Raw genomic sequence first — 114,605 nt, forward strand, 5'->3', positions numbered from 1 at the left:
GAATTCGTACAGCGGCACCCCGAAGCCACAGGACGTCTGGACCAGGTCGATGTCCAGGACGAACAGGTTCCTCGCGCCCAGCAGGGGTGGGAAAAGACTCACCAGGCCGTCCCACTCCGGCTCTCCCGGATGCACGGCCCGGGCTGCGCCGTAAACGCGCAGAATGTTCGGCTTGCCGCTGAAGGCGCAGAACATGAGCGTCATCCGTGGCGTATCGAGCAGATGAGCGGCGGTCTCATTGCCGCTGCCGGTGCCGTTGAGCCACACCACGCGGTCCGGGCTCAGGACCCTCAGGGAATCCAGCCCTTTGGGCGAGACATTCACCCGCCCGTCCCGTGCCGCCGTCGCGACGAAGAACATCTGCTGGTCGCGAATGAAGTCCGTCAACCGGTCTGTGAGCTGTTCATACTGTCTCGCCATGACCTCATGGTCGCACGCGGGCACATGTCAGTGCCCCAACAGGGACTCGAACCCTGACTGAGCGGATTTTAAGTCCGCTGCCTCTGCCAATTGGGCTATTGGGGCGCGGATCCATCCTATCCGCGTGCTGCGCTCACCATGGCACACCCGGCGCCCCGTCGTCGTCGACACATGTGTGCTCAGTTGTTGCGGGTCGGAGCCTTCCGGACCCGCGACAACTGAGCACACAAGCAGGGGTGCCAGAGAAAACCCCGGAAACGACGACGGCGCCGCCCACCTTCACGGTGAGCGGCGCCGTCGAGCGCTGGCAAGCGGCAGCCGGGCCTCCTCGCGGAGGCCGAGGACTTACTTCGCGGCCGGTTCGGCCGGCTTCGGGGCCGGACGGGCAGCGGCCTCGAAGGCGCCGCGCGGGTTGTCCAGGTCCACGAGTTGAGTGGCGTCGCGGCCTGCGAACAGGCTCAGGAACCAGCCACCGACCACGCGGAACTTGCGCTCGAACGTCGGCATGGCCATGCCGTGGTAACCACGGTGGGCGAGCCAGGCCGGCCAGCCCTTGAGGCCGATGCGGCCGAGCAGGTTGATGTTCGCGACACCCTTCCAGGAGCCGAAACCGGCCACGGCGCCAAGGTTCTTGTGCTTGTAGTCGTGCATCGGCTTGTCCCAGCGGGAGGCCCACAGGTTCTTCGCGAGAACCTTGGCCTGACGCAGAGCGTGCTGGGCGTTCGGCACGCAGGTGCCGTCCGGCAGGCCCTTGCCCGTGAGGTCCGGAACGGCGGCGACGTCACCGGCGGCCCAGGCGTTCTCGATGATGCCCTCGTCACCGGCGATGCGGAGGTCGGGCAGCACGCGGACGCGGCCACGGGGTTCCAGCGGGAAGTCGGTGGAACGGACCATCGGGTTGGCCTGCACACCGGCGGCCCAGATGAGGGTGTCCGCGGCGAATTCGCCGGCCGGGGACTTGTCCGCCATGTTGATGAGCTTGAGCTTGTCCTCGGCGTCGGCCAGGGACGTGTTCAGGAGCACCTCGATGCCGCGGCTGCGCAGGTGCTCGACGACCCACTCGGCCTGCTCGGCGGTGACCTCGGGCATGATGCGGCCCATGGCCTCGACCAGCACGAAACGGATCTCGCTCTGGTCGACGCGGGGGTTGTCGCGGACGGCCTGACGGGCCATGTCCTCGAGTTCGGTGATCGCCTCGATACCGGCGAAGCCGCCACCGACGACCACGAAGGTCAGAGCGGCCTTGCGCTCTTCGGGATCGGTCATGGTGGAGGCCAGCTCGATCTTGTTGAGGACCTGATTGCGCAGTGCAACGGCCTCTTCGATGGTCTTCAGGCCGATGCCCTTGTCCGCAAGACCCGGGATCGGGAAGGTGCGGGTGATGGCGCCGGCGGCCAGCACGACGTCGAAGTACGGGATCTCGAACGGGGCGCCACCGTCCGCGGGGGCCACGACGGCCTTGCGGTTGGCGTGGTCGATCGCGGTGACGCGGCCCTGGATGAGCTCGGTCTCCTTGAGGTGCTGACGGTGCGAGACCACGGCGTGACGTGCCTCGATGTTGCCGCCGGCCACCTCGGGAAGGAACGGCTGGTAGGTCATGTAGGGAAGCGGATCGACGACGGTGACGATGCCACCGGCCTTCGCGATCTTCTTCTGGAGCTTGAGCGCTACGTACAGTCCGACGTAGCCGCCGCCGACGACGAGAACGCGCGGGCGGTCCTGCAATTGGGGAGCAAGGGGCTGCTGAGTGATTGCCATACCCTCAGGATAGCGCAGTTTGTGAAAACATTCACATAGTGTGAACGCGGCTGATCAGGACCCGGCGGGCGGTCCCCCGGGCGTCTTCTCCGAGAGGTCTTCCCGGCCCGGAACCGCGTCGTCGGACGACGGCGGCGCGGGCGCAGGCGACGGCGGCTCGGGCGCGGAGGGCTCGGCAGGAGCCGAGGCGGCCACTTCCCCGGTCGCGGTGTCCGACGGCGGCGATCCGGCGCCGTCGTTCTCCCGCCGGCTCACCGACCGGACATGCAGCACCGCCGCCACCAGCATGGCCAGGAGCAAGGCCGAGAATCCCAGGACGAGAGTGGCGGGCAGAGCCGAGTCCAGACCGTCCGCGCCCTGCGCCACCGGGGATGCCGGATCCGAAACGGCCGGCTGGGGCATGAGGTTGCCTGCCCCCGCCGGGGGCTTCCGCGTCGGCTCGCCGCCGCGCCGGTGCACCCGGATCCACTCCGAGATGCTGCCGAGCGGATTGCTCTGCGCCTCGGGCACCGTGGCGGTGAGCGCCTTCTCGGCGTCCAGGATGCCGAAGCCGTACAGCGGGTCACGGCCGGGCTCGCCGACGTCCTTGGCCGTGGTGACGATCCGGTTGATGACCTGCTTGGCGCTCATGTCCGGGTACTTCGACCGGATGAGCGCGGCCACACCCGCCACGATCGGCGCCGCACCGGACGTCCCGCTCCAGGTCGCGTAGCCGCCCCCGGGGAGGGCGCCTTCGAGTTCCTCGGCGGGCGCCGCCACGGCGATGCTGATGCCCTGCGAGGACGAGTCCTGGCTGGCGATGTTCTTCCGGTCGAGTCCTGCGACGGTCACGACGCCGGGGATCGTCGCGGGGGCGCCCACCTGGATGTTGCCGCTCCCCCGGTTGCCGGCGGCCGCGACCACCACCACGTCCTTCTGCTCCGCATAGAGGAACGCCGCGTCCCAGCTCTGGGGCCAGTCCGGGGAGGAGCTGCCCAACGAGATGTTGATGACCTTCGCGCCGTGATCCACGGCCCAGCGGACGGCTTCCGGGATCTGATCCTCGTCCGACTTGCCCGCCGGATTGGGCGAGCCGAGCCATGTTGACACGGAGAGGAGCTGTGCTTCGGGGGCCACACCCACCATGCCGTCCGGCCCGGCGCCCATGCTCTGCACGGTGGGCGCAGCAGGCTTGCCGGGAGTGGGCGAGGAAGTCGCCTTCGGCCGGGTGCCGTGCCCCCGGCCTGCCAGGAGACTCGCCACCAGGGTGCCGTGCTCCGGCTTGGCGCCGATGCTCTTGGTGCCCTGAGGGTTCCCCGCGCCGGAGACATCCGTCCCCTCCACCACGGAACCCTTCAGGTCGGGGTGGGCCGTGTCGATGCCGGAGTCGATGATCGCGACCTTGACCCCGGCCCCGCGGCTCTCCTTCCAGGCCTTGGTGACGCCGTAACCGTCGAGCCAGTACTCGCCGGACCGGATGCTGTCCGCCTGGGCGGGGGCCGCCAGGGAGAGTGATGCCGCGATGGTCAGCACCAGCGCCGTCGACAGGATCCGGACACACCGGCCCCGTCCTCGTGCGCGGTGCGCGTCTTGTGCCCTCATGTGCTCCCGTCGTTCCGTCTCGGGGTCCGGCCAGTCACTCCCGCAACCGTCCGTCCCGGGCGAAGCCCCTCAGGCGATGCTGAGGGCAATTCCGTCCAGAATATCGTGTTCGCTGGTCACGGCCTCCTGAAGGCGCCCCTCGCTCAGGTCCTCGAGCCGGCCGAGCACCGTCCGCCACACCAGGGCTCCGGCTCCGATCACGTCGACCCGGCCGGGGTGCATGAACCCGAGAGCGGCGCGCTCATCGCGCGTCATCGACAGCAGGCTGTCGCACGCGCGGCGCAGCTCGGCGAAGCTCAGGCGCACCCCGTGGATGCGGCTGGAATCGTACTGCTCCAGCCCCAGAGCGTGGGCCGTGATGGTGGTGATGGAACCCGCCACGCCGACGACGGCGCTCGCGCGGCCGAGCGGGACGGTCTCGAGCACGAGGTCGAGGGCCGCGTTCACATCGGCTTCCGCGGAGGCGATCTCCTCGGCGGTGGGCGGGTCGCTGCGGAGGTGGCGCTCGGTGAGCCGCACGCAGCCGACGTCGACGCTGCGGGCCGCCCGCACGCCGTCGTCGTCGCCCAGGACGAATTCGGTGCTGCCGCCGCCCAGGTCGACCACCAGCGTCAGTTCCTCGCCACGGGGAGGCAGGACGCTCACGGCGCCCGCGAAGGACAGCGAAGCCTCCTCGTCACCACTGATGACCTCGAGGTCCACGCCCAGGCGCTCCCGGATGCCGTCCACGAACACTTGGCGGTTCCGGGCGTCACGGCTCGCCGACGTGGCGACGAAACGGACGTCGGACGGGGTGAGGGCGACGGTCCCGTCCTCGGCGGAATCGCCCGCGGGGGCGGGGTGCTCCGCGATCAGGCGGGCGTATTCCTCGGCGGCGGCGAAGGTGCGCTCCAGCGCTTCCGGGGCGAATTCACCGGTCTTGTCCACGTCCTGGCCGAGACGCACGACGCGCATCTCCCGGACCACGTCCTCCAGTCGGCCCTTGGCATCGCGGTCGGCCACCAGGAGGCGGATGGAGTTGGTGCCACAGTCGATCGCGGCGACGCGGCGCGTGGTGGAGCGGCGGGGCGCGGGACGCCCGACCAGATCGGGGCGGCCCTGCGGGCCGTGGCGGCTGAGGTCCCTTGCGGGAGCCTGCCCGCTCGTGTCCCAGGCGCCGTCGCAGAAGCAACGGTCCGCGGTCCACCACTCGGCGATGCCCTCGAGCGCCTCGTCACCCAGGACGTTGACGCCCGGGCCTGCGGCGAGCGAGTGGCCCACCAGGACGTGGAGGCACTTCACGCGTTCGGGCATGCCGCCGGCGGAGATCCCGTCGATCTCCGGAACCTCGCCGACTCCGCTGATGCGGCCGATCTCCCGGCGGGCCGCCAGGTACGCCTCATGTGCTGCACGGTGGGAGACCGCCAGCTCGGGATCCGCCGCGAGCCGCTCGTTCATCTCATTCATCCGGCCGGTCGCCTCGAGGCGGGACACGGCGGAGGTGATCACGGGGTGCGTCAGATAGAAGGTGGTGGGGAACGGCGTGCCGTTGCCGAGCCGCGGGGCCGTCGCCGCCACGAGCGGGTTGCCGCACACGCAGCGCGCGGAGATCTCCACGACGTCGCGGACGGGACGGCCCAGCTGGCGGCTCAGCGTGTCCAGGTCCTGTTCGGTGACCGTGCGGTCCTCGCCGCCCGTGGGCTGGTGGGCCGTTGCGCTCATCTTCACATTCCTCACTGCGACGGTTCGACCTGTGCCTCCGGGCCCAGGGACGTCGTGTTACTTGGTGGCTTCCCGGACGGATTCCAGGAACTTCTGGGTCCAGGGGGTGTCCCCCGGCACGGGGGCGGTGGTCCCCTCCGGAGCGCTGACCCCGGCGGTGCCGCCTTCCTTCCCGAAGACCCAGTACCCGATCTCACCGGGCATCACCATGTTAATGCGGTCACGGGCCTGCTGCTGGACGTAGGCCGGATCGTGCCAACGGACGATCTGCTTCTTCAGCTCGTCCTGGTCCGCCTGCTTGGTCCGGATGTCCTCCTGCAGCTGCGCGATCTGCTGGCGCTGATCCCACCAGTTCTTCACCGTGGGAGCCAGAAGAACGGTGATCGCGAGCATGACCAGCCCCAGGGCCAGCAGGCGGCCGGAGAACGCCCGGGCGGGAACCGGCGTGGGTTCCGCGGCGGCCTTCCCCGCTCCAGGAGCTGTGGACGACGACGCCGGCCGGCCCGCCGTGGCGGATTTCCCCCCGGCCGCGCCGCCGGGCTGCTTCGGCTTGGCCGGGCCGGACGCGCCGCCGCTCGCCGGCCTCGACGTGGTGGACGCCGTCCCCGAGCCGCTCTTCTCGCGGGCCTTCGCCGTGAAGTCCGCGACAGTGCGTTCGGCTTCGACCCGCTGGGATGCTTTCTGCTGACCTGTCCCCTGTGACCCTGCGCCGGCCTGCCCTGCCGGGCGGGCGCCGTGCGAGCGGGACTCCTCAGAGGCTGACGCGCCCGCCCGGGATGCCGGCTTGCGCGTCGCGGAGGAACCGCCGTCGAGCAGCGTCGCGCGCGGAACCTTGGGGCGGCGGGTGGCCACGGTGATCACCTCGGAAGTTCGGTCGGGGGTGGTGCCGGCAGGGCTGTCATCTGCCGGGGGTTAAACGCCGGAACGGCGGTCATGGTTCCTCAACCATAACCGCCGTTCCGCACAGCGTCCGGGCTTTAGCCCTTGAAACGCGGGAAGGCGGCGCGGCCGGCGTAGACGGCGGCGTCGGCGAGCTCCTCCTCGATGCGCAGGAGCTGGTTGTACTTGGCGACGCGCTCGGAGCGGGCCGGGGCGCCGGTCTTGATCTGGCCGGCGTTCGTGGCGACGGCGATGTCCGCGATCGTGGTGTCCTCGGTCTCGCCGGAGCGGTGGGAGGTGATCGTGGTGTAGCCGGAACGCTGGGCCAGGGAGACGGCGTCCAGGGTCTCGGTCAGGGAGCCGATCTGGTTGACCTTGACGAGCAGGGAGTTGGCCGTGCCCTTCTCGATGCCCTCGCGGAGGCGCTCCGGGTTGGTGACGAACAGGTCGTCGCCCACCAGCTGAACCTTGTCACCGAGGGTGTCGGTGAGGTGCTTCCAGCCGTCCCAGTCGTTCTCATCCAGCGGGTCCTCGATGGAGACCAGCGGGTAGGCGTCGACGAGCTCCGCGTAGTAGGCGCTCATCTCCTCGCCGGAGAGCTGCTTGCCCTCGAACTGGTAGGCGCCGTCCTGGTAGAACTCGGACGAGGCGACGTCCAGGGCCAGGGCGATGTCCTTGCCCGGGGTGTAGCCGGCCTTGACGATGGCTTCCTGGATCAGGTCCAGTGCCGCACGGTTGCTCGGCAGGTTCGGGGCGAAGCCGCCCTCGTCGCCGAGGCCGGTGGACAGGCCCTTCTCCTTCAGCACGGACTTGAGGTGGTGATAGACCTCGACACCCCAGCGGAGGCCCTCGGAGAAGGTCTCGGCGCCGAGCGGGACGATCATGAACTCCTGGATGTCCACATCGGAGTCGGCGTGGGAGCCACCGTTGAGGATGTTCATGAGCGGCACGGGCAGCACGTGGGCGTTGGGGCCGCCCAGGTACTTGTACAGCGGGAGGTCGGCGGACGCGGCGGCGGCGTTGGCGACGGCCAGGGAGACACCCAGGATCGCGTTGGCGCCGAGCTTGCCCTTGTTCGGGGTGCCGTCCAGCTCGATCATGGCGGCGTCGATGCTGCGCTGGTCGGTGGCGTCGAAGCCCTCCAGTGCCGGGCCGATCTGCTCGATCGCGGCGTCGACGGCCAGCTGGACGCCCTTGCCGAGGTAACGGCCCTTGTCGCCGTCGCGCAGCTCCACGGCTTCGTGCTCGCCGGTGGAGGCGCCGGAGGGAACCGCGGCGCGGCCCAGGGAGCCATCGCTCAGGAGGACTTCAACTTCAACGGTCGGATTGCCACGGGAATCGAGGATCTCGCGGGCGTGGATGGCATCAATGAGCGCCATGTAAAAGCTCCTGTTCTTCAGCTGACGTATCACCGTGTGACACATCGCTCACTCAGTCGTGGATGGGCCGTGCGGTGCAGGACGGCCTCGTCCCGCCACAAGCCTAGCGCAGGGCTTCGGAGCATTCCTCCCGGGGTGGGACTTTTAACGTCGCCATCGCACGGTGTGAAGAAACACCGCTAAGAAACACCGTTAAGAAACACCCTCGCCGGGCTCCCGGCGGCGCAGTGCGGCGCGCAGTGAGCGTTCGGCGTCGAGCCCCCGTTCCTGGGCGTCCGCGACCAGCGCGAGAAGCGCTTCCCCGAGGCTCTCCTCGTCCTCGTACTGCACCGGCGACGCCGATGGCGGAGGCAGCAGCGCAGCACTGTCGCGCCGGGCGCGGGACAGCAGCTTGGCCGCACGCGCCAGGGCGGGAAGGGACGCGGGCACCCCTTCGAAGACGGACGCCCGCTCGGGTTTCTCCGTCCGTTTCACGGCGTCCCAGCGGGCTTCGATCTCCTCGACGGTGGCCGGGAAACTCTCCCGGAGGCTGCCGTCCGCATGGAACACGTGGGGGTTCCGGCGCACGAGTTTGAGCCGGAGCCCTTCGGCGACGTCCGCGAAGGCGAAGCGGCCGTCCTCCTCGGCGATCCGTGAGTGCAGCACCACCTGGAGGAGCACGTCGCCCAGCTCCTGGGCCAGCTCCTCGGGATCGGCCGAGCCGCCTTCGACGGTCTCGACCACTTCGTGGGCCTCCTCGATCAGGTACTCGAGGAGGCTCTCATGCGTGAGGACACGGGTCCACGGACAGTGGGTGCGGAGGGCCGCGATGCAGTCGAGGAGCCTCTCGGTCCTCTCCCCCGCACCCACTGTCGTCTCCATGGTTCCCGCCGGTCCTCAGGCGAGGTTGGCGTACGCCTCATTGATGTACTCCACCAGGGCTTCCTTCTCTTCCAGGGGAAGGAAGGCGGCCTCGGCGGCGTTGAGGGTCAGCTCGAGCAGATCGTCCAGATCGTAGTCGAACGTCTCCACGAGGAGGTTGAACTCATCCGTCAGCGTGACACCGCTCATGAGGCGGTTGTCCGTGTTGATGGTGACGTTGAAGCCCGTCTGGTACAGCATGTCGATCGGGTGCGCCGAGATGTCGTCGCCGAACGACGCGATCGCGCCGGTCTGCAGATTGGAGGACGGGCAGACCTCGAGCGCGATGCCGCGGTCGCGGACCCAGGCGGCCAGGGTGCCGAAGGACACCATGCCGATCTGCTCGCCGTCGTCGTCGGCTTCGAAGTCGACCGTGACGTCTTCCGCGATCCGGACGCCGTGACCCAGGCGCAGCGCACGGCCGTCGACCAGGGCGGACTGGATGCTGGCCAGGCCGTCGGCCTCGCCGGCGTGGACGGTGGCCGGGAAATTGTTCTCGGCCAGGTAGGTGAAGGCGTCGCGGAAGCGCGAGGCCGGGAAGCCCAGCTCGGCGCCGGCGATGTCGAAGCCGACGGCGCCGTTGTCGCGGTGCCGGACGGCCAGCTCGGCGATCTCCTGCCCACGGTCGGCGTGGCGCATGGCGGTGATCAGCTGACCCACCTGGATCTCACGGCCGGTCTCCTCGACGGCGGCCATGCCGGCTTCGAGGCCTTCCTGCACGGCCTCGACGACCTCGTCCAGGGTGAGGCCCTTCTGCAGGTGCTGTTCCGGAGCCCAGCGCACCTCGCCGTAGACGACGCCGTCGTCGGCCAGGTCCTCGACGAACTCCTTCGCCACGCGGATCAGGCCCTCACGGGTCTGCATCACGGCGATGGTGTGGTCGAAGGTCTCGAGGTAACGGACCAGCGAGCCGGAGTCCGCGGAGTCGCGGAACCACTGGCCCAGGGCCACCGGGTCGGTCGAGGGAAGGTCGTGCCCGACGGCGGCGGCGAGCTCGATGATGGTCGCGGGACGCAGCCCTCCGTCCAGGTGATCGTGGAGAGAGACCTTGGGCAGGTCCCTCAGGTCGAAGTCGGGGGCGGTTGCGGAATCATTGAGCGCTTCAGTCACGGTGCCAAGCCTAGTCGGCTGGGGGTCCCCAAGCGAGGGCCCGTGCTGGGCCCCTGGCGCCGAGGGACCCGCTGTGAGCGAAGCGAACAGTGGGAGGCGCCAGGGAGGGACGAGCGTGGGGAGCCGACTACGCGCTAGTCGGCTGGGCCCACGGGGGCGAGGGACCCGCCTTCCCCTCGCCACTCCCCCTTGTTAGCGTGAAGGCATGCCCGACCTCGACCCACGGCTCGTCGAGCTGTACGACATCGACAATCCTGACGGCCCGGACCACGACTATTACCGTTCCCTCGTGGACCATGCCGGAGCGCGCGCGGTGCTGGACCTCGGCTGCGGCACCGGCATCCTCACGGTCACCTTCGCCGCACCCGGCCGGCGGGTGGTCGGCGTCGACCCGTCACCCGCGATGCTTCACGTCGCGAAAAGGCGGCGCGGTTCCGAACAGGTCGACTGGATCCTCGGCGACAGCCGCTCCATCCCACCCGGCGCACACGACGTCGCCATCCTGAGCGGGAACGTCGCCCAGCACATCCCGGACGGGGCCTGGGAACGCGCTCTGGCGGACCTCCACGCCTCACTGCGGCCTGGCGGGCTGCTCGCCTTCGAGAGCCGCAACCCCGCCGACCGCGCCTGGGAGAGCTGGATATCGGCCGATCCGACGGAACGGGACACGCCGCACGGCAGACTTCAGGAGTCGTTCGAGCTGCTTCACGCGGACCTCGACGAGGCGGGTGAGGGCGCGATCGCCCTCCGCTCCCGGAACCTCCTGGACGGCGAGGACCTGTCGCACGACTTCACCCTCGCGTTCCGGTCCGAAGCCACACTCGTCGAGCAGCTCGACCGCGCGGGCTTCGACGTCCGGGCCGTCTGGGGCGGCTGGGACCGCACTCCCGTCCGGGAGGACTCCCGCCTCCTTGTGGTCGAGGCGGTCCGCCGCTGAATGGCCGCTCGTCGACCGCTCGGCTAGGCTCCGCTCGTGGGGAACGACGACGGCGCACCGCAGTCAGCGGATCATCTCGCGGATGACTTCGCCCAGGCCATGCTGCGCTCACCGCGTGGCCTCCGCCTGGCCTTCACCTGCTTCCAGAACCACCTGGTGAAGCTCATGGACGGCGACTACGAAGGCCCGGTGTGGGAGGACCATTCGGCGTTCTTCGACGCCTGCCACGATGAGGATCTCGCCGCCGGACTGTCCCGGCGAGACCCGGACGAGCGGGGCTGGCAGGGCCTTCCGCGGCGTGTCGGGCCGGGGGTGCGTGAACCTGCCGAACCGCAGATGCCGGACCCACTCCCCTACGAGCAGCTCGCGCAGCGCATCCGCCGTTACGACCCCACGCCACTGACCGGGCCTGAGCTCCTCGAGGCCCTGGAGGTCACGGTGTCCCAGGCGTCCTACTGGGGTGACGTTCACGGCGAGGAGATCCTGGCCGCCCAGGGGCCGATCCGCCGGGCGCTGTTCCCGTTCGCCCGCGAGGCCGCCCGCGCCATCCTCGCCTTCGGACTCGACGCGGCTTCCGTGCCGGACGCTGCGTGGGTCGTGGAATTCGACAACAGCGCCGCGGGCCTCCCGTTTGGCGCCCCTCCCGCGCAGGACGACGCCGCACGGCTGTTGGAGCACTGGTGGGACCGGACCACGGCCTGGGAAAGCAGGATGATCCTCGAGCTTCCGACTGACCCCTCGACACCCCACACGGGCGAATGGTGGTCCACCCCACCGTCGGGTCTCATCGTCTCCTGCCCCGCCTGGCCCGCCGCCATGACGGATCCACAGCATGGCCCCCACCCCGGCGAGCCCACCGGGCTGCGCCTCGTGGAAGATCCGCTGGGCTGGAAACGCGCTCGCGTCTACCGCCTCGTAAGCCCGCGCCCGCCGGAGGAGCTGCGGCTCTTCGTCATCGACGGCCCACAGGACTGGGCCTGGCTCTGCGCCCGGTACCCCTTCGAGGTGAGCGCCACCAAACGGCACGACTGGCACCGCGTCACGGGTGCGATCGAGCCGTGGCTGATCCCCGACTTCGACGCCATGGCAGCGGAGTTCGACGCCGTCCACCTGACCCTGCGCGGATATCTCAGCTCCGCGGGCATCGCCATCCCCGTGCCGCGTCTGCTGGACCCGGGCGAGGGGCCGGAGGTGCTGGATGAGGAACTGCCTGCCCGTCCGCCCCTGGGCCACTCCGTCATCGCGGGCTGGGCGCCACTGAGCACGTACTGGCTCGTGAACGCCCGTGCCGATCCGGACTCCGGAACACCCTGGGAAGGCGACGGTCAGCGCGAGTGGTGGCCGGCGTCGTCGTCCGAGGACTGATGCGGAAGGCGCGACGACGGCGTGCGCGGAAACGACTGAGGCCCCCGCGCAAGCGGGGGCCTCAGTCCGTCAGGAGACAGGGATCAGGACACAGGGATCAGGGAGCCGGCGGATTCTCGGCCGGCTTGGACACGGTCGGCTCGGCAGCACCGTCCGCACCGGCTCCGAGGGCGCGCTCCTTCTTGAGGCTCACGGGGCGCTCCGGGACGTCGTTCCGGCCCAGGCGCTTGTGCCACCAGCGCAGGACGTGATCGATCACGTATCCCAGCACGATCGCGAAGGCCACGGCGATGCCGGCACTGGCCAGAGGGTTGTGGTGGAGCCACGGGATGGAGCTCGCCACCAGGCCGATGACCAGCGAGTACACGACCCAGGTGAAACACGCCAGAGCGTCGAGGGCGAAGAACCGGCGGTGCGGGAAGCCCGTGGTGCCGGCCACGTAGTTGACCGCCACACGGCCCCAGGGGATGTAGCGCGCCGTGAAGATCAGGACCGCGCCGCGTTTCTGCAGTTCATAGTCGGCCCATTCGAAGACCTTGCGCACCTTCGGCCTGCGCATCCACGCCCAGCGGTCAAGTCCGATCTTGCGGCCGAGCATGTACGCCATGTTGTCTCCGGCCATGGCGCCGACAAGCGCCGTCAGACCGAGGATCCAGAGGTTCGGTTCGCCGGCATGGCGGGAGTACGCGGCGAGTGCCACGATGAGGGTCTCGCTGGGGACGACCATCGCGAAGCCGTCCACGAAGAAGAACACCAGGAGGACGGGATAGATCCACCACTGGCCAGCAGCATGGAGGATCGCTTGATCAATGAATTCCACGCGGGCCGGGTCTCCTGATTGAGTTCGAAAGAATGGGGAAAGTGTCCCACGGTGGCCGTGCCGTTCGCTACACGGCCACCGTGAAAGTCACACCTTAAACAGTAGGCCCGGACGCGCCCCACGGCGTCAGCCCGTCGGCCGAAATGCACCAGCCCCGCTCTCATACCCAGGACGGAGACGATCCGTTCCCAGGCCGGAGACCGGGGCTGTGCCGTGGGGGCGAGCCGTGGGACCGGCCCGCCCACCGGGTGATCAGTCGACCGCGATGCGATCCAGGACGAGACGGTTGCCGGCGCGCGAGCCTTCCGGCGCGATCAGGGTGGCGCCCTCCAGCGCCTCCTTGGCCCGGTCGAAGCGTTCCGGAGTGTCCGTCAGGAGCGTCATGAGCGGCTCCCCCGCCCGGACCACCGCACCGGGCTTGGCATGCAGACGCACCCCGGCCCCGGCCTGAACCACGTCCTCCTTGCGGGCACGGCCAGCGCCGAGACGCCAGGCAGCCACGCCGACCTTGAGAGCGTCCAGTTCCACGAGCACACCGTCGGCCGGAGCGAGGATGGTCTCGCTCTCCTTCGCCACCGGGAGCGGGGCGTCCGGGTCGCCGCCCTGCGCGGAGATCATCCGGCGCCAGACGTCCATCGCCCGGCCGTCCCGGAGTGCTGCCGCCGGATCGGCGTCGCGCACGCCCGCTGCCTGCAGCATCTCCTCGGCGAGGCGGACCGTCAGCTCCACCACGTCCTCGGGACCGCCGCCGGCCAGAACCTCCACGGACTCCTCGACCTCGATGGCGTTGCCCGCCGTGAGGCCGAGCGGCGTGGACATGTCGGTCAGGAGGGCCACGGTGTTCACCCCGGCGTCGTGACCGAGGGCGACCATGGTGCGGGCCAGCTCGCGGGCCTGCTCCTCGTCCTTCATGAACGCGCCGCTGCCCACCTTGACGTCCAGCACCAGCGACCCGGTGCCTTCCGCGATCTTCTTGCTCATGATCGAGGACGCGATGAGCGGAATGGCCTCCACGGTGCCGGTGACGTCCCGGAGCGCGTAGAGCTTCTTGTCCGCCGGGGCCAGGCCTGAACCAGCAGCGCAGATGACGGCTCCGACGTCCTGGAGCTGGGCGAGCATCTCCTCATTGCTGAGGTCCGCACGCCACCCCGGGATGGCCTCCAGCTTGTCCAGGGTGCCGCCCGTGTGGCCGAGACCGCGGCCGGACAGCTGCGGCACGGCCACCCCATACACCGCGACGAGCGGCGCCAGCGGCAGGGTGATCTTGTCCCCCACGCCGCCGGTCGAGTGCTTGTCCGTGGTGGGCATCGACCCGTGGGCGTTGACCGGACCACCCGCGCGCGGGCGGAGGGAGGAGAAGTCCATCCGCTCACCGGAGGCGATCATCGCCGCCGTCCAGCGGGCGATCTCCTCACGGCTCATGCCGTTGAGCAGGATGGCCATGTTGAGCGCGGCCATCTGCTCCTCGGCGACCACGCCGCGCGTGTACGCGTCGATCACCCAGTCGATCTGGCCGGGGCTGAGCACCCCGCGGTCGCGCTTGGTGCGGATCACGTCCACCGCGTCGAATGCCTCAGTCATGCGTCCCCTCCTGACGGTCCTGACCCTCCGGCGCTGCCGGACGGTCCTCCTCGAGGTGCTGAGGCCCGAACGCGTCCGGGAGCACCTCGTCCATGGTCTTGATCCCGTGGCTGGTCATGAGCACCATGTCCGGGGCACGGAATTCGTAGAGCAGCTGTCGGCACCGGCCGCAAGGCATGAGCACGGAGCCCGCGCCGTCGACGCAGTAGAACGCGCGGATCAGGCCCCCGCCGCCCATGCGGATCTGACCCAGCAGGGTGCACTCCGCACACAGTGTGAGCCCGTAGCTCGCGTTCTCCACATTGCAGCCCGACACCACCCGGCCGTCGTCGAGGAGTGCCGCCGCACCCACGGGATACCGCGAGTACGGCGCATACGCTTTCTCCATGGCGACGACGGCGGCCTGCCGCAGCGCGTCCCAGTCCGGTGCCGCGGTGGCCGCGGCCGGCGTCGTGTCCCCCACGCCTATTCCTTCACATAGGGGACGCCGCTGGCCGCCGGCGGCCGCGAACGGCCCACCAGCCCGGCCACCGCGAGGATCGTCACCAGGTACGGCAGCATGGCCATGAACTGGCTCGGAACCGGGGTGCCGATGATCGTGACGAGCGACTGCAGATTGTCCGCGAAGCCGAAGAGCAACGCGGCCAGGAAGGCGCCGATCGGGTTCCAGCGGCCGAAGATGAGAGCGGCGAGGGCGATGAAGCCACGGCCGCCCGAGATCTCCTTGGTGAAAGAGTCCACGGCCACCAGGGTGAAGTAGGAACCGCCGATGCCGGCGATCGCGCCGCCCAGGGTGACGTTCCAGAACCGCGTGGCGTTGACGTTGATGCCCAGGGTGTCGGCGGCCTGCGGGTGCTCACCCACGGCGCGGACCCGCAGGCCCCACTTGGTCTTGAACAAGCCGACCCACACCACGAACACGGCCACGTACATGAGGTAGCCGATGATCGACTGCTTGAAGAGGATCGGTCCGATGAGCGGGATGCTGGACAGCACCGGGATGTCGATCACAGGCAGGTGCGCGGGCGAGTTCAGCTTCTCCGGGTCGGACTGCAGCAGCGTGGAGAAGAAGAACCCGGTCAGACCTGAGACCAGCACGTTCAGCACCACGCCCACGATGATCTGGTTGACCAGGTAGCGGATGCTGAAGACGGCCAGGACCATCGAGACGAGCGCGCCGGCCACCGCGGCGGCCAGCAGACCGGCGAAGGCGTTGTGCGTCACGCTGCCCACCAGGGCCGCGGTGAACGCGCCGCCCAGAAGCTGCCCTTCGATGGCGATGTTCACGACGCCGACGCGTTCGCAGAGCACGCCGGACAGGGAACCGAACACGAGCGGCACGGCGAGGGTCACCGAACCGGCAAGCAGACCGGCCAGCGAGATCTCGTGCAGGCGCGCCCCGCCGACCACTGCGGTCAGGAAGGCGATCACGAAGGCCGCCGCGAAGACGGCCACGGCCCAGATCGGCACCGTGCGGGCACGGTTCCGCAGCACGACGGACCACGCGGCGATGGCGATCATGACGACGCCCAGCACCAGGCCCGTGGCCTTCGCCGGGAGGGTCACGACGGGGAGCTGGAAGAAATCGCCGTCCTGGGAGATCCCGAATCCCGCGGTCGAGTCCGGTCCGAGGATCCCGCAGAACAGGAATGCGGCGACGGCCACGACGCCGAGCATGACGGGGATCTTCCAGCCGACGGGCTTCAGGCCGGCCTCCACCGGGGCGGGACTTGCAACTGCTGTGCTCATACGGCACCTCCGGTGAGCGGGACGGCCTTGGTGGCCTTCTTCTTACGGTTCATCCCGAAGACCGCCTTGACCAGCGGCGGGGCCGCGATGAACAACACGATGAGGGACTGGACGATCAGGACGATGTCGATGGGGGTTCCGGTCTGGATCTGCATCTGGACCGCACCGGCGCGGAACGCTCCGAAGAGCAGACCCGCCGCGAAGGTGCCCCAGGGGGTGGAGCGGCCGAGCAGGGCCACCGTGATGGCGTCGAAGCCGTAGCTGGCGGCGACGCCGTCGGTCAGGACCTTCTCGGTGCCGGCCACCTGCGCGACGCCTCCCAGGCCGGACAGCGCGCCGGCGAATGCCATGACGAGAACGGTGGCGCGGGAGACGTTGACGCCCGCGGTCTGCGCGGCCTTCGGGTTGGCGCCCACGGCGCGGAACTCGAAGCCCCAGGTGGAGCGGTTCAGGAGCCACCACACGAACACCGTGGCGGCGATTGCCAGCAGGAAGCCTGCGTGCAGACGGTACTGATCCCCCGCGATCAGCGGGTAGACCGCGTTCGGGTCGAGGGTCGGCGAGATCGGGTTGGTCTCCCCCGGGCGCTGGAATTCCGGAGTGGTCAGCAGGTACCGCAGGAAGTACAGGGCCACGTAGTTGAACATGATGGTCAGGATGACCTCGTGGGCGCCGGTGCGTGCCTTCAGGTAGCCCACCAGGCCGCCCCAGACCGCGCCGCCCAGGACACCGGCGATGATCACCAGCAGCAGGTGCAGGAACGGCGGCAGGTGCCAGGCGAAACCGAGGTACGCGGCGAGCGTGCCGGAGACGATGATCTGGCCCTGGGCGCCGATGTTGAACAGGCCCGCACGGAAGGCCAGGGCCACGCCCAGTGCCGCCGTGATGAGCGGGGTCGCGATGGTCAGGGTCTCCATGAAGGGACCGAAGTGACCCAGCGGGCCCGTGGCCTCCGGGGAGTACACGGCCCCCTGGAACAGTGCGACGTACGAGTTGGTGGCGGCCTTCCAGAGGGCGCTCAGGAAGTCCGTGGGACGGGCGAACAGGTACCCCGCCGTGGTGGCGACGTCCTTGTCCGTGGCCGCGATGAGCAGGCCGCCCAGCACCAGGGCCAGGAACACGGCCAGGAAGGACACCATCGCGTTGCCCGTGAAGATCTTCTTCACGATCTCCTGGCCGTCCAGCCGAGGCTGTTCTTGCTTACTCACCGGCTTCTCCTGCCTGATCCGTCTGAATGTCCCCGGCCTGATGGCGGCCGGGTTGCTGCTGCGTGGAGGTGCTGTGGGCGGCGTCCTCCGGCGAGAGGCCCGCCATCATGAGGCCGAGCACATCGCGGGGCGTGTCCGAGGGGACGATGCCCACCACCTTGCCCTTGTAGAGGACGGCGATCCGGTCCGCGAGTTCCACCACCTCGTCGAGTTCGGTGGACACGATCATCACCGGGATGCCCTTGTCCCGCTCCGACACGATCCGGCGGTGCAGGAACTCGATGGACCCCACGTCCACACCACGGGTGGGCTGGGACGCGATGAAGAGGCGCAGAGGCCGGGACAGTTCCCGGGCCATGACCACCTTCTGCTGGTTGCCGCCCGAGAGCGAGCCGACCGGCGTCGCGCCGGAGGGGGTGCGGATGTCGAACTCGTCGATCTTCGCGGTGGCGTTGGCCGCCACCTTGCCCGGATCCATGGCGACACCGCGGGCGAAGGGCGCCTGGTCGTACAGGTCCAGCACGAGGTTCTCCGCGACGGAGAACGGGCCGACCAGGCCGTCCTCCTTGCGGTCCTCGGGGACGAAGCCCACGCCGGCGTGCAGGACTTCCTTGACGTTGCGGCCCAGGAGTTCCTTGCCGTCCAGGGTGATCGAGCCGGCCACGTGGTCCTGAAGACCCAGGATGGCCTCGGTCAGCTCGGTCTGGCCGTTCCCCTGCACACCCGCGACGGCGAGGATCTCGCCTTCCGCGATGTCCAGATCGATACCGTCCACCACCCGCTGGCCGTTCGGGGCCAGGACGGTCAGATCGCGGATCGAGAACGTGGTCTTGCCGGGGTTCGCGGGTTCCTTGTTCAGGGTCAGGCTGACGGGGCGGCCCACCATGAGGGCGGCGAGCTCCGTGGTGGACGCGCTCGGATCGGCGTTGCCCACCACCTTGCCGCGGCGGATCACGGTGATGGTGTCGGAGACGGCCCGCACCTCGCGGAGCTTGTGGGAGATGAAGAGGATGGACGTCCCGGACGCCTTGAGCTGACGCATGATGTCCAGGAGCTCGTCGGTCTCCTGCGGGGTCAGCACGGCGGTGGGCTCATCCAGGATGAGGACCTTCGCCTCGCGCACCAGGGCCTTGATGATCTCGACCCGCTGCTGCACGCCGACAGGGAGGTCCTCCACCAGGGCGTCCGGGTCGACGTTGAAGCCGTACTGATCGGAGATCTCGCGGATCCGAGTCTTGGTGGACTCCAGGTCCAGGAAGCCGCCGGCCTTGGTGGTCTCGCCACCGAGGGCGACGTTCTCGGCGACGGTGAACACGGGGACCAGCATGAAGTGCTGGTGCACCATGCCGATGCCCGCCGCCATCGCATCGCCCGGACCGCGGAAGCTCATGGGCTTCCCGTCCACCACGATCTCGCCCTCGGTGGGCTCGTAGAGGCCGTAGAGGACGTTCATGAGAGTCGACTTCCCCGCGCCGTTCTCACCGAGGAGGCAGTGGATCTGCCCCGGCTCAACCACCACATCGATATGATCGTTGGCCACGAAAGTGCCGAAGGTCTTGGTGATCCCCCGAAGCTCAAGTTTCACGCTGTTGTTTCCGTTCCATCAGATGATGCCCTGTGCGGTCGTCCCATTGCATCGGATACCCAGCAGGCTATCCCAGCACCCGGACCCGCGGTGCAGGTCTTCACTCACGCAAAGCGCCGCCGCCCCCGGCCCGGCGGAATTCACCGGGCGACGGGGGCGGCGGCACTCACGCCGGAAGCCCTACTGCTTGGGGCTGGCCTTGGACTCGACCTTGATCTTGCCGTCGACGATGTCCTTCTTCAGAGCATCCAGCTCGCTCTGGAGGTCGGCCGGGACGGCCGAGGCGAGGTCGTGGAACGGCGCAACGTCGACGCCGCCGTTGGCCAGCGTGCCGACGTAAGGCTTGGCGGTGAACTTGCCGTCCTTGTCGTCCTTGATCACGGTCTCGACGGCTTCGTCCATCTTCTTGATGACGGAGGTCAGCATGAGGCCCTTGTACTCGGGGGCGGTCAGGTAGCCATCGGAGTCGACCCACACGAGCTTGACGTCCTTGCCGCTGGCCTTGGCTTCCTTCAGAGCGCTGGCAGCGCCCTTGCCCACCGGACCGGCGACGGGCATGATGATGTCCGCTCCGCCGTCGAGCAGGGACTTGGTGACCTGCTTGCCCTTGTCCTGCTTCTCGAAGTCACCGGTGAAGGTGCCGTCCTGCTTGTCCTTGTCCCAGCCGAGGACCTGGACGCTCTTGCCCTTCTTCTCGTTGAAGTACTTCACGCCGTCCGCGAAGCCGTCCATGAAGATGGTGACGGTGGGGATCTTGATGCCGCCGAAGGTGCCGACCTTGCCGGTCTTCGTGGTGGCGGCAGCGGCGTAGCCGGCCAGGAACGCGGCCTGAGCCGTGTCGTAGATGATCGGCTTCACGTTCGCGATTTCCTTGTCGTACGCGAAGTCGATGATGGTGAAGTGCTTGCTCGGGTTGGCCGTGGCCTGAGCCTTGGTGGCGTCACCCAGGAGGAAGCCGACCGTGACGGTCAGGTTGCAGCCGGCGTTGACCATGGCGCGGAGGTTCGGCTCGAAGTCGTTGTTCGACTTGGACTCGATCTCCTTGGTCGTGATGCTCAGGTCCTTCTCGGACTTCTTCAGACCTTCGTACGAGGACTGGTTGAAGGACTGGTCATCGAATCCGCCGGAGTCGGAGACGATGCACGCCTTGTAGTCACTGCTGCCGGCTGCGGAGCCGGACTTCTGCTCCGGGGCTGCGCCACAGGCGGAGAGCAGCAGGGCTGCGGCGCTCATGCCTGCTACGCCGACCAGCGAACCGCGCTTGGCTGCGCCGAGGGCGCGCGCCTGCTTGGAAATCTTCAAGGATCCTCCAGAAAACTCGAAATGCCCAAGCATCCATGGCCCGGGCGGTGATGAAGGCAACATTACTCAGTGATCCACACCGCCCGCTACCACGGACGGCTGGATATGCACTGATCGTTGAATATTTGTTACCTATGGGTAGGCCTAGGCCTCGTCGAGATCCCTGATGGTGCGCAGCGCGGCCCCCGCCAGGACCCTGATCCCGTAGCCGAGCGCCCGCTCGTCGAGGATGTAGTCGCCGCGGTGCAGATCGTATTCCTCACCTCCGGGGGTGCGGGTGCCGAGGCGCATCATCGCGCCCGGGACGTCTGCCAGGAACCAGGCGAAGTCCTCCCCGCCCATGGACTGCGGGGTGAGCACGACGGCGTTCTCGCCCAGTTCGGCACGGGCCGCGGCCTCGATCAGGGCGGTCTCGTGCTCCGAGTTCACCACCGGCGGCACGCCGCGGGTGTGTTCCAGGTGGACGTCCACGCCGTAGGGGGCGGCGACCTGCTGCACCACCGCGTCCAGGAGTTCCCCGGCGCCGTGCCAGGCGTCGCGGTCCAGGCAGCGCATCGTGCCCGCCATGTAGCCGTTCGCCGGAATGGCGTTGGGCGCGGAGCCCGCGCTGATCTGACCCCACACCACGGAGACGGCGCTGCGCACGTCGATGCGGCGGGACAGCACGGCCGGGACGTTCACGGCGATCTGAGCGAGCGCGAACACGAGGTCCTCGGTCAGGTGCGGCCGTGAAGTGTGGCCGCCGCGCCCGGTCAGCTCGATCTTGATGGTGTCCGACGCCGAGGTGATCGCCCCGATGCGCGTGCCGATGTGCCCGACGTCGATCTTGGGATCACAGTGCAGCGCCATGATGCGCGGCACGCCGTCCAGGACTCCCTGAGCGATACAGGACAGCGCACCGCCCGGCATGGTCTCTTCGGCCGGCTGGAAGATGATCCGGACGGTTCCGCCGAGCGGCTCCGACTGGTGCATCGCGTGCAGCACGAGCGCGACCCCCAGCATCGTGGTGGTGTGCACATCGTGCCCGCAGGCGTGCGTCACGCCGTGATTGGTGCTCGCGAACGGAAGACCCGTCTCCTCGATGATCGGCAGGGCGTCGATGTCGCCACGGAGCGCCGTCGAGATGGGCCCCTCCCCCACGTCCACCACGACGCCGGTGCCCTCGAGGCGCCGCGGGGTCAGGCCCGCGGCCTCCAGACGGGCCACGAGACGGTCCGTGGTGCGGAACTCCTTGAAGGAGAGTTCAGGGTGCGCGTGCAGGTCCCGGCGGAACTCGATCAGCTCCGGCAGGAGCGGTTCCAGCCAGGGTCCGGCAAGCTGCGGCGGGTTCGATTCGCTGGAGTAGTTGCGCACCCTGACACTTTAGAGCGGGCGTGCGGAAAAACCTCAAAAGGTCACGCGGGGTTACAGAACGTCCGTATCTCCGCTGGCCTTGAAGGCGTCCACGGCGCTCTTCACGCGCTGGGCGTGCTCCGTGGTGGTCACCAGCAGGGCGTCCGGGGTGTCCACGATCACGACGTCCTTGATGCCGATCAGCGCGATCACGCGCTTGGTGTCCGCCACGACGACGCCGCTCGCGTCCTCGGTGAAGACGCGGGGGTCATCGCCCAGGACGGTGACGTCATCGACCTCGCGCGCGCTGTTGAGGCGGCCGATCGCGGCGAAGTCCCCGACATCGTCCCAGCCGAACTCACCGGGCACGACGGCGACGTCACCGGCAGCGGCGGCGGGCTCGGCCACGGCGTAGTCGATGGCGATCTTCGGCAGGGTCGGCCAGATGCGCGCCGTGACCGCGTCACGGTCCGGGGTGTCCCAGGCGCGCGCGATCTCCAGGAGACCGGCGTGCAGCTCCGGCTGGTTGATCTCGAGGTGCTTGAGCATGAGGGCGACCGGGGCGACGAACATGCCGGCGTTCCAGACGTAGTCCCCGCTGTCGAGGTACTGCCGCGCCACGGTCTCATTGGGCTTCTCCACGAACTCCACCACGGCGTGGGCGTTCGGGGCCTCCTCCACCTTCAGGAGCTCGCCGACGCGGATGTAGCCGAAGCCCGTCGACGGGTGTGTCGGCTTGATGCCGATCGTGACGATCTTGCCGGTGGCGGCGGTGTGGATCGCTTCGCGGACGGCCGCCTGGAAGACGTGGGTGGGGCTGATGACCTGGTCGGCGGCGAAGGAGCCCATGATGGTCTCGGGATCGCGCTCGTGCAGGATGGCGGCGGCGAGTCCGATCGCGGCGGCGGAGTCCTTGGGTTCGCTCTCGAGCACCAGGTCCCGGTCGGAGAGCTCCGGCAGCTGACGGCAGACGGCGGCGCGGTGCGCCTGCCCGGTGACCACGAGGACGCGGCCTTCCGCGAGAGGCTCCAGCCGGTCGTACGTCGCCCGGATGAGGGTGCTGCCCGAACCGGTCAGATCATGCAGGAACTTGGGAGCGGCCGCCCGGGAGAGAGGCCACAGCCGGGTACCTACGCCGCCGGCAGGGATGACCGCGAAGAAGCGGGACATCGCGTGGCTGCGGGCGTCCACATTGTCGTTACTCACCCCCACATGGTAGGCGACGGACCCCCTGATGAGGGCGCAGGCCTGCCCGGGCGCACCGGTCGTTTGTGGCATTAATCTCACGTGCAGTCGCATTTGCCCGAATTCCGCACTCGCATTATTGGGGCAAGGCAAAGCTAAATTGAATAAGCTGTGAGCGAAGCCTAGATTTGGCTTGGGCCATCAGGCTCACACAGCATGCGTTCCCCCGCATGGACTACATGCCAGCGCTGCCGTGTTCCAGGGAGGTTTATTCAGTGCCGACGAAACCAGCTGGCACCTTGTACCGCGGCCGGGAAGGCATGTGGTCTTGGGTTGGGCACCGCATCACCGGTGTTGTGATCTTCTTCTTCTTGTTGGTGCACGTCCTGGACACGTCGCTGGTCCGCGTGTCCCCGGAGGTCTACACCAGCGTCATCGGGGCGTATAAGAACCCCCTCATGGCCGTGGGCGAGACCGGCCTCGTGGCCGCGATCCTGTTCCACGCCTTCAATGGCCTGCGTGTCATCGCGATCGATTTCTGGAAGAAGGGCGCCAAGTACCAGCGCCAGATGCTCTGGGCCGTGCTCATCATCTGGGTCGTGGTCTTCGCAGCCTTCGCCATCCGTCACCTCAGCCTGGCACTGGGAGGTCACTAAGCCATGAGCACGATTCAGGCTCCTCGCAGCGGCAACAGCCGCATCGCCCCGCAGTACCGCCGGACGTCCGGCTCCAAGGGCAACTTCGAGATGTTCGCATGGCTCTTCATGCGCCTCTCCGGTGTCGTCCTGGTGGTGCTGATCTTCGGCCACCTCTTCGTCAACCTCATGGTCGGTCAGGGCATCCACGCCATCGACTTCGGCTTCGTGGCCGGCAAGTGGGCCGACCCGTTCTGGCAGTTCTGGGACCTGGCCATGCTGTGGCTGGCGTTCCTGCACGGCAGCAACGGCGTCCGCACGATCATCAACGACTACGCCGAGAAGGACAGCACCCGTCGCGTCCTCAAGACGCTGCTCTACGTCGCGTCCGCCGTCGTCGTGGTTCTGGGCACGCTGGTGATCTTCACCTTCGACCCGTGCCCGGTGCTCAACGGCCAGCTCATGGACGGCGCGCCGTCCTTCTGCCCGGCCCCGTAGCATCCAGGCCGCCCGCGGCCTGAGCAGAAGATTTTCCTGGAAGAGAGAAGGCATCTGAGAATGCAGGTCCACAAGTACGATGTTGTGATCATCGGCGCCGGTGGCGCCGGAATGCGCGCAGCGATCGAAGCTGGCCAGCGTGCCCGCACGGCCGTGCTGACCAAGCTCTACCCCACCCGCTCCCACACGGGCGCCGCTCAGGGCGGCATGTGCGCGGCACTCGCCAATGTCGAAGAGGACAACTGGGAGTGGCACACCTTCGACACCGTCAAGGGCGGTGACTACCTGGTGGACCAGGACGCCGCCGAGGTCATGGCGAAGGAAGCCATCGACGCCGTGCTGGACCTGGAGAAGATGGGTCTGCCGTTCAACCGCACGCCCGAAGGCCGCATCGACCAGCGCCGCTTCGGCGGCCACACCCGCGACCACGGCAAGGCGCCTGTCCGCCGTGCCTGTTACGCCGCGGACCGCACCGGTCACATGATCCTTCAGACGCTCTACCAGAACTGCGTCAAGCACAATGTGGAGTTCTACAACGAGTACTACGTGCTCGACCTCCTGACGGTCGAAGAGGACGCGGTCCGTGAGGACGGCACCTCGTACAAGCAGAAGCGCGTCGCCGGTGTGGTCTCCTACGACCTCGCCACCGGTGAACTGCACGTCTTCCAGGCCAAGAGCGTGGTGTTCGCCTCCGGCGGCGCCGGCAAGGTCTTCAAGACCACGTCCAACGCTCACACCCTCACCGGTGACGGCATGGGCATCGCCTTCCGCCGTGGCATCCCGCTGGAGGACATGGAGTTCTTCCAGTTCCACCCGACCGGCCTGGCCGGCCTCGGCATCCTGCTCTCCGAAGCGGCCCGCGGTGAAGGCGCCATCCTGCGCAACTCCGAGGGTGAGCGCTTCATGGAGCGTTACGCCCCCACCATCAAGGACCTGGCGCCCCGCGACATCGTGGCACGCTCCATGGCCAACGAGGTCCGTGAAGGCCGCGGCTGCGGCCCGAACAAGGACTACGTGCTGCTCGACCTGACGCACCTGGAGCCGGCTCACATCGATGCCAAGCTCCCGGACATCACCGAGTTCGCCCGCACCTACCTCGGCGTGGAGCCCTACACCGAGCCCGTGCCGGTGTTCCCGACCGCGCACTACGCCATGGGCGGCATCCCCACCAACATCTCCACCGAGGTCCTCCAGGACAACGACACGGTGATCCCGGGTCTGTTCGCCGCCGGCGAGGTGGCCTGCGTGTCCGTGCACGGTTCCAACCGTCTCGGCACCAACTCCCTCCTGGACATCAACGTCTTCGGCAAGCGCGCCGGCGTCGCCGCCGCGGAGTACGCCAAGGGCGCCGACTACGTGGAGCTGCCGGAGGATCCTGAGGCCTTCACGATCGGCCTGCTGGACTCCGTCCGCAACGCCAACGGCACCGAGCGCGTCGCCGCGATCCGCAAGGAACTCCAGGACACCATGGACGCGAACATGCAGGTGTTCCGCTCCGCGGAGACCCTGAACCAGGTGCTCCAGGACATCGCCTCCTTCGAGGAGCGGTACAAGAACATCTCCATCCAGGACAAGGGCAAGCGCTTCAACCTGGATCTCCTCGAGGCCGTCGAGCTCGGATTCCTGCTGGAACTCGCCAAGGTCATGACCGTGGCGGCCCTGCACCGTGAGGAATCCCGCGGCGGCCACTACCGCGAGGACTTCCCCGACCGTGACGACGCCAAGTTCATGAAGCACTCCATGGCTTACAAGGACTCCGAGTCGTCCGCCGAACACGTCGCCGGCATCCGTCTGGACACCAAGCCGGTGATCTTCACCCGTTACGAGCCGATGGAGCGTAAGTACTGATGACTGCCGCAACCGCTGAACCCGCATCCAAGGTGGAGCTGCCGGCGAGTGCCGGAGGCGGCGGGGAGATCCCGTCCTTCGACATCACGCTGCGCGTCCGTCGTTACAACCCGGAGGTCTCGGAAGAGGCCCACTGGGATGACTTCACGCTCACCATGTACGGCACCGACCGTGTCCTGGACGCCCTCCACAAGGTCAAGTGGGACCACGACGGCTCGCTCTCGTTCCGTCGCTCCTGCGCCCACGGCGTGTGCGGCTCCGATGCCATGCGCATCAACGGCCGCAACCGCCTGGCCTGCAAGACCCTGCTGAAGGACCTGGACACGTCCAAGCCCATCACCGTGGAGCCGATCAAGGGCCTCCCGGTGGAGAAGGACCTGATCGTGGACATGGAACCGTTCTTCCAGTCCTACCGCGAGGTCATGCCGTTCCTCATCCCGGGCGGCCACGAGCCCACCAAGGAACGCCTGCAGTCCCCCGAGGACCGTCAGCGCTTCGATGACACCACCAAGTGCATCCTCTGCGCCGCCTGCACCTCCAGCTGCCCGGTGTTCTGGACCGATGGCCAGTACTTCGGCCCGGCCGCGATCGTGAACGCGCACCGCTTCATCTTCGATTCCCGTGATGACGCCGGTGACATGCGCCTCGAGATCCTCAACGACAAGGAAGGCGTGTGGCGCTGCCGCACCACCTTCAACTGCTCCGAGGCCTGCCCGCGTGGCATCCAGATCACGCAGGCGATCGCCGAGGTCAAGCAGGCGATCCTCACGCGCAACATCTGATCTCCGCGTCAGCCGACGACGACGGCGCCGCTCACCGTGAGGTGAGCGGCGCCGTTCGCATTTCCGGGCGCTGTCGTGCACGCCTGGCCGTCCTCGCCTCCTCTCCCGCTCGCGAGAAGCCAGTTGGGCATGGTGCAGGGTCGTGGGATTGTGCCCAACTGGCGTCTCGCGGGCGACACCGGCAGTCCTGCTTCACATCCGGCACGAGTGACTCCGGCCCGGTACGCTTCTGAGGGCTACGACAGACGAAAGGCGGCCCGATGCCCACCACCCTCAAGGTCAGCTTCGACGGCAGCACGGGCGCACGCCTGGCCGGCATCCTGGACGTCCCGGACGGACCGGTCCGTGGCTGGGGCCTCTTCTCGCACGGACTGACACTGGGCAAAGACAGCCCGTCGGCCTCCCGGATCTGCAAGGGCCTCGCCGAACAGGGCGTCGGGATGCTGCGCTTCGACAATCTCGGGCTGGGCGACTCCGACGGCGACTGGTCGGACGGATCCTTCAGCGTCAAGGTGGCGGACACGGTCAAGGCGGCGGAGTTCCTGCGCGGCGAGGGCAAGGCGGCCAGCCTCCTGGTGGGCCACTCCTTCGGTGGGGCCGCTGTCCTCGCCGCCGCGTCCTCGCTCCCCGAGGTGGCGGCCGTGGCGACCGTCGCGGCACCCTATGAACCGCGCCATGTGGAGCACATGTTCGACGCCGAGGTGGACACCATCCTCTCCACCGGCAGCGCCGAAGTGGACCTGGGCGGCCGCCGTCGTGAGGTCCGCCGGCACTTCGTGGAGGATGTCCAGCAGGCCGATCTGCGGGAGTGCATCCGCGGCCTGCACCGGCCTCTCATGGTGCTCCACTCCCCCACCGACAACACCGTGGGGATCGACAATGCCAGCGCCATCTTCCAGACGGCCAGGCACCCCCGGAGCTTCGTCTCCCTGGAGGGCACCGAGCACCTCCTGACGGGCAAGGGGCAGGCGGCGCGCGTGGCCCGCATCATCTCCGCGTGGGCGGAGCAGTACCTCAGCGTCTGAGGTCGGCCGGGCGCTTGAGGAGGGCCGGCCGTCTGAGAGCGTCCGGAGCCCGTCGACAGGCGCTCAGGCCTCGCCAGACTCCGAGCCGGAAGCCTCGACGTCGGCCGCACGCACGGTTGACCACGACGTGCACAGCAACAGCACCATGCTGAGCAGGTTCAGCCACACCAGGACACCCACGACGATGCCGAACGAGGCCATGACGGGGTTCTTCGTGGCCATGCCGAGCAGTTCACTGCTCAGGGCCTGCATGATCGTCAGGATGACGGCGCAGATCACGACGCCTTCAAGGAACGGTTTCCGGGGGAACTTCAGGCGGGCGCCCACCCGCATGAGCAGCGCCGCCGTGCAGCCGTTCAGGATCAGGCCCGCCGCGATCGCCAGGAACGGGATCCGCACGACCTGTTCGAAGGGTGTGCCGGCCAGGAGGTGGCCCAGCAGATCGCTGGAGAACAGCGTGATGCCGACGCTGAGGATGAGGGCCAGGGCCATCAGCAGCAAGGTGGCCAGGTCGAGGAGCCGGGCGACGACGAAGTTCTCCTTGAGCGGCTGCTGCGCGGCCACCTGACGCATGCCTTCCCGGGTGCCGCCGATCCAGCCCAGCGAGCTGAACAGGGCGACGATCAAGGACAGGACCACGGTCCAGCTCAGGCCACCGGGGTCGAGGAACTTGTCGGGGTCGATGAGCCCCGGGCCGTCGCCGCGTTTGATGACGCCGGGCAGGGCCTTGGACGCGGCGGTCAGGATGCTGTCGCGGAACTCCGGGTGCCCGTTGAGCACGAGTCCGCCGATGCCGAAGCCCGCCACGGTCAGCGCGCCGATCGAGAAGAACATCCGGAAGGCCACGCCGCCGGCCACGAGCGAGCCGTTGCGGGCTTGGAAGTTGCCCCAGACCCTCAGGGGAAGCCAGGTGGCAGTCAGGGCCGCCAGCCAGGCGAAGAAGGCCCCGAGGAAGGCGGGGGTCCGCTGACCCTGGCCGAATCCGCGCCAGAGGGCATCCCGGCGTCGTCGTTCCTCACGGCGGAGGCCCGCCCGGTCAAGGGGCGAGACCTCCTCCCCCGCCGTGTCCTCCGGCAAGGGTTCAGTGCTGTTCTCGGGCGCCTCAGCGCTGTTTCGGTGTCCCGCCAAGAGGAACTTCCTCCCGTAGTTTCCAGAATCCGTTGGCCACGTGCTCGTACACACCGATGCGGTCCACCGTGATGGTGGCCGCGTAGGAGGCCAGGGCCTCCTCGGCGTCGGTCAGACTGCTCTCCCCTACATCATGGGCCACGGTGACGTGCGGGTGATAGGGGAAGGCCGGCTCGCGGTCCAGCGGCCCGGCCTGCAGGGCCTCGTGCAGCTGCACGCAGTCCTCGAATCCCTCCACCACGTTCAGGTACACCACGGGCGAGACGGGCCGGAAGGATCCGGTGCCGTTCAGGGTGATGGTGAACGGGTCCGTGTCCGTGGCGACCGAGCGGACGTGCTCCAGCGCGCTGGGCCAGTCGGCGGCCGGGGTGGTAGTCACCAGCGTGATGTGCGCGGGGACGTGGGAGGCCATGGGATCGCCGAAGGAGGCGCGCCAGACCTGGAGTTCGGACGCGATGTCCTCCGGGAAGCCGATGATCACGCCGACGCAGGGCTGCGTCTCCTCAGCAGGGTCGGGACCCTGCTGAGTGACGGCGCCCCCGGCGTTCGGCTCCTGGCACATGGGTTCAGTCTGCCTGTCCTGCAGGAGCCAGGAAACCCACCTTCTCGTAGACGTCCGCGAGCACCGGAGCGGCGACGGCGCGCGCCTTCTCCGCGCCGCGGGCCAGCAGACGGTCGAGTTCGGCCGGGTCCTCCAGCAGTTCCAGCGTGCGGGCCCTGATCGGCTCCAGGCGCTCGACGACGGCGTCCGCGACGGCGACCTTGAGGTGGCCGTACATCTTGCCCTGGAAATCCTCGACCAGAGTCTCCACGGGGGTGTCGCTCACGGTGGAGAGGATCTCGAGCAGATTGCTGACGCCCGGCTTCTCCTGGCGGTCGAAGGAGATCTCCGTGCCCGCGTCCGTCACGGCGGACTTGATGCGCTTGGCGATCACCTTCGGCTCATCGAGGATGTTGATGAGGCCGTTCGGGCTCGACGCGGACTTCGACATCTTGGACGTGGGGGCCTGCAGATCGTAGATCCGGGCGCCGTCCTTGCGGATCAGGGCCTTGGGCAGGCGGAACGTCTCGCCGAAGCGGTGGTTGAAGCGCTGGGCCAGGTCACGGGCCAGTTCCACGTGCTGCTTCTGGTCGTCCCCGACCGGCACGGCGTCCGGCAGGTAGAGCAGGATGTCCGCGGCCATGAGCATGGGGTAGGTGAACAGTCCCACGCCCGCCGAGTCCAGGCCGCCCTTGGCCGACTTGTCCTTGAACTGGGTCATCCGGGAGGCCTCGCCGAAACCGGTGATGCACATCATGACCCAGGCCAGCTGCGCGTGCTCGGGCACGTGGGACTGGACGAACAGCGTGGACTTCTCGACGTCGATGCCACCGGCGATGTACTGAGCAGCCGTCCGCCGGGTGCGCTCGGCCAGTTCGGCCGGGTCCTGGGGCACGGTGATCGCGTGCATGTCCGGGATGAAGTAGAAGGTGTCGTAGTCCTCCTGGGCCTTGACCCAGTTGACCAGGGCGCCCAGGTAGTTGCCCAGGTGCAGCGAATCCGCGGACGGCTGCATCCCGGAGAGGACGCGGGGCCTGCGGTCTGCGTGCAGGGTGAGGAATTCTTCTTCGGTGATGGTGTTGTGGCTCATGGTGTCCTTGGGAACGCGCGGGTCGCCCCGGCGCGCTGCCTCTCAGAGGCTGTAGTCGACCACCAGGGGTGCGTGGTCGGAGAAACGGGTGTCGTAGCTGGCTGCGCGGTCCACCACGGCCTGCCGCGCACGGGCGGCGAGGGCGGGGGTGGCCATGTGGTAGTCGATACGCCAACCCGTGTCGTTGTCGAACGCCTGGCCCCGCTGGGACCACCAGGTGTACGGACCGTCCACCGGTCCGGCCAGCTCGCGTGCCACGTCCTTGAACCCGATCTCCTCACCGAAGAACCGGTCGAAGTAGGCGCGCTCCTCCGGCAGGAAACCTGCGCGCTTGGTGTTGCCGCGCCAGTTCTTGATGTCCAGCTCGGTGTGACCGACGTTGAGGTCACCCGTGATGAGAACATGATCGCTCTCGGCGGCCAGGGCCGGCAGGCGGGTGATCATGGTGTCGAGGAAGCGGTACTTGTCGACCTGCTTGGGGGTGTCGACCTCGCCGGAGTGCACATAGGCGCTGACGACGGTGAGCTTCTCGCCGTTGGGGAGGCCGAAGTCGGCTTCCACCCAGCGGCCCGTGGTGGCGAAGTAGTCGTCGCCGATGCCGACGCGCGTGGCGAGAGGCTTCTCGCGGGAGACCAGCGCGACCCCGGCACGGCCCTTGGCTTCCGCCTCGGCGTGCAGGATGTGCCAGCCTTCGCCGATCAGGTCGAAGACCACATCGTCAGGGGCGCGAACCTCCTGGAGCGTGAGGATGTCCACGTCCCGGCCGGCCAGCCACTCGGCCATACCCTTGCGGTAGGCGGCCCGGATGCCGTTGACGTTGACGGTCGCAATGCGCAGATAGTCCTTCTCAGCCACGTTCACCCTCGTAACTCTAGTCGATGACGGTGCCGGTCACGGGCGCTTCCGTGGCCCCGCCGGACTTGATCATGTCGCGTGCGTTGGTGGCCGTGATGGTGATGGTCTCGAGGGCGCGGGTGACCATGTCCTGGTCCCCTGCAGCGCCCTTGGCGAGCTCCTCCTCGATCACGCGGGCCTGCACCTGGACGATTTTGAACGAGTGGTCCAGCTTCATGTCCCGCATGCGCGTGGACTCGCCGTCCTGCGCCACGAGCCGCGTCCCTTCGGAGGACGACGAATCGCTGCTTCGCATCGGCGCTCGGCCGGCTGCCGCGTTGAAGGCGTTGCTCGCTTCATTCAGCTTGGCCGCGGCCCGCTTGGTCGCACGCTGGATGCTGAACACGACGAACGCCGCGAGGAGCAGCCACCCCAGCGAAATGACGGCGACGAACCAGCCCACCACGCTGTTCTGGTTCGCGGCGAAGATCACGGCCACGAGGAAGGCGAGGACCAGGACGGACATGCCCAGGCCGCCGATCCTGAAGGTGCTGGCCTTGGCCGCGCTGAAGCGCGTGCCGGCGCCGGACTGGGTGTCTTCGGGTCCAAGAGATCGCATGCTTCCATTCTCTCTCAATCGCGGACCGCACCCGTCCATGTTCCCGCGGGGCGAACGGACGGGTGCGGGAGGGGGTGGTGCGGGCTTGCTGTCCGACGAAGGGGGCGGCCTCGACTCGGGGCCGGGCTGTGAGGCGCTGACCTCGCTATCCGTGGCCCCTTTGGCGGGCCGAACTCGCTTTCCGCGGTTGCGCCGGGTGCTGACCTCGCTGTCCATGGCCCCTTCGGTCGGCCGAACTCGCGATGAACGGGCTGATCTCGCTATCTCGCACTCGCCACCGTGCTGAACTCGCTACGAACCGGCTGACCTCGCTACTCCGGGTAGCGAGATCAGTCGGTTCGTAGCGAGTTCAGCGAAGGGCGGCTCCGAGCCAGGGTGACGGGGTTCGGGGTGGCCTTGACTCGGCTGAGTCCGCTGGGGACGGGGTGAATCCGCTACATCTGTCGGCGGACTCATCCCGTCCCCAGCGGACTCAGCAGGAGGCGCCTCCTGACACCCGACAGGATCAGGAGTTGGCGCGGAGGACTTCCAGGCGCTGACGGTATTCGCTCTCGTCGATCTCGCCCCGGGCGTAGCGTTCCCGCAGGACCGACTCCGCACCCATCCGGCCGGCTTGACCGGCCCAGTGACGCCGACGACGGGCGAAGAAGAACAGCCCGACGAACAGCAGGACGAACCAGAAGAATGGGAAGATGAGGAACCAGGGAAAGAACCCCCCAGCCCACATGCCATGAGCGGCGATCGCCGGGGCTGCCAGAAGTGCTGTGGTGACCATGATGGAACCTTTCGTGAGGCCGTCCTCGACGGCCGTGATGGGCCGGTTGTTCCGGCCTGATTCCATCCTTCGCCGGTCACTGTTTCGAGGCGTCTGCCGTGGGGAAACACTTCGCGTGAGCCCGTACTCCTCGGGGAGTACGGGCCCGGAGCACGCCGGCCACTCGCAGCATCAGAGAGGTCGCAGGATCAGAAGTGCCACTGGGGCACACGGTTGCACGCTTGCAAGCGTGCAAGACCTCACGGCACCGCACAGGCACGCACGACGACGTCTCCGTGCCGTGAGACCTCGACCTCACAGGCCACAGCGCCCCAGAGTCGCAGCGCCAGAGTGTCCCCCCGGCATGGAAGACGCAGTGTCACCCCATCAGCGAAAGCATCGCCGGCTCACGGCGTCCATCCCGGCCTGACCAGCCCGGACTCGTAGGCTGCGACCACCAGCTGCGCCCGGTCGCGGCACCCCAGCTTGCCCATGATCCGGGAGACGTGGGTCTTGGCCGTGAGGGGCGTGATGTAGAGGCGCTCGGCGATCTCGGCGTTGTTGAGACCTTCGCCCACCAAGGCCAGGACTTCCCGCTCGCGTTCGGTGATCTCCGTCAGGCTCCGGGGCGCGGCAGAACCGCCTTGGCCCTTGAGGTAGTCCAGGACTCTGCGGGTGACCGGGGCCGACAGGAGGGCGTCGCCGTCGTGAACCGCTCGGATGGCCCGCAGCAGCTCCGCCGGTTCGGTGTCCTTGACCAGGAATCCTGCGGCTCCCGCGCGGATGGCTTCCACGATGTACTCGTCCAGCCCGAACGTGGTGAGGATGATGATCCGCGGCAACGGCCCCTGGCGGGCGATGTCCCGGGTCGCCTCCAACCCGTCGCCGTCAGGCATGCGGATGTCCATCAGCATGACGTCCGGCCGGGCCCTCCGTGCGAGGGCCACGGCCTCACGGCCGGAGGCTGCCTCCCCCACGATCACCAGGCCGTCCTCCGCATCGATCAACGCGCGGAAACCGGCCCTGATGAGGCCCTGGTCGTCCGCGAGCGCCACCCGGATGGGACCGCCGGTTCCTGATTCACTGCTCATCATGGTGCGACCTCGATCCCCGGAGTTCCTGCACTGCCTTCCGCGCTGTTCGACGGCTCGTCGACCCTCCGGGGCACACTGACCTCGAGGAGGAACCGACCGTCCTCCGCCCGAGCGGACATCGATCCGCCGCACGCGGCCACGCGCTCACGCATCCCGACGAGTCCGTGCCCCTCGTGGACCACCGTCGCCGGCTCTCCCGCAGGGCTGCTGAGCCGGAACCACAGCTCGGCGCCGCTGGAGCCGCACGCCAGCATGGCCTCCGGGGCCGCTGCGTGGCGGCGGACGTTGCTGAGACCCTCCTGCACCGCCCGGAACAGGGCATCCGCCGTTGCTGGGGTCAGAGGCGAGGTTTCGGCCTGCCAAGTCTTCAGACCGTCGGACGGTTCGAGCTCCACCCTCACGCCGACGGCTCGCGCCTCCTCCACCAGCGCCTCCACCTCGGCCAGGGTCCTGTGACGGACAGGCGGAGTGCGGGGTGCCGCGGGTGCAGAGTGAATCCCGTCATCGGCGGGCGCCTGCTCCCGCAGGACGTCCAGCAGGTCCCTCACCTCGGCCAGGGAGTCCTTGCTCGCGTCCTTGATGTTCCGCAGCGCCTCGGTCAGCCGAGCCGGGTCCTTCTCCCCCAGATGCAGCGCAACGGAAGCCTGCACGTTGATCAGGGACAGGGAGTGCCCGACCACGTCGTGGATGTCGCGGGCCAGGGCCAGACGGTATTCGTCCCGCTCGGCCTGTTCCCGCGCCGCCCGCTGCTCTCTCAGCTCCGTCAGCCTCGACCGACGACGCCGGCCCGCTTCCCCCAGGAGGACGAGGACCGCCAGCCACGCGGTCGCCGCCGCCAGGGCCGGCGTGGCCGCCCAGGGCGCACCGGCCGCCCATGGCGGAGTCCACGCCGCCCCACGGAGAGGGACCCATCCGGTTTCCTGAAGAACCGCCAGCAGCCCGACCAGTCCCACCACGGCCCATGACTGCCACCGTCTCCCCCGGAGCGCGGCGTTGAACAATGCCACGGCGAAGGCTACGAAGACCGGCCCCCAGGGCAAGGAGAGCAGGACGTAACAGCCCGCGAGCAGCACCTGGAAGGTCAGCACGAGAGCCGGCCGACGGCGCATGAACAGCAGCGCGGCAGGACCAGCAAGGAGGAACGGCACCGTCACGGCCGGCAGGTCCAGACCCCGCCAGTGCGCCATGGCCAGGGTGCCGACGACCTGGATCACCGCCACGGCACACGGAATGCCGAACTGGATGATCCTGCGTCGGCGGGCACTGTTCATGATCCCGAGCCTAAACGTCGCGACAGCCGGCCGCGTCCCCCAGGTGGAGTATGTGGAAAAGCGCCTCCCTGGACGTCACGGCTGTGGTTTGCTCGCCTTGCCGTCGAGCCACAGTTCCGTCGAGGCATCGGCGTGAGTGCCCCCGCTGCCGACGTGTTTGTCGCTGATGGTGGGACCGTTCTTCAGGATGTGAACCAGCGCCATGCCGTGTCCGCGTCCCAGGCCGTACTCGTCCTTGAGCCATTCAAGAATCACTCCCGCTTTCACCCCCGCTTCGCCGAAGCCCTTGGCCTGGGCTTCCTCGACCAGCTGCCGCGGGGTCTTGCCGGTCTTGTCCTCGATCGCATCGAGATATGCCTGAAATGACATGTCGTGTCCTTCGTCGTCGTGTGTGATGTCGTCGTGTGTCGTGCTGCGCCGTCCCGACGGCCGGCGGGACGGGCTAACCGGCCTGGTCCCGGAACTCCTGGATGATCCGCGGTGAATCGTGCAGGCACACCATCAGCAGCGGCACCCGGCCGTGATTCGTGAAGCCGTGCCATCGGCCTGCCGCGACGATCACCGTGGCTCCGGCGCCCACCGGGCGGTCGCCGTCGTCGAGCCGGAACGTGGCCTCGCCTTCCAGCACCAGCCAGGTCTCCGCGTAGGGGTGCCGGTGCACGGCGGGGCCCTTCCCCGGCGGGGTACGGACCAGGAAATAGGAGAGCCCCACCCCGAAGTCCCCGCCTTCGAACCGTTCCGCCGTCCCACCCGGCAAGGCCAGGCTGCCGGGCTCCAGCAGCACCATGCTCTCCGCGTCCATTTCGTCCTCCTCAGGCACCGCCGTCCGGCAGTGTGCCTTCACTCTCGCCCAGCGAACACCGCGCCGCTAACCTTTCGATATGGATCGAAACATCGTGACATTCCATCTCGGAGTGGAGGATGTCGCATCACTGCGATTCGGCATCTCGCCAGGGCACGAACTCGCCGCTGCCATCCGGCTGCTGCAGACGGCCCAGTCCCGGCCGCTGCACTGGGGCTGGCTCCGGGAAGCGCGGCAGTCCGTGCCGCAGGAGGCGTTCGGGCTGTTGTCGCTCCTCATCGCGCCACAGGGGTACTTCCCGGATTTCCTCACCGGCCCGCCGGGCCCCGACCTCACCCCGTCCGAGGAACTCGCCACGCTCCGCGCCACTCCCCCGGACGTCGCAGCGCATCAGCTGCGCAAAGTCCTGCGCCTCGCGGAAGGGGCCCGGCACGCCGCGGTGGAACGGATGGCGGAGCGCCCCACTCTCGCGCTGGGACGCATCGCGGAAGCGTGGTCCGCCGTGTGGGACGCGCTGCTGGAGCCGCAGTGGCCGCAGATCCGCCGGCTCCTGCTCGCCGACATCTCCCACCGGACCGGCGTCATGGCCGGGCACGGCGCGGGGACGATGGTCGGCGGCCTGCACGACCGCGTGTCCTGGCGCCCGGGAGAGGTCCGGGTGCGGATGAACGCATGGCAGGAGGAGGTGGACTGCCGGGGTCACGGGCTGCTGCTCGTGCCGACGGTGCTGTCGAGCCCGTGGTGTTCAGTGCTCACCGAGGCTCCCGTCCAGCCCACCGTCTTCTACCCGGTCCTCGGACTCTCGCCCGAGTGGCACCGGTCCGGCGCCCCCTCCGACGGCCGGGCGCTCGCCCGCCTGCTGGGCACGGGACGGGCCGCGGTCCTCAGCGTCCTCGACGGCGCGCGGAACACCAGCGATGTAGCACGCCTGTGCGGAATAGCTCCGTCGACGGCGGTCCACCACCTCACAGCCCTGCGCGACGCCGGGCTGCTGAGCAGCACTCGGCGGGGCGCCGCCGTCGAACACCAGCGGACCGCCCTGGGCGACGCGCTGCTGTTCACGGCCGGTTCCGCGGGTCCCCGCGAACGCGACCCCGCGTCAGGGGTGTGACGACCGCCCGCCGGACCACGACGGAGCCGGGAAGCACGACGGCGCCGGACCCCGCGAAGGGATCCGGCGCCGTCGTGCGTGGCCGGGGACTCAGGCGTGCGCTGCCGCGCGCTCCGCCGCCTCGACCACATTGGTCATGAGCAGGGCCACCGTCATGGGACCCACGCCACCCGGGTTCGGGGAGATCCAGCCGGCCACCTCGGCGGCGGCCGGATCGATGTCACCGTAGACGCGGCTCTTGCCGGTCTCAGGGTCCATCTCGCGGGTCACTCCGACATCCAGCAGGGCCGCGCCCGGCTTGACGTCCGACGCCTTGACGATGTGCCGCACGCCCGCAGCGCCCACGATCACATCGGCCTGGCGCAGCAGTTCCGACATGTTCGTGGTGCCCGTGTGGGTCAGGGTCACCGTGGCGTTGATCTCGCGACGAGTGAGCAGCAGCCCGATGGACCGGCCGATCGTGACACCGCGCCCGACGACCACCACGTGCTTGCCCTTGAGGTCGTAATCGTTCCGCAGCAGCAGTTCGATCACGCCGCGCGGGGTGCACGGAAGCGGGGTGTCGATAGGGTTGTTCACGTTCAGGACCAGGCGCCCCAGGTTCGTGGGGTGCAGGCCGTCCGCGTCCTTGGCCGGGTCGATCCGTTCCAGGATCGCGTCCGTGTCCAGGTGCTTCGGCAGCGGGAGCTGAACGATGTACCCGTGGCAGGTGGGGTCCGCATTGAGTTCATCGATGAGGGCCTCGACCTGCTCCTGGGTGGCGTCGGCCGGCAGTTCCTTCTGGATCGAGTTCATCCCGATCGCCTTGGACTGCTTGTGCTTCATCGACACGTACAGCTGGGACGCCGGATCGGCGCCCACCAGCACGGTGGCGATGCCCGGGACCACGCCGCGCTCCTTCAGAGCGGCGACGCGTTCCGCGAGCTCCTGCTTGATCTCGGCGGAGGCCTTCCGGCCGTCCAGAATCTTCGCGGTCATGGACTGCTCCGTCACTGGGAGAGGCCCGGGTACAGCGGGAAACCGGAGGCCAGGACGTCCACGCGGGCACGCAGGGCGTCGATGTCGGCGCCGGGAAGCAGCGCGAGCGCGATCACGTCGGCGACCTCGGTGAACTCGGCGTCGCCGAAGCCACGGGTGGCCAGGGCGGAGGTGCCGATGCGCAGACCGGAGGTGACCATCGGCGGGCGCGGGTCGTTCGGGACGGCGTTGCGGTTGACCGTGATGTGGGCCTCGTGCAGGAGGTCCTCGGCCTGCTTGCCGTCGATCGCGGCGTCACGGAGATCCACCAGGACCAGGTGCACATCGGTGCCGCCGGAGCGGACGGCGATGCCGGCGTCCTTCACGTCCTGCTGGTTGAGACGGTCGGCGAGGATCGCGGCGCCGCGCAGGGTGCGCTCCTGGCGGTCCTTGAACTCCGGGGTGCCGGCGATCTTGAAGGCGGTGGCCTTCGCGGCGATCACGTGCATGAGCGGGCCGCCCTGCTGACCCGGGAAGACGGCGGAGTTGATCTTCTTGGCGAGATCGGCGTCGTTCGTCAGGATGAAGCCGGAGCGGGGGCCGCCGATGGTCTTGTGCACGGTGGAGGACACCACGTGGGCGTGCGGGACCGGATTCGGGTGCACGCCGGCGGCGACGAGGCCCGCGAAGTGGGCCATGTCCACCCAGAGGTAGGCGCCGACCTCATCTGCGATCTCACGGAAGGCGGCGAAGTCGAGCTGACGCGGGTACGCCGACCAGCCGGCGATGATCACCTTCGGCTTGTGCTCGAGCGCGAGGCGGCGGACCTCCTCCATGTCGACAAGGGAGGTCTCGGGGTCAACGCCGTAGGCCACGATGTTGAACAGACGGCCGGAGAAGTTGATCTTCATGCCGTGGGTCAGGTGACCGCCGTGGTCCAGGGACAGGCCGAGGAGGGTGTCGCCGGGGCGAGCGATCGCGTGCAGGACGGCCGCGTTCGCGGTGGCGCCGGAGTGCGGCTGGACGTTGGCGAACTCGGCTCCGAAGAGGGCCTTGGCACGCTCGATGGCCAGCGACTCGGCGACGTCGACTTCTTCACAGCCGCCGTAGTAGCGGCGTCCGGGGTAACCCTCCGCGTACTTGTTGGTCAGCACCGAGCCCTGGGACTGGAGCACGGAGACGGGGACGAAGTTCTCAGAGGCGATCATCTCGAGGTAGGTGCGCTGGCGATTCAGCTCACGCTCGAGGACGGCGGCGATTTCCGGGTCGACTTCAGCCAGCGGAAGGTTGCTGACGGATTCCTGCGCGGGTACAGAGGTCACAGAATACTCCTGGCGATACGTGGAGGTGATTGCAGGTCAGGCTCCTGGCGCCGTCGCATGGTCCCCCGGCGCGCCGCTGAAGCGCAGGCCAAGGATCCACGCGATGACGCGTAGGAAAACGTGACCCTCGGCCCAGGCGGACGATCCGTGGTCTTCGACTGTGCCGCTCCCTGATGGTGACCCATCCGACGCCAGTTGCGACGGCACTAGCGTACCGCACGGCGGATATCCTTAGCCTTGTGATTGAAGCGCCTACGTCATACACGCTGACCCTTTCCTGCCCCGACCGCCCCGGCATCGTGCATGCCGTCTCCGGTGCCCTCCTGACCGTCGGATGCAACATCGCCGACTCGCAGCAATACGGCAGCGTCACCACCGGCACGTTCTTCATGCGGGTGGAGGTCACGACGTCGGCGGGAGCCGAAGCGGTCCGCGCGGCGATCGCCCCGGTGGCCGACGCCTTCGGGATGCGCTGGGACGTCCACCCGGTCGGCCAGAAGGTGCGCACGCTCGTCCTGTGCTCGACGGCGGCCCACTGCCTCAACGACCTGCTCTTCCTGCACCGCTCGGGGACCCTGCCCATCGAGATCCCGGCGATCGTCTCGAACCACACGGAGCTGGCGCCGCTCGCCGAGTTCTACGGCATCCCGTTCCACCACATCCCTGTCACCGCGGACACCAAGACCGACGCCGAACGGCAGCTGCTGGAGATCATCGCGAAGGAGGAGATCGAGCTGACCGTCCTGGCCCGCTACATGCAGATCCTCTCGAACGACCTCTGCCGCGAGCTCGAGGGCCGCGCCATCAACATCCACCATTCCTTCCTGCCGTCCTTCAAGGGCGCCAAGCCGTACCACCAGGCGCACAAGCGGGGCGTGAAGCTCATCGGCGCCACGGCCCACTACGTGACGGCTGACCTGGACGAGGGTCCGATCATCGAGCAGGAGGTCATCCGCGTCAGCCACGCCCGCACGGCCGAGGAGTTCGTGCAGATGGGCCGCGACGTCGAGGGCCGCACCCTGGCCCAGGCCGTCCAATGGCACGCGGAACACCGGGTCCTCCTCGATGGCACCCGGACCGTGGTGTTCAACTAGGGCTTGCCCGCCAAGCCGGGCCGATCCGCCCGTTTCGGTGCCCTGATTTCTTTTCGGTGCGGCAATATCCGCACCGAAAAGAAATCAGGGCACCGGTTCGGCGGAACTCACGTCTCGGGCAGGCTCCGCCGGCGTACCTGCGTGACAGGAAGCCCTGCTTCACGGAGGACGTCGGCCAAGCTGCCAGGTGAAGTCAGGTCGGCCCAGGTCCACCGAACCACCGTCAGTCCAAGTCTTCTCAGTCGGTCCTCTCGCCGTTTCTCGGCGACGACTACGTCCGACGGCGTGCGGCCCGCCAGGTACTCGGGCTTCAGATACTTCGCGGTTCCGTCGAACTCACCGACCACGCGCCACGGCTTCCACCAGAAGTCGGTGTACCCGATCAGGCCCGCGCGGTCGCGGAACTCCTGCTGAAGGACCGGTCGCGGGAATCCGAGGCGATGCATCATGACCCGGCTCAGTGACTCGCCGGGAAGCATCGCGTTACCGTCGGCGAAATCCAGGATCGTTTCGAGACGCGTCCTGCGGGCAGCGCTCCGGATCTGTGAGACGGCACGCACCACGCTCGCACGGTCCCTGCCCGGAGGAACGAATGGGGGCTCGGAGTCCATCGAACCCATGTCCTCCGGGAGTACCCATCCCTGTGGTCTCCGAGCCGCGGGGAACGGGCCGATCTGGCTGCGGTCGCTAGCATTCCACTCGCCCAGGGCCAGCTCGCCGTCGAGACGCTTCGTGTTCAGCACCCGGTCCATGACGGCGACAGCCCACTCGAAACTCTCACCGATCGCGACGTCGAGCGCAGCATGGAGCGGGTCCGAGCAAGGAAGGCCCCTGACCCCGACGACCGACCTGTCCCGGCCATCGGGCTTGTGCCGGATGATCCCAGGTTGCGACCTTCCACCGTTGGTTGCGACCCCCGCCAGATGAGCCGCCGTCGGCCTCTCCCTCAGAGGTAGGCCCAGCATGAAGGCGCTGCTGAGACCGTAGAGCGGGAAGGCGTACGACGTCGTTTCACATGCAATGCGCAAGAACAGTTCGTGGCGCACTTCCGGTGAAGCCCGCTCCCATTCGGCCCGGGAGACATAGAAGCCACGTCGAATCCGGTGGAGACGCCCCTGACGGACACGGCGAGCGAGTTCGGTGGCGCCGATACCGTACACGGCGGCGTCCGATGTGCGAATGAGGTGCGGAAGCGGGCTGCTCATGGACCGGAGTCTGTCACCGCACCTCCCCCTAGTTGGCTTCGAACCGCATCATGTGGACAACGGCACGCCACGAAAAAGGTGCCCTGATTTCTCTTCGGTGCGGATATTGCCGCACCGAAGAGAAATCAGGGCACCGAAACGCCAGCAGCCCGAGTCAGGCCAGGCGCTTGGGGCCGTACTCGGCCAGGAACTCGCCCGGGCCGGGGTTGGTCTCGGCGGAGGCGCCGCCCAGGTGCTTCACGACGCCCCACACGGCGTTCAGGCCCGTGGTGACGGCGCCCTCGGCCCAGCCGGCGGTCCAGGACACGTCGTCGCCGGCCAGGAAGATGCCGCGGTGGCCCTCGTCCAGGGACTCCTGGTCGAAGTGCGTGTACAGGCGCTCCTGATACCGGTAGTGGCCGGGCAGGTTCGCCTTGAACGCGCCCATGAAGTTGGGGTCGGACTCCCAGGACACCGTGATGGGCGTGCCGATCACGTGGCTGCGGATGTCCACGCCCGGGTAGATCTGCTCCAGGGAGTGGATCATGAGGTCGGCGCGCTGCTCCCCGTCGAGGCTCAGCCACTTCAGGGCGTCGTCGTTCCAGGTGTACGAGAGCAGGATGACGGCGGGCTGGTCCGGGCCGTTGTCCAGCAGATAGGTGCCGCGGGTCAGACGGTCGGTGAGGGTCATCGACATGACCTCCTCACCGGTCTCCGGGTTGCGGTCCTTCCAGAACGGGCGGTCGACCATCACGAAGGTCTTGGAGGACTGCATGTAGTGCGAACGCTCGATCGCCGTCCACATCTCCGCCGGGAACAGCGCCTCCTCGGTGTGGATGCGCGTGGACAGGAGCCACGACTGGCACGTCGTCACCACGGCCGCGTACTCGCTCGCCCGGCCCCAGCGTTCGGTGACCGCGATGCGGGAGGTGGGGGCGCCGTCGTCGTCCTTCACACGGGCGATCCGGGCCACCGCGCCACGCGGCGCGCCGCCGTGCAGGGTGGCGAGGGAGGTGCCGGCGGGCCAGTGCTTGAGGTCCGACGGCGCATGGTTCCACAGCGCCTCCGGGATGCGGGCCGCGCCGCCCACCACGCCGCGGTGGTGGTCATCCGCGTCGGTGTAGACCACGCGCAGGATCTCCAGGATGGAGTTGGGGAAATCGGTGTCCCAGCCGCCCGTGCCGAAGCCGACCTGGCCGAAGGCCTCGCGGTGCGCGTAGCCGGCCTCCTTGAAGGCGCGGCTCTTCGCGATGAATCCGTAGAAGGTCTCCTCGTCCAGCTCCTCAAGGAGCGAATCCCAGATCTCCTTGATCTTCGCGGTGTCGCGGGCCTTGAGCGCGTCCTGCATCTCGGTGAACCGGGCGTTCTCCTCCATGCAGGCCTTCCAGGCGGCGGCCACCTCGTGGAAGAACTCCGGCAGGTCCTCGGGCTTCTCGGCGTAGTACTTCTGCCCCTTGAGCTCGATCACGGTGCTCGACGTCACCGATGCCAGCGGGTTGGGGAAGTCCGTGGTCTCCAGGCCGAGCAGGTCGATGTAGTGGTACAGCGCCTTGCTGGACACCGGGAAGCGCATGCCGCCCAGGTCGGCGGTGACCTCCGGCGCGCTCGGGAAGCTCGCGGTGCGGAGACGCCCGCCGATCCGGTCCGCTTCGTAGACCACGGGCTTCAGACCGAGCTTCATGAGCTCGTACGCGGTGACCAGGCCGGACAGACCGGCGCCCACCACGGCCACCTCGGTGCCGTACAGCTCCTCGGGGACGCTGCCCAGACCCGCGGGGTTCTGCAGGTACAGGTCATAGCTGAACGGGAAGTCCGGGTTCAGCATCGTGATGGGCGCGGTGCCCTCGGACGGGGAGGGAAGGGCGGTGGGTTCCATGGGTCCTTGCCTTGTGTTTCGTGTGCTGCGGGTGAAGTGGAGGGGGCGGACTCAGTCGTCCTGGTGGCTGAGCTGGTAGGCCTGTTCGTTCAGGCCGCCCACGCGGGAGTTCCGGCGGCCGTACCCGAGGTAGAGGACCACGCCGATCAGCATCCAGGCGCAGAACACCAGCCACGTCATGCCGTCGAGGTTCGCCATCAGGAAGAGGCAGGCCAGGGCGCCGAGCACCGGCACCACCGGGTACAGCGGGACGCGGAAGCTGCGGGTCTTGCCCGGCTTGGTGACGCGCAGGTAGATCACGGCGACGTTGACCAGGGCGAAGGCGAACAGGGTGCCGATGCTGGTGGCGTCGGCCAGCGCGCCGAGCGGGATGAACGCGGCGGTGAGCGCCACGACGACGCCGACGATCCAGGTGCCCTTGACCGGAGTGTGGGTGCGGGGCGAGACCTCGCCGAACACCTTGGGCACGAGGCCGTCACGGGACATGGTGAGCAGGATGCGGGTCTGACCGTAGAGCACCGTGAGGACGACGGAGACGATGGCGAGCACCGAGGTGACCGCGAAGATGAGGGCGATCCACGGCTGGTGGGTGAGCTCGTTGATGATCTGGACGAGCGGGGCCTCCACGCCGTCGAACCACTGCCAGTTCCGGGCGCCGATCGCGGCCACGGCCACCAGGACGTACACGGTGGTGACGATCAGCATGGACAGCAGGATCGCCCGCGGCAGATCGCGCTTCGGGTTGCGGGCCTCCTCGCCGGCGGTGGAGGCGGCGTCGAAGCCGATGTAGGAGAAGAACACCTTGGACGCGGCGGCGCTCATGCCGGCGGCGCCCATGGGCAGGAGCGGCTCGAAGTTCCCGGCGTTGAACGCGGTGAAGGCCACGATGCAGAAGAAGATCAGGATCCCGACCTTGGCGAACACGATGATGGTGTTCACCAGGGCGCTCTCCTTGGCGCCGCGGACCAGCAGCACGGTCGCCAGGAGGACGATGATGAGGGCCGGGAGATTGACCAGACCACCGCCGCCCGGGGGCTGCGAGATGACGTCGGGCATCTGGATGCCGAACACGCCGATGGTCTCATTCACGTACTGACCTGCGCCGACGGCGACAGCGGCCACGGAGACCGCGTATTCCAGGACGAGGCACCAGCCACAGATCCACGCCATGCCCTCCCCCATGGTGGCGTAGGAGTACGAATAGCTGGAACCCGCCACAGGGACCATGCCCGCCATCTCCGCGTAGGAGACCGCGGAGAGGAGAGCGGCGAAACCCGCCACGACGAAGGACAGCCAGATGGCGGGACCCGCGATCGGCACCGCGTCGCCGAGGATGACCAGGATGCCCGTGCCGAGCGTGGCGCCGACGCTGATCATGGTCAGTTGGAGCACGCCGAAGTTGCGCTTCAGGCTGCCGTGCCCGGAGTTGTCCCGGGCGTCGCGCTCCATCTGGGCGATGGACTTGCGGCGGATCAGCTGCCGGCCGAGTGTCGGCGTCGCGCCGGGCAGCGTCTTGGGAGTTGTGGTCATGGGGAGTTCCTTGCGTCTTGGGCGGCCGTCCGGCGTCGTTGCCGGGCGAGGGACCGCACCGTCGAGGTCCCGGTCTGGGCGAGGCCAGGTCCGGGAACCGAGGGGGGTGGGGAGAAGGCCTAGTACCAAGGCTAGGACTGTGAGCCAGCTCTCACGGTGGTGCATTTTGAACTAGAGTCTTGGCCCATGGGACAAAGTGCACATTCCATCCATGGTGCCGCGAGTGCCGGGGAGGCACAACTCGACCTGCTGCCGGGCCTCACGACGCACCGCTTCCTGAGCCAGCTTCCGGACGGTGTCGAAGTGCTTCACGACGCCGGGAACGTGCCACTGCGCTGGGTGGAGACGAGCGAACTCGACGACCCGACGCCGTATCTCCTCGACCACGAACTCCTGCTCACGGCCGGACTGCCGTTCCTCGGCGACGGCGGGTCGGAGGAGGCGGTGGACGCGTTCGTCGGCCGCCTGGCCCGGGCCCGTGTGTCCGCCCTGGCCTTCGGGCTGGAGCCCCATTTCGACGCGGTTCCCCCGGCCGTCGTGTCCGCCTGCGAGCGCCATCGGGTCACCCTCTGGCAGCTCCCGTCCAGCCTGCCGTTCGCGGCGGTGGGCCTCGCGTTCTCCCGGCTCCTGGAATCCGGCAACGCCAGTGTGCTGCGGCAGCTCACCGAGGCCAACCGCCAGCTGATCCGCGCCGCCCTGGGCGAAGGTGGCGAGCAGGAGCTCCTGGAGGCCCTGGCTCAGCGGATCTCGGGCGAGGTGCTGCTCTTCGGCGCGCACGGCCAGCTCCGCCTCACGGCGGGGTCGCGGACCGCCGGGACTGATGTCCTGGAGGAGGCGGCCGGGCTGGCCCTGGATCTGTTCGCGGGCAGCGGTCCACGGGTCGAACTGCGCGAGACGCCCGACGGCGCGTTGCTGGGCCTTCCCCTGCGCGGATCACCGGGCCGCGGTGCGGCTGAGCGTCCGCCGGCCGGGAGCCGCACGGTCCCGGCCCAGCGTGGCCCCCGCCGTGGCGAACCGACGCTCGGGGCCCTCGTGCTCCACACCGGCCACCCGCTCACGGCGACGGAGAACACCATGGTGTCCACCGCCGTCGGGCTCCTGGAACTGCTGGCCCGGCAGCGCGCGGCGGGATCCCTCTCCCCCGGTCAGCTGGCCACCCTGCTGCTGCTCCGCGGCGACACCCCGGGCGACGACGCCGCGCTCTCGACGCTGCTGGGTGACAGCGCCCCGGGTGCGGGGTCCGGGCTGAGGGTGGTGATCGCGCACCCTCAGGCCGAGGACAGTGCCGACGTGCCGGCCGAGGTCCTCGCCTGGCGGCGGCTGTGGGAGACCAAGCTCGTCGTGCACGATGGCACCCACCTGCTCGCCGTCACCCGTCAGGAGCCGTCGGCCGCCCGACTGTCCCGCGTCGAGGCCGAGGGTTACGCCTGCGCCGTGTCCCGTCCGGCGCCGCGCCTCGGCAAGGGCGGCTCGCTGGCGGGTCACGCCCTGCAGCACGTGCCCCGACTGCGGCTGGAGGCCATGGCGCTGCTCGCCCGTGCCGAGGAGGAACGGCGCAGCCTGCTGGCCGACCAGCAGCCGCGCACGTTCGCAGAGCTCATGCCACGGGAGGCCGGGGCCGGGGTCGCCCGGGAGGTGCTCGGCCCCCTCCTCGCCCTTGAACCGCCACGGCGGGACCTGCTCCTGCGGGTGCTGCGGGCGTGGCTGGCGGCGCACGGATCGTGGGACGGGGCATCCAGTGCCCTGGACATCCACCGCAACAGCGTTCGGCGGCATGTCGGGGTCATCGGGGACACCCTGGGCCGCGACCTCGGCGACGCTTCCGTCAGAGCCGAGCTGTGGCTGGCCCTCGGGTTCCTCGGGCCGGGGATGTCCGGCGGGGCGCCCGGAAATCCCTCAGCGGCGGCTGACGAACCGGATCAGGAACCGGCTCAGGAGAGCCAGGAACGGTAGAGGTCGGGGCGTCGTTCGTCGAGATACGGCACGTCCGCGCGGGCCGTCGCGAGCTGCCCGGAGTCGACGTCCACGAACAGGACGGCCGCATCCTCGTCCGCCTCGGCGAGCGTCCTGCCGAACGGATCGGCCACCACGCTCCCGCCACTGAGGTGGAATCCCGCCTCGACCCCGGCGTGGTTCACATAGGCCAGGTACAGGTGGTTCTCCATGGCCCGCGTCGGGATGAGCCGCTGGGGCACCTGCGAGTACCCGCTGCCGAGCGCCGTCGGCACCATGAGGACATCCACCCCGCGCAGGGCGGCCGCGCGCACCGTCTCGGGGAACTCGACGTCGTAGCAGATCACGGTGCCGAGGCGGAGTCCCTGATAGTCGACGACGGCGGCGGGCTGGTCGCCAGGGGTGAAGACCTCCTGCTCCTCCGCGCCGAAGAGGTGGACCTTGCGGTAGTGGGACAGCTGGGCGCCGTCGGGGCCGAAGAGCGTGGCGCTGATGTACCAGCGGTCCTCTGCCGGATCCGAGCCGGGCCCGGCGGGCTCCACTTCGGGAAGGCTGGCCAGCAGGGCGAGGCCCGCCGAACGGGCGATCTCCGCCAGCTCCCGCGCAAGGCCGGGTAGGAGGGCCGGGTCCAGCCCGCTGCGCACGGGCCGCGGGGCGTAGCCGACCGGGAAGAGCTCGGGGGTGATGAGGAGCTGCGCGCCGCCGTCGGACGCCTGTTGCGCGGCCGCACGGATCGTGGCGAGATTCGCCGCCGTGTCCAGCACTGCGGACTCCCCCTGCATGATCGCCAGACGCATCCCGGTCACTTTCCCTTCCTCGGACATGGCTCCAGCCTAGGCGGCGCATCCAGTCCGGAACTCAGGATTCTTTGCACCACGGCCGCGGGAATCCGGTGCTGAACGCACCGGTCCGCCCGCCGGCCCGCGGCGAGCGCTTGCGTTTCGGCGACCCCGATCGAACGTTCCTTGCGTTAACTTATTGACCGCATAAGCCGTTTAGGCCATGCTTGCATTCATGGTCAGCCGTGAGGGAAACAGCACACCCACCCGCAGGAATCCGGGTTCCCAGTCGGCTTTGCGCCAGCTCAACCGGGAGCGGATCGTGCAGGCGCTCGCCGCCGGACCGGCCACGCAGGCCGAACTCTCCCGCACCACGGGCCTCTCCACCGCGACCATCTCCAACATCGTCAAGGAGCTTGAACGCGACAGCATGGTCCACACGGCTCCCACGACCTCGTCCGGGCGGCGCGCCCTCCAGGTCCGGCTCAACGCCGACAACACCGTCGCGGTCGGGATCGACTTCGGCCGCCGGCACGTCCGCGTGGTCCTCGCGACGCGGGACTACCGCGTGGTGGCCGAGGCCTCCACGAGCCTGGTGCTCGGCCACCACGCCGAACACGGCATCGCCATGGCCCACGACCTCATGGAACGCCTCCTCCGCGAGAACGGCCTGACCCACGGCGACGTGATCGGCGTCGGCATCGGCATCCCCGGGCCCCTCGACCGGCGCAGCCACACCGTGGCACACGGCGCGGTCCTGCCGGAATGGGTCGGGATCGAAACCGAGGCCCGGCTCCGCGAGGCCCTCGGACTGCCCGTCCACATCGACAACGACGCCAATCTCGGCGCCCTCGCGGAAGCCACGTGGGGACCGTACGGCGGCGCGGAGAACCTCGTCTTCCTGAAGATCGGCTCGGGCATCGGCGCGGGCCTGATCGTCAACGGCGCCCCGGTCTACGGCAATCTCGGCATCACAGGCGAGATCGGCCACTCGACCATCGACGACCGCGGGGCCGTGTGCCGCTGCGGGAGCCGCGGCTGCCTCGAGACGATCGCGTCCACCACCACCATGATCGAGCAATTGAGCCGCAACGAACCCGGCCCCGTGACCACCCGGAGCATCATCTCCGGCGCGCGGGAGGGCCACCCCGCAACCCTCCGCGTGCTCGACGACGCCGGGCTGGCGATCGGCCACGCGCTCGGCACCGTGGCGAACCTCCTGAACCCGGAGGTGATCGTGGTGGGCGGCCCGCTCGCCGAACTGGAGGAACTGCTGCTGGAGCCCATCCGCCGCGGGATCCTGCGGCACACGATCCCGATGGTGGGCGCGTCCACGGCGCTCACGGTGTCCTCACTGGGCGAGCGGGCGGAGGCACTGGGCGCCGCCGCGCTCGTGTTCCGCAAACCGGCAAGTGCCAAGAAGTAACGATTCGGTAGGGCTCTGCGTTAAAGGCTTGACGGCAATAGCCCGCTTCCAGTTTACTTATCGGTCAGAGGGTGACACGAGCCACAGCGATCGGGCCCCCACCGGCGGACTTGTTCGGTCCGCACTGAACGACTTCGAGGCAAGGACGACCGATGTCTGAGACCAGCACCGCCCCGACGATCCTGGAAATGCGATCCATCACCAAGGAGTTCCCGGGCGTGAAAGCCCTCTCCGAGGTGAACCTGAAAGTGAAGGTCGCCGAGATCCACGCCATCTGCGGCGAAAACGGGGCCGGCAAATCAACCCTCATGAAGGTGCTCTCCGGGGTGTACCCATACGGCAGCTACGCCGGGGACATCGTGTACCAGAACGAGGTCCAGCAGTTCAAGGACATCCGTGCCAGCGAAGCCGCCGGCATCGTGATCATCCACCAGGAACTCGCGCTCATCCCCGAGCTGTCCATCATGGAGAACATCTTCCTGGGCAATGAACCCACCCGGTTCGGGGTGATCAACTGGTCCGAGGCGCGCCTCCGCTCCAAGGACCTGCTGGCCCGCGTCGGCCTGAGCGATGATCCCGACACCCCGGTCAAGGAGATCGGCGTCGGCAAGCAGCAGCTCGTCGAGATCGCCAAGGCGCTCAACAAGTCCGTGAAGCTCCTGATCCTGGACGAGCCCACCGCCGCCCTGAACGAGAGCGACTCCCAGCATCTGCTCGACCTGCTGCTCGGCCTCAAGAGCAAGGGCATCACCTCGATCATCATCTCCCACAAGCTCAACGAGATCGAACAGATCGCGGACTCCATCACCATCATCCGTGACGGCAAGTCAATCGAGACCCTGGACGTCAAGGCGGACGGCGTCAACGAGGACCGCATCATCAAGGGCATGGTCGGCCGCAGCCTGGAGTCCCGCTTCCCGGACCACACCCCGAACATCGGCGAGGTGTTCTTCGAGGTCAAGGACTGGACCGTGGCCCACCCGCAGATCGAGGACCGCCTCGTGTGCAAGGGCTCCAACTTCTTCGTCCGCCGCGGCGAGATCGTCGGCTTCGCAGGACTCATGGGCGCCGGGCGCACCGAACTCGCCCGCTCCCTCTTCGGCCACTCCTACGGCCGCTTCATCTCCGGAACCGTCATCAAGGACGGCAAGGAGATCAGGATGAACACGGTCCGCCAGGCCATCGACCACGGCCTCGGCTACGTGACCGAGGACCGCAAGTCCCTGGGCCTGAACCTCCTGGACGACATCAAGACCACCACCGTCGCCGCGAACCTCAAGGGCGTGAGCAAGCACAACGTGGTGAACGAGGACCGCGAATTCGAGGTCGCCGAGGACTACCGGAAGTCCCTGCGCACCAAGACCCCCTCGGTCGAGGAAGGCGTCGCGAAGCTCTCCGGCGGCAACCAGCAGAAGGTGGTCCTGGCCAAGTGGATGTTCACGGACCCTGATCTCCTGATCCTGGACGAGCCGACCCGTGGCATCGACGTGGGCGCCAAGTACGAGATCTACGGCATCATCCAGCGCCTGGCCAGCCAGGGCAAGGGCGTGATCGTGATCTCCTCCGAGCTGCCGGAACTGCTCGGACTCTCGGACCGCATCTACACGATCTTCGAAGGCTCGGTGACCGGCGTCGTGAACAAGGACGACGCCACTCAGGAGAACTTGATGAAGCTCATGACCGCCAAACGTCAGGCCGCCTGACACTCCTCCCGCTGCTGTGGGGCCCCGGCCTCATTCACCACGCACCCAAGGAATCACCAATGAACGCACTCAAAAAGATCTTCGGCGGCGACACCCGTCAGTTCGGCATGATCTTCGCCCTCGTCTTCCTGATCGTCTTCTTCCAGATCCTGACCGGCGGCATCACCCTCACGCCCGAGAACATCATCAACCTGTTCAACGGCAACTCCTACATCCTGATCCTCGCGATCGGCATGGTGCTCGTCATCATCGCCGGGCACATCGATCTCTCGGTCGGCTCGGTGGCGGCCTTCGTGGGCATCAGCGTCGCCCTGATCGTCCGGGACTGGGGCGTCCCCTCCTGGGTGGGCATCCTGATCGGCCTGCTGCTGGGCGCGATCGTGGGAGCGTGGCAGGGCTTCTGGGTGGCCTACATCGGCATCCCGGCGTTCATCGTCACGCTGGCCGGCATGCTCCTCTTCCGCGGCCTGAACCAGCTGCTCGGCAAGTCCAACACCATCCCGGTCCCGGGTGACTTCCAGACCATCGGCGCCGGCTACCTCCCGGAGATCGGGCCCGACACCGGCTACAACAACCTCACCCTGCTGCTGGGCCTCGCCGCCATCGCCGCCATCATCTGGGGCGAGCTGCGCCGCCGCAAGGCCGCGCAGGCCCTCGGCGCCGACGTCGACGAGATGTGGGTCGTCGTCACTCGCCTGGTGCTCATCTGCGGCGCCATCGCCTACGCGACGTACCTCTTCGCCACCGGCCGTCCGGGCACGTCCTTCCCGGTGCCGGGCATCATCCTCGCGGTCCTCGTCCTCGTCTACGGCTTCATCACCTCCCGCACGATCGTCGGCCGCCACATCTACGCCGTCGGCGGCAACAAGCACGCGGCCGAGCTCTCCGGCGTGCAGGCCAAGCGCATCGACTTCCTGGTCATGATGAACATGTCGATCCTGGCGGGTCTGGCCGGCATGATCTTCGTCGCCCGTTCCACCGCCTCCGGCCCGTTCGACGGTGTCGGTTGGGAGCTCGACGCCATCGCGGCCGTGTTCATCGGTGGCGCAGCGGTCTCCGGCGGTGTGGGCACCGTGGTGGGCTCCATCGTCGGTGGTCTCGTCATGGCCCTGCTGAACAACGGTCTGCAGCTCATGAGCGTTGGCGCCGACTGGACCCAGATCATCAAGGGTCTGGTGCTGCTCGTCGCCGTCGCGTTCGATGTCTACAACAAGTCCCAGGGCAAGCGGTCCATCACCGGTCTGCTGCTCAAGAACTTCGGATCCAAAACCGAAACCAAGGCCGCCTGAGGCCGAACACCCCGAACCGCTGCGGCACTCCCGTGCCGCCGGATCACCGATAGAAAGAGAATGCACTCATGCGCATGTTCGGAAAAGCGGGCAAAGTCGCCGCCATCACCGCCATCGCCGCGCTGGCTCTCACGGCCTGTGGCCGCAGCGAGTCCGGCTCCAGCGGGAACGCGTCCGGCGCGGCCGGTTTCGCCAAGGACGCCCTGATCGGCGTCGCTCTTCCGCAGAAGACCAGTGAGAACTGGGTCCTCGCGGAGAAGCTCTTCAACGACGGTCTGACCGGAGCCGGTTTCAAGGCTGACGTCCAGTTCGCCAACGGTGGCGTCTCGGAGCAGCAGAACCAGATCAGCTCCATGGTCACCAAGGGCGCCAAGGTCATCGTGGTCGGCGCCATCGACGGCTCCCAGCTCGGCACCCAGCTGAAGCAGGCCCACGACAACGGCGCGATCGTCATCGCTTACGACCGCCTGGTCAAGAACACCGACGCCGTGGACTACTACGTGGCCTACGACAACTTCAAGGTCGGCGAGCTGCAGGGCCAGGCCCTGCTCGACGGCATGAAGTCCAAGAAGGCCAGCGGCCCGTACAACGTCGAGCTCTTCGCGGGCTCCCCGGATGACGCCAACGCGAAGGTCTTCTTCGACGGCGCCATGAGCGTGCTGAAGCCGAAGATCGACGACGGCACCCTCAAGGTCGTCTCCGGTCAGAAGAGCTTCGAGCAGGCCGTGACCCAGGGCTGGAAGGCTGAGAACGCCCAGAAGCGCATGGACACCATCCTGGCCGGCAGCTACGGCTCCGCCTCGCTGGACGGCGTGCTCTCCCCGAACGACACCCTGGCCCGCGCCATCCTGACCTCGGTCAAGGCCGCCGGCAAGCCGACCCCCGTGGTCACCGGCCAGGATTCCGAGGTCGAGTCCGTGAAGTCCATCATGGCGGGTCAGCAGTACTCCACCATCAACAAGGACACCCGCAAGCTCGTGGAGCACGCTCTCGAGATGGTCAAGGGTCTGCAGGCCGGCAACAAGCCGGAGATCAATGACGACAAGTCCTACAACAACGGCGTGAAGGTCGTTCCGGCGTTCCTGCTCCCCCCGGTCATCGTGACCAAGGAGAACGTCAAGACCGCTTACGAAGGCGATCCGGTCCTCGGCCCGATCACCAAGTGATCTCCGGGGAGTGAATCCCCGCACGTGATCCGGCCCCGCTGAGCGGGGCATGCGAAACGGCGCCGGCCGGTGGAATCTGTTCCACCGGCCGGCGCCGTTTCGCGTGTCCTGCGCTGGCTTCCTGTCAGGAGCCCGTCAGACGAGCGCGGGGAGGTCCGCCACGGACTCGAGGATGGCCTCGTGCGGGTGCGCGGCCAGCTCCTCGCGGCCCAGCTTGCCGGTCAAGACGCCGATCCCCCGGACCCCCGCGTGCTCCGCCGCCTGGAGGTCGTTGACCGTGTCCCCCACCGCGAGGACGTCCCGCACATCCAAGACCCCGGTGCGCTCCATGGCACGGTGGATCATGAACGGCGCGGGCCGGCCCGCGCTCACCTCGTCGCTCGTCACCACCGCGTCGAGCACCAGCGCCGCCTGCCCGGCGTCAGGGGCGTCCGCCGTCGTCCAGTTCAGGGCGTGCAGTAGCGGATGCGCGACGTCGGCGGAGAAGCCGGTGGTCAGGGCCACCTTCACGCCGCGCGCCCGCAGCCCGTTCAGGGCCTCCTCGACGCCCGGCAAAGCGGTGGGCGGGTTCTCCGCGTACAGGGCGGCGAGGATCTCGCGGAAGCGGGAGAAGGCGTGCGCCACGGTGGCCGGATCGGCGTCGTGGCCCCCCAGCTTCAGCAGCGCCGTGATGGCCTCCACCTTGTCCGCCCCCATCCAGGCCTGGACATCCTCTTCGGTGGTGTTCACGCCCGCCTCCTCCACGCTCTGGGCCAGGGCGCGGTACACGTCACCGTGCTCGTCGATGGTGGTGCCGGCCATGTCACAGGCGACCAGATGCGTCATGTCAGTGTCCTTCGGTGTGGATGCGGATCAGCGCGGCCCGCTGTTCCACGGTGTTGTCGATGCTGAAGTTGGTGATGCCCGGCAGGTAGCAGTCCTCGGCGAACTCCACATGTGTCCCGTCCTCGGTGGCGGTCAGGCGCCGCTCCCGCAGCAGGGGCGAGCCCGGCTGGGTCCCGAGGGCCTCGGCCTGCGCCGGGGAGGCCGCGACCGCGTCGATGGTGTGGCGGGCGCTGTGGATCCGGATGCCCTGCTGACGGAGGAATTCGAAGATGGAGCCGCCGTCGGTGTCGAAGTCCAGGAGCAGCCGCCCCACCTCGTGGATGAAGGTGCTGGTCTCCAGCATCGCCACCTCGCCGTCGAGGTACCGGACGCGCACGACGTCCACCACCTTGTCCCCCACCGCGATGTCCAGAGCCGCCGCGGCTTCGGGGCCGGCCTGCCGGATGGCGACCTCCACGGTGCGCTGGCCCGGCTCCTTGCCCATCTTCCGGGCCCACTCGGTGAAGGAGTTGAAGGTGGAGAAGGACTGGGACGGCACGCCGCCCCGCACGACCGGCGAGCGCCCGCGACCGCCGCTGATGGCGCCTTCGCTCCTGAGGAAGGCGAGTGCCTGGCGGATGGGGCCCCTGCTGGTGCCGAATTCGCGGCACAGCTCGGCCTCGCTCGGGAGACGGCTCCCGGCCGGCCAGGTGCCGTTGTTGATCCGGGCCATGAACTCTTCGCTCAGGCGGCGGTGCAGCGGTGATGTCGGCTGAATGCTCACGAGTTGATCATACAAGTGCTCTCCCCGGTAAATCCGGGCAAGAAGGACTGAACTGGGTGAATAGTGCATGAACGGAACCGGCCCTGGGTGAACTCTGCATGAAGCTGTCTATACAACCCCAGTTTGGGCTTGAACCGCCCGCTCCGGCTCCGGCACGCTGGTTCCGTGAACAAGCAAACCTCAACCGACCTCCTGGTGGTCGGCGCCGGCATCGTGGGTCTGGCCCACGCCGCCGTGGCCGCCGACCGCGGACTGACCGTCCGCGTGATCGACCGGGATCATCAGGCCGTGGGCGCCTCCATCCGGAACTTCGGCCACTGCTGCATCACCGCCCAGAGCGGGGAGCTCTACGAGCTGGCGCAGGCCTCCCGCCGGCAATGGCTCAAGTTCTCCGAACTCGCCGGATTCTGGGCGGCCACCTCGGGCGCCGTCGTCGTCGCCCGCACGGACGCCGAGCTCGCCGTCCTGCGCGAACTCTCCGCCACCCGCGAACCGGGCCAGGTCACCGTCCTCGACGCGGCCGCCACCCGCGCCAAGCTCGGCCCCGCGGGCACCCAGGCCGGCTGGCCCGGACTGATCGGCGGGGCCTTCCTCCGCGACGATCTGCGCGTCGACCCCCGCACGACCGTGGCCCGGCTCGCCTCCTGGCTGGATTCCCTCCCGAACGCCGAGGTCTCGTGGAACACGTCGGCCACCGGCTTCACCCCGCTGCCCGACGGCGGCGTCCGGGTCAGCACCTCCCGCGGCGACGTCACGGCCTCCCAGGTCGTGGTGTGCGTGGGACACGATCTGGACCATCTCTTCCCGGACGAGGCCGCCGCGCACCGGATCCAGCGCTGCACGCTCAACATGGCGCTCGGCCGCATGCAGGACGGCTTCCACCTGGGCCCGGCGGTCCTCACCGCCACCTCCATGCTCCGCTACCCCGCCTTCGTGGAGACCGCCGCGGCGGGAGCCCTGCGCGACGAGGTCTCGACCACCGCGCCGGAACTGCTGGAAGTCGGTGCGAACGTCATGTTCACCCAGCGGCCGGACGGTTCCCTCCTGCTGGGCGACTCCCACCACTACCACCAGAGCGCCCCGCCCTTCCTGGACGAGTCCGTCACCGACACTCTCCTGGAACACCTCGAGGCGACCCTGGGCTCACGGCCCCGGGTCATCGAGCGATGGCAGGGCGTGTACGCCTCCTCGGAGATCGCGCCGCTCTTCCAGCAGGAGGTCCTCCCACAGGTCACCGCCGTGTCCGTCACCTCGGGCGTCGGCATGACACTCTCGTTCGGCCTGGCCGAGCGCACCATCGATTCCCTCTTCGCCTGACCACTCCGTCCCCTCCCGCCTCTCCGGCACCTCTTCTCAAAGGAACATCATGAAGCAGCTTTCGCGCGCCCGGATCACCGCCACGGCGGCCCTCTCGCTCACCGCGGCACTCGCCCTCAGCGCCTGCGGCGGCGCCTCTCAGGCCGGCACGGGCACCGCCTCCGCGGGCGGCGCCTCCGCCACGTGCCCCAACGGTGAGATCAAGTTCGGCATCGAGCCGTACGAGGCCCCGGACAAGCTGATCCCGGCTTACAACGTCCTGGCCGACGCCCTCTCCAAGAAGCTCAACTGCCCCGTCAAGGTCCAGGTGGTCGACGACTACGCCGCCGAAGTCCTCGCCATGCGCAACGGCAAGCTCGATCTGGGCGAGTTCGGCCCGCTGGGCTTCGTCTTCGCCAGCCAGCAGGCCGGCGCCGAGCCGCTCGCCTCCTTCGCGACGGCGGACAAGAAGCTCTCGAGCTACAAGGCCGGGATCTGGGTTCCCAAGGACAGCCCGCTGACGTCGATCAACGACCTCAAGGGCAAGACCCTGGCCCTCGGGTCCAACGGTTCAACCTCCGGCGACGCCCTGCCCCGCTACGCCCTGCAGAAGGCCGGCATCGCGGAGAAGGACGTCAAGCTGGACTACGCCGGCGGCCACCCGGAAGCCCTCCTCGCGCTGAAGAACGGCAAGGTCGACGCCGCGGAGATCAATACCCAGACCCTGGCCACCGCCACCAAGGAAGGCACCTTCAAGGCAGCCGACTTCCGCCAGATCTGGGCCTCCGATCCCATCCCCAACGACCCGATCACGGTGCGCAAGGACGCCGACCCGGCCTTCAAGAAGGCCGTCGCGGAGGCACTCCTTCAGCTCGACACCAAGGACGTCGCCAAGGTCGGCGCTTTCCTCGACGTGACCCCTCCCGGCCCCATGGTCGCCGTCACCAAGGACGACTACCAGCCGCTCTTCGACCTCGCCACCGCCCTCAACCTGACCGAGAAGAACCTCTGATGACCGGCCCGCTGCTTGAGGTGACCTCCCTCGCCAAATCGTTCGGCGGCCGGAAGGTCCTGGACGGCGTCGACTTCACGGTCGCCGCCGGGGAGCTCGTCGCCTTCCTCGGGGCCAACGGCTCGGGCAAGTCCACGACGCTGCGCTGCGTCATGGGCATCACCGAGCCCGACGCCGGGACCATCAAGCTGGGCGGGCAGGACCTCGGCCTGCTGCAGGGCCGTGCCCTGCAGCAGGCGCGCGGCAAGGCGGCCATGATCTTCCAGAAGATCCACCTGGTCCCCCGCCGCACCGCGCTGGAGAACGTCTGCACCGGCGCCCTCGCCCGGATGAGCACCGGCCGCAGTCTCAGCCCGCTCTTCTTCCCGGACGCCGTGCTGGAGGAGGCCATGGACTGCCTCGACCGCGTAGGCCTGGCGGACCGCGCACACGACCGTGTGAGCCGTCTGTCCGGTGGGCAGCAGCAGCGCGTCGCCGTGGCTCGCGCCCTGTGCCAGCGGGCCGATGTGGTGCTGGCCGACGAACCCGTGTCCGCCCTCGACCCCCATGCGGCCGAGCAGGTCATGCAGCTGCTCGCGGGCCTGGCCCACGAGCACGGCCTCGCGGTGGCGGCCGTCCTCCACCAGCCGGACCTCGCCCTGCGGCACGCGGACCGTGCGATCGGCCTCATGGACGGCCGCATGGTGTTCGACTCCCCCGTGTCCGGGCTGGGCGCCGCTCAGCTGGACCACCTCTACGCACCGGACAGGAAGGTGGCGGCATGAGCGCGCCGACCCTGAAGCCCGTGGCCACGCGGCCCGGAAAGTCCCCGCGGCCCGCCCTGCGCGGGCGCAAGCACTGGCTCCGCTGGGCGGTGGTGGCCGCCGTCGTCGTGTTCCTCCATGTCCTGGCCATCCAGGGCACCGACTTCCAGCCGCAGCTGCTGGTGGACGGCTGGAAGGGCATGGCCCAGTTCCTGGCGGACGCGTTCCCGCCGGACCTGAACTGGGAGAAGACCATCAAGCCCGGCCTGGACGCCACGCTGGTGACGCTCTGGATCGGTCTGCTGGGCACCACGTTCTCCATTCCGACGGCCCTCCTGCTCGCCGTGCTGGGCGCCCGGACCACCAGCCCCGCGGGCTGGGTCTACCAGGTGGCCCGCGCCATCCTGTCCTTCTTCCGCGCGGTTCCGGACATCGTGTTCGCGCTGATCTTCGTGACGGCCGTCGGTCTGGGGCCCTTCCCGGGCGTGCTGGCGCTGATCTGCCACAACACCGGCGTCATGGGCAAGCTCTGGGCGGAGGCCATGGAGGAGATCGACGCCGGCCCGCAGGAGGCCCTGCGCGCGGCCGGCGCCAACCGGATCCAGCAGGTGGCCAACGCGACGCTGCCGATGGTCGTGCCGCAGTTCGTTGGTCTGCTGCTCTACCGCTTCGACGTCAATGTCCGTTCCTCCCTGGTCCTCGGCCTCGTGGGCGCGGGCGGCATCGGCCTGCTCATCAACCAGTCCATCAAGACGTTCCGCTTCGATGCCATGCTGACCCACATCATCATCGTGCTCGTGCTGATCGTGCTGGTGGATCAGCTCTCCGCGTTCGTCCGCAAGCGGCTGGCGGCCTGAGGGGAAGTTCTTCCCCACGCTGCGCTGTTCATCCGCGCGCCGAAGCCATGGACCCGTTCCCCCGCCGGAGACCCCGGTGCGATGATGGGTCCATGGCTTCCCTCATCCCCCGTCCTTGGCTCCTGTCCCAGGAGGAGCAGAATCCCGCGATCGCCACCGGCCGGACCTTGCGCTGGGGCGTGGTCTCCACGGGCAACATCGCCCGCTCGGTGACCGCCGATCTGGCCCTGCTGGAGGATGCCGAGCTGTACGCCGTCAGCTCCCGCACCCAGGCGGCCGCGGACGCGTTCGCGGAAGGACACGGTTTCGCCGTGGCCTATGGCGACGACGACGGCGTCCTCGGCTACCAGCGACTCTTCGCCGACCCCGCGGTGGACGTCGTCTACGTCGCCACTCCGCACGGCCAGCACTTCGAGATCGCCCGCGCCGCGCTGGAAGCCGGAAAGCCCGTCCTGGTGGAGAAGGCGCTGACCATCAACGCACGCGAAGCCGAGGATCTCGTCCGGCTCGCCGAGGCGAAGGGCCTCTTCCTCATGGAGGCGATGTGGAGCCGCTTCTTGCCGTCCATCCAGCGGGCCTTCGAGATCGCGGCGAGCGGCGAGCTGGGCACCGTGCACTGGATCTCCGCGGACCTCGGCTTCCCGTGCCCGCCGAACCCGGAGGCCCGCATCTGGGCCCGCCGTGACGGTGGCGGCGCGCTTCTGGACCTCACGGTGTACCCGCTGCTCTGGCCGCTGGGCATCCTCGGGTTCCCCGACGCCGTGGATGCCCGCGGGACGCTCACGGAGCAGGGCGTGGACGCCCAGAACGTCCTGAGCCTGGGCTACTCGGGCGGGGCCATGGCCAGCCTCACCTCGTCCCTCCTGGCGCACGGCCCGCGCAGCGCGACGGTGGCCGGCGACCAAGGGGTCCTCCAGACCTTCGGCTCCGTCAACAACCCGACGGAACTGCACGTGCGGACCGGCTGGGACCAGGAGCGGGTGGAGACATTCGACACCGTCGGCACCGGCTACACCTACGAGCTGCGCGAGGTCACGCGCTGTGTCCAGCAGGGCCTCACGGAGAGCCCCACCATGCCGTGGCGCCAGTCGGTGGACGTCATGCGGCTCTTCGACGGGGTGCGGGCCCAGCTCGGCGTCACCTACCCCAACGACGAGCGCTGACCGCCTCTACCCCTCGCGAAATGACAGTTGGCGCCCCTATCCGCGGTGGATAGGGGCGCCAACTGTCATTTCGCGAGCGCGGTGGGGGCTGAGAGGTCAGGCGAGCTGCGCCGCCCGGCCACCACGGCGGCCGAACAGGAGCGCGTCGAGCGAGAACCGCCCGGCGCCGGCCAGGGCGAGAGCCAGCGAGCCGACGCCGAGAACCAGCACGAGCTCCATGCCGCCTTGATCGACGAAGATCCCGGACCCGCCATGGACGAGCACGATGGCGCCAAGCATGTCGAGTGCGAGCAGGGCGCCGACCACGCGGGTCACCAGGCCGAGGATGAGCGCGGCGCCGCCGATCAGTTCGAGGAACGCGACCGCCGGGCCGACGATGTCGGCGGCGGGAACGCCCATCTGGCCGAAGGAGCCCTGAACTCCAGGAAGGGTGAAGGTGAAGATCTTCTGCCAGCCATGGGCGAAGAACACGACACCCAGGGCGATCCGGAGAACGGCCAGAGCGGTGTCGGTGGTGCGGGAGGTGGAAACGGAAGCCATGCGGGGGTCCTCGCTATCGGTGGTCATCGGTCACGGTGGCCTCGGGACGGGGGCGAATCGTTTGAAGCTTCAAGTTCATCCTTGCAAGGACCCGACAAGGCTGTCAACAGTTGTGACACATCCCACGGACGGCACGACATCCCGCGACTCACTCCGGACACGACGACGGCGGCCGGCCACCTCCCGGAAAAGGTGACCGGCCGCCGTCGTGCCGGAGTCCTGAACGAACCCGCGCAACCCGTCGCCGGGCGCGGAATCGTGACTAGGCGCCGAAGCCGTCGATCAGCCCGTTGAGCGTGGCCGAGGGGCGCATGACCGCGGTGGCCTTGGCCTCATCCGGACGGTAGTAGCCACCCAGCTCGACCGGGTGGCCCTGCACGGCCAGGAGCTCGGAGACGATGGTCTCCTCCTGGGCGGCGAGCGCCTCGGCCAGCGGCGCGAAGGCCTCGGCCAGAGCGGCGTCGTCCTTCTGCGCGGCGAGCTCCTGCGCCCAGTAGAGGGCCAGGTAGAAGTGCGAACCGCGGTTGTCGATGGTTCCGAGCTTGCGGCCCGGGGACTTGTTCTCCAGCAGGAAGGTGCCCGTGGCGCGGTCCAGGGTGTCGGCCAGGACCTTGGCGCCCGGAGTGCCGGCCTGCTCGGCGTAGAGCTCCAGGGACGGGACCAGGGCGAAGAACTCACCGAGGGAGTCCCAGCGCAGGTAGTCCTCGGCCACGAGCTGCTGCACGTGCTTCGGGGCGGAACCGCCGGCGCCGGTCTCGAACAGGCCGCCGCCGTTGATGAGCGGCACCACGGAGAGCATCTTGGCGGAGGTGCCCAGTTCCAGGATCGGGAACAGGTCGGTGAGGTAGTCACGCAGCACGTTGCCGGTCACGGAGATGGTGTCCTCGCCGCGGCGCAGGCGCTGGACGGTGAACGTGGTGGCCTCCTCCGGGGTGAGGATGCGGATGTCGAGGCCCTCGGTGTCGTGCTCCGTGAGGTACTCGTTGACCTTCGCGATGAGCTGCGCGTCGTGGGCGCGGCTCTCGTCCAGCCAGAACACGGCCGGGGTCTGGGAGGCGCGGGCGCGGGTGACGGCCAGCTTGACCCAGTCGCGGACCGGGACGTCCTTGGTCTGGCACGCGCGCCAGATGTCGCCCGGCTCCACGGAGTGCTCCATGAGGACGGCGCCGTCCGAGGAGACGACCTGGACGGTGCCGGCCTTGGCGATCTCGAAGGTCTTGTTGTGGCTGCCGTACTCCTCGGCGGCCTGGGCCATGAGGCCGACGTTCGGGACGGTGCCCATGGTGGTGGGGTCGTAGGCGCCGTTGGCACGGCAGTCCTCGATCACGGCCTGGTAGACACCGGCGTAGCTGGAGTCCGGCAGCACCGCGAGGGTGTCGTGCTCCTTGCCGTCCGGGCCCCACATGTGGCCGCCGATGCGGATCATGGCCGGCATGGAGGCGTCCACGATCACGTCGGACGGGACGTGCAGGTTGGTGATGCCCTTGTCCGAGTCGACCATGGCGAGGGCCGGGCCCTCTTCGAGCGCCTTGGTGATGAGGCCGCGGACGTCGTCGCGGATCTCCTCGGGCAACTCGTCGATGCCGGCCAGGATGGCGGCCAGACCGTTGTTCGGGCTGAGCTCGGCGGCGGCCAGCTGCTCGCCGTACTTCTCGAAGAGCTCGTGGAAGTAGGCCTTGACCACGTGGCCGAAGATGATCGGGTCGGAGACCTTCATCATGGTGGCCTTGAGGTGGGCGGAGAAGAGGACGCCCTCCTCCTTGGCGCGCTGCACGGCGCCGGCCAGGAACTCGTCCAGGGCCGCGGCGCGCAGGACGGTGGAGTCGACGACCTCGCCGGCCAGGACCTTGAGGTCCTTCAGGAGGACCTTGACGGAACCGTCCGCGAACACCTCCTGGATGGTCAGGACGTCGTCCTTGGCCAGGGTCACGGACTTCTCGTTGGAGCGGAAGTCGTTCTCACCCATGGTGGCCACATTGGTCTTGGAGTCGGAGGACCAGGCGCCCATGGAGTGCGGGTTCTTGCGGGCGTAGGTCTTCACCGACAGCGGCGCACGACGGTCCGAGTTGCCCTCACGCAGGACCGGGTTCACGGCGGAGCCCTTGATCTTGTCGTAGCGCGAGCGGATGTCCGTCTCCTCATCCGAGGAGGGGTTGTCCGGGTAGTCCGGCAGCGCATAGCCCTGGCCCTGGAGCTCGGCGATGGCGGCCTTGAGCTGCGGGATGGAGGCGGAGATGTTCGGAAGCTTGATGATGTTCGCTTCCGGGGTCTTAGCCAGCTGGCCCAGCTCGGCGAGGGCGTCCCCGATGCGCTGGTCTTCTTCGAGGAAGTCGCTGAACGCCGAGATGATGCGACCGGAGAGGGAGATGTCCCGGGTCTCGATGTCCACACCCGCGCTGGAGGCGTACGCCCGGACCACCGGAAGGAAGGAATGGGTGGCGAGCATGGGCGCTTCGTCAGTGTGGGTGTAGATGATCTTTGCCATCAGGGCCTCTCCTACTGTTACTGGGTTACCGTCTAAGAATCAGGCTCTCCCAGCGTACTAGCTGGCCTGCGGAGAGCCGGGTCGAGCACTGCGGCAGAGGACGACGGCGGCGCACGGCCGCCGTCGCCCTCCCGCCGTCAGTGGAAGAAGTGGCGCGAACCGGTGAAGTACATGGTCACACCGGCCGCCTGGGCCGCCTCGATGACCTCTTCGTCACGCACCGAACCGCCGGGCTGGACCACGGCGCGGACACCGGCGGCCAGCAGGATCTGAAGACCGTCGGCGAAGGGGAAGAAGGCGTCGGAGGCCGCCACGGCGCCACGCGCGCGCTCGGGCGCCTCGGCGGCGGTCACGTTGGAGGCGCCACCCGCGGCGTCCACCGTGGATTCGACCGCCACACCGAGCGTGTTCGCGCGCTCGACGGCCAGACGGCAGGAGTCCACGCGGTTGACCTGGCCCATGCCGATGCCGACCGTGCCGCCGTCGCGGGCGAGCAGGATCGCATTGGACTTGGCGGCCCGGACGGCGCGCCAGGCGAAAACCAGCTCGGCGAGCGTCTTCTCGTCCGCAGCCTCACCGCTGGCGAGGGTCCAGTTGGCCGGGTCGTCGCCGTCGGCGTCGATGACATCGGACATCTGGACGAGCATGCCGCCGGAGACCTGGCGCAACTCGGCCGGGTAGCGGCCGTAGCCGTCCGGCAGGGCCAGGAGACGGATGTTCTTCTTCTTGGAGAGGATCTCCACGGCCTCCGGATCGAAGGACGGAGCGATGACGACCTCGGTGAAGATCCCGGCCAGGGTCTCGGCCATGCCCTTGGAGACGGCTCGGTTCGCGGCCACGACGCCGCCGTACGCAGAGACGGGGTCGCAGGCGTGGGCCTTGCGGTGGGCGTCGGCGATCGGGTCCTCGGCGCCCGGGGTCGCCACGGCCACGCCACACGGGTTGGCGTGCTTGATGATCGCCACGGCCGGCTCGGAGAAGTCGAAGGCGGCGCGCAGCGCGGCGTCGGCGTCCACGAAGTTGTTGTAGCTCATGGCCTTGCCATGCAGCTGGTCGGCCTGGGCGATGCCGGCCGGCGCGGCCTTGTCCACGTAGAGGGCCGCCTGCTGGTGCGGGTTCTCGCCGTAGCGGAGCACCTCGGAGCGCTCGAGCGAGACGCCGGCGTAGGCGGGCCAGTCGATGACGCCGTCGCCGTCCTCGTCCAGGAACTGGGTGGCGGTCCAGCTGGCCACGGCGTTGTCGTAGCTGGCGGTGTGGGCGAAGGCGCGGGCCGCCAGGACACGGCGCTGCTTGAGGCTGAAACCACCCTCGGCGGCGGCGGCGATCACCTGCGGGTAGAAGCCCGGGTCCGTCACGATCGCGACGGCGGCGTGGTTCTTCGCGGCGGAGCGCACCATGGCGGGCCCTCCGATGTCGATCTGCTCGACCACGTCATCGAGCGCGGCGCCCGACTTGACCGTCTCGACGAAGGGGTACAGGTTCACGACCACCAGATCGAAGGTCTCGATCTCCATCTCGGTCAGCGTGTCCATGTGGGCCGGGACGCGGCGGTCGGCCAGGATGCCGCCGTGGATGCGCGGGTGGAGGGTCTTGACCCGTCCGTCCAGCATCTCCGGGGAGCCGGTGACCTGCTCCACCTCGGTGACGGGGATCCCGAGGGCCGCGATCTTCTTGGCGGTGGAGCCGGTGGAGACCAGTGCCACCCCTGCGGCGTGCAGGCCACGGGCCAGGTCCTCCAGACCGGTCTTGTCATAGACCGAGATCAGGGCCCGGCGGATGGGAACACGGTCAAGCTGCGTGACGGACACGAATGGCACTCCAAAGTGGCACGGATTCGGCGTACGCAGCCAGCACGGGCCCACGCACGGCGACATCGATTGGCGGGATGAGGCCATTTTATCGCGCGGGACGGTTCATCCCTACCGCATGACCTGAGGGCCTCCCGCGAGGCCGCGAATGATCGAAAGTGGCGCTTCGGAGCCGTTTTCAATCTTGTTCACACAGGGTGCGTCATCCTTAACAGTCTGTTGCCCGCGCGAGGGCGGCACTAGTGTGGGTGTGCATGACAGTCTTTCCGGACCAGAGCGACCTCCAGGACCCCGCGTCCTCCCGCCTGCCGGGACATCTGCCCTCCGACTCCGCCGCCCTCGCATCCCAGCCGGTCGCGGAATCGGGGCCCGTGCTGATCGCCGACATCGGCAAGAGCCGCTGCCGCCTGGAACTCCGGAGCCATCCCACGGAGGGCTCGGACGTCCTCGCCTCCACCGTGCTGGAGGGGTTCCCTGGACTGGCCACGGCCGGAGGGGTCAACAACGCCTTCCTCATGATCACGGACGGTTCCGCGCATCTGCGCATCTCCGAGGCGGACGGGACGCCGCTCCCCCGGCCCAGCGGCATCGGCGCCGCCATCGCGGGGGTCGCCTCGGATGAAGCCGGTTCCCGCGAGCTGGCCCACCGGCTGGCCGGGCACTTCTCCGTCCCGGCCGCCGTCATCTCGGACGCCACCGCGGCCCACCTGGGGGCGTTCGGATCCTCCCCGGGCGCGGCCGTGATCATCGGCACCGGCGCGGTCGTCTTCCGCTTCGACGACGAGGGCACGCTGCACCGCGCCGACGGCTGGGGGCCGCTCCTCGGCGACCGGGGCAGCGGCCGCTGGATCGGCCAGGAGGGCCTCTCCGCCGTGCTGGAAGAGCTCGACGGCGGCCCCGCCACCCTGCTGTCTGATCCGGACGGGCTTCCCGTCCCCGTCCTCGATCTGCCCGGGTGGCTCGGGTTTGTGAGCAACCCGTACCGCGCCATGGGGTCCTTCACGCCCCGCGTCCTCGACGCCGCCGCGGCCGGGGACACCGTCGCCCTCGGCATCGTGGACCGCGCGTGCGCCCACGTCGCCCGGTCCGTGGGACGGGCCCTCGCCTCCGGACCGGCCACCCACTCGGGAGATCCCTCCCGCCGCGTCGCCCTGCTGGGCGGTGTGAGCGATTCCCCTCTGTTCCGGGCCCGCCTCACCTCGGCCCTCGAAAGCGTCGAGGCCACCGTCGTCCCGGCGCTCGGGACCGGCCTCGACGGCGCCGCGCTCGCCACCCAGCCGGATCTCCTCCAGGAAAGGTACATCTACCGTGACCAGCCAGCCTGAACCTCAGGATTCCCTCGCGGAACTCCGCGCCCAGCTCCAGGGCCTGTCCACGGAGGCGGCCAATCCTGAGCTGAGTTCCATCGACACCATGACCACGGCGGAACTCGTGAAAGCGATGAACGGACAGGACGCCCTCGTGGCCGCCGCGGTGGAGCGCGAGCTGGACGCGGTGGCCGCCGCCGTCGACGGGGTGTACGCCAAGCTCGCCGCCGGTGGACGGCTGATCTACATCGGCGCTGGCACCGCCGGGCGCGTCGGCGTCCTGGACGCCAGCGAGTGCCCTCCGACGTATGGCACGGATCCGGCCATGGTGGTGGGCGTGATCGCGGGCGGCCCCCGCGCCATCCGTGACGCCGTGGAGAACGCGGAGGACGACGCCGAGGCCGGCGCCGCGGATCTGGCGGCCCTCTCGGTCGGGGCCGGGGACGCCGTGGTCGGCATCTCCGCATCAGGCCGGACCCCGTATGTGGTCGGCGCGCTGGAGGCGGCCCGTGCGGCGGGCGCCTTCACCGTGGGCCTCGCCTGCAACAGAAACTCGGTCATCGGCGCCACCGCAGAGGTGGCGATCGACGTGGAGGTCGGGCCGGAGTTCGTCGCCGGGTCCACCCGGCTCAAGTCCGGCACGGCCCAGAAGCTCGTGGTCAACATGATCAGCACCCTGAGCATGGTCAAGCTCGGCAAGACCTACGGCAACATGATGGTCGACCTCCAGGCCACCAACGCCAAGCTCCGCGCCCGGTCCCAGCGCACCGTGCTGCAGGCCACGGGATGCTCGGTCGAGGAGGCGTCCGCGGCGCTGGACGCCGCCGACGGGTCGGTGAAGCTGGCCATCCTCATGGTGCTGACCGGGGTCGACGCTGACGCCGGCCGCGCCGCGCTGGACGCCGCCGGCGGGCGGCTGCGCCAGGCCGTCGCGCAGGCCTCCTGAGGCCCGGCGATGGAGGTGACCGGCCCGGCCTACGGGCAGATGGCCGAGGACCACGCGCCGTCGTACGCACCCCCACCGCCATCCCCGCCGACGAGACGGCGCACCGGGCTCGTGATCGCGCTGGTCGCGGTCTGCGTGCTGGGACTGCTGGCCGTCGTCGGGGTGGACGTCCTCCGCCCGGCGCTCACGGCCGGGCCGGCAACCCCCGCCCCGCCCCGGTTCCTGATGGCGGAGCTGCCGGGATACGACGCCGCGGTGGCGGAGACCCGGAACACCGTCAATCGGTACGCCCTCGCGGCGAAGACGGAGAAGCCCGGCTTCCTCCTGCCCGGAACCCCGGCGGGCCGGGACTACGTCCTGGAGTTCCAGGCGGATCTCAGCGACCGGCTCGCCGCACTGCAGAAGATGGGCGACCGCAGCAGTGACGACCAGTCGGCCCTGCGGAAGGACATGACCGCCGTGCTGGGTACCGTGCGTACCCTTGAGAAGAACTACCTGGCCCAGGCTCCCCTGGGGCTCAAGGGCCGGTTCACGGACCCGTCCACCGGCAAGGCCCACGCCTTCGCCGGGACGGCTTCCCCGAAGAAGGAGAACGCCCGGCTCGAAGCGCTCGCACGGGCATTCGTCCCCGCTGCGGATGCCGAAGGCTCGTACATCCCTTCGTCCGAGGCACTCGTGCGGAGCTTCGGACTGTCGGTGAACTGGGACTTCGCCCAGCTGAAGGAGAGCTGCCCCACCTCGAAGGAACCCGATCAGTATGTCGTCGCGTCCTTCTGCACCGGCGCACCTCGCGTCATCTACGGCAACCGGGCGACGGCGGGCGCGGCCCAGGTGTTCTACTCCCCCGCGGTGGTGAGCGTGATGAAGCACGAGCTCTCGCACTACCGGATCACCCAGATCTGCGGCACTCCGCAACCGGCCCGGGCGGGCGGCTCCGTGGAGGCCGTGACCAACTCCTACGCCGTCCTCTTCCTCGGCGCGTCGTACGATGATCTCCAGCCGTTCGAAGGCAGCCCGCATCCGGAATACCGGATGACGCCCCAGAGTGACGCCATCGCCAAGAAGCTCCACGCCGGCAGCTGCACCTGAGCGACGGGCCACGGCGACCCCGAGCACATGAAGGAGCCGTCAGGACATCATGAACAGCCACCCCACCGTCCCCCGTGGTGACCTGCTCATCCAGGAGCTGCCCTGGCGCTGGCGCGTGCAGGGGAAGATCTTCCTCATCGGCGGCCTCGGCTTCATGTTCGACGCCTGGGACGTCACCCTCAACGGCATCCTCATCCCCCTGGTCGGGAAGGAATGGGGCCTCGGTCCCGCGGACGCCGCGTGGGTGGGCACGGCGAATCTGGTGGGCATGGCTCTCGGGGCGTTCCTCTGGGGCACCATCGCGGACACCCTCGGGCGGAAGAAGGCCTTCACGGCGACGCTCCTGATGTTCTCCCTGTTCACGGTGGCCGGCGCTCTCGCCCCCGACTTCGCCTGGTTCTGCGCGTTCCGCTTCCTCGCCGGCTTCGGGCTGGGCGGCTGCATCCCCGTGGACTACGCCCTGGTGGGCGAATTCACCCCCACCAGGCACCGTGGCCGGGTCCTCACCGCCATGGACGCCTGGTGGCCTCTCGGAGCCGCGCTGTGCGGGGTCATCTCGGCGTGGCTCGTGGGGACCTGGCACGATTGGCGCCTCACGATGCTGGTCATGGTGCTCCCGGCGTTCCTGGTGTTCTGGATCCGGCGCGGCGTCCCGGAGTCACCGCTCTTCCTCGTCAACAAGGGACGCAATCGGGAGGCGGCTGCCGTCATCGACCGGCTGGTGGAGGACACCGGAGCCCCGGAACGCCCCTACACCCTGCCCGAGGCACGGCCGCTCCCCCGTCTCACGGCCCGCGGCGTCTGGGATCAGCTCGCCGCGCTCTGGCGCTTCGACTGGCGGATCACCGCCACCTCCTGGGCCCTGTTCCTCACGATCCTGCTGGTGTACTACCTGTCGCTGACCTGGATGCCCAAGATCCTGATCGGCGCCGGGTTCGCGGACTTCCGGGCCTTCCTCACCACCGCGGGGATGGCCGCCGTGGGCCTGCTCGGCGTGCTCGTGGCGGCGCTTCTGGTGGAGCGCGTGGGTCGGCGCTGGATCCTCGGCGTCACCGGACCGCTCTCCGGGCTGCTGCTGGTCCTGGTGTCGTTCTCCCTGGGCGATCCCGTGCAGGCGGTGCTGTGGCTCCTGGTGTTCGGTTTCGTCGTGCAGATCGCCATCCCCGTGCTGTACACCTACGTCTCGGAGCTGTACCCGACGTCCCTGCGGGCCAGCGGCTTCGGCTGGGCATCCACCATCTCGCGGCTCGGCGCCGGCTTCGGCCCGCTGCTCTTCGCCGGCTACTTCTGGCCGCAGTGGGGCCTGGCGAACACCTTCCTGGCCGCCACGCTGCTGGTGGTGCTGGCCGTCGCCGCGATGGCGCGCGTGGCCCCGGAAACCGCGTCCCGACGTCTGGGCTGACTGACGGCGGTGCCCCGCCGCCGTCGTCGTGACTGGAGCGTCACCTGCGGCATCACGACGACGGCCGGCACCAGAACGGACTCAGTCCTTCCGGCCCAGGCTCCTGGCCAGGGCCACGGCCTCCCGGGTGGAGACGTCCGGCAGGTACGCCTTGCCCAGCGCGACGCCGATGCCCGGCAGAGCCAGCACGTCCTGGTACGCCATGGACAGCGTGACGTACTCGGGGTGGAACTTGGCCTTGAACCGGAACAGCGAACTGAAGCCGTACGCCGGTTCCAGGGTCCGTGAGAGCCAGGCCAGGAAGACGTCCATGCCGGCGACCTCCTCGGGCTCCTCGGCGCCGGGCGCGGCCGGCTTGGTGGCGAGCGGCGCACCGGAGAGGCTCATGTAGCTGCATCCCTCGTCCCGCATATGCAGGGCGGCCGAGGCGATCAGGAATTCCATGACCCCGTTGAACGACTCCGGTGAGCGGCGCATGAAGTCGAGCGTCCACCCGATGATCTCGCCGTCCTGGTACATGGGCATCCAGGACGTGACGGCCTCGATCCGGCCGTCCTCGGCGAGCGCGAGCATGAGCCTGACGTCGGGGTCGCGGAGCTCGTCCAGCCCGCCGAGGGTGAAGCCCATCTCCGGCAGATCGCTCTCCGCGACCCAGGCCTCGGAGATGGCCGCGATCTCCGTGGTGGCGGCGAAGGGCAGCTCGGCCCATGAGGTCCACACCGTGGTCTTGCCTTCGCGGACGGCCTTGTTAAGCGCAGTCCGGACGCTCTGCCAGTGTTTGCCCTTCATCGAGAAGTCGGCCGTGTGCACCACGGTCTCCTCCCCCACGGACATGTGGTGCCAACCGAGCTCCTCGAACACCGGAAGATACTGCGGGTGGATCGAGTAAAACACGGGGGTCCAGTTGTGCTCGTCGCAGAACGCCAGGAAGTCCCGGATCGTCTCCTCCGCCCGGTGAGGCGCACACACGGGATCGCCCAGGGCGATGGCGTTGCCGTTCACCACACGGTACGGGAGGGCTCCCTCGCCGTCCCGGGTGAACCACGGGGTATTGCCCTCCCAGGTGCCCATGTGGCCGAGCGAGCCGCCGCCGTGGCGCCGCAGGAGCGCGCGGAAGGCGTCGGCGTCGTGCGCCATGGCCAGGCGGGGCGACCGGGAGAGGACCCAGACCACCAGAGCGGCGAAGAGCACCCAGAAGACGGGGCCGCACCACTGGAAGGCCCAGCTGACCGCCGAATGCCGCGGCATGACCGCGTGCGTCGGACGCCCCAGGAAGTGAGGCGGGATGAACCGCCGCGGCGCCTCGAGGATGACCTGCCAGGGGTTGGTGTGCGGCACGATCGCGGCGAGATTCGCGAGGGCGGAGAAGATGTACGCCGCGGTGAGCACCACGAATCCGGCGCCGAGCACGAGCCAGAACCGGCGCACCGCCCCGCGGGGCGCCCGGATCCCGAAGTGCTTCCGGGTGGCCACCAGCATGATCAGGGAGCCGACCGGCACGAGTGCCGCCGTGACCACCCAGATGACGAGCTCCGAGGCGTCGAAGGGACGGTGCGACGGCGAGCCGCCCTGGGCGATGACGCGCACGACGCCGAAAGAGCCGGGCGCGAAAAGCAGGATGGCGGAGTTCACGCTCACGGCGAGCCACCAGCCGAAGCGGCGGCCGCGGTACAGACCCCAGGCTGCGAGGCCGAGCAGCACCACCGGCACGAATGACATCACGAACATGCCCGGGCCCTGGGACCCGAGCCGCGCCAGCTGACGGATGCACTGGCGGGTGATCGGCATGTCCCCCCGGCACACGGCCATGAGGGTGGAGGGGTCGACCGGGTCGTTCATGAAGAGATAGGACCCGAAGGCGAACGGCGTCAGATCGGTGCTGCCGAGGAACGCCACGATGGGTCCGACGGCCGTGACGAGCACGACGGCGGCCACGAGGGTGCGCGTCTCACGGTGCGAGCTGTGCAGCACCTTCACGGTGAGCGGCTTGCTGCGCGGCGCCAGCAGGACACCGAGCGGCAGGCCGACGAGCACCGCGACCAGCCGGTACAGATCCTCCGGGTCACCCGAGTACAGGAGGAAGATCAGCATGAACGCGAACAGCACCACCCGGATGCGACGGCGCCACAAGGCGCCCATCGAACCGGTCGCGGCGGCGATCGCGCCGATCACACCGGTCAGCGGGTCCATCGTGATGGCGGTCGACGCCCCGGTGGACCACCATTCCCAGGTCAGGGTGCCCAGCCACTGCAAGAGCACGCCCAGGGTTCCGGCGATCAGACCGGTCGCGAAGAAGGCGAGCGCCGCCTTCCGTGTTCCGAGCGTCCGCTCGGCCAGGCCGAGGAGGAGCACGGCGCCGAGCATCGCGACCACCGTGCCCATGACGTCCTGCGGGATGAGCAGGGCGGACAGCGGGGTCCACCATTGTCCGGCGTCGAGGGTGGTGTCCACGCCCAGGCCCCAGGAGTCCTTGATGGCGTTGGTGTCACCGTGGAACACCGTCGAGCTGAGGATGCTGGTGGCCAGGAAGACCGCGGCCATCAGGAAGGAGAAGGGGATACGGCGGAAGAAGCCGTCCAGCCACTCCTTGGTGTCCCGCAGACGGCCGGTGGGCGGCTGCGTCAGGAGATCGGCTGCGGCACCCGCTCCCGGACCGGTGTTCGCCGATCCTGCGAGCGCGGCGTCGGAATCCGCGGTCCGCGGCGTCTCCGGGCTGTCGGCGCCCGGGTTCGTCTGATCGTTCACTGACTGACCCTGTCCACTCTGTCGACCGCGCGCCAGGCCGGTCCTGCATTGCTCACGAAACGTCTCATGGGGCTGACAGCCCCCACCGCGGGTAGAGGACGCCGAAGGCCTCACTCAGCCCGCCGACGACGGCGTTCCCGACGTGCCCGGCGCCGGGTATCACGCGGAAGGAAACGTTGATCCCGACGGACCGCGCGGTCGCCACGGACCGTTTCGCCGCCGCCAGGTATCTCGGATCCTCGCTGCCGACCGTGTAGACGGCGACGGTGTCGGCGTAGCGGTGGTGGGCGGTCATGATGTTGCGAGGCTTGACCGCGTTGTACGCCGCCTGGTCGCCGTTGAACACCGAGGCCAGGGTGTAGGCGGGTTTCTCGGATCCTTGGAACTCCTCGCCCGAGACCGAGGCATAGCTGCCGAACACCTTGGGGTACTTGGTGCCGAAATAGGCCGCGCACACACCGCCGTTGGAGTACCCCATGAAGGTCCAGAACCGGCGGTCCTGCTGAATGGGAAGGTTGGCCCGTGCCCATGGGACCACGTCCTTCATGACGTAGGTCTCCACCTGTCCGCGGGAGGTGTTGAGGCAGAGAGGATCCTTCATCGGATCGCCCAACTGGTCCACGACCAGGATCACGGGCGCCAGGCCATGGTGCTTCGCCGCCATGGCGTCGGCCACCGAGGCGATCGAGGTGGGATCCGGGCTGCCGGGCTGCCCCATCATCATGATCACGAACGGCAAGAGCGGCGGGTTCTTCACGAGCGCCGCGGGCGGCAGGTAAAGGCCGGAACGGCGCGCGGGAAAGTTCGAATGCGTCGCCGGGATGGGCGCCAAGGTCTTGCCCTGCTGCCCTTCTGTGGGAATCCCGGTCGGCGCCACCCATCGCTTATACAGGGCTTGTGATGCGTCCGAGGTATCCCATGTGCTGCGTGGGCTCAGCGTCACGACGTTTGCGGTGTCGATGTCCAGTAGGGAGGCGAGCGTCGGGTTGAGCCCGTAGGCGGCGTTGATCTGGAACGCCGCGGTGACGAGGAAGACCACGGCGGACACTCCTGCGACCACGCTGCGCCACCAGCGGCCTCCCTTGAGGTTGAGGATGGCAAGAGCGACGCCCGCAAAGGCCGCGGGAGCCCAGATCCACACCTGTTTCAGGAACGGCTCCCCGAAGGTGTTGTCGACGTCCTGGAGGTACCAGAGCAAGCCTAGGCCGAGCCCCAGACCCAGAAGAAGGCTGCCCGCAGCGTAGAAGAACCACCGGGTTTTGCGGTGTTTGAACACCAGATACAGCAGGAAGACGACGCTCAGCGCGCTCCAGCCCAGAAGGAACTTAGGGCCGATGACGACCGTGTTCAGGACATGTTTCCAGAAGTCCATGGCCGCTCCTCAGCACAGTGTTCCGACGCTCGATGCGCGTCGGCCCATCAAGAACAATGGGTGCGTTCTGAGGCGCGCGCTGTAATTTATAGCAAGCCGTGCTGAGCAATCGCTGACAGTGTGCTGACAAGCAGCCGACGTTCCACGACCTTGATCCGTTCGTGCAGTTCGGCTTCCGTCTCGCCGTCGAGGATCGTCACGGCTTCCTGCGCGACAATGGGGCCCGTGTCGACGCCGGCGTCGGCCCAGTGCACGGTGCAGCCGGTGACCTTCACCCCGTACGCGAGCGCGTCCCGGACGCCGTGCGCGCCGGGGAACGCCGGCAGCAGGGCGGGGTGGGTGTTGAGGTAGCGGCCCTGGAAGGTGTCGATGAACGCCGCGGAGACGATCCGCATGAAGCCGGAGGACAGCACGAGATCCGGGGCGTAGGACGACACCGCGCGCGTCAGTTCGGCGTCCCACTCCGCACGGTCCGCATAGTCACGGAAGTTCACCGTGAACGCCGGGATCCCGGCTTCGCGGGCGCGGACGAGGCCGTAGGCGTCGGGGCGGTCGGAGCCGACGGCGGCGATCTCCAGGTCCAGCTCGCCACGTGCCACCGCATCGATGACGGCTTGAAGATTCGATCCGCTCCCGGACACCAAGACCACAATTCGCATGGTCCAAGAGTATCCAGTGCGGATCGCCGCCCCGAATCCGCTCAGGGCTGCGTCAGGGCAGCGTCAGGCTCGCCACATACGGCACGGTTCCCGGTGCGGCCAGGCCCATTCTCGGGTAGAGCCATTGCAGGGTCTTCTCGATCCCGCCGTCGAGCCCGGTGTGGGAGTGGTCGCCGTGGGGGACGATGTAGAGCGAGGCGTCCATGCCTGCCTTCTTCGCCGCCGCGGTGTAAGCCTGAGCGGCGGGGAGGAAGCCGCCGTCGTTCTGGCCTGCGGTGAAGATCGCCCGGGTGTCCCGGTACGGGGCCCGCTTCGCCATGATGTTCATCGGTTTAACCCTGTCGTACGCCGCTTGGTCACCGTGGAAGACGTCGCGGAGCACTTCGGCACTGTGATCCGAGCCCTGGAAGGCCTCGGCGCCCAGACCGGCGAAACTGCCGAACACCTGCGGGTACTTCGATCCGAAATAGGCCGCGCAGGACCCGCCGTTGGAGTAGCCGACGATCGCCCAGTCCTTCCTATCCTCGCGCACCGGCAGATTGTTCCTGATCCACGGCACGACGTCCCTCATCATGTACGTCTCCACCTTGCCCATGGCCGTGTCGAGACACAGGGGGTCCAGATTCGGATCGCTCAACTGGTCGACACCGACCACGATCGGTCCCAGCCCGTGATGCTGTGCCGCGTAAGCGTTGACCGCGTAACCCATGAGCCGCGCGTCGGGGTGGCCGGGCTGCCCCATCAGGAAGATGATGACGGGCAGCCGGGGAGGGTTCTTCACCAGCGCGGCGGGCGGCAGATACAGGGCGGACCAGCGGGCCGGGAAGCCGGAATGCGCGGCGGGGATGTACCGGGGGGTCGTGCCGATCTGCCCGACGGCGGGCAGATCCGCCGGAGCCTTCCATTCCTCGTAGAGGGGCCGCTGGAGGTTCTCGCTCTTCCAGTGATCCTTGCCTGCGACCTCGAGCGGATTCGCGGTGTTGATGTTCAGCAGCGCACCGAGCGTCGGATTGAGTCCGTATGCCGCGTTGATCTGGAACGCCGCCGTCGCGGTGAAGAGCAGGACTCCGACCACCGCCACGGCCCTGCGCCACCAGCGGCTGCGCCTGAGGTTCAGCACGGCCAGGGCCAGGCCGGCGAACACCGCGGCGGACCACAGCCACACCGGAAGGATGATGCCGTCGCCGAAAGCGTCCTGGACCGTGATCAGCCACCACGCCACGAGCCATCCGAGCCCGGCCCCCGCCACGAGGGCGATGAGCGCCTTCACGAACCAGCGGACATTCCACTCTTTGAACAGCAGGTAGAGCGCGACGGCGGCGCTGAGCACCGACCACACCAGCAGGAAGCCGTCACCGAGGATGTCCGCGTTGAGCAGGTGTTTGAAGAATTCCATGCCGGTGGCCTTTCCGTCGCGGGCGGCCTGAACGTCCGCCCAAGGAATTGTGCACCTGACGTCCTGAAAGTTTCCTGGGGGTCACCTGCGAGGATGTCCTGCGGCACCCCACCCGGCGGCGTCGGCGCGGTCAGCGCTGCGAGCGCCGGCAGCGCCGTCCGCTCAGTCGGCGGACTTGCTCGCGGAGAACGATTCGCTCAGGCGGCGGGAGGGGGCGTCGTCGTCGAACCTGCTCAGCTGCTCGCGTTCCAGCCACGGCGCCACCGAGTGTCCGATCACGACGCCGATCGCCACCTCGCAGCCGACGTACAGCGCCGTCTGCAGCGGCGGCGCGCCCAGGTGACTGAGCCGGCCCAGGCCGAGCGATCCGCTGGTCATCCAGGCCAGGACCATCGCGACCGCACCGGTCACCACGCCGACGGCCGCCGCCAGCACGAGGGTGGACGCCGGCATGGTGAACCAGCGGGCCTTGACCCGGATGGAGAGCCACTCGTCGAAGTGGTTCTCACCCTCGCGGAGGAACCACCACCCGGCGAGGACACCCGCCACGACGGGTACCAGCAGCGCCACGAAGCCGAAGGGCAGGGGGCCGGTGGGGAGGGCCGCCAGGACCGGCACCGCCGGGACGGGTCCCACCGCGGTGCCGAGCGCGCCGGCGGTCGAGCCCACCCCGAGGGTGATGCCCGCTCCGCTGAGCCATGCCAGCGAGTACACCACCAGATGAGGCAGATAGCCCAGCTGCGCCAGGGTCAGCCCGGCGCCGCCGGGGATGCCGCCTCCCAGGCCTTCGTAGACACTGACGACGTCGGCCCAGTGGGCCACCAGCGTCACCGCCAGCATCAGCGCGGCGAGCGAGAGGGAGGCCATCGCCGCCAGGAAGCCGGCGCGGACCACGGTCCAGAGGTAGGAGCCCGCCCAGCGCGAATGCTGACTGGTCCGGGAGATCCAGTCGACCGCTTCGACCCCGATCAGCCGGGACCACGAGCGGGATTCGCGCCGCGCTCCGAGGACCAGGCCGAGGAACACGGGCAGCAGCGGGATCAGCGCCGCCTGCACCAGGTTGATCCGCACGTCCACCGTGCCGCAGACGAAGGCGGTGGCGAAGGAGAACGCACCGTAGACGAGCAAGGCGCCCAGCGCCGCCTGCCAGAGCTGGTCCGAGTAGGAGGCGCGGGCCAGGCGTTTGCCCGCACGCCAGGAGAGCGCGAACGGGATCAGAGCAAGCCCCCATGGCAGGAGGGTCAGCGGTCCGCCCAGATCCTGTGACGTGGCATTCCCCGCATAGAGGTGGACGCTCAGCGGGACCCCGTGAATGAGGAGCCAGGCCTGCCCGGCCAGTCGCGCCATGAAGTCGGGGCCGGTGGGACCGAACCCTCCGGTCGCCCACACCCAGAGCACGGGCAGCAGCACGAGCAGCGCGGAGATGATCGCGGCCTGGGCGGCCTCGAGCCCGCCTTGCAGCCACAAGGGCATGGGAAGGCCACGGTTTCCGCTCTGATCTGCACGCAATTTCATCCCTTCCATCCTGCCACGCCACGGGCTGCGCAGGCGTGAGGCGCCGACGTCGGACGGCCGGGTCCGGACTGCCCGTTAACCCAAGCTTTCCTTTCCGGCCAGCTCAGGGATGCGCCGCGGTCAGGAGCGGCGCGCACCGTGGAAAGCGTGAGGATCGCAATCGTGGCAGAGTCCTTCCTGCCCTTGATGAACGGTGTGACGCACTCGATCCTGAGGGTTCTGGATCATCTTCAGGAACGGGGCGACGACGTTCTGGTCATCGCCCCCTCCTCCGGCGCCGAGGAATCTCCTTCGCAGGTCTCCGGAGCGGCCGTCCACCGGCTGCCCGCGGTCCCCCTGGCCGGCTACACGAACGTGCGCGTGGCCCTGGGAGGTGTCAACCGGGTCAAGAGAATCCTTGCCGGTTTCGCCCCCGACGTGGTGCATCTCGCCTCCCCGTTCGTGCTCGGCTGGAGGGCTGTGCAGGCCGCGCAGCAGCTGGGGATCCCGACCGTCGCCGTGTACCAGACGGAGGTCCCCGGCTACGCGGCACGCTACGGGGTGCCGTTCCTGGAGAACTGGGCGTGGCAGCGCGTGGAGGACATCCACCTCCTCTCCTCCCGCACCCTGGCTCCGTCCACCTTCGCCAGGGACCAGCTGCAGGGCCGCGGCATCCCGCGGGTCCACCTCTGGCGACGCGGCGTCGACACCCGGCGCTTCCACCCTTCCAAGCGCGACGACGCGTGGCGGCGCTCCGTAGCCCCTGACGGCGAGCGCATCATCGGCTTCGTCGGCCGGCTCGCGGTGGAGAAGCAAGTGGAGGATCTGCAGGTCCTGGCGGACCTGCCCGGGACCCGCCTGGTGATCGTCGGCGAAGGCCCGCAGCGCGAAGCGCTCGAGAAGCTCCTGCCGGACGCCGTCTTCACCGGCTTCCAGGGCGGCGAGGACCTGGCCCGTCTGGTGGCCTCCTTCGACCTCTTCGTTCATCCCGGCGAGTTCGAGACGTTCTGCCAGACCATCCAGGAGGCCATGGCATCCGGGGTGCCGGTCGTGGCGACCGGCCGTGGCGGCCCTCTCGATCTCGTCGACAACTCGCGGACCGGCTGGCTGTACCAGCCGGGTGACCTCGCTCAGCTCCGCGGCCATGCCGCCGATCTGCTCGGCGACGACGTCAAGCGGCAGGCGTTCGCCCGCGCGGCGCTGCAGAGCGTGCAGGGCCGGACCTGGGAGGCGATCGGCCGTGAACTCGTGACGCATTACGAGGCCGCCCGCGACGCCGGGGTCCCCCGCCTCCCCGCGCCAAGCCTCGCCTTGCGCGCGGCCGCGCGGGAAGGCGCCGTCCGGTCCTGGGCCCGCTCGCTCGTCGAACCGCCCGCCGCATTCCGGAGTCCCCGCGCACAGACGGCGACGGCGCCCTGGGCACAGCATCGCACCGAACCATCCAAGAAGAACCGCTGAGAAGCAGAGGAGCCGGAACATGAAGATCTCCGTCATTGGCTGCGGGTACCTGGGAGCCGTTCATGCCGCCACGCTGGCCTCGATGGGCCACCAGGTGGTGGGCATCGACACCGACGAGGCGAAGGTCCGTCAGCTCTCCCGGGGTCAGTCCCCCTTCTACGAACCCGGCCTGGACGAGCTGCTGCTTCACGGGACGGCGAGCGGTTCGCTGTCCTTCTCCTCGGATTTCGCCGCCGTGGCCGATTGTGAGGTGCATTTCCTGTGCGTCGGGACGCCCCAGTCCAAGACTGGTGAGGGTGCTGACCTGGGCTATCTGCTGTCCGCCACGCGCGAAGTGGTCGCCCACGCACCCGCAGGAGCCGTGCTGGCCGGGAAGTCCACCGTCCCGGTCGGGACGGTGGACATGCTGGGTGAGCTCGTCGCTCAGAGTGATGATCTGGTCCTGGCCTGGAATCCGGAGTTCCTCCGGCAGGGCACCGCGGTCAAGGACTCCCTGGTCCCGGACCGTCTCGTCTACGGTGTCGCGGGACGCAGCGGCGATGCCGCCGTGCGGGCGCTCGACGAGGTCTACGCCCCGCTGCTTTCGGCCGGCGTGCCGCGTCTCGTGTGCAGTTACGCGACGGCGGAGCTGATCAAGTCGGCGTCCAACGCCTACCTCGCCACGAAGCTCTCCTTCATCAACGCGATCGCCGAGCTATGTGACGCCGCGGGCGCCGACGTCGTCGAACTCGCCTCGGCCATGGGGCTGGATCCCCGGATCGGCGCGCGGTACCTGCACGCCGGGCTGGGCTTCGGCGGTGGATGCCTGCCTAAGGACATCCGCAGTCTGCGGACGCAGGCGAGGAGCCTCGGTGTCTCCAGCCTTGAGGACTGGATGGGCACGGTGGATGGAATCAACCAGGCACAGCGTCTGCGCAGCGTCGACGCGGCGGCAGACCTCCTCGGCGGTTCCGTGGCGGGCCGGCAGATCACGGTCCTGGGCGCGTCCTTCAAACCGGACACGGACGACATCCGGGACTCCCCCGCCATGGATGTTTCGGTACGGCTGGCCGAAGCGGGCGCCCACGTCACGGTGACCGACCCGCGAGCGATCAACAACGCCTGGCTGCGGTTCCCCCAGCTGCGCTTCGAGCTCCGCCCGATGGCCGCGCTCGAGGGGGCCGAACTGGTGGTGCTCGCCACCGAATGGGAGGAGTACCGGTCCCTCGACCCGGTCCGCACGGCCGCAGTGGTGCGTCGCCGACTCCTCCTGGACACCCGCAATGCTCTCGACGCGGCTCAGTGGTCGGCGGCCGGCTGGACAGTTCACGGCCTCGGCGTGCGTCCGCGGCTGGCCGGCGCTGGCGCCGTCAGCCCCGCCCTGTCCTGAGAGCGCGACGCCGGGTCGGGCTTCTCCGGCGGGCCGGGTCGAGCGCTGGTGGCCCGGGTGGGTCTGGCGTCGGCGAACGGAAGGGGCTTCTCCAAGCCGGCGGGCCGGGTCGATCCGGCGCGGTCTGCCTCCGCCGGTCTCGTCCGATGTGGCCTCGCCGGCCCGCTGCGGACGACCGCAGGCACGCGAAAGGGCCGGTCGCTTCTGCGACCGGCCCTTTCAAAGTTCTAGGAGTGCCCTGCCCTGATCGGCATCGGGCTCTTCAGCGAACCTCAGATAGCGGTGATGTTCACGGCCTGGGGACCCTTGGGGCCCTGCTCGATGTCGAACGACACGCGCTGGTTCTCCTCGAGAGAACGGTAGCCGTTGCTGTTGATTGCGGAGTAGTGCGCGAACACATCCTGGGAACCATCCTCAGGTGCAATGAAGCCGAAGCCCTTTTCCGCGTTGAACCACTTGACGCTGCCTGTTGCCATGTCTTTCTAACTTTCCTTACTGAAGGTTTACGGATCCCCGGTATATGAGACCCGGCGAGTGGATGCTTCAACCATGCTTCAGAAAGATGGGCGAGGACGCCACGGTACTACCTGAACTGCTGAGTGCCAAACACTTCGACCACACCAGTTTACAGGTAGTGACTCGGATTTCCATAGGCTTTTGTGAAAATCTTCGTGACCCGCAAACGTCCAACGATTCTTCGGCGAGTCGCCGCAAAACCGCGACATTTGGCGACGTAGGACGGCGAAGGATGAAGACTTCCGCACGAACACCCGTCGGTCCCCGACTGGATCCGGCCCGACCCAGTCTCAGAAAGAGGTGGTTCGGACCGCAAAACTTGAGACCTCAAGCATTGAAGTGTCAATCAAAGGCGAATTGTGACCTCGAGAGAGAATTTCTGTCATAATCCGTCATCGCTTGTGCCCGGCGTGCCTCTGCGTTCAGCCGTCGATGGCCTGGCGGGCCGCCCGGACCACCTCGGCATCGGTCACGAGGTAGGCGGTCGGGTCCGTGCCGTCCGCGGCTCCCAGGGAGACGGCCTCACCCCGGGCGGTCGAGATCACTTTCTTCGCGGACAGGTGGACGGCGTCCAGCCCTGCGGCCCGCACCGCCGGAATGTCCTCCAAGGACAAGCCTCCGCCGGCCATGATCTGGATCCGGCCCTGCGCATGGCGGCGCATCCCCTCGAGCTGCTGCAATCCCGCAGCGACCGTCGGCCGCTGACCGGAGGACAGCACCCGAGTGAAGCCCAGGCCGATCGCGGTGTCCAGGGCGGTCTCGGCGTCGCGCACCTGGTCGATCGCCCGATGGAGGGTCAGCTCCGCGTCGTCGCGCACGCCGCGAGCAGCCGCGGACAATCGGAGCAGCGCCTCATGGTCGATCTCGCCGTCGGCCGTGAGAGCTCCGACCACCACACCAGCGGCGCCCTGGCTCATCAAGGTGCGGATCTCCCGTTCCATGAGATCCAGCTCTTCTGCGGAATAGAGGAAATCGCCGGGACGGCAGCGGATGAGCGGGTGAACCTCGACCGCTCCCCCGGCCGCCTCCATGCCGGCTTCCATGAGCCCCTGTGACGGTGTCAGCCCTCCGAGCTCCAGAGCCGTGGTCAGCTCGACCCGGTGCGCCCCCTCCTGGGCGGCGATCGCCACTCCGCTGGACGAGGTGACGGCGATCTCAAGCAACATGCGGTTCCCCTGCGTTTCCTGTGCTCGGTGTTTCCTGTGTTCGGTGTTTCTGGTGTTCGGTGTTTCCTGCGTTCCGTGCCCGACGGACCGTCTGATCTGAACCCCTGAAGCGAAGTCATGCCCCGGCGTCGCGCAGATCAGAACCTGTACGACGCCGGGACATGATGTCCTGCTGATTACTCGCCGGCGCCTACCGCGGCGGGTTCTTCCTCCTCCTCGATGCCGCCTGCGAACTGCGACATGTAGAGGCGGTAGTACGCGCCCTCGCTGGCGAGGAGCTGTGCATGGTTGCCCTGCTCCACGATGCGACCGTCCTCCATCACGAGGATGGTGTCGGCGTCCCGGATGGTCGACAGACGGTGGGCGATCACGAAGCTGGTCCGGTCGGTCCGCAGCGCGGCCATGGCCTTCTGCAGCAACAGCTCGGTCCGGGTGTCGACGGAGCTCGTGGCCTCGTCCAGGATGAGCAGCGACGGGTCGGACACGAAGGCCCGGGCGATCGTGATGAGCTGCTTCTCGCCCGCGGAGACGTTGTTGCCTTCCTCGTCGATCACCGTCTCGTAGCCGTCCGGGAGTGCCCTGACGAAGCGGTCCACGAACGTGGCCTTCGCCGCCGCCATGATCTGGTCTTCGGTGGCGTCGAGGTTGCCGTAGCGGATGTTCTCGTAGATGGTGCCGCCGAAGAGCCACGCATCCTGGAGGACCATGCCGATCTTGGAACGGAGTTCCGCCCGGCTGAGGTGCGTGATGTCCACCCCGTCCAACGTGATCCGTCCGGAGTTCAGCTCGTAGAACCGCATGACCAGGTTCACCAGGGTGGTCTTGCCCGCACCGGTCGGCCCCACGATGGCCACGGTGTGGCCGGGCTCGGCAGTGAAGGAGAGGTCCTCGATGAGCGGCTTGTCCGGCGTGTAGCTGAAGCTCACGTTCTGGAACTCGACGTGCCCGTCGGTCTTGGCCGGGAGGTGCTCCGTGGCGGTCTCCTCGTCCTGCTCGTCGGCGTCGAGGAACTCGAACACGCGCTCAGCGGACGCCACACCGGACTGGAGCATGTTCGCCATGCCGGCGATCTGGCCCAGCGGCTGGCTGAACTCGCGGGAGTACTGGATGAACGCGGTGGCATCGCCCAGCGACATCTGGCCAGCGGCGACCCGGAGGCCTCCGACGACGGCGATGCCCACATAGCTCAGGTAGGAGATGAACTGCATGACCGGGAAGATCATGCCGGACACGAACTGCGCGCCGAACGCGGCCTTGTTCAGGGACTCGTTCTTCTCGTCGAAGCGTTCCAGCATGTCCTGCTCGCGACCGAAGATCCGGACGAGGTCGTGACCGGAGAAGGACTCCTCGATCTGGCCGTTCAGATCGCCCGTGTTCTTCCACTGGGCCGCGAACAGCTTCTGGCTGCGGCTGCCGATCACACCGGCCGCGATGCCGGACAGCGGCAGCGCGATCAGGGCGATCAGCGCGAGCTGCCACGACACCACGAACATCATGACCGCGATGCCGAGCACCGTCAGCACGGAGGACACCAGCTGGGAGAAAGCCTGCTGGAGGCCTTGCTGGACGTTGTCGACGTCGTTCGTCACGCGGGAGAGGATGTCGCCGCGCTGACGGGTGTCGAAGTAGTTCAGCGGTAGGCGGTTGAGCTTCGCCTCCGTGTCGTCACGCAGGCGGCGGACCACCTTCATGACGATGCGGTTCAGGATGTAACCCTGAGCCCAGAGGAACAGATTCGCCGCGAAGTACATGAGCAGCACCGAGGCGATGAGGAAGCTCAGCTGCTGGAAGTCGATGCCCTGGCCCGGAACCAGATCCATCTTGGACACCATGTCCGCAAAGTTGTTCTGTCCCGACGCCCGCAGCCCCTGGACCACCTGGTCCTTGGTCACGTCCGCCGGAAGCGGCTTGCCGATCACGCCCGCGAAGATGACGTCCATCGCCTTGCCGAGCACCTTCGGCGCGATCACGTTGAGGACGACCGAAATGACCACCAGGACCACCACGAACCAGACGCCCGCGGCCTCCGGCTTCAGGAGACCGAAGAGGCGCTTGGCGCTGGGCCAGAAGTTCTTGGCCTTCTTGGCCGGCACATCGCCGAACATGCCGCCGTCGGCCTCGGTGGGCTGGTACTCCTGCTCCTCGACGCCGTCGTCGTCGGGCGTGACGGAGGGAGCGGCCGCGGTGTCTTCAGTCACGGCTCCGCCCTTGCCGCGCTTGCCGCGACCTGCGAACTTGCTGTCGCCGCTCATGCTGCCTCCTCGGCACTCAGCTGGGACTCAACGATTTCCTGGTAGGTGGGACTCGTGGACAGGAGCTCCTGGTGGGTCCCGCGGTCCACGATCCGGCCGTTGTCGAGGACGAGGATCTGGTCCGCCTCGGTAATGGTGGAGACACGCTGCGCCACGATGATCACCGTGGCATCCGACGTCTGCTTCTTGAGCGCGGCGCGGAGCTTGGCGTCGGTGGTCACGTCCAGAGCCGAGAACGAATCGTCGAACACGTAGACCTTGGGCCGGCTCACGAGGGCCCGCGCGATGCACAGGCGCTGGCGCTGACCACCCGAGACGTTGGTGCCCCCCTGCGAGATCCGGGAGTCGAGGCCTTTGCTCTTGGCCTGGACGAAGTCCTCGCCCTGCGCCACACGGAGCGCCGCCCAGAGGTCCTCGTCGTCGGCTTCGGTACGGCCGAACCGCAGATTGTCGCCGATGGTGCCGGAGAACAGGTACGGCTTCTGTGGCACCATGCTCACTCGGCGGGTGATGTCCTGACGGGCCAGCTCCGGAACGGGCACCCCGTCCAGGACCACTTCGCCCGACTCGGCGTCGTAGAGGCGGGACAGCAAGGAGACCAGCGTCGTCTTGCCGGAGCCGGTGGAACCGATGATCGCCAGTGTCTGGCCGGGCTCCGCCGTGAACGAGATGTTGCTGAGGACCGGCTCCTCAGCGCCGGGGTACGCGAAGGTCACGTCGCGGAATTCGACGCGGCCGGCCAGCTCGGCCGGCTGCTTCGGGTCGCTCGGCTCCTTCATGGACGGTTCGACGTCGAGCACCTCACCGATGCGGTCGGCACAGACCGAAGCGCGCGGGATCATCATGGCCATGAAGGTGCCCATCATGACGGCCATGAGGATCTGCAGAAGGTAGGACAGGAACGCGGTGAGCGAGCCGACCTGCATGCTGCCCTGGTCCACTCGCTGTCCGCCGAACCACAGCACCGCGGCCGTGGACAGGTGAAGGATCATGCCGATGGCCGGGAACATCAGCACGAAGAGGGAGCCGATCTTCAGCGAGACGTTGGTCAGGTCCTGGTTGGCGACGCCGAACCGGTCCTTCTCGAAGGGTTCGCGCACGAAGGCCCGCACCACGCGGATGCCGATGATCTGCTCGCGCAGCACGCCGTTGATGCGGTCGATCTTGCCCTGCATGCCGCGGAAGAGCGGCATGAGACGGACGACCAGGTAACCGACCACGGCCACCAGGATCGGCACGGAGACCCACACGAGCCAGGACAGGCTGATGTCCTCCTTCAGGGCCATGATGATGCCACCGACGCACATGATCGGGGTGGACACCATGAAGTTCAGGCCCATCAGGACGACCATCTGGATCTGCTGGACATCGTTGGTCCCGCGCGTGATCAGGGTGGGGGCGCCGAACTTGTTGACGTCCTTGGCCGAGAAGCTGGTCACCTTGCGGAAGATGCCGCGGCGCAGATCGCGTCCGATCGCCATGGAGGCTTTCGAACCGAAGTAGACGCCGAAGATGGCACAGATGACCTGGATGAAGGCCACCATCAGCATCACACTGCCGGTGCGCCAGATGTAGTCGGTGTCGCCTTTGGAAACGCCCTCATCGATGATCTGGGCGTTCAGGCTGGGAAGGTAGAGGGCCGCGATGGTGGAGCCCAATTGGAAGAGGAGCACGGCCAGGATCTGGCCGAGATAAGGCTTTGAGTAGCGCTTGATGAGCGTCAGGAGCATGGAATCCAGCCTAGTGAACAGGGTCTGACAAAAAAGGGGAAATGCAGCGAGATCATCCTTCAGGAGGACGGTTTTCCGGGTCGGGACGGCAACAATCCGCCTGGAGGATACTCCTGCTCCGGCTGACGGGAGGGGCCGGAGCCACCGACCGGACCGGCAGAGAGGAATCGACGGAGCCCGAAGGCCTGTTGGTTGCGGGAGGCAACCGTATCATGAGAACTCACCCTGTGGACATGCCTTCAGGCTAAGCTCTCCGGCGCTTCCAGACCAGAGTTCCGAAGCGGTTCTTGCAGAAATGAGCGAGCTCCTCCGTCCAGGACTTAAACGCGGCAGCGCCCCGGTTTCCCGGGGCGCTGCTGGATGACGCGGACTTTCAGAGGATCGCGTCAGTCAGGTCCTGACGCCCGAATCCCGACGGCGCACGGAGGCCGCTCAGGCGTTGAAGCCGGCCGGACGGTGATCCGTCTGACCGAGGGCCTGCGCCGCGTAGCCGTTCGGGGCGCCGAAGCGGTCGCCTTCCATGGCGGAATCGGCCATGAGGGTGACGAGCTCGTAGGCCACGTGGCTGCCGGACACACCGGTGATCTCCGCATGGTCGTACGCCGGAGCGATCTCGACGACGTCGGCGCCCACGAGGTTCATGCCGCGGAAGCCGCGGATGATCTCGAGGAGCTCGCGGCTCGTGATGCCGCCGGCCTCAGGGGTGCCGGTGCCCGGCGCGTGAGCCGGGTCCAGCACGTCGATGTCGATGGAGATGTACAGCGGGCGGCGGCCGATGCGGTCACGGACCTTCTCCACGGTCTCGAGCACACCCTGGTAGTACACGTCGGCGGAGGTGACGATGCCGAAGCCGAAACGGTGGTCGTCGTCGAGGTCCTTCTTGCCGTAGAGCGGGCCGCGGGTGCCGATGTGGCTGATCGCCTCGGTGTCCAGGATGCCTTCCTCGACCGCGCGGCGGAACGGGGTGCCGTGGGTGTACTCGGCGCCGAAGTACGTGTCCCAGGTGTCCAGGTGAGCGTCGAAGTGCAGCATGGCGATCGGCTCACCGGCGCGCTCGGCAGCGGCACGCAGCAGCGGCAGGGCGATGGTGTGGTCGCCACCCAGGGTGACGAGCTTGCTGCCGTCGGCCGTCAGGTCCAGCGCGTTCTGCTGGATAGTCTCGATGGCCTCGTTGATGTTGAACGGGTTGACCGCCATGTCACCGGCGTCGGCCACCTGGACGTTCTCGAACGGGCTGACGTCCCAGGCAGGGTTGTACGGGCGGAGCAGGCGGCTGGCCTCACGAACGTGGTTGGCGCCGAAACGGGCTCCCGGACGGTAGGAGACACCCGTGTCGAAGGGGACGCCGACCACCGTGACGTCGGCCTTCTCCACCTGATCCAGGCGCGGGAGGCGGGCGAACGTCGCAGCCCCTGCGTAGCGCGGGATCCGGGAGGAGTCGATGGGACCCAGATTGCCATTGGCTTCGATGCGGAGCTCTTCCATATCCGTCCTTCACTCTCCATTGAACGACCCCCGAGAGGGCGGGTCTGTGATCACCATCATAAGGACATTGTTTTCTTTTATGCAACAGCTGTTTACATAGACCTCAGAGCCGGAGCGCTCCACGCGAGAGGCGCCGCCGTGCCCCGCCTCCCCAGGTGTCCACACTCGCCGAGGCCGGTCCGCCGTCGTCGCGCATCCTTCCGCACCGTGCCGTCAGGACAGGCGTAAAGGATTCATAAAGATCCCCGCCAAGGGCACCGGGCCGGGCCTAGCGTGAAAGCGTCCACAGCGAACGGTTCCACCATCACAGGAGATCTCGTGACCACGCTCACCCGCGTACCCGCGGATCCTTCCGACCCCCGCAAGCGCACCACGCTCCGGGAGTGGCTGATGGCGGAGACCGCCGAAGGCGCTGGAAAGCAGACCGGCCCCCACGGCCTGGCCGACCAGCACCACCGGAAGACCTGGTGGCAGGTGATGTGCCTGACCGGCGTCGATTACTTCTCCACTCTGGGTTACCAACCGGCGATCGCCGCGCTCGCTGCAGGACTGCTCTCCCCCCTGGCCACCATCATCCTGGTGGTGGTCACCCTGGCCGGTGCGCTCCCCGTGTACCGGCGCGTGGCGAAGGAGAGCCCTCGCGGCGAGGGCTCCATCGCCATGCTTGAGCGCCTCCTCCCCCGTTGGGGCGGCAAACTCGTGGTGCTCGCGCTCCTCGGGTTTGCCGCCACCGACTTCATGATCACCATGACGCTCTCCGCGGCCGACGCCTCCGCGCACCTCACGCACAACCCCTTCGCGCCCGAGTTCCTGCACGGTCAGGAACTCGTGATCACCCTGGCTCTGCTGGCCGGGCTGGGCATCGTGTTCCTGCGCGGCTTCTCCGAGGCCATCAAGGTGGCAGTGGTGCTGGTCGCCGCCTTCCTGGCCCTGAACCTCGTGGTGGTCTTCGTCTCGCTGGTGCACGTCTTCACCTCACCCGTCCTCGTCGGCGACTGGTGGACCGCCCTCAATCAGCAGCACGGCAACCCGGTCATGATGATCGCCCTGGCCGTCCTCGTGTTCCCGAAGCTCGCCCTGGGCCTGTCCGGGTTCGAGACAGGCGTCGCCGTCATGCCGCAGATCCGCGGCGCACAAGGCGACACCGAGGAGAACCCCGCCGGCAGGATCCGCGGCGCCCACAAGCTCCTCACCACCAGCGCCATCATCATGTCAGCGTTCCTGGTGACGAGTTCGCTGTCCACCGTCATCCTCATCCCGGCCCAGGAGTTCCAGCCGGGTGGGAAGGCGAACGGCCGCGCCCTGGCCTTCCTGGCCCACCAATACCTGGGCGACGGCTTCGGCACCGTGTACGACATCGCCACGATCGCCATCCTCTGGTTCGCCGGAGCCTCGGCCATGGCGGGACTCCTGAACCTCGTCCCCCGCTACCTGCCGCGCTACGGCATGGCACCCGCCTGGGCGCGCGCCATCCGGCCGCTGGTCCTCGTGTTCACCGTGGTCGCGTTCGTCATCACCGTGATCTTCGACGCCGACGTCGACGCCCAGGGCGGCGCGTACGCCACCGGCGTGCTGGTGCTGATCACCTCGGCCTCCGTCGCCGTGACGCTCGCCGCCCGCTCGGCCGGCCAGAAGAAGACCATGATGGCGTTCGGTCTCGTGGCCACGGTCTTCGTGTACACGACGATCGCGAACATGGTCGAACGCCCGGACGGCATCAAGATCGCCGCCGTCTTCATCCTGGGCATCCTCGTGGTGAGCTTCGCGTCCCGGGTCCGGCGGTCGTTCGAGCTCCGGGCCACCACCATCAAGCTCGATGAACAGGCCCTGCAGTTCCTGGCGTCGGAGGAAGAGGGGCCCATCCGGCTCATCGCCCACGAGCCCAAGTCCACGGCCGCCCAGCGGTACATCACCAAGTTCAAGCACGCCCAGCTGGCCAGCCACCTGCCCGGCACGGACGCCATGTTCGTTGAGGTGGTGGTGGAGGACAGCTCCGACTTCGAGGAGGAGCTGCTCGTCCAGGGCAAGATCCGGCACGGTTACCGCGTGCTGGAGGTCCACAGCGGCAACGTCCCGAACACGCTCGCGGCGGTGCTCCTGCACCTGCGCGACGTCACGGGTCTCATGCCGCACATCTACTTCCGCTGGACCGAGGGCAACCCGATCTCCAACCTCCTGAAGTACCTCTTCTTCGGCGAAGGCGAGATCGCACCCGTGACCCGGGAAGTCCTGCGCGAAGCCGAGCCCGACATCACCCGGAGGCCCTGGGTCCACGTGGGGTGAGGCGGGGGGTGCGTGAGGTGCCTGGTTGAGGGCCGCCCGGACCGCTGCACTTGCTGGTTCACCCACCCCGAACGCTGAACTCGCTAAGGAGGGTTTGAGATCGCTACAGCCGGTAGCGATCTCAAACCCTCCTTAGCGAGTTCGCCGTGTTCTCCCGTGCTTGGGGAAAGACCGGGCCGCCAGTCATCCACATGGCCCTCCGGGTTCACGAGACTGCGGACTGGACTCCGGAGGATGGGGACATGACACCTCTCCCCGCCATCCCCTGGCTGCCACCAGACCAGGATCACTGGACCACTGCGGAGCTTGAACACCTCGGTATTGGACGCACCGCGCGACACCGGCTGCTCACCACTGGGGACCTCGCCCGACTGCGCCCCGGCCTCTTCGCGCGGAGACGTGCTGCTCCATCGCCCGGGCCGTGTGAAATCGCTGATCAGACGCTTCAGGCACATGCGCACCGGTCCGCGACCAGACCCGGCGCCGCCTATGTGTACAGCCACACCTCGGCGGCGCGGCTCAGGGGTTTGAGATTCCTCCGCGATAGCAGCGTCATCCATGTTTCCTGCGCCAGCAATCCGTGCCTACGACGCCTCGGCGCCGGGGTCCGGACCCATGTCGTCCGACTGCCGGAGGAACACATCGAGGACATCGCCGGGATCCGTTGCACCACGCTGGAACGCACCATCATCGACTGCGCACGGATCATGCCCCTCGAAGACGCGATCGTCCTGGCGGATCAAGCGCTGGGTCTTGGAGCAGACCGTGGCCTGCTGCTGAGAATGCTGGACGGGATGGCCGGATACCGAGGGGTCGTGAACGCTCGACGAGTAGTGGAGCTCTCCGACCCGCGGAGTGAATCCGTGGCGGAATCCCGGGCGCGGCTCCTGTTCCATCTCGAAAACCTTCCGGCACCGATTCCGCAATGGGAGGTACAGACGCCCCTGGGGCGGCGATTCCTCGACTTCGCCTGGCCTGAGGAATTGGTGGCCGTGGAGTTCGACGGCGAAGTGAAGTACTTCGGGTCGACGCCAACGGATCGGGCCCTCTACGAAGAACGGCTCCGCGAGCGACACTTGATGGAACTCGGCTGGCGGTTCGTGAGGCTGACATGGACGGATCTGGAACGATCTGGCGAAGTCCGTCGCAGGATCACGTCGGCGCTACGCAGCTAGGTGACGCCACCGCACCCGTGAACTCGCCATCGCCCGGCTCCACCTCGCGTTTTCGCGCTGAACTCGCTGAGGAGGGGTTGATCTCGCTGTCGAGGGCAGCGAGATCAACCCCTCCTCAGCGAGTTCAGCAATAGTCCGGAGCCGCCAAAGCGAGTTCAGGGACCACCACCCCCGGCCTCGCGGGTTCACCGCACAGAACGACTCTTCAGCGAGCGCTCCCGTCCCAGCCTCGCCCTCCGCCCGAAACCCCTACGCCGCGGCGGCGGGGACCAGGACCCAGAGGACCTCGACTTCCTCGTCGGTCGGGTTCAGCCAAGTGTGGGGTTCACGGCCAGGGAAGCTCAGGGTGTCCCCGGCGGAGAGTTCGTAGCGTTCATTGGAGAGGATCAGCACGATCCGGCCCCGGACCACATGCAGCACGTCCACATCGCAGTCCACGGAGTACAGCTCCGACTCGCCCTTGCCCCCGGGCTCGATGACACCCCTCAGCAACTGCACTCGCCGTTCGGAACGGGCGGTGAGCAAGGTCTCGATGATCCCGTCACCACCGAAGGAGATCTTGGGCGCTTCGTCCGCGCGGGTCAGGGCCACATCGGTCGCCGCGAACAGGTCGCCGATGTCGACCGAGAGCACCTGGCAGAGCGTCACCAGGGATGCTACGGACGGGGAGGTGAGATCGCGTTCCACGCGGGACAGGAAACCCTTGGTCAGACCGGTCACGTCGGCCACCTGCTCGATTGTCATGCGCTGAGCCTTGCGGGCCGCGCGGATCCGCGACCCGATATTGATCGGCGCGTTGCTCGGCTCGATGGGGAGGGCTTTCATGATGGCCTTTCATTCACGGGCGCCGCTCGAGGTGGGGGTTCCACGAGTTGGGCACGGAAGTGTTCCCGGTCACGTTGGGCTGCTTCTGGAAGCGAGTTTAGTACCAGGGATCAAGTTATGCCTGCACCTCAACTCGGTTCCGTTCCCGTCGGAGTCTCCCCAGCTCAACACCGCGTCACAGGGCCGTCCGCGAGCCGATGATCCCTGCCGCGCTCCGCCGTCGTCGGCTACAGTGTAGTCAGCTTCACGAGAGGTGGCGCCAAGCTCCGACTGGCCACCCGCCAACCCCATGTTCACGGGTGGCTCGGATGCAGAAGCGGCCCCGTTCTCCTGGCGGGGCAAGAGCACACGCAAGGATTTTCATGTCCGTCACCGTCCTGCCTGCCGTCGACCTCCAGAGCGGCCGCGTCACTCTATTCCTCCACGGCGCCGACCACCACTACTTCTGCGCGCAGCCGCATCAGCTGATCGACGCGCTGAACCGGGCGGTCCGGCGTCCAGCCTGGGAGCACGACGGCGTGCTGACGGTCCGCGTCGCGACCGCGGGGCGGCGGGACGGACGGGAGCTCCACTTCAGCCTGCTGCCACTGTCTGGATTGCGGTCCACCGAAACCGGAAGCGTCGGTGAACCGTCCGAAAATCCGCGGAATTTCGCGCTACAGTGAGGGCTGCGCAATGGGGCGCCACCTCCGACCACACCTCAGGAGCAGGATCCCATGAACACCCCTCAGGCCTCGCCCGCCGAAATCCGGCGCTGGCAGCAGTACCTTGCGGACGAACGCGCCGAAGCCTCCGTATACCGCGATCTGGCCGCCCGCCGGGAAGGGGAGGAGAAGGCCATCCTCCTGGCCCTCGCCGAAGCCGAAGGCCGGCATGAAGCCCACTGGCTCACGCTGCTCGGCGACCAGGCGGACAAGTCCCGCCATGCTTCCCTCAACAGCCGCTTCCTGGGCTTTTTGGCCCGGAACTTCGGCTCCGTGTTCGTCCTGGCACTGGCGCAGCGGGCCGAAGGCCGTTCCCCCTACGCGACCGATCCGCATGCGACGCCCGCCATGGCCGCCGACGAGCAGATCCATGAAGAGGTCGTGCGAGGCCTCGCGACCCGCGGCCGCGCCCGCCTGTCGGGAACGTTCCGCGCCGCGGTGTTCGGGGCGAACGACGGCCTGGTCAGCAACCTCTCCCTCGTCATGGGCATGGCCGCGACCGGCGTCGACAGCCAGGTGGTCCTGTTCAGCGGCGTCGCAGGCCTGCTGGCCGGCGCCCTCTCGATGGGCGCGGGCGAATACGTCTCGGTCCGTTCGCAGCGTGAGCTCCTGGAGGCCAGCCGCCCCACGCAGATCACGCTCGACGCAGCCCCTCGTCTCGATCTGGAACACAACGAGCTCGTCCTGGTGTACCTGGCGCGCGGCATGAGCCGGGAGGCCGCCGAACACCGCGCCGCGGAACGGATGGGCCGTTTCACCTGCGACTGCGACCCGAGCCTGTCCTTGCAGCCCGAGGCCCCTGAAACCACGAACGAGCATGAGGAGATCGGCACCGCCTGGGGAGCCGCCTCGTCCAGTTTCTGCTTCTTCGCATCCGGCGCCCTGATCCCGATCCTTCCGTTCCTCTTCGGCATGAGCGGTTTCGGCGCTCTGGCTCTGGCCGTGGTCCTGGTGGGCCTGGTGCTGCTCGGCACCGGCGCGGTCGTGGGGTTGCTCTCCGGCACCTCGCCTCTCAGCCGCGCGCTGCGCCAGCTGTTGATCGGACTCGGCGCGGCCGGGGCGACCTACTTTCTGGGGCTGCTGTTCGGGGCCACGATCGGCTGACCCCTCCCCTGACCGACGACGGCGCACCCTCCCCCGGCACACAGGCGGAGGGTGCGTCTTTGCCCACATACGCTCCGCACCGACGCCGCCCATACGGACCTCTGCGTAGAGTTACCTGCGGGAGGAATGCATGGACAACATCACCAGGGTGATCCTGGAGAACATCACCACGGTGCTCGCCATCGTGTTCGCACTGGCCGCAGCGGTGAGCACCTGGCGGGACCGCCGCCGCATGAGGAACGGCGTCTTCCTGCTCCTTGCACTGGGCTTCGCACTGCTGAGCCTGGGCCGGAATGACGACACCGCGTGGCTGCTGCTGATCGTCGTGCTGCTCGCGATCCTGGCCGTGCCGGTGCTGGGTGTCTTCCTGACCATCAACGGCGTGGTGATGCTCCAGCGTGAAGGGCGAAGCCTCGCCAATCTGCTCTCCCTGGCCCTGGGCCTCGTGGTCCTCGGCGCTCCATTCCTGCTCGGATTCTTCAACAAGGCCACCGAACGGCTCGGCTCTCCCCTGTGGCTCTCGGCGGTGCCGTTCCTCCTGTTCATGCTGGTCGCCTATGTGGGCTTCGTCTTCTGCGCGTTCCTGCTCTACTCCTTCATCTACGCCCGGACCACGAGCCGGAAGCATCCTGACTACGTGATCATCCTGGGATCCGGGCTCATCGACGGAAAGGTCCCGCCCTTGCTGGCGGGACGCCTGGACAAGGCCGTGCAGATCCACCGGAACGCCCCGGAGGGGTCACGCCCGACACTGATCCCGAGTGGCGGCCAGGGCCCCGATGAACCACGGAGCGAAGGGGAGGCCATGGCCGAATACCTGCGCGAAGCCGGTGTCCCGTCCGGGGACATCATCGCTGAGACCCGCGCGCGGACCACCATGCAGAACCTGGAGTACTCCCGGGCACTCATGACCCGGCCGAATCCGGTGATCACCGTGACCACCAGCAGCTATCACGTGTTCCGGGCGGCCATGTTCACCCGGAGGGCCGGGATGAAGGCCGAGGTCCGGGGCGCCCGGACCGCAGCCTACTTCGTCCCCAGCGCATTCCTGCGGGAGTTCGTCGCAGTGTTCCTGCAGTACAAGTGGATCAACTTCGGCGTGTGCGCGGCGATCGTGCTCGGATGTCTCGCGCTGCTCTGGGAGTCCTACCGCGGGTACTGAGGACGTTCCGCGTTCGCCCGGCGGGATTCGCGCAACGCCTCGATGCTCTCCGTGAGGAAATCCTCGATGACGGCGAGATCCTCGCCGTCGAAAGACCGCGCGACGGCGGTGAGGGCCTCGGCCTGGTAGTCGACGATGGAGTGGACCAGCGTCCGGGCACGCTCCGTCGGATGCAGGATGTTGAATCGGCGGTCCCGGGAGTCCGGTTCACGGAGGAGGTAGCCCGCCTTTTCCAGACGCGCCACGAGGGTGGTGCTGGACGCGGACGAAAGACCGAGGTGTTTCTCGATCATGCTGGCGGTGACCGGGCGCGAACCGGTTTCCGCGAGCAGAAAGCGCAGCGCCGCAAGATCGGTGGAGTTCACCCTCAGTTCCGCACGGAGATCTTCGCGGGCCTGCTCCACGACGACGGTGAACTCGCGGAGGAGATGGAGGGCGGAAAGCGCCTGATCGTGATGATCGCTTTCCCGCCAGTGCTTTTCGATCAGTTCGAGTGCCATCGAAAGATCAGCCTTTTCGACGTCGAGTTCTACTTCGAAACCACCGACCGGCACCGTGTGACGGCTTCGGGTGGAATGGGATGGCGGGCCGGCCGGAAAACCTTCCGGTCCGGGCCGCGCCCCACCGGGGGAACTCCGTCCCCGGGGAACCGCCGGGGCCGGCACCCTCACGAAGGTGTGAGTCGATGCCGGCCCCGACGACGCAGGGTCAATCAGCCGAGGTCACTTGCCCTTGAAGGCGTCCTTGACGTCCTCGCCGGCCTGCTTGACGTCACCCTTGGCCTGCTGAAGCTTGCCTTCAGCCTCCAGCTTGTGGTTGTCCGTCGCCTCGCCGATGACTTCCTTGGCCTTGCCGACCGCCTGATCGGCAGCGTTCTTTGCCTTGTCCGTGAAACTCATGATGTTCGTCCTTTCCGTGGATGCAGAAAACGATGGCGTGCCCTCTGGAGAGGGCACTGAGGACGAGCCTCAGGCCCGGCTCTTGCGGGTCAGAGCCCCCCAGATGACCAGGACGAGCACGGCGCCGCCGATCGCGAGCAGCCAGGACCCGAGGGACCAGAAGCTGTTGACGCCTTCATGGAACAGGGCGGATCCGATCCACCCGCCGACCAGTGCGCCGACGACACCCAGGATGAGTGTCGAGAGCCAGCCGCCGCCGTGCTCACCGGGGGTGATGGCCTTAGCGATGGCGCCTGCGATCAGGCCCAGAATGATCCAACCGAGAAATCCCATGATTTCCTCCTCAAATAGTGCTGAACAGTGTGTCGGTGAAGAGTGTCAGGCGGTGACCAGGGCGGGCTGAGCGCCCGACCGGTGATCCGCGTGGTGTGCGTCAGTCGCGGCTTCGACAGCGAAGCGGACGTGGCGCTGGACGAAGCCGGCATCGAGCAGCTTCTCCATGTCCGGAATGAGCCGGTCCTCGACGAGGGCCATCACGGCCACTGGGTTGGCAGTGCCGGTCATCGTGTACACGGCATGCAGCACGAGCCCGTCGGAGTCCTCCTCGACCCTGACACTCGCATCGGCCAGCGCAGGGTGCGCCTTCGCCGCATTGGCAGAGGCCCTGGCGACCAGGCTCTGGTAGCTTTCCATCTCGCTCTCCCGAATTCTCTGAAGTGTGCAACTCAAGAAATACAACCGCCCGCGGGCGGGGGAACCTCGACCCTTCCTCCCCAGCCAGTGGCAGGTCGGATCTTGCGCATCACGCTAACACATAGCTCGCTTGTCTAGCTAGTCGTAATTTTCCCGGACCTCTCCACCGTGTGTCACTCACCATGGTTCGCGATAAGGCGGAGAGCGCGACACGAACCTCGTAGCTAGCTAGTCTTCCTACCCGCCGAAGCGGCAGACCGCGGACCATCCGCGCCTTCATCGCACCCCTGGCATCCTGCCGCCGGAAACGGCGAAAGCCGCCCCGGTCAGTGACCAGGGCGGCTTTCGTCCGCCGTACTCCTTCGCGCCGCAACCCGGCGCCGGAAACCTTCTCCGGGAGTCGGCGTCGCGCGTCACCGTCCAGCTCTGGACAGTGACACGGTAGGCGTCGTCAGTGCGCCGCGATCGCCGGCTCTTCCTCGGTGCTCGCGCCGGCCAGGCGGGCGTTCCACGCTTCGATGACCTTGGCATCCGTGCGAGGAGTCAGGAACGAGACCACGACGTAGACCACGGCGGAGGAGATCAGGCCGTAGTAGATCGGCTCGTTGGCGTAGACGCCGTCGAGCGGGACCTTGGCATTGATCTCGAGGATGATCATGGTGCCGAGGGTGACCACGGTGCCGACGGCCATGGAGACCGCGGCGCCCATCCCGGTGCCGCGCTTCCACACCAGGCCGCCCAGGATCGCGACCAGCAGGCCGCCCACCAGGATGTCGTAGGCGATGGTGAGGGCCGCCACGACGTCCTTGACCAGGATGGCGAGGATGATCGCCACGACGCCGAGGCCCAGAACCCAGAGACGGTTCTCCTTGACGTCCTCCTCAGGGTTCTTGTCGTGCTCCACGGCCACGTTGCGGCCGAACCAGCTCGCGACGAACGGCGCCACGTCGGTGCGCGCCACCGTGGCGGCCGCGATCAGCGCGCCGGACGCGGTGGACATCATGGCGGCCACGGCGGCCGCGAGGACCAGGCCGCCGATGGCGACCGGGAGGATGTGGGTGGCTACCTCGGCGTAGACCACGTCCTTGCCGAGGTTCTTGACGTCGATGTTCGGCAGCGCCACGTGGGCGGCCATGCCGATCACGGCGCCGGCCAGGCCGTAGAGGATGCAGTAGACGCCCGCGGTGGCGCCGCCCCAGCGGGCCACGCCCGGGGTCTTGGCGGTGAACACGCGCTGCCAGATGTCCTGACCGATCAGCAGGCCGAGGGTGTAGACCACGAAGTACGTGATGATGGTCTGCACGCCGATGCCGTCCCACTGGAAGAACGAGTCGTCCACACGCTGCTTGATGCCGTCCCAGCCACCGGCAGCATTGAGAGCGAAGGGCAGCATGAGGAAGAAGACGCCGATGGTCTTGATGAAGAACTGCACCTGGTCGGCCAGGGTGATGGACCACATGCCGCCGATGGTGGAGTAGACCAGCACGATCGCGCCGCCGATGGCGATCGCCAGCCAGCGGTCCCAGCCGAAGAGCACCACGAAGATGGTGGCGTAGGCGCTCGTGGACGTGGCGCAGAGCATCAGGGTGTAGGCCAGCATCACGATGCCGGAAGTCTGCGTGGCGCGGGCGCCGTACCGCAGGGTCAGCATCTGGGACACGGTGTAGATCTTGAGCTTCTGGATCATGCCCGCGAACAGCAGGCTGAGCAGCAGCACGCCGACGCCGATCGCCACCACCAGCCACATGCCGGAGATGCCGAACTTGTAACCGAGGCCGACGCCGCCGACCGTGGACGCCCCGCCGAGGACCACGGCGGCCATGGTTCCGGTGTACAGGAGAGGACCGAGGCGGCGGCCCGCCACCAGGAAGTCACTGTTGTTCTTGGTCCGGGATTTGCCCCAGAAACCGAAGGCCAGCATGGCCACGAGGTAGAGGATCACGATCCCCGAATTGATGATGTTTCCGTCCATGATGAACCTTACTCAAAGGGTGGTGCGCTGGGTCACGACTGCGCGTGACGACTGACACAAGGGTAGGTTTCCGCTTCAACCAAAGTCAACCAATCAGCAACAACGGGTGCATATTGGAAAACTCGCAGGTAGCATGGTGTTGCGCGGATCACCTTCTGCCGGAGCCCGCAGGAACCGATCCGCGCCCACACGAACTGCTACCCGAGGGGGAGAAATGTCCGGAGAGCACCCGGCAGTACGCAATGGCGGCGACCTGGTGGTCGAGACCCTGCAGGCCCTCGGCGCGCGCACGGTGTTCGGCATCCCCGGCCAGCACGCGCTGGGCCTCTTCGATGCCATGGGCCGTGGCCACTTGCACTTCGTCTCCAGCCGCATCGAGAACAATTCCGCCTTCGCCGCGGACGGGTACTCGCGCGCCACCGGGCAGCCGGGCGTCCTGTTCCTCTCCACCGGCCCTGGCGCCCTGACGTCCCTCGCCGGCCTGCAGGAGGCCTACGCCACGGGCGTTCCGATGGTCGTCGTCGCCAGCCAGATCCCCACGGCCGGTCTCGGAGCGCGACGCCGCGGCATGCTCCACCAGCTCGACGATCAGGCCCTCGCCGCCTCCCAGGTCACGAAATCCCAGCGGACCATCCAGCACGCCTCCGCCATCCCCTCGGCCCTCCGCGACGCCTGGACCGAAGCCATCACGGCGCCTCAGGGACCGGTCTGGATCGAGGTCCCGCAGGACATCCTCCTCGAACCCGTCAGCACTCCCCCGGTCCGGGACATCGCGGCCGAGGCGTTGCCGGTCCCCGCCCGCGCCGAGCTGATCGAGGAGGCCGCACGGCTTCTCACCTCGGCCCGACGACCGCTCATGATCGCCGGCGGCGGCGTCCGCCGCGGGCAGGCGGAAGCCGCGCTCCTGGAACTGGCGGAAGCCCTGGACGCCCCCGTCATCTGCTCCCCGGGCGGCAAGGGCGCCTTCCCGTGGGAACACCCCCTCTCATTGCAGTCCTGGATCGAGGACGTGCACATGAGCGAGCTCATCGAGGATGCCGACGTGCTCCTGGCCGTCGGGACGTCGCTCGGCGAGGTCACGTCCAATTACTTCACCCTGGCTCCGCGGGGGCGTCTCGTCCAGATCGATGCCGAAGCCCGCGTGCTCGAGTCCAACCATGCCGCACTCGGGATCCACGCCGACGCCGGTGAGGCGCTGCCGGCGCTGCGGGCCACCGTCGTCGGGCTGCTTTCGGAGCACGAGCCGCAGGAGCGCGACGGCGCCGCCCGCGACTGGCACGGCCGCTCACCCCGCGAGGTGGTCGCCGCCGCCCTGGACACCGTCCGCGACCGGCTCGCCACCCAGGGCCTGGAACACGAGCTGAACTTCATGGCGGCTGTCCGCGCGGCCGTGCCCGACGGGATGCAGACCTTCTGGGACATGACCATCTCCGCCTACTGGGGCTGGAGCTGCTGGGACGCCCGCTCGGGCCAGTTCCATTCCGCCCAGGGGGCCGGCGGGATCGGGTGGGCCTACGGGGCTGCGATCGGCGGGTCCGTCGGGCTCGGCGAGCGCGTCCTGGCCGTCTCCGGCGACGGGTCGTCGATGTACTCGATCTCCGAGCTCGCCACAGCCCGGCAGCATGACGCGCCCGTGACGTGGCTGATCGTGGACGACGGCGGCTACGGCATTCTGCGCGAGTACATGGAGGGCGCATTCGGCAAGGCCACGGCCACCGAGCTGACCCGGCCCGATTTCGTCGCCCTCGCCGAGTCGTTCGGAGTGCCGGCCCGCCGTGTCGCCGCGGAGGACGTCAAGCAGGCACTGCGGGAGGCCCTCGAGGCGGAGGGGCCGAACGTCGTCGTCGTGGACACCACGCTGCGCATGTTCGCCCCGACCCATCTGGACCGCCCGGTCACCCTCTGACCACGCGGCCGAGCCCCTTAACGCCGTCGGCCCCGGGCTGGCGCGGTCTGCTTGTGACCACAGCACGCCGCCTCCGGGGCTGACAACGGGTTTCGGGTAGTAAAGGGCCTCCGTCGATCGGCGTCACCGTCCCCTCTCGCTTCGTCCACGGTCCGGCGCTTCCGTTCCGTAGTCACTACTGTGGCCGAGCAACATGGGACGCGCCTTGCCGCTGGCTGGGGCGTCACTGGGAATCGCGGCACCTCAACCTCAGAAGCTTGAGGAGCTGCCCGAGCCCGAGAAGCTCCCACCGCTCGAGCCGTAGCCCGTGCTGCTGCTGGAGGATGACGACGAGGCGGCGCTGCGAGCCGAGTCCACGGCCTGCTGACCGGCGTCGAGGCCGCTGCCGAAGTTGATCACCGAGATGATCGGGACCCGCGGGAAGGCGATGTCCACGATGCTCCCGTTGTAGCGCCGGGTGTCAGGCCGGGACGCGGACGCGGCGTCGATCTTCTCCCGCATGAGTTCGGCCTCACGCTCGGAACGGGTGCTGGCCGCGATCACCGCATCGGCATGCCGCTGGAGCAGGTCCGCCATCTGCTCGCGCTCGGACTTGAGCGCGTCCAGGGCCGCGTCCGGGGTGACGCTGCGGTCGTCCAGTCCGGCTTCCAGCCCGGAGAGCCGTTGCAGCGCACCCGCGGCATGCGCGCGGAGCGCCGCGGCGGATTCGAGGCCGGCCCCGGTGGGATTCCCGTTGAGCATCTGTTCCACCTCGGACAGCTCCCCCGCGAGGGCCTCGGACTGCCGGCGCCACGCGTCCCGCCAGCTCGAATTGAGGTTGAGAAGCGCGTTGGAATCGGCGATCGCATCGTCGAGACCGTCCAGGGTCTCCGCCTGGTCCCGGAAGCGAACGGCATCCGTGACGGCCGTGGAGACGGACCGCTCTTTCGGAGTCATGGCCGCGAGCTTGTCCCGGAGCGACGTGGTGTCGCGTAGTTGCTCCTCCAGGGTGTGCCAGCGTTCGAGCACGCGGGACCCGTATGCGGAGGTGTCCGGGATGGTCGACGCATTCAGCTCCGTCTCCTGGAGCTGGAGGGTGACCGAGGCATAGGCGCGGTCACCGGCGTCGAACGCCTCGGCGAACTTGCGCCGGTTGTTGGCGCGGACGCCCACCCAGATGCCGCCGCCCACCAGCGCCCCGCCTCCGATGATCCCACCCGTCCACAGTGTGGCGGGCGCCAGGTACCAGGGCCGCCCGATCCGGGAGGCGGCGGACCGGACACCCTCGATGGTGCCGTCGGTCCACTGGGCCTCACGGAAGAGCGACTTCGTGTCCTCCTGGATCGCCTTCTGCTCGTCCAGGGGGATCTTGCGGTCCTCCCCGAAGTACGTGCCCACGTGGCGGCCGGTGGTGTCGAGCGCGAAGACGAAGAGGCCGTCGGCCCACTTCTGCCCATCCGCGGTGATCCACTCGGGGTGGCGGGAGCGCGCGAAACGAAGCACCTCCTCGTTGAGATCGTCCGACTGGCTGCCGGCCCGCGTGAAGATCACGACTTTGGTGGGCTGGTAGAAGGAGATCTTCTCGATCGCCGGTCGGAGCTGCGGGAGGTAGAGAGCACCCGCCGTGTCTTCTATCTCGAGGCTGGTCACGCCGTCTGCGTGTGCGGGCAGCGCCCCGGCAAGAAGCGGCACGACGGCGGCGAACAGCAGCGCCGTCACCGCCCGGGCCGTGCGGATCGCGATGTTCACTGACCGGTTCATGGTGTCCCCCTGCCGACGCGGTGTGATGTCAGCGCCAGCCTAGCGGGTCCGCCGGGGGTGTCCAGAGCCGCGGAGCCCGGCACCCGGCTCAGAACTCGCTGACGTGCACCTTCTCCCCGGCCGGACTGAAAATGCCCAGGAACTCCGTGGCGACCGGTCCGGCGGCGCCGAACCAGTGGGGCGTGGTGGTGTCGAATTCGGCCGCCTCGCCCGGGCCGAGCCGGTACTCCTGGTTGCCGAGGACGAGCCGCAGCTCCCCCGCGAGGACGTACAGCCATTCATGCCCGGGGTGCACCTTCGGCTGTGGATCCTCGGGCGTGGACTTCCCGTGGAGGACGTGCTTGTACGCGCGCATCCCGCTGTCGCCGCGGCTGAGCGGGAGGAGGGTCTGGCCGTACCTGCTGATCGGCTTGATGTGGACGCGGGGATCGCCCACCGCCGGTGCGCCCACCAGCTCGTCGAGCGGCACCCGGTAGGCGCGGGCGAGTGGATACAGCAGCTCAAGCGTCGGCTTGCGGCCGCCGGACTCGAGCCGGGACAAGGTGCTGACCGAGGTCCCCGTGAGACCCGAGAGCTCGCCGAGCGTGAGGCTCCGGGCCTCCCGGATCGCGCGGAGTCGCGGACCGACTGCGGCCAGGAGGGAGTTCAGCTCGGAATCGTGAGTGTCCTGGGAGGAAGCCATGGAATGAGTTTGCCACTTCAGCAAGCTCCATTGCCAGTTTGGCGCGGCTAGATGAGAATCGTTCACAGGAATCTCAAGGAGGACCACATGACCACCACACCCTACGACGTCGCTGTCATCGGAGGCGGGCCCGCCGGGCTCGGAGCCGCCATCGCCCTCGGCCGCTCCCGCCGCTCCGTGCTCGTGATCGACGCCGGCGAGCCACGGAACGCCCCCGCCGAGGGAGCCCACAACGTGCTGGGGCTCGAGGGCATCGCGCCCGCCGAACTCCTCGCCCGGGGCCGTTCGGAGGCGTCCACCTACGGGGTCGCCTTCCTGAACGGCGCCGCCCGCACCGCCGTCCACGACGACGGCGGGTTCCGCCTCACGGTCGACGCGGCGGATCGGCAGGGCGCCATCGCCGTCCACGCGCGCCGGCTCATCCTGGCCACCGGCCTCGTCGACATGCTGCCCGAGGTCCAAGGGGTCCGCGACGGCTGGGGACATTCCGTCCTCCACTGCCCCTATTGCCACGGCTGGGAGGTGCGGGACCGGCGGATCGGCATCCTGGCGAGCGATGCCCGCGCCGCACACCAGGCACTGCTGTTCCGCCAGCTGAGCGACGACGTCACGATCCTCCCCGGCTGGACCTCGCAGTCCGAGGGCGCCGCCGGCGCCGCGTGGGAGCCGGGAGAGGACGCCGCGCTGCTCGCGGCCCTCGGGGTTCCCCTGGCGTCCGCTCCAGTGACCGCCCTGAGCCTGGACGGGGCCCAGGTGCGGGCCGCCCTCCTGGCCGACGGCACCAGCCTGGAGCTGGACGCGGTGGCGGTCGCGCCGTCGTTCGTCGCCCGCACGGAGCTCTACGAGCAGCTCGGCGGCGATCCCGAGGAGCACCCCATGGGCCGCTTCATCCCCGCCGACCCCACGGGCCGGACGCCGGTCCCCGGAGTCTGGGCCGCGGGCAACGCGCAGAATCTGATGGCGATGGTCTCGGCGTCCTCGGCCGCCGGCGTGCAGGCGGGCGCCGCAGTCAACGCGGACCTCGCGCTCGAAGACGCCGCGCGGTTGCAGGAAGTCGCTTAAAACACCATCGGCTGCTCCCTACGATGCCGGAATCCCCGGAAAACCCGGGAAAACGACATCGTACGGAGCAGCCGATGGCTGCGGTTCAGACTCAGAGAGCCGAGTAGACCTCGCGGAGCAGCGCGGCGGTCTCGGACGGCGTCTTGCCGACCTTCACACCGGCGGCCTCGAGGGCCTCCTTCTTGGCCTGAGCGGTGCCCGCAGAGCCGGAGACGATGGCGCCGGCGTGGCCCATGGTCTTGCCCTCGGGAGCGGTGAAGCCTGCCACGTAGCCGACGACCGGCTTGGTGACGTTGGCCTTGATGAAGTCGGCGGCACGCTCCTCGGCGTCGCCACCGATCTCACCGATCATGACGATGGCCTTGGTCTCCGGGTCAGCCTCGAACGCGGCCAGGGCGTCGATGTGGGTGGTGCCGATGACCGGGTCACCGCCGATGCCGATGGCGGTGGAGAAGCCCAGGTCGCGCAGCTCGAACATCATCTGGTAGGTCAGGGTGCCGGACTTGGAGACCAGACCGATCGGGCCCTTGCCCGTGATGTTCGCCGGGGTGATGCCCACGAGGGACTCACCCGGGGTGATGATGCCGGGGCAGTTCGGGCCGATGATGCGGGTGATCTGCTTGCCGTCGGCGTCGACCTTGGACTGAGCCAGGGCCCAGAACTCGGCGGAATCCTGCACGGGCACGCCTTCGGTGATGACGACGACGAGGCCGATCTCAGCCTCGATGGCCTCGACCACGGCGGCCTTGGTGAATGCCGGCGGCACGAAGACGATCGAGACGTCAGCGCCGGTCTCGGCGATGGCTTCCTTGACGGTGCCGTACACGGGGAGCTCGACGGCGGAACCGTCGGCAGCGTTGTGACGCACGGTGGTGCCGGCCTTGCGGGCGTTCACGCCGCCGACGACGTTGGTGCCGGCCTTGAGCATCAGGGCGGTGTGCTTGGTGCCTTCGCCGCCGGTGATGCCCTGGACGATGACCTTGGAGTCCTTGTTCAGGTAGATAGACATGTTTTTACCTCTGTTATCCGGGCTTAGCGGGCGTTGGCGAGCTCGGCGGCCTTGTCGGCGCCCTCGTCCATGGTGGCGGCGAGGGTGACCAGCGGGTGGTTGGCCTCGTTGAGGATACGACGGCCTTCCTCCACGTTGTTGCCGTCCAGGCGGACCACGAGCGGCTTGTTGGCGGAGGAGCCGAGCTCGGCGAGTGCGCCGACGATGCCCTTGGCCACGGCGTCACAGGCGGTGATGCCACCGAAGACGTTCACGAACACGCTCTTGACCTGCTCGTCACCCAGGATGACGTCCAGACCGGCGGCCATGACCTCGGCGGAGGCGCCGCCTCCGATGTCGAGGAAGTTGGCGGGCTTGACGCCGCCGTGGTTCTCGCCCGCGTAGGCGACGACGTCCAGGGTGGACATGACGAGACCCGCGCCGTTGCCGATCACGCCGACCTCGCCGTCGAGCTTGACGTAGTTGAGGTCAGCGGCCTTGGCCTTGGCTTCGAGGGGATCCGCGGCATCCTTGTCCTCGAGGTCCTCGTGACCCGGGTGGCGGAAGCCGGCGTTCTCGTCGAGGGAGACCTTGCCGTCCAGGGCGAGGATGTCGCCTGCGCCGGTGCGGACCAGCGGGTTGACCTCCACCAGCGTGGCGTCCTCACCCTTGAAGACGTCCCACAGCTTGATGAGGACGGCGGCGACCTTCTCGCGGAGGTCCTCGGCGAAACCTGCGGCGGCAACGATCTCGTCAGCCTTGGCCTGGTCGATTCCCACGGCCGGGTCGACGGCGACCTTGGCCAGAGCTTCGGGCCGCTCGACGGCGAGCTGCTCGATCTCCATGCCACCCTCGACGGAGCACATGGCGAGGTAGTTGCGGTTGGCGCGGTCCAGCAGCACGGAGAAGTAGAACTCCTCGGCGATGTCGGCGCCCTGAGCGATCATGACCTTCTTGACCGTGTGGCCCTTGATGTCCATGCCCAGGATGTTGTCGGCGTATTCGAACGCCTCATCTGCGGTCTTCGCCACCTTCACACCGCCAGCCTTACCGCGGCCGCCGATCTTGACCTGTGCCTTGACGACGGTGACGCCGCCGATCTTCTCAGCTGCGGCCTTGGCTTCTTCAGGGGTGGTCGCGACGATGCCAGCGAGCACGGGAACGCCGTGCGCCTCAAACATGTCGCGAGCCTGGTATTCAAACAGGTCCACGGTTCGGTGTCCTTCTACGTCGAGGTAGGTGTGCAGGCGCCTCCCCGTTACGGGTTATTGCGACCGTTCCGCAGGAGGTGCTCCACTGGGAACTTTAGCCCTGTGCGGGGCTGCGCCGCTCCCAGACTACCGGTTTCGTGACCAAGGCCACATTTCTATGATTTGTAGAACTCGCACCGGTTTTGTTATGTGCTCCGAGCGACCTTGCGAAGGCCCAGTTGAGGCCCCGAAACGAGCCTCAGCCGTCCACCTTCGTCACCGGCGCGTACCGGAGCAGGAGGCGCTTCTCCCCCACCGGGAATCGCACCTTGGCCACGCTCTTATCACCGACGCCTTCGACGCTCAGCACGACGCCCTCACCGAAGGCGTTGTGGTTCACCCGGTCCCCGGGCGAGACGCTGATGACCTCCTTCTGCGGCTGCACCCGGCCCCGCACCACGGAGGCCGGGACGTCGGCGTCGAAGCCCGCCGTGCTGCTGGCCGCCGCGCCGCGGGAATTCCGTGAGGTCCCCGCACCCCAGAACGAACCACCGTAGCGGCTGCTGCCGATGCCGTCGTTCGCCCAGCCGGGGTTCACGGGCCGTGCGGTGCCCTCGCGTTCCCACTGGATCAGCTCGCCGGGGATCTCGTCGAGGAACTGGCTCGCCGGGTTGTACTGACTCTGGCCCCAGAGGCTGCGCACCTCCGACCGGGTCACGTAGAGCCGCTGGCGGGCACGGGTGAGTCCGACGTACGCCAGGCGGCGTTCCTCGGCCAGTTCCTTGGGATCCGTCGCGGAGCGGGCGTGCGGGAAGATGCCGTGCTCCATGCCCGTCAGAAACACCACCGGGAACTCCAGACCCTTGGCGGTGTGCAAGGTCATGAGAGTGACGACGCCCAGCCGCCGGGCCTCCGCGACGGCTTCATCGACGTCGCCTGGAGTGTCCGGGATCTGATCCGCATCGGCCACCAGGGACACCTGCTCCAGGAAATCGCCGAGCGTGCCCTCCGGGTTCTCGTTCTGGAACTCCCGGATCACGGCCACGAGTTCCGCGAGGTTCTCGACGCGGGACTCGTCCTGGGGATCCGTGCTCAGCCGGAGCGCCGCGAGGTATCCCGTCTGCTCCAGCACGGCTTCCAGCGCGGCCACGGCGCCGGACCCCGACGCGACTTCGGCCAGATCGTCCATGAGCTTCACGAAGCCCAGCACCGCGTTGACCGATCGCGTCGCCATCGCGGGCGCCTCGTCAGCCCTGCGCGCCGCGGCCATGAAGGAGATGCGCTCCCTCTCGGCGAGGGATGCCACGGCCGCCTCCGCACGGTCGCCGATCCCGCGCTTCGGTTCGTTGAGCACGCGGCGGAGATTGACGTCGTCGTCGGGGTTCACCAGCACGCGCAGGTAGGCGAGCGCGTCCTTGATCTCCTTGCGCTCATAGAAACGCGTGCCGCCGACCACCTTGTAGGGCAGGCCCATGCGGACCAGGACGTCCTCGAGGGAGCGCGACTGCGCGTTGGTCCGGTAGAAGACCGCCACGTCGCCGGGCCGGAGCCCCTCGGCGTCCTGCAGCCGGTCGATCTCGCGGGCGATGAACGCCGCTTCCTCGTGCTCGTTCTCGCCGACGTAGCCGATGATCTTGGGGCCGTCCCCGGACGCGGTCCAGAGACGCTTCTCCTGGCGGTCCGGATTGCGGGAGATCACGGCGTTGGCGGCGGAGAGGATGTTCTGAGTGGAGCGGTAGTTCTGCTCCAGCTTGATGACCTCGGCGTCCGGGTAGTCCTTCTCGAACTCCACGATGTTGCGGATGTCCGCACCGCGGAAGGCGTAGATCGACTGATCCGAGTCACCCACCACGGTGAGCTCGCTGGGCGGCACGGGCCCGCCGTCGCCGACGCCCACGATCTCCTTCACGAGGGCGTACTGCGCGTGGTTGGTGTCCTGGTACTCGTCGACGAGGACGTGACGGAAGCGCCTCCTGTACGACTCGGCGAGCGCGGGGAACGCCCGGAACATGTACACGACCTGAGCGATCAGATCATCGAAATCCATCGCGTTGGCCTGCCGCAGACGCTGGGTGTAGCCCAGATAAACGTCCGCGACGGCCCGGTCCATCGGATTGTTCTCACTGGCCGTGGAAGAGAATTCCTCCGCGTCGATCAGCTCATTCTTGAGCGCGGAGATCTTGTGGGCGATCGCCTTCGGGGCGAACCGTTTGGGATCGAGGTCGAGATTTTTGGCCACCAAGGTGATGAGACGCAGCGAATCCGCGGAGTCATAAATGGAGAAATTCGAGTTCAGACCCACATTCGCGGCCTCCCGGCGCAGGATGCGCACACAGGAGGAATGGAAGGTGGAGATCCACATGCTCTTGGCCCGGGGCCCGATCAGGTTCTCGATGCGTTCCCGCATCTCGGCGGCGGCCTTGTTGGTGAAGGTGATCGCCAGGATCTCGCCGTGATGCGCCCGCCCGGTGGCCAGCAGGTACGCGATGCGGTGGGTCAGGACCCTCGTCTTGCCGGAGCCGGCGCCCGCCACGATCAGCAGCGGACTGCCGGAATGCACGACGGCGGCGTGCTGCTGCGGGTTGAGGCCTTCGGTCAGCGACTCGGCCGAGGGCGCGCGGAAGCCTTCACGATCCTGCGAGGCCGGGCCGCCCCCCGGAGCACCGTTCGGCCGCCCTCCTGCCGCGCTCTCTCCACGAGAGGCAGGTGGTGCGGGCGTGCTGGCATAGGGATCGAAGAGCATGTCCATGGTCCCTCCAGTTTAGGCGGCTTGTCTGACAGTCGCCGTCGCACCGGTAAACCACGCTCGGAGGTGGTCTGAGGACTGCACGAAACGGTTAACCACTCAATTTGCGCAGGAATCCTCGACACCAGCGGAAACAATTTGTACCCTAAGTTGTCTGGATTTAGGATTGAACCCGACGTGTCCGGTTACGAACTCTCGCACTTCTGATACGTCATATTATTGGTCTGCCGTGAGGCACGCAGGGGGAAGCTGTGGGGGCTTAAAACATGAATATTCGTCTTTTGACGGACAGGTCGGTGTATTTTCCGCCGACTCCTGCCGGTCCGGTCGTTCTGCGGAAGTGACGGGCTCCGCGATGGCCGCCTCCGTCACCACCACTCATCTCCGTCCTCTGAATTCCTCCGCATGGCTGCGTTCGCATGCCACGCGCATGCGTCTTCTGGACCTTCTCTGCATCGTGCTCGCCGTGAGCGGCGCCTACACGATCCGTTTCGGTTCGAATGACGAGGCTTCGCTCCGGGGTCAGACCACCGATTACTCCTACGTGACGGTTTCCCTGCTGCTGATCGTCGCGTGGTGGGTGGCCCTGGAATACACGGGCTCGCGGGACACGAAATTCATCGGCACGGGCATTGAGGAATACCGCCGCGTCACGGCGACTTCGCTCTGGCTCTTCGGTGCCGTCGCGGTGTTCTCCTACGTCTTCCAGCTGCAGACTGCCCGCGGCTATGTCGCCGTCGCGCTCCCGCTGGGAGTGATCTTCCTGGTCATCTCGCGCTGGTTCCAGCGCAAGGCGCTCCAGAAGACCCGCCGCGAAGGCCTGAATCTTCACCGGGTGCTCCTCATCGGGGCGTCGTCCAGTGTGGAGCACCTGAACAGCAAGCTGGAGCAGCACATCGTCTCCGGGTACAAGCCTGTCGCCGCCGTTCTGACCGACACCGGGAGCGTGCGCGGCGAGCTGTCGGTCATCAACGCCGCCCCGTCCGTCGATCTGGTCCTGGACGCGATCGACCGCTCCGGCGCCGACACCGTGGCCATCTCCAGCGGTGGCGAACTGGATCCGACCTTCCTGCGGCACCTGGGCTGGGCGCTCTCCGCACGCGAGGTGGGCATGATCATGGCGCCGGCCCTGACGGACATCTCCGGCCCCAGGATTCACATGCAGCCGGTGGCCGGACTGCCGCTCATCCACGTGACCACGCCGAAGCTCGAGGGCATGAAGGCCATCGCCAAGCGGGTCTTCGACCTCCTGACGGCGTCTCTGCTGCTCCTGATCCTCGCGATCCCCATGGCGATCGTCGCCCTTCTGGTCAGGCTGGACAGCCCAGGCCCGGCGTTGTTCTTCCAGGAGAGGGTCGGCAAGCGCGGCGAGCTCTTCAAGATGATCAAGTTCCGGTCCATGCGCACGGATGCCGAGGCACTGCTGGTCAACCTCCAGGAGCAGAGCGAAGGCAACGGCGTGCTCTTCAAGATGAAGAAGGACCCGCGGGTCACCCGCGTGGGCTCGTGGATCCGCCGCTTCTCGCTGGACGAGCTTCCCCAGCTCTTCAACGTCCTCAACGGAACCATGAGTCTCGTGGGCCCCCGGCCCCCGCTGTCCCGCGAAGTGGCCCTGTACGACAATTTCGCCCACCGCCGCCTTCTGGTGAAGCCCGGCATCACCGGCCTCTGGCAGGTGAGCGGCCGCAGCGATCTTTCCTGGGAGGAATCGATCCGGCTCGACCTGTACTACGTGGAGAACTGGTCCTTGGCTCAGGACCTGCTCATTCTCGCGAAAACCGCCCGGGCCGTGGTGGGGAAAGACGGAGCCTACTAATTCCGTCATCCGGTCCTCACGTCCGGCCCCGCATCCACCTCCGTTCCCCTCCGAAAGAACTCAAAGGTCTTCGCTCATGAGCCCTGAAACAGCCGGCAAGGATGTCACCGCCGGACCGCCCGCAGCACCGCGGACAGCCCACGCCCACCCGTCCCCCCTGCTGTCCGTTCATCGAGGCGAAGCCCAGATCTTCGGCAAACCAGTCTTCACCGGGGACATGTCGAGCTTCCTCGACACCCTGGACGTCCACGCGAAGGACGACGTGCCTCATCTCGCCGTGACGGCGAACGTCGATCACATCATCGACCTGGAGGGCGGGAGCCCGCTCGTGGACGCGTATCACGCGGCGTCGCTGCGGACCGTCGACGGCGCGCCGCTCCTCTGGCTCCTCCGGAAGCTCGGGGCCAGGAATCTGCACCGCATCACGGGCGCCGATCTGATCACGACGACGTGCCGGGAAGGCGCCATCAGGGCGTGGACGGTCGCCATCGTGGGCGGCGCCGACGACGTGCTCGAGGCCGCAGTCCGCAACCTGCGCGCCGAGCACCCCCGGACCACGATCGTGGGAATCCCCGCACCGATGCTGGGCACCCCCGGGGATCCTGCCGGACGGGAGATCGTCGACGCGCTCAACGAACTGAACCCTGACATCGTGTTCCTGTGCCTGGGCGCGCCCAAACAGGAATCCTGGTTCCTGCACTGGCGGCCCGAGCTGCCGGCGGCCGTCTACATCGGCGCCGGAGCGGCCGTCGATTTCGCCGCAGGGCACAAGAAACGGGCCCCACGGCCGGTGCAGCGGATCGGACTCGAGTGGACGTGGCGTCTCGCGCAGGAGTTCCGCCGACTCGCTCCGCGGTATCTGATCAAGGGGCCGCGGTTCCTGCGGATTACCCGCCGGACGCTGCGCTCGGGCTCCGAGGCGGGCGCGCCGTCGTCGAGCAGCACGGTCCCGGACAGCACGCCGTCAGGCACCCCTTCGTCGGAAAGCCTGAAAGGCGGCTCGTGACCCGCGTCAACGCCACTGGGCCCTACACCGCCATCATCGTCCACCAGTTCGACCCGGAGAATCCGGTGCCCGGTGGGATCGACACCTGCATCAGGGACATGCTCCTGCACGCGCCTGCCGGGGAACGGATCCTCCTTCTGGGGGTCAGTCAGACCAGGCCGCTCCTCCGCCGCACCTCGGTGGACGGGTTCGGCGTGCCGGTCGACTTCGTCCCGCTGTCCCGGGTGGACCCGGGAAACCAGCGACGGCGGATCCCCCACTCGATCCGGCTTCTCCTCCCGATCCTGCTCGTCATGCTCCGTACCTCCACCCGGCGCAGCTCCATCCACACCCACCGCCTGGAACCATCGCTCATCACCCGCCTCTTCCCGGCCCGGCGGCATGTCTACTTCGTGCACACGAACACGGAATCAGCGATCGCCGCACACGGCGACAGCTTCTGGAAACGAGCTCCCGGCCTCTACCGGTTCCTGGAAAGGCGGGTGCTCGCCGCAGCGGACCTCACCCTGGTGTTCAACCGTGCCTCGGCGGAGCTGTATCAATCGCTCGGTTATCCCGCCCGACGGGTCCGCACCTGGTTCAACGAGTCGCTGTATTACCCACGTCCTGCGGATGATCGGGCGTCGGAAACCCCCACAGCGGTCTGGGTGGGCCGGTTCGAATCCCCGAAGGATCCGGTCCTCGCCGTCGAGGTCTTTTCCGAATTGGCCCGCCGCGCATCCGAGGCCGGCCCGGAATGGAAAGCGATCATGGTCGGGGACGGGACTCTCCGTCCTGACGTTGACGCGAGAATCGAAGAACTGGGCCTGAAAGACCACATCCGGCTGGTCGGCGCACAGCCCCGCTCCGAAGTGGGGACACTCATGCGGAATTCGGATGTCCTCCTCATGACATCCCATTTCGAGGGATCACCGATTGTCATGTACGAAGGCCTTGCCAGCGGAATTCCCGTGGTCGCCACGTCCGAAGCGGATCCGGATCAAGTGCTGACGGACGATATCGGTAGAATCATTCAGGGGCGCAATCCAGCAGACATCGCGAAAGCAGCGGAAGCGGTTCTGTCCTGCGATCGCACGACGATCGCCCGGGCCGTCGAGGATCGTTCATCGGGCCGCGCTCTTGATCATCTCTGGAAAACCGTGAATGGAGACGACTGACATGGTGATGCCTGGGCGCTCCCTTGACGAGAGATGCGGAGCGACGAGCCGCTGATGGAAGCAACGACTTTACTCGGCGTGATCGCAGCCGCACTCCTGGGCGTTTTCCTGACGATCAAATTCCCGAAATCCTTCGTCTTCGCGGCCGTCTGGTTCATCATGCTCGAAGACAGCATTCAGTGGCTGTTCAAAGTCGAGTGGATCACGTACACCGATGAAGTGGTCACCGCGCTGGCCGCTCTCATCTTCCCGCTCGGGCGCCTCATGTCGAAAAGACGTCTGGTGCGCATTCCCGGCATGGGCTGGATCGTGCTGTTCGTTCTCGCCGGTGGCATCGGAAACGCTCTCAATGCCACCCCGGCGGATGTCTTCGCCCTCGGCGCCGGTTCGGCGCTCAAAGGCCTGGTGTTCGCGTTCGCCGTCGCGCAGCTCGACTGGACCCCGCGCGACATCCAGCGCTCCGCGAAGTACTTCTTCCTGATCGGCACGGCGCTCATCGTCACCGGCGCCATCAACCTCGTCGCCCCCGGCCCCTGGGCCCAGGTCTTCTCGCCGAGTGGAAACCTCGACTACCGGTTCGGCATCCCCTCCCTGATCGGGCCGTTCGTCCACCCGGGCATCTACGCCACGGTCCTCGGCCTGATCTCCGTCGCAGCGCTGAGCTATCGCCGCACCGTGCGCAAGTCGCGTGCGAGCGCGTTCCTCGCGTTCACCACGGCCGTCGGCGGGCTGCTGGGCATGCGCCGCAGGCTCTGGGCCGCGGCCGTCATGGCGTGGGCGGGCCTTCTCGCTCGCACGTCCACCCGCGCGACCGCCGTCCTCGTCACCGTCCTGGCCGTGCCCGTCGGCATCCTCGTCTCCGGTGACTTCTTCAGCTCGATCTTCGGCAGCATCTCCCGGGAGTACCTCTCGGAGACCGGGCAGGCGTCCGCCGCGCGGACGGTCCTCTCGCTCGGAGCGGTCGACGTCGCCAATCTCGCCATGCCTTTCGGCGCCGGCTTCGGCCGGTACGCCAGCTGGGTGGCGGCGCTGCGCTACAGCCCCGAATACGTCTCCCGTGGCTTCGACCACATCTGGGGCCTGACACCGCTGGAGCGCGGTTCCTCGAACTTCCTGGTGGACACCTTCTGGCCGGCCGTGATCGGCGAGACCGGCTGGCTCGGGCTGTTCGCGTTCATCGGGCTGGTCCTGTCGATCATCCGGATGTTCTACAAGCTGTCCGCCAAGACGGAGACCCGCGCCCTGGCCCGTTGTGTCGGCGTGACCGGGTTCGGCTGGATGCTCTTCATCCTGTTCGACTCCGTCGCAGGACCGTCGTTCTACAACCCGCTGTACATGATCCTGTACGCGATCATCGGCGTGGGCAGTCACCTGTACTTCACCAAGCCCGCTCCGACAGCCGCCCTGGGGAACGATCTTGAGGAGAGCGCCACCGACAACACGCCGGACGACGCCGCGCCGGATGCGGAGCTGTCCGGTCCCGGCCGCGCCACGGTCCGCCGTGGGCGCTGAGACGGTGCGTCCATGAGCACCTGGGTGGCGACCGCCTACGGCGCGCTCGACCTCCGGGACTGGGAGGACAATCACTCCGGGATCGAAGTGATGGTCCTCCCGTGCATCCCCTCCGAGCCGATCGGTCTGGCGGGTGAGAATGCCGCGCTGTGGCGCCTCCTCGTCGACGGGCCGGTCGACGACGACGACCTCGACCAGGCGCAGCGCGACCTCGTGCGGGAGTACGCAGAGGCCGGGATCGCCTCCGCGGACATTGACCACGCCGCGCGGATCCGTGAGCTGAGCCCGCCCTGGCTCGTGTCGCCCCTGCACGAGCTGGTCTATGCGCTCGTCGCGAGTGTCGCCCGTGATGAGCGGATCGGCGTGGTGTTCATCAAGGGGCCGGTCCTCCACCAGCAGGGTCTCCGCGATCGGGCGCATTCCGGCGACGTGGACGTCTGGGTCGACCCGTCCGACGTCGACCGTCTGGTGGCCAGTCTCCAGGAATGGGGCTGGCGGATCTTCCTGGACATCTGGCACGGCACCGACGTCCATCACTCGGTAACTCTCAAACCGGACGAATGGGGCTGCGAGCTCGACCTCCACCGGAGTTTCCCCGGCCTGACCGAGACGGGAAGCTCCGTATTCGGAGCGCTGACATCCGGCGCGACGACCCTGGTGGCCGCCGGAGTGCCCATCTCCGTGCCGAACCGCACGGACAACGCGGTGATCCATGCCGTGCACACCGCGCGTCCCACGCTGGGGGTCGACGACGAGAAATCCCGCTTCGACCAGGTCGAAGAGATCCTGACGCTGGGAGGTCCCGACGTCGTCGCGGCGGCCGGGCGGCTCGGCGCAACGAGCGTCCTGCGGACGCCGCTGCTCCGCGCCTATCCTTCGGCCGTGCTCGGCGACGAGACCGCGCTTCCGGCGAACTGGAACTGGCGCCTGCAGCCGACCCGGCTCGGCGGCTATCTGATGCTGCTGCGCGGCGCTTCCTGGCGGGACCGGTTCATCCTGGGA

General features: G+C 68.1%; 98 protein-coding genes, 1 tRNA gene, 2 pseudogenes and 1 riboswitch (2 of these 102 only partly in view). Of the genes and pseudogenes, 37 read left to right on the forward strand and 64 right to left on the reverse strand.

Annotated features, from left to right (window positions below; all coding sequences use genetic code 11):
* The 10 genes and pseudogenes from AB6732_RS10785 to AB6732_RS10830 all read right to left on the reverse strand — a co-directional run.
* A protein-coding gene (locus AB6732_RS10785; protein ID WP_370959960.1) for a pyridoxamine 5'-phosphate oxidase family protein crosses the window boundary here: on the reverse strand, positions 1-420 show its 5' portion. It extends 144 nt beyond the left edge of the window; 420 of the gene's 564 nt are visible here — the first part of the coding sequence; the start codon lies at positions 418-420; its stop codon lies beyond the left edge, outside the window.
* Between the two features lie 31 nt (positions 421-451).
* A tRNA-Leu gene (locus AB6732_RS10790) sits at positions 452-525 on the reverse strand.
* 240 nt (positions 526-765) lie between these two features.
* Complete coding sequence (locus AB6732_RS10795; RefSeq protein ID WP_370959961.1) at positions 766-2,178, reverse strand: NAD(P)/FAD-dependent oxidoreductase; 1,413 nt, start codon at positions 2,176-2,178, stop codon at positions 766-768.
* A 54-nt stretch (positions 2,179-2,232) separates the two neighbouring features.
* Entirely contained in the window at positions 2,233-3,759 is a 1,527-nt protein-coding gene (locus AB6732_RS10800) for a S8 family serine peptidase (protein WP_370959962.1), read from the reverse strand.
* Positions 3,760-3,828: 69 nt separating this feature from the next.
* Entirely contained in the window at positions 3,829-4,845 is a 1,017-nt protein-coding gene (locus AB6732_RS10805) for an exopolyphosphatase (protein WP_370960122.1), read from the reverse strand.
* 174 nt (positions 4,846-5,019) lie between these two features.
* Positions 5,020-5,460 (reverse strand): annotated as a pseudogene (locus AB6732_RS10810) (DUF501 domain-containing protein); the annotation flags it as partial.
* Between the two features lie 57 nt (positions 5,461-5,517).
* Complete coding sequence (locus AB6732_RS10815) at positions 5,518-6,312, reverse strand: septum formation initiator family protein (protein WP_370959963.1); 795 nt, start codon at positions 6,310-6,312, stop codon at positions 5,518-5,520.
* Positions 6,313-6,437: 125 nt separating this feature from the next.
* Positions 6,438-7,718 carry a phosphopyruvate hydratase gene (gene eno / locus AB6732_RS10820; protein WP_208188170.1) on the reverse strand — a complete coding sequence of 427 codons (1,281 nt, stop codon included), beginning with the start codon at positions 7,716-7,718 and terminating at the stop codon, positions 6,438-6,440.
* 192 nt (positions 7,719-7,910) lie between these two features.
* Positions 7,911-8,579, reverse strand: coding sequence for a MazG nucleotide pyrophosphohydrolase domain-containing protein (locus tag AB6732_RS10825; RefSeq protein ID WP_370959964.1), 669 nt, complete (start codon positions 8,577-8,579; stop codon positions 7,911-7,913).
* 15 nt (positions 8,580-8,594) lie between these two features.
* Complete coding sequence (locus AB6732_RS10830) at positions 8,595-9,728, reverse strand: adenosine deaminase (protein ID WP_370959965.1); 1,134 nt, start codon at positions 9,726-9,728, stop codon at positions 8,595-8,597.
* Positions 9,729-9,933: 205 nt separating this feature from the next.
* Between AB6732_RS10830 and AB6732_RS10835 the strand changes: the two genes are divergently transcribed.
* Together AB6732_RS10835 and AB6732_RS10840 are read left to right on the forward strand one after the other, a co-directional pair.
* On the forward strand, positions 9,934-10,665 hold the full coding sequence (locus AB6732_RS10835) for a class I SAM-dependent methyltransferase (RefSeq protein ID WP_370959966.1): 732 nt from the start codon (positions 9,934-9,936) through the stop codon (positions 10,663-10,665).
* 36 nt (positions 10,666-10,701) lie between these two features.
* Positions 10,702-12,030, forward strand: coding sequence for a hypothetical protein (locus AB6732_RS10840; protein WP_370959967.1), 1,329 nt, complete (start codon positions 10,702-10,704; stop codon positions 12,028-12,030).
* 97 nt (positions 12,031-12,127) lie between these two features.
* Here the strand turns inward: AB6732_RS10840 and AB6732_RS10845 are convergent, their stop codons facing one another.
* From AB6732_RS10845 to AB6732_RS10885, 9 genes are all read right to left on the reverse strand, one after another.
* Positions 12,128-12,850 (reverse strand): DedA family protein, encoded by a 723-nt coding sequence (locus tag AB6732_RS10845; RefSeq protein ID WP_370959968.1) that lies wholly within the window; start codon positions 12,848-12,850, stop codon positions 12,128-12,130.
* Positions 12,851-13,102: 252 nt separating this feature from the next.
* Positions 13,103-14,431 carry a thymidine phosphorylase gene (locus AB6732_RS10850; protein WP_370959969.1) on the reverse strand — a complete coding sequence of 443 codons (1,329 nt, stop codon included), beginning with the start codon at positions 14,429-14,431 and terminating at the stop codon, positions 13,103-13,105.
* On the reverse strand, positions 14,424-14,894 hold the full coding sequence (locus AB6732_RS10855; RefSeq protein ID WP_370959970.1) for a cytidine deaminase: 471 nt from the start codon (positions 14,892-14,894) through the stop codon (positions 14,424-14,426). Before AB6732_RS10855 ends, AB6732_RS10850 begins: the two co-directional genes overlap by 8 nt.
* Positions 14,895-14,896: 2 nt before the next feature.
* Positions 14,897-16,180, reverse strand: a complete 1,284-nt coding sequence (locus AB6732_RS10860) for an ABC transporter permease (RefSeq protein ID WP_370959971.1) — start codon at positions 16,178-16,180, stop codon at positions 14,897-14,899.
* Positions 16,177-17,388 carry an ABC transporter permease gene (locus AB6732_RS10865; RefSeq protein ID WP_370959972.1) on the reverse strand — a complete coding sequence of 404 codons (1,212 nt, stop codon included), beginning with the start codon at positions 17,386-17,388 and terminating at the stop codon, positions 16,177-16,179. Before AB6732_RS10865 ends, AB6732_RS10860 begins: the two co-directional genes overlap by 4 nt.
* Entirely contained in the window at positions 17,381-18,973 is a 1,593-nt protein-coding gene (locus AB6732_RS10870; protein ID WP_370959973.1) for an ABC transporter ATP-binding protein, read from the reverse strand. Before AB6732_RS10870 ends, AB6732_RS10865 begins: the two co-directional genes overlap by 8 nt.
* A gap of 180 nt (positions 18,974-19,153) precedes the next feature.
* Positions 19,154-20,206: a BMP family protein gene (locus tag AB6732_RS10875; protein ID WP_370960123.1), complete on the reverse strand. Its 1,053-nt coding sequence runs from the start codon at positions 20,204-20,206 to the stop codon at positions 19,154-19,156.
* Between the two features lie 213 nt (positions 20,207-20,419).
* Complete coding sequence (locus AB6732_RS10880; RefSeq protein WP_370959974.1) at positions 20,420-21,628, reverse strand: amidohydrolase; 1,209 nt, start codon at positions 21,626-21,628, stop codon at positions 20,420-20,422.
* 51 nt (positions 21,629-21,679) lie between these two features.
* On the reverse strand, positions 21,680-22,777 hold the full coding sequence (locus AB6732_RS10885) for a mannose-1-phosphate guanylyltransferase (protein WP_107002383.1): 1,098 nt from the start codon (positions 22,775-22,777) through the stop codon (positions 21,680-21,682).
* Positions 22,778-23,067: 290 nt separating this feature from the next.
* Between AB6732_RS10885 and sdhC the strand changes: the two genes are divergently transcribed.
* Genes sdhC through AB6732_RS10905 form a run of 4 tightly spaced genes read left to right on the forward strand, consistent with a single transcriptional unit; the run spans position 23,068 to position 26,555 of the window.
* The gene (gene sdhC, locus AB6732_RS10890; RefSeq protein WP_082724158.1) at positions 23,068-23,448 is read left to right on the forward strand and encodes a succinate dehydrogenase, cytochrome b556 subunit; all 381 of its coding nucleotides are present in this window, start codon (positions 23,068-23,070) and stop codon (positions 23,446-23,448) included.
* Positions 23,449-23,451: 3 nt separating this feature from the next.
* Positions 23,452-23,925 (forward strand): succinate dehydrogenase hydrophobic membrane anchor subunit, encoded by a 474-nt coding sequence (locus AB6732_RS10895; RefSeq protein WP_066214463.1) that lies wholly within the window; start codon positions 23,452-23,454, stop codon positions 23,923-23,925.
* A gap of 60 nt (positions 23,926-23,985) precedes the next feature.
* Positions 23,986-25,773: a succinate dehydrogenase flavoprotein subunit gene (gene sdhA / locus AB6732_RS10900; RefSeq protein WP_370959975.1), complete on the forward strand. Its 1,788-nt coding sequence runs from the start codon at positions 23,986-23,988 to the stop codon at positions 25,771-25,773.
* Positions 25,773-26,555 (forward strand): succinate dehydrogenase iron-sulfur subunit, encoded by a 783-nt coding sequence (locus tag AB6732_RS10905; protein ID WP_107002242.1) that lies wholly within the window; start codon positions 25,773-25,775, stop codon positions 26,553-26,555. Before sdhA ends, AB6732_RS10905 begins: the two co-directional genes overlap by 1 nt.
* 8 nt (positions 26,556-26,563) lie before the next feature.
* On the opposite strand, the gene AB6732_RS10910 is transcribed toward AB6732_RS10905, so the two are convergent.
* Positions 26,564-26,686: a hypothetical protein gene (locus AB6732_RS10910; RefSeq protein ID WP_370959976.1), complete on the reverse strand. Its 123-nt coding sequence runs from the start codon at positions 26,684-26,686 to the stop codon at positions 26,564-26,566.
* A gap of 129 nt (positions 26,687-26,815) precedes the next feature.
* On the opposite strand from AB6732_RS10910, the gene AB6732_RS10915 reads away from it, so the two are divergent.
* Positions 26,816-27,580: an alpha/beta hydrolase family protein gene (locus tag AB6732_RS10915; protein ID WP_370959977.1), complete on the forward strand. Its 765-nt coding sequence runs from the start codon at positions 26,816-26,818 to the stop codon at positions 27,578-27,580.
* 63 nt (positions 27,581-27,643) lie between these two features.
* Here the strand turns inward: AB6732_RS10915 and AB6732_RS10920 are convergent, their stop codons facing one another.
* The 10 genes from AB6732_RS10920 to AB6732_RS10965 form a co-directional block, all read right to left on the reverse strand.
* Positions 27,644-28,708 (reverse strand): YihY/virulence factor BrkB family protein, encoded by a 1,065-nt coding sequence (locus AB6732_RS10920; RefSeq protein ID WP_370959978.1) that lies wholly within the window; start codon positions 28,706-28,708, stop codon positions 27,644-27,646.
* Positions 28,683-29,270: a 2'-5' RNA ligase family protein gene (locus tag AB6732_RS10925; protein ID WP_066214454.1), complete on the reverse strand. Its 588-nt coding sequence runs from the start codon at positions 29,268-29,270 to the stop codon at positions 28,683-28,685. Before AB6732_RS10925 ends, AB6732_RS10920 begins: the two co-directional genes overlap by 26 nt.
* A gap of 4 nt (positions 29,271-29,274) precedes the next feature.
* On the reverse strand, positions 29,275-30,339 hold the full coding sequence (gene trpS, locus AB6732_RS10930) for a tryptophan--tRNA ligase (protein WP_370959979.1): 1,065 nt from the start codon (positions 30,337-30,339) through the stop codon (positions 29,275-29,277).
* Between the two features lie 42 nt (positions 30,340-30,381).
* Positions 30,382-31,194, reverse strand: coding sequence for an exodeoxyribonuclease III (locus AB6732_RS10935; RefSeq protein ID WP_370959980.1), 813 nt, complete (start codon positions 31,192-31,194; stop codon positions 30,382-30,384).
* 16 nt (positions 31,195-31,210) lie between these two features.
* Positions 31,211-31,792, reverse strand: coding sequence for a hypothetical protein (locus AB6732_RS10940; protein WP_370959981.1), 582 nt, complete (start codon positions 31,790-31,792; stop codon positions 31,211-31,213).
* Between the two features lie 505 nt (positions 31,793-32,297).
* The gene (locus tag AB6732_RS10945) at positions 32,298-32,567 is read right to left on the reverse strand and encodes an SHOCT domain-containing protein (protein WP_370959982.1); all 270 of its coding nucleotides are present in this window, start codon (positions 32,565-32,567) and stop codon (positions 32,298-32,300) included.
* A 386-nt stretch (positions 32,568-32,953) separates the two neighbouring features.
* Complete coding sequence (locus AB6732_RS10950) at positions 32,954-33,637, reverse strand: response regulator (protein WP_370959983.1); 684 nt, start codon at positions 33,635-33,637, stop codon at positions 32,954-32,956.
* Positions 33,637-34,911 carry a sensor histidine kinase gene (locus tag AB6732_RS10955; RefSeq protein WP_370959984.1) on the reverse strand — a complete coding sequence of 425 codons (1,275 nt, stop codon included), beginning with the start codon at positions 34,909-34,911 and terminating at the stop codon, positions 33,637-33,639. The genes AB6732_RS10950 and AB6732_RS10955 overlap by 1 nt, the downstream gene beginning before the upstream one ends.
* Positions 34,912-34,986: 75 nt before the next feature.
* On the reverse strand, positions 34,987-35,280 hold the full coding sequence (locus AB6732_RS10960; protein WP_370959985.1) for a DUF4287 domain-containing protein: 294 nt from the start codon (positions 35,278-35,280) through the stop codon (positions 34,987-34,989).
* A gap of 73 nt (positions 35,281-35,353) precedes the next feature.
* Entirely contained in the window at positions 35,354-35,713 is a 360-nt protein-coding gene (locus AB6732_RS10965; protein WP_370959986.1) for a cupin domain-containing protein, read from the reverse strand.
* Between the two features lie 79 nt (positions 35,714-35,792).
* Here AB6732_RS10965 and AB6732_RS10970 point away from each other — a divergent pair, with 79 nt between their 5' ends.
* Positions 35,793-36,824, forward strand: a complete 1,032-nt coding sequence (locus tag AB6732_RS10970; RefSeq protein WP_370959987.1) for a DUF5937 family protein — start codon at positions 35,793-35,795, stop codon at positions 36,822-36,824.
* A 90-nt stretch (positions 36,825-36,914) separates the two neighbouring features.
* Here AB6732_RS10970 and AB6732_RS10975 read toward each other — a convergent pair whose 3' ends face one another.
* Together AB6732_RS10975 and glyA are read right to left on the reverse strand one after the other, a co-directional pair.
* Positions 36,915-37,802 (reverse strand): bifunctional methylenetetrahydrofolate dehydrogenase/methenyltetrahydrofolate cyclohydrolase, encoded by an 888-nt coding sequence (locus AB6732_RS10975; RefSeq protein WP_370959988.1) that lies wholly within the window; start codon positions 37,800-37,802, stop codon positions 36,915-36,917.
* 11 nt (positions 37,803-37,813) lie between these two features.
* On the reverse strand, positions 37,814-39,103 hold the full coding sequence (gene glyA, locus AB6732_RS10980; RefSeq protein ID WP_370959989.1) for a serine hydroxymethyltransferase: 1,290 nt from the start codon (positions 39,101-39,103) through the stop codon (positions 37,814-37,816).
* A gap of 239 nt (positions 39,104-39,342) precedes the next feature.
* Here glyA and purU point away from each other — a divergent pair, with 239 nt between their 5' ends.
* Positions 39,343-40,197 carry a formyltetrahydrofolate deformylase gene (gene purU / locus AB6732_RS10985; protein ID WP_370959990.1) on the forward strand — a complete coding sequence of 285 codons (855 nt, stop codon included), beginning with the start codon at positions 39,343-39,345 and terminating at the stop codon, positions 40,195-40,197.
* 107 nt (positions 40,198-40,304) lie between these two features.
* Here the strand turns inward: purU and AB6732_RS10990 are convergent, their stop codons facing one another.
* The 4 genes and pseudogenes from AB6732_RS10990 to AB6732_RS11005 all read right to left on the reverse strand — a co-directional run bounded on the left by AB6732_RS10990 (position 40,305) and on the right by AB6732_RS11005 (position 44,787).
* A complete protein-coding gene (locus AB6732_RS10990; RefSeq protein ID WP_370960127.1) occupies positions 40,305-41,162 on the reverse strand; it encodes a hypothetical protein in 858 nt (285 codons plus the stop codon).
* A gap of 126 nt (positions 41,163-41,288) precedes the next feature.
* Positions 41,289-41,402: pseudogene (locus tag AB6732_RS10995) on the reverse strand (type IV toxin-antitoxin system AbiEi family antitoxin domain-containing protein); the annotation flags it as partial.
* 154 nt (positions 41,403-41,556) lie between these two features.
* Positions 41,557-43,257, reverse strand: a complete 1,701-nt coding sequence (locus tag AB6732_RS11000) for a flavin monoamine oxidase family protein (RefSeq protein ID WP_370959991.1) — start codon at positions 43,255-43,257, stop codon at positions 41,557-41,559.
* Between the two features lie 51 nt (positions 43,258-43,308).
* Positions 43,309-44,787 (reverse strand): amino acid permease, encoded by a 1,479-nt coding sequence (locus AB6732_RS11005; RefSeq protein ID WP_370959992.1) that lies wholly within the window; start codon positions 44,785-44,787, stop codon positions 43,309-43,311.
* A gap of 186 nt (positions 44,788-44,973) precedes the next feature.
* On the opposite strand from AB6732_RS11005, the gene AB6732_RS11010 reads away from it, so the two are divergent.
* Positions 44,974-46,740 (forward strand): PucR family transcriptional regulator, encoded by a 1,767-nt coding sequence (locus AB6732_RS11010; RefSeq protein WP_370959993.1) that lies wholly within the window; start codon positions 44,974-44,976, stop codon positions 46,738-46,740.
* Here the strand turns inward: AB6732_RS11010 and AB6732_RS11015 are convergent.
* Complete coding sequence (locus AB6732_RS11015) at positions 46,719-47,564, reverse strand: carbon-nitrogen hydrolase family protein (protein ID WP_370959994.1); 846 nt, start codon at positions 47,562-47,564, stop codon at positions 46,719-46,721. The genes AB6732_RS11010 and AB6732_RS11015 overlap by 22 nt on opposite strands.
* Before the next feature lie 190 nt (positions 47,565-47,754).
* Between AB6732_RS11015 and AB6732_RS11020 the strand changes: the two genes are divergently transcribed.
* The 4 genes from AB6732_RS11020 (at position 47,755) to AB6732_RS11035 (ending at position 53,103) form a co-directional block, all read left to right on the forward strand.
* Positions 47,755-48,945, forward strand: coding sequence for an ROK family transcriptional regulator (locus tag AB6732_RS11020; protein ID WP_370959995.1), 1,191 nt, complete (start codon positions 47,755-47,757; stop codon positions 48,943-48,945).
* Between the two features lie 152 nt (positions 48,946-49,097).
* Positions 49,098-50,648 carry a multiple monosaccharide ABC transporter ATP-binding protein gene (gene mmsA, locus AB6732_RS11025; protein ID WP_370959996.1) on the forward strand — a complete coding sequence of 517 codons (1,551 nt, stop codon included), beginning with the start codon at positions 49,098-49,100 and terminating at the stop codon, positions 50,646-50,648.
* A gap of 59 nt (positions 50,649-50,707) precedes the next feature.
* Positions 50,708-51,937 carry a multiple monosaccharide ABC transporter permease gene (gene mmsB, locus AB6732_RS11030; protein ID WP_370959997.1) on the forward strand — a complete coding sequence of 410 codons (1,230 nt, stop codon included), beginning with the start codon at positions 50,708-50,710 and terminating at the stop codon, positions 51,935-51,937.
* A gap of 68 nt (positions 51,938-52,005) precedes the next feature.
* The gene (locus tag AB6732_RS11035; protein WP_307496118.1) at positions 52,006-53,103 is read left to right on the forward strand and encodes a sugar-binding protein; all 1,098 of its coding nucleotides are present in this window, start codon (positions 52,006-52,008) and stop codon (positions 53,101-53,103) included.
* 135 nt (positions 53,104-53,238) lie between these two features.
* On the opposite strand, the gene AB6732_RS11040 is transcribed toward AB6732_RS11035, so the two are convergent.
* Together AB6732_RS11040 and AB6732_RS11045 are read right to left on the reverse strand one after the other, a co-directional pair.
* A complete protein-coding gene (locus tag AB6732_RS11040) occupies positions 53,239-53,928 on the reverse strand; it encodes a phosphonatase-like hydrolase (protein ID WP_370959998.1) in 690 nt (229 codons plus the stop codon).
* 1 nt (position 53,929) lies between these two features.
* Positions 53,930-54,691, reverse strand: a complete 762-nt coding sequence (locus AB6732_RS11045; RefSeq protein WP_066214415.1) for a GntR family transcriptional regulator — start codon at positions 54,689-54,691, stop codon at positions 53,930-53,932.
* Between the two features lie 165 nt (positions 54,692-54,856).
* On the opposite strand from AB6732_RS11045, the gene AB6732_RS11050 reads away from it, so the two are divergent.
* From AB6732_RS11050 to AB6732_RS11070, 5 genes are all read left to right on the forward strand, one after another.
* Positions 54,857-56,008, forward strand: a complete 1,152-nt coding sequence (locus AB6732_RS11050) for a TIGR03364 family FAD-dependent oxidoreductase (RefSeq protein ID WP_370959999.1) — start codon at positions 54,857-54,859, stop codon at positions 56,006-56,008.
* A gap of 49 nt (positions 56,009-56,057) precedes the next feature.
* Entirely contained in the window at positions 56,058-56,999 is a 942-nt protein-coding gene (locus tag AB6732_RS11055) for a phosphate/phosphite/phosphonate ABC transporter substrate-binding protein (protein ID WP_370960000.1), read from the forward strand.
* On the forward strand, positions 56,999-57,763 hold the full coding sequence (locus AB6732_RS11060) for a phosphonate ABC transporter ATP-binding protein (RefSeq protein ID WP_370960001.1): 765 nt from the start codon (positions 56,999-57,001) through the stop codon (positions 57,761-57,763). The genes AB6732_RS11055 and AB6732_RS11060 overlap by 1 nt, the downstream gene beginning before the upstream one ends.
* Positions 57,760-58,599: a phosphonate ABC transporter, permease protein PhnE gene (gene phnE, locus AB6732_RS11065; protein WP_370960002.1), complete on the forward strand. Its 840-nt coding sequence runs from the start codon at positions 57,760-57,762 to the stop codon at positions 58,597-58,599. Before AB6732_RS11060 ends, phnE begins: the two co-directional genes overlap by 4 nt.
* Positions 58,600-58,691: 92 nt before the next feature.
* Positions 58,692-59,762: a Gfo/Idh/MocA family protein gene (locus tag AB6732_RS11070; protein ID WP_370960003.1), complete on the forward strand. Its 1,071-nt coding sequence runs from the start codon at positions 58,692-58,694 to the stop codon at positions 59,760-59,762.
* 96 nt (positions 59,763-59,858) lie between these two features.
* On the opposite strand, the gene AB6732_RS11075 is transcribed toward AB6732_RS11070, so the two are convergent.
* The 3 genes from AB6732_RS11075 to purH all read right to left on the reverse strand — a co-directional run bounded on the left by AB6732_RS11075 (position 59,859) and on the right by purH (position 64,595).
* Positions 59,859-60,302, reverse strand: coding sequence for a DoxX family protein (locus tag AB6732_RS11075; protein WP_066214405.1), 444 nt, complete (start codon positions 60,300-60,302; stop codon positions 59,859-59,861).
* Positions 60,303-60,564: 262 nt separating this feature from the next.
* Complete coding sequence (locus AB6732_RS11080) at positions 60,565-62,787, reverse strand: NADP-dependent isocitrate dehydrogenase (RefSeq protein WP_370960004.1); 2,223 nt, start codon at positions 62,785-62,787, stop codon at positions 60,565-60,567.
* 137 nt (positions 62,788-62,924) lie between these two features.
* Positions 62,925-64,595 carry a bifunctional phosphoribosylaminoimidazolecarboxamide formyltransferase/IMP cyclohydrolase gene (gene purH, locus AB6732_RS11085; RefSeq protein WP_370960005.1) on the reverse strand — a complete coding sequence of 557 codons (1,671 nt, stop codon included), beginning with the start codon at positions 64,593-64,595 and terminating at the stop codon, positions 62,925-62,927.
* A 254-nt stretch (positions 64,596-64,849) separates the two neighbouring features.
* Between purH and AB6732_RS11090 the strand changes: the two genes are divergently transcribed.
* Genes AB6732_RS11090 through AB6732_RS11105 form a run of 4 tightly spaced genes read left to right on the forward strand, consistent with a single transcriptional unit; the run spans position 64,850 to position 69,339 of the window.
* A complete protein-coding gene (locus AB6732_RS11090; RefSeq protein WP_370960006.1) occupies positions 64,850-65,920 on the forward strand; it encodes an N-acetylglucosamine kinase in 1,071 nt (356 codons plus the stop codon).
* Entirely contained in the window at positions 65,904-66,848 is a 945-nt protein-coding gene (murQ, locus tag AB6732_RS11095) for an N-acetylmuramic acid 6-phosphate etherase (protein ID WP_370960007.1), read from the forward strand. The genes AB6732_RS11090 and murQ overlap by 17 nt, the downstream gene beginning before the upstream one ends.
* Before the next feature lie 9 nt (positions 66,849-66,857).
* Positions 66,858-67,937, forward strand: coding sequence for a hypothetical protein (locus AB6732_RS11100; protein WP_370960008.1), 1,080 nt, complete (start codon positions 66,858-66,860; stop codon positions 67,935-67,937).
* 49 nt (positions 67,938-67,986) lie between these two features.
* Entirely contained in the window at positions 67,987-69,339 is a 1,353-nt protein-coding gene (locus AB6732_RS11105) for an MFS transporter (RefSeq protein ID WP_370960009.1), read from the forward strand.
* An 81-nt stretch (positions 69,340-69,420) separates the two neighbouring features.
* Here the strand turns inward: AB6732_RS11105 and AB6732_RS11110 are convergent, their stop codons facing one another.
* The 5 genes from AB6732_RS11110 to AB6732_RS11130 all read right to left on the reverse strand — a co-directional run bounded on the left by AB6732_RS11110 (position 69,421) and on the right by AB6732_RS11130 (position 77,026).
* Positions 69,421-72,084, reverse strand: coding sequence for a phosphatidylglycerol lysyltransferase domain-containing protein (locus AB6732_RS11110; protein ID WP_370960010.1), 2,664 nt, complete (start codon positions 72,082-72,084; stop codon positions 69,421-69,423).
* 64 nt (positions 72,085-72,148) lie between these two features.
* A complete protein-coding gene (locus AB6732_RS11115) occupies positions 72,149-73,456 on the reverse strand; it encodes an alpha/beta hydrolase (RefSeq protein ID WP_370960011.1) in 1,308 nt (435 codons plus the stop codon).
* A gap of 86 nt (positions 73,457-73,542) precedes the next feature.
* Positions 73,543-74,115, reverse strand: a complete 573-nt coding sequence (purN, locus tag AB6732_RS11120) for a phosphoribosylglycinamide formyltransferase (protein ID WP_370960012.1) — start codon at positions 74,113-74,115, stop codon at positions 73,543-73,545.
* Between the two features lie 52 nt (positions 74,116-74,167).
* Positions 74,168-75,511: an alpha/beta hydrolase-fold protein gene (locus AB6732_RS11125; protein WP_370960013.1), complete on the reverse strand. Its 1,344-nt coding sequence runs from the start codon at positions 75,509-75,511 to the stop codon at positions 74,168-74,170.
* A gap of 162 nt (positions 75,512-75,673) precedes the next feature.
* The gene (locus AB6732_RS11130) at positions 75,674-77,026 is read right to left on the reverse strand and encodes a DUF6350 family protein (RefSeq protein ID WP_370960014.1); all 1,353 of its coding nucleotides are present in this window, start codon (positions 77,024-77,026) and stop codon (positions 75,674-75,676) included.
* A gap of 147 nt (positions 77,027-77,173) precedes the next feature.
* Here AB6732_RS11130 and AB6732_RS11135 point away from each other — a divergent pair, with 147 nt between their 5' ends.
* Together AB6732_RS11135 and AB6732_RS11140 are read left to right on the forward strand one after the other, a co-directional pair.
* Positions 77,174-78,463 carry a glycosyltransferase family 4 protein gene (locus tag AB6732_RS11135; RefSeq protein ID WP_370960015.1) on the forward strand — a complete coding sequence of 430 codons (1,290 nt, stop codon included), beginning with the start codon at positions 77,174-77,176 and terminating at the stop codon, positions 78,461-78,463.
* Positions 78,464-78,482: 19 nt separating this feature from the next.
* The gene (locus tag AB6732_RS11140) at positions 78,483-79,832 is read left to right on the forward strand and encodes a UDP-glucose/GDP-mannose dehydrogenase family protein (protein WP_370960016.1); all 1,350 of its coding nucleotides are present in this window, start codon (positions 78,483-78,485) and stop codon (positions 79,830-79,832) included.
* Positions 79,833-80,104: 272 nt separating this feature from the next.
* Here the strand turns inward: AB6732_RS11140 and AB6732_RS11145 are convergent, their stop codons facing one another.
* The 5 genes from AB6732_RS11145 to speB all read right to left on the reverse strand — a co-directional run bounded on the left by AB6732_RS11145 (position 80,105) and on the right by speB (position 86,981).
* On the reverse strand, positions 80,105-80,308 hold the full coding sequence (locus AB6732_RS11145) for a cold-shock protein (RefSeq protein WP_066214383.1): 204 nt from the start codon (positions 80,306-80,308) through the stop codon (positions 80,105-80,107).
* A gap of 462 nt (positions 80,309-80,770) precedes the next feature.
* Positions 80,771-81,514, reverse strand: coding sequence for a copper homeostasis protein CutC (locus AB6732_RS11150; RefSeq protein ID WP_370960017.1), 744 nt, complete (start codon positions 81,512-81,514; stop codon positions 80,771-80,773).
* A 176-nt stretch (positions 81,515-81,690) separates the two neighbouring features.
* Positions 81,691-83,619 carry an ABC transporter ATP-binding protein gene (locus tag AB6732_RS11155; protein WP_370960124.1) on the reverse strand — a complete coding sequence of 643 codons (1,929 nt, stop codon included), beginning with the start codon at positions 83,617-83,619 and terminating at the stop codon, positions 81,691-81,693.
* A 143-nt stretch (positions 83,620-83,762) separates the two neighbouring features.
* Positions 83,763-85,496 (reverse strand): ABC transporter ATP-binding protein, encoded by a 1,734-nt coding sequence (locus AB6732_RS11160; protein ID WP_370960018.1) that lies wholly within the window; start codon positions 85,494-85,496, stop codon positions 83,763-83,765.
* A gap of 432 nt (positions 85,497-85,928) precedes the next feature.
* Entirely contained in the window at positions 85,929-86,981 is a 1,053-nt protein-coding gene (speB, locus tag AB6732_RS11165; RefSeq protein ID WP_370960019.1) for an agmatinase, read from the reverse strand.
* A 318-nt stretch (positions 86,982-87,299) separates the two neighbouring features.
* On the opposite strand from speB, the gene AB6732_RS11170 reads away from it, so the two are divergent.
* Together AB6732_RS11170 and AB6732_RS11175 are read left to right on the forward strand one after the other, a co-directional pair.
* On the forward strand, positions 87,300-89,264 hold the full coding sequence (locus AB6732_RS11170) for an amino acid transporter (protein ID WP_370960020.1): 1,965 nt from the start codon (positions 87,300-87,302) through the stop codon (positions 89,262-89,264).
* 527 nt (positions 89,265-89,791) lie between these two features.
* Positions 89,792-90,439, forward strand: coding sequence for a hypothetical protein (locus AB6732_RS11175; protein WP_370960021.1), 648 nt, complete (start codon positions 89,792-89,794; stop codon positions 90,437-90,439).
* Positions 90,440-90,688: 249 nt separating this feature from the next.
* On the opposite strand, the gene AB6732_RS11180 is transcribed toward AB6732_RS11175, so the two are convergent.
* On the reverse strand, positions 90,689-91,264 hold the full coding sequence (locus AB6732_RS11180) for a helix-turn-helix domain-containing protein (RefSeq protein ID WP_370960022.1): 576 nt from the start codon (positions 91,262-91,264) through the stop codon (positions 90,689-90,691).
* A gap of 242 nt (positions 91,265-91,506) precedes the next feature.
* A riboswitch (SAM riboswitch) is annotated at positions 91,507-91,615 on the forward strand.
* Between the two features lie 11 nt (positions 91,616-91,626).
* On the opposite strand from AB6732_RS11180, the gene AB6732_RS11185 reads away from it, so the two are divergent.
* The 3 genes from AB6732_RS11185 to AB6732_RS11195 all read left to right on the forward strand — a co-directional run bounded on the left by AB6732_RS11185 (position 91,627) and on the right by AB6732_RS11195 (position 94,234).
* Positions 91,627-91,929, forward strand: coding sequence for a hypothetical protein (locus AB6732_RS11185; RefSeq protein WP_370960023.1), 303 nt, complete (start codon positions 91,627-91,629; stop codon positions 91,927-91,929).
* 51 nt (positions 91,930-91,980) lie between these two features.
* Positions 91,981-93,072, forward strand: a complete 1,092-nt coding sequence (locus AB6732_RS11190; protein ID WP_370960024.1) for a VIT1/CCC1 transporter family protein — start codon at positions 91,981-91,983, stop codon at positions 93,070-93,072.
* Between the two features lie 130 nt (positions 93,073-93,202).
* Positions 93,203-94,234: a YdcF family protein gene (locus tag AB6732_RS11195; RefSeq protein WP_370960025.1), complete on the forward strand. Its 1,032-nt coding sequence runs from the start codon at positions 93,203-93,205 to the stop codon at positions 94,232-94,234.
* Here the strand turns inward: AB6732_RS11195 and AB6732_RS11200 are convergent.
* The 5 genes from AB6732_RS11200 to AB6732_RS11220 all read right to left on the reverse strand — a co-directional run bounded on the left by AB6732_RS11200 (position 94,219) and on the right by AB6732_RS11220 (position 97,798).
* Positions 94,219-94,734 carry a MarR family winged helix-turn-helix transcriptional regulator gene (locus tag AB6732_RS11200; protein WP_370960026.1) on the reverse strand — a complete coding sequence of 172 codons (516 nt, stop codon included), beginning with the start codon at positions 94,732-94,734 and terminating at the stop codon, positions 94,219-94,221. The genes AB6732_RS11195 and AB6732_RS11200 overlap by 16 nt on opposite strands.
* Before the next feature lie 222 nt (positions 94,735-94,956).
* Positions 94,957-95,133: a CsbD family protein gene (locus tag AB6732_RS11205; protein WP_208188102.1), complete on the reverse strand. Its 177-nt coding sequence runs from the start codon at positions 95,131-95,133 to the stop codon at positions 94,957-94,959.
* A 69-nt stretch (positions 95,134-95,202) separates the two neighbouring features.
* Positions 95,203-95,466: a GlsB/YeaQ/YmgE family stress response membrane protein gene (locus AB6732_RS11210; RefSeq protein WP_370960027.1), complete on the reverse strand. Its 264-nt coding sequence runs from the start codon at positions 95,464-95,466 to the stop codon at positions 95,203-95,205.
* 45 nt (positions 95,467-95,511) lie between these two features.
* Complete coding sequence (locus AB6732_RS11215) at positions 95,512-95,826, reverse strand: hypothetical protein (RefSeq protein ID WP_370960028.1); 315 nt, start codon at positions 95,824-95,826, stop codon at positions 95,512-95,514.
* A gap of 451 nt (positions 95,827-96,277) precedes the next feature.
* The gene (locus tag AB6732_RS11220; RefSeq protein ID WP_370960029.1) at positions 96,278-97,798 is read right to left on the reverse strand and encodes a sodium:solute symporter; all 1,521 of its coding nucleotides are present in this window, start codon (positions 97,796-97,798) and stop codon (positions 96,278-96,280) included.
* Positions 97,799-98,012: 214 nt separating this feature from the next.
* Between AB6732_RS11220 and AB6732_RS11225 the strand changes: the two genes are divergently transcribed.
* The gene (locus AB6732_RS11225; protein WP_370960030.1) at positions 98,013-99,704 is read left to right on the forward strand and encodes a thiamine pyrophosphate-binding protein; all 1,692 of its coding nucleotides are present in this window, start codon (positions 98,013-98,015) and stop codon (positions 99,702-99,704) included.
* Between the two features lie 249 nt (positions 99,705-99,953).
* Here the strand turns inward: AB6732_RS11225 and AB6732_RS11230 are convergent, their stop codons facing one another.
* Together AB6732_RS11230 and AB6732_RS11235 are read right to left on the reverse strand one after the other, a co-directional pair.
* Positions 99,954-101,444, reverse strand: a complete 1,491-nt coding sequence (locus AB6732_RS11230; protein WP_370960031.1) for a DUF5129 domain-containing protein — start codon at positions 101,442-101,444, stop codon at positions 99,954-99,956.
* Positions 101,445-101,532: 88 nt separating this feature from the next.
* Positions 101,533-102,126: a helix-turn-helix domain-containing protein gene (locus AB6732_RS11235; protein ID WP_370960032.1), complete on the reverse strand. Its 594-nt coding sequence runs from the start codon at positions 102,124-102,126 to the stop codon at positions 101,533-101,535.
* A gap of 87 nt (positions 102,127-102,213) precedes the next feature.
* Here AB6732_RS11235 and AB6732_RS11240 point away from each other — a divergent pair, with 87 nt between their 5' ends.
* Positions 102,214-103,188 carry an NAD(P)/FAD-dependent oxidoreductase gene (locus tag AB6732_RS11240; protein WP_370960033.1) on the forward strand — a complete coding sequence of 325 codons (975 nt, stop codon included), beginning with the start codon at positions 102,214-102,216 and terminating at the stop codon, positions 103,186-103,188.
* 91 nt (positions 103,189-103,279) lie between these two features.
* On the opposite strand, the gene sucD is transcribed toward AB6732_RS11240, so the two are convergent.
* From sucD to pcrA, 3 genes are all read right to left on the reverse strand, one after another.
* Positions 103,280-104,197, reverse strand: coding sequence for a succinate--CoA ligase subunit alpha (sucD, locus tag AB6732_RS11245; RefSeq protein ID WP_208188095.1), 918 nt, complete (start codon positions 104,195-104,197; stop codon positions 103,280-103,282).
* Positions 104,198-104,220: 23 nt separating this feature from the next.
* Positions 104,221-105,387, reverse strand: a complete 1,167-nt coding sequence (gene sucC, locus AB6732_RS11250; protein WP_307496075.1) for an ADP-forming succinate--CoA ligase subunit beta — start codon at positions 105,385-105,387, stop codon at positions 104,221-104,223.
* A gap of 238 nt (positions 105,388-105,625) precedes the next feature.
* Entirely contained in the window at positions 105,626-108,115 is a 2,490-nt protein-coding gene (pcrA, locus tag AB6732_RS11255) for a DNA helicase PcrA (RefSeq protein WP_370960034.1), read from the reverse strand.
* Between the two features lie 427 nt (positions 108,116-108,542).
* On the opposite strand from pcrA, the gene AB6732_RS11260 reads away from it, so the two are divergent.
* Complete coding sequence (locus AB6732_RS11260; protein WP_370960035.1) at positions 108,543-109,928, forward strand: sugar transferase; 1,386 nt, start codon at positions 108,543-108,545, stop codon at positions 109,926-109,928.
* 76 nt (positions 109,929-110,004) lie between these two features.
* On the forward strand, positions 110,005-110,934 hold the full coding sequence (locus tag AB6732_RS11265; protein ID WP_370960036.1) for a WecB/TagA/CpsF family glycosyltransferase: 930 nt from the start codon (positions 110,005-110,007) through the stop codon (positions 110,932-110,934).
* Positions 110,935-111,082: 148 nt separating this feature from the next.
* On the opposite strand, the gene AB6732_RS11270 is transcribed toward AB6732_RS11265, so the two are convergent.
* A complete protein-coding gene (locus AB6732_RS11270) occupies positions 111,083-111,229 on the reverse strand; it encodes a hypothetical protein (protein ID WP_370960037.1) in 147 nt (48 codons plus the stop codon).
* On the opposite strand from AB6732_RS11270, the gene AB6732_RS11275 reads away from it, so the two are divergent.
* The 3 genes in view from AB6732_RS11275 to AB6732_RS11285 are tightly spaced (at most 54 nt apart) and all read left to right on the forward strand, a layout consistent with a single transcriptional unit that may run on beyond the window.
* The gene (locus tag AB6732_RS11275) at positions 111,228-112,091 is read left to right on the forward strand and encodes a glycosyltransferase family 4 protein (RefSeq protein WP_370960038.1); all 864 of its coding nucleotides are present in this window, start codon (positions 111,228-111,230) and stop codon (positions 112,089-112,091) included. The two genes, AB6732_RS11270 and AB6732_RS11275, sit on opposite strands and share 2 nt — an antisense overlap.
* A gap of 54 nt (positions 112,092-112,145) precedes the next feature.
* Positions 112,146-113,603, forward strand: coding sequence for a hypothetical protein (locus AB6732_RS11280; RefSeq protein WP_370960039.1), 1,458 nt, complete (start codon positions 112,146-112,148; stop codon positions 113,601-113,603).
* A gap of 12 nt (positions 113,604-113,615) precedes the next feature.
* Positions 113,616-114,605 carry the 5' portion of a nucleotidyltransferase family protein gene (locus AB6732_RS11285; RefSeq protein ID WP_370960040.1) on the forward strand. It continues 141 nt past the right edge of the window, so the window shows 990 of its 1,131 coding nt (coding positions 1-990); the start codon lies at positions 113,616-113,618; its stop codon lies off the right edge, out of view.

The organism is Arthrobacter sp. RCC_34, assembly GCF_041360795.1.
Lineage (GTDB): Bacteria > Actinomycetota > Actinomycetes > Actinomycetales > Micrococcaceae > Arthrobacter_E.

What these genes read in the sequence shown, in the direction of transcription:
- AB6732_RS10850 (WP_370959969.1), bottom strand. Translation starts at nt 14,431, where the DNA reads ATGACTGAGGCATTCGACGCGGTGGACGTGATCCGCACCAAGCGCGAC.
- AB6732_RS11020 (WP_370959995.1), top strand. Translation starts at nt 47,755, where the DNA reads ATGGTCAGCCGTGAGGGAAACAGCACACCCACCCGCAGGAATCCGGGT.
- AB6732_RS11105 (WP_370960009.1), top strand. Translation starts at nt 67,987, where the DNA reads ATGAACAGCCACCCCACCGTCCCCCGTGGTGACCTGCTCATCCAGGAG.
- AB6732_RS11280 (WP_370960039.1), top strand. Translation starts at nt 112,146, where the DNA reads ATGGAAGCAACGACTTTACTCGGCGTGATCGCAGCCGCACTCCTGGGC.
- mmsA (WP_370959996.1), top strand. Translation starts at nt 49,098, where the DNA reads ATGTCTGAGACCAGCACCGCCCCGACGATCCTGGAAATGCGATCCATC.
- AB6732_RS11185 (WP_370960023.1), top strand. Translation starts at nt 91,627, where the DNA reads ATGTCCGTCACCGTCCTGCCTGCCGTCGACCTCCAGAGCGGCCGCGTC.
- eno (WP_208188170.1), bottom strand. Translation starts at nt 7,718, where the DNA reads ATGGCGCTCATTGATGCCATCCACGCCCGCGAGATCCTCGATTCCCGT.
- AB6732_RS11205 (WP_208188102.1), bottom strand. Translation starts at nt 95,133, where the DNA reads ATGAGTTTCACGGACAAGGCAAAGAACGCTGCCGATCAGGCGGTCGGC.
- trpS (WP_370959979.1), bottom strand. Translation starts at nt 30,339, where the DNA reads ATGAGCCACAACACCATCACCGAAGAAGAATTCCTCACCCTGCACGCA.
- AB6732_RS11200 (WP_370960026.1), bottom strand. Translation starts at nt 94,734, where the DNA reads ATGGCACTCGAACTGATCGAAAAGCACTGGCGGGAAAGCGATCATCAC.
- AB6732_RS11275 (WP_370960038.1), top strand. Translation starts at nt 111,228, where the DNA reads ATGCTCCGTACCTCCACCCGGCGCAGCTCCATCCACACCCACCGCCTG.
- AB6732_RS11210 (WP_370960027.1), bottom strand. Translation starts at nt 95,466, where the DNA reads ATGGGATTTCTCGGTTGGATCATTCTGGGCCTGATCGCAGGCGCCATC.
- AB6732_RS10970 (WP_370959987.1), top strand. Translation starts at nt 35,793, where the DNA reads ATGGATCGAAACATCGTGACATTCCATCTCGGAGTGGAGGATGTCGCA.
- AB6732_RS10990 (WP_370960127.1), bottom strand. Translation starts at nt 41,162, where the DNA reads ATGCTGGGCCTACCTCTGAGGGAGAGGCCGACGGCGGCTCATCTGGCG.
- AB6732_RS11195 (WP_370960025.1), top strand. Translation starts at nt 93,203, where the DNA reads ATGGACAACATCACCAGGGTGATCCTGGAGAACATCACCACGGTGCTC.
- AB6732_RS11115 (WP_370960011.1), bottom strand. Translation starts at nt 73,456, where the DNA reads ATGGACTTCTGGAAACATGTCCTGAACACGGTCGTCATCGGCCCTAAG.
- AB6732_RS10885 (WP_107002383.1), bottom strand. Translation starts at nt 22,777, where the DNA reads ATGTCCCGCTTCTTCGCGGTCATCCCTGCCGGCGGCGTAGGTACCCGG.
- AB6732_RS11080 (WP_370960004.1), bottom strand. Translation starts at nt 62,787, where the DNA reads ATGGCAAAGATCATCTACACCCACACTGACGAAGCGCCCATGCTCGCC.
- sucD (WP_208188095.1), bottom strand. Translation starts at nt 104,197, where the DNA reads ATGTCTATCTACCTGAACAAGGACTCCAAGGTCATCGTCCAGGGCATC.
- AB6732_RS10825 (WP_370959964.1), bottom strand. Translation starts at nt 8,579, where the DNA reads ATGGAGACGACAGTGGGTGCGGGGGAGAGGACCGAGAGGCTCCTCGAC.
- AB6732_RS11265 (WP_370960036.1), top strand. Translation starts at nt 110,005, where the DNA reads ATGAGCCCTGAAACAGCCGGCAAGGATGTCACCGCCGGACCGCCCGCA.
- AB6732_RS11075 (WP_066214405.1), bottom strand. Translation starts at nt 60,302, where the DNA reads ATGGCTTCCGTTTCCACCTCCCGCACCACCGACACCGCTCTGGCCGTT.
- pcrA (WP_370960034.1), bottom strand. Translation starts at nt 108,115, where the DNA reads ATGGACATGCTCTTCGATCCCTATGCCAGCACGCCCGCACCACCTGCC.
- AB6732_RS10965 (WP_370959986.1), bottom strand. Translation starts at nt 35,713, where the DNA reads ATGGACGCGGAGAGCATGGTGCTGCTGGAGCCCGGCAGCCTGGCCTTG.
- speB (WP_370960019.1), bottom strand. Translation starts at nt 86,981, where the DNA reads ATGGAAGAGCTCCGCATCGAAGCCAATGGCAATCTGGGTCCCATCGAC.
- AB6732_RS11160 (WP_370960018.1), bottom strand. Translation starts at nt 85,496, where the DNA reads ATGCTCCTGACGCTCATCAAGCGCTACTCAAAGCCTTATCTCGGCCAG.
- AB6732_RS11005 (WP_370959992.1), bottom strand. Translation starts at nt 44,787, where the DNA reads ATGACCACAACTCCCAAGACGCTGCCCGGCGCGACGCCGACACTCGGC.
- AB6732_RS10860 (WP_370959971.1), bottom strand. Translation starts at nt 16,180, where the DNA reads ATGAGCACAGCAGTTGCAAGTCCCGCCCCGGTGGAGGCCGGCCTGAAG.
- AB6732_RS10975 (WP_370959988.1), bottom strand. Translation starts at nt 37,802, where the DNA reads ATGACCGCGAAGATTCTGGACGGCCGGAAGGCCTCCGCCGAGATCAAG.
- AB6732_RS10945 (WP_370959982.1), bottom strand. Translation starts at nt 32,567, where the DNA reads ATGGTCACCACAGCACTTCTGGCAGCCCCGGCGATCGCCGCTCATGGC.
- AB6732_RS11040 (WP_370959998.1), bottom strand. Translation starts at nt 53,928, where the DNA reads ATGACGCATCTGGTCGCCTGTGACATGGCCGGCACCACCATCGACGAG.
- sdhA (WP_370959975.1), top strand. Translation starts at nt 23,986, where the DNA reads ATGCAGGTCCACAAGTACGATGTTGTGATCATCGGCGCCGGTGGCGCC.
- AB6732_RS11140 (WP_370960016.1), top strand. Translation starts at nt 78,483, where the DNA reads ATGAAGATCTCCGTCATTGGCTGCGGGTACCTGGGAGCCGTTCATGCC.
- AB6732_RS11155 (WP_370960124.1), bottom strand. Translation starts at nt 83,619, where the DNA reads ATGTTCGGCGATGTGCCGGCCAAGAAGGCCAAGAACTTCTGGCCCAGC.
- AB6732_RS10835 (WP_370959966.1), top strand. Translation starts at nt 9,934, where the DNA reads ATGCCCGACCTCGACCCACGGCTCGTCGAGCTGTACGACATCGACAAT.
- AB6732_RS11260 (WP_370960035.1), top strand. Translation starts at nt 108,543, where the DNA reads ATGCGTCTTCTGGACCTTCTCTGCATCGTGCTCGCCGTGAGCGGCGCC.
- AB6732_RS10910 (WP_370959976.1), bottom strand. Translation starts at nt 26,686, where the DNA reads ATGCCCAACTGGCTTCTCGCGAGCGGGAGAGGAGGCGAGGACGGCCAG.
- AB6732_RS10915 (WP_370959977.1), top strand. Translation starts at nt 26,816, where the DNA reads ATGCCCACCACCCTCAAGGTCAGCTTCGACGGCAGCACGGGCGCACGC.
- AB6732_RS11035 (WP_307496118.1), top strand. Translation starts at nt 52,006, where the DNA reads ATGCGCATGTTCGGAAAAGCGGGCAAAGTCGCCGCCATCACCGCCATC.
- AB6732_RS10800 (WP_370959962.1), bottom strand. Translation starts at nt 3,759, where the DNA reads ATGAGGGCACAAGACGCGCACCGCGCACGAGGACGGGGCCGGTGTGTC.
- AB6732_RS11090 (WP_370960006.1), top strand. Translation starts at nt 64,850, where the DNA reads ATGACAGTCTTTCCGGACCAGAGCGACCTCCAGGACCCCGCGTCCTCC.
- AB6732_RS11055 (WP_370960000.1), top strand. Translation starts at nt 56,058, where the DNA reads ATGAAGCAGCTTTCGCGCGCCCGGATCACCGCCACGGCGGCCCTCTCG.
- AB6732_RS11070 (WP_370960003.1), top strand. Translation starts at nt 58,692, where the DNA reads ATGGCTTCCCTCATCCCCCGTCCTTGGCTCCTGTCCCAGGAGGAGCAG.
- AB6732_RS11100 (WP_370960008.1), top strand. Translation starts at nt 66,858, where the DNA reads ATGGAGGTGACCGGCCCGGCCTACGGGCAGATGGCCGAGGACCACGCG.
- AB6732_RS11010 (WP_370959993.1), top strand. Translation starts at nt 44,974, where the DNA reads ATGGGACAAAGTGCACATTCCATCCATGGTGCCGCGAGTGCCGGGGAG.
- phnE (WP_370960002.1), top strand. Translation starts at nt 57,760, where the DNA reads ATGAGCGCGCCGACCCTGAAGCCCGTGGCCACGCGGCCCGGAAAGTCC.
- AB6732_RS10875 (WP_370960123.1), bottom strand. Translation starts at nt 20,206, where the DNA reads ATGAGCGCCGCAGCCCTGCTGCTCTCCGCCTGTGGCGCAGCCCCGGAG.
- AB6732_RS11240 (WP_370960033.1), top strand. Translation starts at nt 102,214, where the DNA reads ATGACCACCACACCCTACGACGTCGCTGTCATCGGAGGCGGGCCCGCC.
- AB6732_RS11270 (WP_370960037.1), bottom strand. Translation starts at nt 111,229, where the DNA reads ATGACGAGCAGGATCGGGAGGAGAAGCCGGATCGAGTGGGGGATCCGC.
- AB6732_RS10940 (WP_370959981.1), bottom strand. Translation starts at nt 31,792, where the DNA reads ATGCGATCTCTTGGACCCGAAGACACCCAGTCCGGCGCCGGCACGCGC.
- AB6732_RS11235 (WP_370960032.1), bottom strand. Translation starts at nt 102,126, where the DNA reads ATGGCTTCCTCCCAGGACACTCACGATTCCGAGCTGAACTCCCTCCTG.
- AB6732_RS11220 (WP_370960029.1), bottom strand. Translation starts at nt 97,798, where the DNA reads ATGGACGGAAACATCATCAATTCGGGGATCGTGATCCTCTACCTCGTG.
- AB6732_RS11230 (WP_370960031.1), bottom strand. Translation starts at nt 101,444, where the DNA reads ATGAACCGGTCAGTGAACATCGCGATCCGCACGGCCCGGGCGGTGACG.
- AB6732_RS10955 (WP_370959984.1), bottom strand. Translation starts at nt 34,911, where the DNA reads ATGAACAGTGCCCGCCGACGCAGGATCATCCAGTTCGGCATTCCGTGT.
- AB6732_RS10960 (WP_370959985.1), bottom strand. Translation starts at nt 35,280, where the DNA reads ATGTCATTTCAGGCATATCTCGATGCGATCGAGGACAAGACCGGCAAG.
- purN (WP_370960012.1), bottom strand. Translation starts at nt 74,115, where the DNA reads ATGCGAATTGTGGTCTTGGTGTCCGGGAGCGGATCGAATCTTCAAGCC.
- AB6732_RS11180 (WP_370960022.1), bottom strand. Translation starts at nt 91,264, where the DNA reads ATGAAAGCCCTCCCCATCGAGCCGAGCAACGCGCCGATCAATATCGGG.
- AB6732_RS11060 (WP_370960001.1), top strand. Translation starts at nt 56,999, where the DNA reads ATGACCGGCCCGCTGCTTGAGGTGACCTCCCTCGCCAAATCGTTCGGC.
- AB6732_RS10925 (WP_066214454.1), bottom strand. Translation starts at nt 29,270, where the DNA reads ATGTGCCAGGAGCCGAACGCCGGGGGCGCCGTCACTCAGCAGGGTCCC.
- AB6732_RS11150 (WP_370960017.1), bottom strand. Translation starts at nt 81,514, where the DNA reads ATGTTGCTTGAGATCGCCGTCACCTCGTCCAGCGGAGTGGCGATCGCC.
- AB6732_RS11190 (WP_370960024.1), top strand. Translation starts at nt 91,981, where the DNA reads ATGAACACCCCTCAGGCCTCGCCCGCCGAAATCCGGCGCTGGCAGCAG.
- AB6732_RS11125 (WP_370960013.1), bottom strand. Translation starts at nt 75,511, where the DNA reads ATGGAATTCTTCAAACACCTGCTCAACGCGGACATCCTCGGTGACGGC.
- AB6732_RS11215 (WP_370960028.1), bottom strand. Translation starts at nt 95,826, where the DNA reads ATGGAAAGCTACCAGAGCCTGGTCGCCAGGGCCTCTGCCAATGCGGCG.
- AB6732_RS10895 (WP_066214463.1), top strand. Translation starts at nt 23,452, where the DNA reads ATGAGCACGATTCAGGCTCCTCGCAGCGGCAACAGCCGCATCGCCCCG.
- AB6732_RS11015 (WP_370959994.1), bottom strand. Translation starts at nt 47,564, where the DNA reads ATGTCCGAGGAAGGGAAAGTGACCGGGATGCGTCTGGCGATCATGCAG.
- AB6732_RS11145 (WP_066214383.1), bottom strand. Translation starts at nt 80,308, where the DNA reads ATGGCAACAGGCAGCGTCAAGTGGTTCAACGCGGAAAAGGGCTTCGGC.
- AB6732_RS10795 (WP_370959961.1), bottom strand. Translation starts at nt 2,178, where the DNA reads ATGGCAATCACTCAGCAGCCCCTTGCTCCCCAATTGCAGGACCGCCCG.
- AB6732_RS11000 (WP_370959991.1), bottom strand. Translation starts at nt 43,257, where the DNA reads ATGGAACCCACCGCCCTTCCCTCCCCGTCCGAGGGCACCGCGCCCATC.
- mmsB (WP_370959997.1), top strand. Translation starts at nt 50,708, where the DNA reads ATGAACGCACTCAAAAAGATCTTCGGCGGCGACACCCGTCAGTTCGGC.
- AB6732_RS11225 (WP_370960030.1), top strand. Translation starts at nt 98,013, where the DNA reads ATGTCCGGAGAGCACCCGGCAGTACGCAATGGCGGCGACCTGGTGGTC.
- AB6732_RS11130 (WP_370960014.1), bottom strand. Translation starts at nt 77,026, where the DNA reads ATGAAATTGCGTGCAGATCAGAGCGGAAACCGTGGCCTTCCCATGCCC.
- AB6732_RS10950 (WP_370959983.1), bottom strand. Translation starts at nt 33,637, where the DNA reads ATGAGCAGTGAATCAGGAACCGGCGGTCCCATCCGGGTGGCGCTCGCG.
- AB6732_RS10905 (WP_107002242.1), top strand. Translation starts at nt 25,773, where the DNA reads ATGACTGCCGCAACCGCTGAACCCGCATCCAAGGTGGAGCTGCCGGCG.